The following is an 85,042-nucleotide window of genomic DNA, read 5'->3' as shown; positions in this document are numbered from 1 at the left end:
TTGTATTTTTTATATAGGAGTGCGGGGTTGTGGGCGGGGTGGGCGGGCGGGGGGGGGCGGTCGTGGGGTGGGTGTTACTTTGGGGGGTTCGGGGGGGGGTGGCCGGGGGGGGGGGCGCGCGCCCCCCCCGGGACCCACAACGCGCACAGCCACTCCCACCGGCAGCGCTGCGCTTCCTGCGGACCGCCTCCGCATCCTTGCCGTCCTCGTTGGCGGCATCCTTCACGGCTTCCTTCGCGGCCGCCACCGACGCCGTCATCGCCGCCGCCCGCCGACGTTCCCGACCGTATGCGGCACCGCCCTTTCTGGACGTGTCCCGCTCCCGCCGGGGAACGGCGCGCCGCTGCCGAGAAAGGGACTGCCCATGAACGCGTCGAGCAGCAACGGTCTGGAGTTCACCCACCCTTACCTCGCCGTGGTGCTCGGCGGTGGCTTCACGGGCATGCTCGCGGCCGCGGCCCTGTCCGGACACGCCGATGTCATCGTCGTCGAACGGGAGCGGCTGCCGCGGACCCCCGCCCACCCCACGGACCTGCCGCAGGCCCGGCACGCACAGTTGTTGACGGCGGACGGCGTCCGGCTGATCGACGCCGTGCTGCCCGGCAGTGCCGCGCGCTGGGTGGCGGAGGGCGCCCGCCGGATGCCGTTACCCGCGGAGTTCGCCGGCCGCTCCCCGAAGGGCCGGCCGGGCCGCCGTACACGCTCGCGGTATCTGCTCGCCTGCTCCCGCGATCTGCTCGACCGGGTCATCCGCCGGCAGGTGCCGGCCCTCCCGGGGGTGACCGTCCTCGACGGAACCGAAGCGACCGAACTGACCGGTACCGCCGAACACATCACCGGGGTGCGCGTCCGGGACACCACCAGCGGCGCCGGCTACCTGCTGGACGCCGATCTCGTCGTCGACGCCACGGGCCGGCACTCCGCCTCCCGGGAGTGGCTGACCGCACTGGGGCTGCCGGCCGCTCATGAGGACGTGACGGACTCCGGGATCGTCTCGGCGACCCGGATCTTCCGTGCCACCGAGGGCGCCGAGAACTGCCCGGTGCTCACCGCCCGTCCGGCGCTAACCGGCCCCGGCGCACGGCACCGTCGCCCGATTCCCGGGAAGACGGCGACGCTGGTCCCGATCGAAGGCGGACGCTGGCTGGTCACGCTCACCGGTACCGGGGACGACCGGCCCTCCGAACACGCGGGCCGGTTCGTGCCGTTCGCCCGCCGTACGGGCCATCCCGCCATCGCCGACCTCATCGCCGACGCCGAGCCGCTGAGCGAGGTACGGCTCACTCGCGACACCTCGGACCGGCGGCGGCGCTATGAGCAACTGCCGTCCTGGCCGACGGGGTTCATCGCCGTCGGCGGTGCCGTGGTCTCGCTCGCCCACGACTGCGGTCAGGGCCTCTCCCTCGCCGCCCACGCTGCCGCCGCGCTGCGCGGGGCACTGCGACGGCACGGCATGGACGAGCCGTCCCTCGCCCGGAGGACGCAGCGGACCATCGGACGCCTCGCCCAGGAACCGTGGTCCGTGGCCACCGGCGACCCGCGCCACTCCGCCACGAGCCGGGCCGTCCGCCGCGCCTACCTCGACGTCCTCGCACCCGCCGCCCCCGCGGTCCCGCTCCTGCGCCCCACCGCCGCACTCGGGCTGCTCCGGGGGACGGCACGGCCCCGGCCCACGGCAGGCAGCGCACCGGCCCGGCAGACGTCGCCCGAGCCGGCCCCGGCACCCCGCACAGCAGCGCCCGGAAGCCCGTCCGCCGCCGGTCCGCACCCTCCGACGGCCGGTGCCGGCGCGGCCCGCTCGGCACGGTCGGCCGCCGCGCTCTCGGCCGCGCCGCCCTCTCCGGGACAGCCCGCGGCCCCGCCCCGCTCTCCCGGCTCCACACCCGCCTCCCCCAGACGCCTCCCCCGCCCGCTCAGCTTCGGGCCGACGGCGCTGCGCCGGATCAACTGGGCGACGCGACGGAAACCGGCTGACGGCTGACGGGGCCGCCCTCGCTCCTTGATGGCGCGGACGCATCGGCCGCGGGCCCGGCGCCTGGGGGCGCGCGGCGGTCGCCGAGGAAACTTCCCGGAACCGTTGCTCTCGCCCCGGGACGGCGGCGTGCCGCTCCCCGCCAACAGGTCACTCCCCGCCGGGCTTTGTGGCGTCGTGGCGTGGTGCCGGGACTCCCAGGAGGCGGTGGGCCAGGGCGAGTGGCGCCCGGTGGTCACGGGTGGGGGCAGGCGCCGTGGCGCGGTGGGTGGGGAGGCGTTCGACGGTCGTGGTGCCGGTGTCGGATTCCAGGGTCGGGGCGTAGCCGGCGGCGCGCAGCGCGTCCAGGGTGGCGGCCGGCGGCCGGGCGCTGACCAGGACGGTCGGGGCGATGGCGCGCAGCCCGAGGGCATGCAGCGCGCGGTGGGCGGCGAGTTCCTTGACCAGGGCCTCGTCGTCCGAGCGGATGCAGCAGGCGGCGGGCAGGACGCGCATCCGGCCGTGGGCGCGGGCGGTGTTCTGGATGAGGTAGTCGAGGGGCTGTGGCAGGGCGCCGGTCGCCGAGGCGCGGGTGAGGTCCGCCAGGAGGGTGTCGGCGGTGTGGCCGGTGTCCAGTGCGCGGCGCACGGAGGCGGGTGTGAAGCGCCAGGTCACGGCGTGGTCCTCGGATTCGCGGTCGGCCGCGGAGGTGAGCAGGGCGGCGAGCGCGGCGGCGGGGCGGCCGGACACGACAGCGGTCAGATCGGCCTGGAAATGGGCCTGTTCGAGGAGCGGCGGCAGCAGATCGGCGAGTGGCCGGTCCAGCGACCGGGGGTCGGTGAGCAGTGCGCGGCCGAGCGGGGTGAGGGTGCCGTGGGCGACCAGGCCCAGGTAGGCGGCTTCGTGGAGGGTGTGAGCGGCGCGTTCCCCGGCCATCGGCTGGTGGGTGACGGCGAGGGGGCGGTGCCAGTCCGCTGCCCGGAGGAGATCGTTCCAGGGGGTGGCGCTGCCGCCCTCCGGCTCCGGGGGTTCGGTGAACGGCAGGGGCGGGAGGGGGACTCCCGCCCCGTAAGGGACGGCGGCCAGGGCGGCGAGGAGGGCGTGCCGGAGGGCGGGCGCGTGCCGGTCGTGGCCGCGGACCAGTGCGGTCGGGGTCTCGCCGAACGGGGTGTGGGTGGGGATGTCCCACAGCTCTGACCAGGCGGCCAGGACGGGGGCGAGGCGGGCGCCGGGCGGCCGGCCGAGCCAGTCGTCGTAGGCGCCGGTGGGGAGCGCGGTGATGCCGGACGGGGTGCGGGTCAGCGCGATCAGGTCGGCGGCGAGCGCCAGGTCGAGGAGGAGGCGGGTGTGCGGTTCGGTGGCGCCGGCCGCCTTGGCCAGCCGTTTGATCTCGCGTACGGCCAGCCCGCCCGACTTGCGCAGCGCGGCGGGCTGCGTCGCCAGAGAGGCCAGCAGGCGGTCCAGGGTGGCGGCGAGGGTTGCCGCGGCGGCCCGGGATTCGTCGTACGGCGAGGTCGGCGGGACGGACGCGGCGGGCGTCGCGGGGCCGGCGGGGTCGTCCGGGGTGGGCCGCGGGGCGTCGGCGAGGAGCGGGCCGGGGTCGTGGGCGGCCAGGAGTTGCGGGGTGCGCGGCGGGACGACGATCGCGCCGTCTTCGGTGGGCGCGGCGAGCCCGTCGTCGTAGAGGGCGTGCAGGGCGGTTTCGGCGGCGGTGCGGGTGCGGCCGGGCGGGGTGGCATCGAGGGCGGCGAAGACGTCTTCGGGCGGGACGGGTTCGGTGGCCAGGTGGGCGAAGGACAGCCGGTGCGCCATCAGGGACTGGTAGTCGGCGCCCGGGGCGGGGGCGGCGGGGCCGGGGGCGGCATTCCGGGCGCGTTCCTGGCTGATGCGGGCGGTGGCGGTGAGCACCTGGAGCCGGGGGTGATCGAGGTGCAGCACCAGTTGGTGGAGGGTTTCGTAGGACCACAAAATGCCGGCCAGGCCGCGTAGTTCGGTGGGGGCGGGCCGGCGGGCGAGCGGCTCGGCATGGCGGGTGAGGAGTGCGGCGAGTTGTTCGGGGGTGCGCCGGGCAAGGGACCGGGTGAGTGCGTCGAGACCTTCCACGGCGTTGAGGTTAGTCATCGCGCGAGCAGGGCGGTGAGGGCGCCCACGGGGTCGGGGTCGGCCGGGCCGGTGGGCCACCAGTCCTCGGCGCCGGGCTCGGATTCGTACGGATACCAGCGGTGGTCGTGGCCGAAGCGGAGCTGGATGCCGCGGTCCGGGTCGGTGAGGTGGTTGTGGCGCGGGCGCAGGGACGGGAGGTCCGCGGCGAGGAGGGCGCTGCGGGCCCGGTCGAAGTCGCCGGCCGGGGGGTTCCAGGTGGTGTCGAGGAGGGCGAGGCCCTCGGGTCCGCCCTGCCGCCAGGCGGCGACGGAGCGGGCCACGTCCGTGGTCGTACGGCCGGTCGCGGCGGCGAGGTCACGGTAGAGGGCCCGGGTGGTGGAGGTCAGGCCGGCGGTGGGGTGGGCGGTGGCCGTCAGGCGGATGGCGTCCTCCCATGGAGGCAGTGACGGGAACGGGCTGTGGACGGCCGGGCGTCCGGAGCCGGGGCCCGGGGGTGCGGCGGCGGTCACGCAGGCGTGGGCGCGGGCGGCGGCGTCGGCTGCCAGGAATTCGAGGGCGGCGGGGTCGAAGGGCAGGCCGTCGCCGTCCGGCAGGGCCGGCGGGCGGCCGGGCCGTGGGGGCGCCGGCAGTGGTGGCGGGAGCGGCGGCCGGGGGCGGTCGGCGAGCGCCACTCTGGCCAGGACGCCGTGAGAAGTGGACGTCTCCGGTGCCGCACGCTCTCCGGGGGCCGCCTCAGCGACCGGTCCCGGAACGGCAGTTGGCGTCGCCGGACGGCCCTCGGGCCCTTGGCCGTGTGGGGGCGGCGAGGTGGTGGCGACGGTGTGGGCGCGGGCTTCGTGGGCGGTGCGGGCGGCGTTGCGGCGGGAGAGGTCGTCGAGGAGTTCGCGTTCGCCGCGGCCACGCATCAGCAGCAGCACGAACGGGTCAGCGTCCAGGAGGCGGGCCACCTGGAAGCAGAGTGCGGCGGCGTGCTTACAGGGCCTGCCGTGGTCGGGGCACGAGCATCGGGGGACGAGGTCGCCCGGCCCGGGGAGGAGCGGCGTCCCGCCGTCGGCCAGCGCCCGGGGCAGCTTCTTGGCCAGCAGGGCGGTCAGTTGGTCGGGCTCGGCGGCGATGGCATCCAGGAGGCGGTCCCACTCCTGGTCGCTGAGGGTCCGGAGGCGGATGTCGGCACTGTAGGGCCGGGGCCTGCTGCCGCGTACGGTGGCGACGATGCGGCCCGGGGTGACGTTGATGGTGTCGACATGGCCGTCGCGGGCGTAGGTGCGGCCACGGGCGAGCCGGGCGCTGTCGAGCGCGGTGGTCTCCAGTGCGTCCAGCCAGGCGCTGCCCCACCAGGATTCGGCGAACAGCCCCCGGGCACCGGGCCGGACCGGCAGGGGCGGGAAGGTACGCGAGCGGTCCGCGCGGGCCTGCCGGTCCGCGGCGGCGGCGCGCCCGGAGGTGCGGCGAGGGTTCATCCGGGCCTCCTGAGGGAGACGAGGTCGGCCAGTTCGGCATCGGAGAGCTCGGTGAGCGCGGTCTCGCCACCGGAGAGCACCGCGTCGGCGAGCGCCCGTTTGGCACTGAGGAGTTGGGCGATGTTGTCCTCGACGGTGCCCTCGGCGATCAGCCGGTGGACCTGGACGGGCTGGGTCTGGCCGATGCGGTAGGCGCGGTCGGTGGCCTGCTCCTCCACCGCCGGGTTCCACCAACGGTCGTAGTGGATCACATGTCCGGCGCGGGTCAGGTTCAGGCCGGTGCCCGCCGCCTTCAGGGACAGCAGGAAGACCGGGGCGTGCCCGGACTGGAAGCGGTCGACCATCCTCTCCCGTTCGGCGACGGGCGTGCCGCCGTGCAGGAGTTGCGCCGGGATGCCGCGGGTGGCCAGGTGCCCTTCGAGCAGCCGCGCCATGCCCACGTACTGGGTGAAGATCAGGGTGGCGCCGCCCTCGGCGAGGATGGTGTCCAGGAGTTCGTCGAGGAGTTCGAGCTTCCCGGAGCGGGCGGCGAGACCGGGCGCGGCCTCCTTCAGGTACTGCGCGGGGTGGTTGCAGATCTGTTTGAGGGCCGTGAGCAGTTTCATGACCAGGCCACGGCGGGCGATGCCTTCGGCGGTCTCGATCCGGGTGAGGGTCTCGCGGACGACGGCCTGATAGAGCGCGGCCTGTTCGCGCCCCAGCGCCACCGGATGGTCCGTCTCGGTCTTGGGCGGCAATTCGGGCGCGATCCCCGGGTCGGACTTCTTACGGCGCAGGATGAACGGGCGCACCAGCCTGGCCAGCCGCTCGGCCGCCGCCGGATCCTCGCCGCCCTCGACCTCCCGGGCGTGCAGTGCGCGGAACGTCTTGAGCGGCCCGAGGAGCCCGGGGGTCGTCCAGTCGAGGAGGGCCCACAGCTCGGAGAGGTTGTTCTCCACGGGCGTGCCGGTGAGGGCGATCCGGGCGGGGGCTTTGATGCTGCGCAGCGCCTTGGCCGTCGAGGAGCGCGCGTTCTTCACGTGCTGGGCCTCATCGGCGACGACCCAGGCCCATGACCTCCCGGCCAGCTGGGTGGCGCTGCTGCGCATCGTCCCGTAGGTCGTCAGCACGAAGCCGCCGTCGAGGCCGTCGAGGCTGCGGCCGGCGCCGTGGAAGCGGCGTACGGGCGTGCCGGGGGCGAAGCGCTCGATCTCGCGCTGCCAGTTGCCCAGCAGGGAGGCCGGGCAGACCACGAGGACCGGTGCGCTCGGCCGCCGGTGCCGATGGAGCGCGATGACGGTGAGGGTCTTGCCCAGGCCCATGTCGTCGGCGAGGCAGCCGCCGAGGCCGAGGGAGGTCATGGTGTCGAGCCAGGCCATGCCCCGTAGTTGGTAGTCACGGAGGGTGGCGCGCAGTCCGGGCGGCTGGGGCAGGGGGCGGGCCTCGCTGGTGAGGCGTCCGCGCAGGGCGGCGAGGGCGCCCTGCGGCACCACCTCGACCTCCTCGCCGTCCACCTCGGCGGTGCCGTTGAGCGTCGCGGCGAGGGCGTCGACCGGCTCCAGATAGCCCAGTTCGCGCTTACGGGCCTTACGGACGAGCCCGGGGTCCACCAGGACCCACTGGTCACGCAGCCGGACGACGGGGCGGTGCGCCTCGGCGAGGGCGTCCATTTCCGCCTCGGTCAGCGGCACTCCGTCCATCGCCAGCTGCCAGCGGAATTGCAGCAGTTCACTGGTGTCGAAGAAGCCGAAGCCGTCCGCGGCCGAGCCCGGCGCCGGGCGCAGCACCGCGGCGGCGGTCAGCCCGCGGGCGATCTCCCTGGGCCAGTGGACGGTGACGCCCGCGGCGCCCAGGCGTGGCGCGGCTTCCCCCAGCAGGTCGTACAACTCGTCCTCGCCGAGCGGCAGTACGTCGGGGACCGGCCGCTCCAAGAGGCGGGCGAGCGGGGCCCAGATGCGGGCCGCGCGGCGCAGCGCGAGGAGAGTGTCCACCCGGGAACGCGGCCCGAGGTGGTCGGGGCCTTCGCCTTCCCACAGTTCCCGGGCGTCGGCGACCAGGGTGGGGTCGGTGAGGCTGTGCACCTGGAGGACGGCGGCAGCCGCGCTGCGCTCTTCGGAGCCGCCCGCCGCGCTCTCCTCCGCCCTGTCGAAGAGCTTGTGCGGGGCGAGGTCGAGACGCAGGGAGAGCCGCACACCGGCGTCGACACCGGCCGCCACCTCGGCGGCCCACTCCCGGGCGCCGGGCAGATGCTGGGGCGCACTCGCGGCGAACGGGGCACCGGCCACCAGTCCGGCGGCGGGCGTGCGGGGCAGCGCATCGACGACCGCGTCCACAAAGAGCCGTACCAGAACCGCGGGATCGGTCACCTGAAGAGGACGGCTGCCCGGGATCGGCACGGCATGGGCCTCGGCGGGCATGGCGGCGGCGATGGCCCGGAGGTGCGCGATGTCCTCGGCGTCGAGCGGGCCGGCGCGCCAGGCATCGGTGTCCTCAAGGGTCAGTCCCGGCAGGATGCGGCCCCGGGCGGCGAGATGCAGCGCATGCAGGGTGGCCGCGCCCCAGCAGGCGGCGGCCGGATGAGCCGTCGGGTCGTGCCGGGCCCGGACCAGCAAGGGGACGACCTCGGCCGCCGGGAGCAGGACGGCGGGGACCGTACGGCTGCGGGCGCCGTTCCCGTGACGGCGGGCGACGGTCAACGTCCCCTGCTCGGCGGCTTTGTGCCCGTCCCCCGCCCCTTCGTCGCTTCCCCGGGCGCCGAGATCCGGGAGCGGCCCGCCCTCGGGACGCCAGAAAGCGATCTTCCCGGCGCGCGGCGGCTGGGCGGGCAGGAAGACCGCGGCACAGCCGGCCAGGGCGGCATCGGCGATTCCGCGGCCCTGCCCATTGCCCTCAGGCAGGGCGGAAGACGAGCCGTCCGGCGACCGGGGCTCCCCCGCTGCCGTCTCCCACCGCCTCGCCATTCCATCCCCTGCTGCCTGGTCGATCGCCTGGTCGTTCCGCCCCGTTCGCGGCAGCCTCGGAGCCTGCCGCGCCCGCCCTACTCCTACGCCCCCGACCTGCGAGTCTACGGTCGTCCCCACGGCGTCTCCCGCCCCCTCTCCCGCGTCTGCTCCGGCCTCCGACAGCGGCGGGCGATGAATCACCGGTCACCCCCTCCCTCGGCTCCGCCCCGCCGCGGCACGCGCCCGGCGCCATGGCGGAGACCGCGGGCGCAGGCCCGCCGCCCTCGGCCGGCCGACGGCCATCGCGCCGCCCCGCCCGCCGACGATCGTCTGACCGCCGCTGCCTGACCCCGATGGAAGCAGACAGCACTGACAACGCTCCCCACCTGCGCTTTCCGCGCACCGGCCAGGGTTATCCACAGCCCACGAAAATCTCCTTGCCCGCACCCCGAAATCCGCTACGGTGAGTGACGTCATCACTCTCAGTGATCATTCAATCGGTATCGGTGAGGAGCTCTCATGCACACCCCCACACACGAACAAACCGCCGCAACGGATGCCTTCCCGACCGGCGCGCATCTCGTGATCCAGGCGGGCGCCGGGACCGGCAAAACGACGACCCTCGCCCTGCTCGCCCGCACCGCCCGGCGACAGGGCCGGCGGGGCCGGTACATCGCCTTCAACAGAGCGGTCGCGCGCCATGCCGCCCGGGCCTTCCCCGCCGAGGTGACCTGCGGGACCGCCCACGCCCTCGCCTACACCGCCGTGGGCAGGCACTACCAGGCACGGCTGAAAGCCCCACGGCAAGCGGGATGGCGCACGGGTGCGGCCCTGGGCATCAACGAGGCGATGTCCTTACGCCTCGGAGCACGCAAGGTCACCAACAGGGCGCTCTCCCACACGATCCTGCGCACCGTCACCCGCTTTTGCCAGTCGGCCGACAAGGAGCTCGCAGCACACCATGTCCCGCCCCTGCGCGGAGCCGAGGCCGAGCCGCTGCGGGCGCAGCTCGCCGAGCTCACTCTCCCCTACGCGCGCAAAGCCTGGGCCGATCTCCAGCACCCCGCTCACGGCGTGGTCCGCTTCGAGCACGACCACTACCTCAAGATGTGGGCACTGCGCGATCCCGTCATCCCGGCGGACTTCCTGCTCCTTGACGAGGCACAGGACACCAACCCCGTGGTCGAGCAGGTCTTCACGGCCCAGCGCGACCACGCTCAGCTGGTCCTGGTCGGGGACTCCGCCCAGGCCATCTACGGCTGGCGCGGCGCACGCGACGTGATGACCGGATTCGACGGCCGACAGCTCAGCCTCTCCCGCTCGTTCCGCTTCGGCCCGCCGCTCGCCGCTGAGGCCAACCGCTGGCTCACGATCATCGGCGCACCGATCCGGCTCACAGGTTCGCCCGGCCTGGAGACGGAGTTGGGCACGGCCCGTGCACCGGACGCGGTCCTGTGCCGGACCAATGTGGGAGCCATGGTGGAGGTGATACGACAGCTGGACGCGGACCGCAGGGTCGCGCTGGCCGGCGGCGGCGAGGCACTCAGCGCCCTTGCCCGCGCCGCCCACGACCTCGAATCCGGGCGCCGCACGGCCCACCCCGAGCTGATGCTCTTCGAGACCTGGGGCGAACTGCGCGAGTACGCGGAGTACGACCCGGCCGGACGGGACCTGTTGCCCCTGGTGGAGCTGGTCGACGAGCACGGCACCGAGGACCTGCTGTACGTCCTGGACCGGCTCTCCCCCGAGGAGTCCGCCGAGGTGACGGTGTCCACGGCCCATCGGGCCAAGGGCCGGGAGTGGGCACGCGTGCGCATCGCAGACGATTTCACCGGCCCCGAAGATCTCGACGACCGCGACGACGACGGCACCCCGGTCCCCGGCCCGATCGACATCGACGAGGCGCGCCTGGCCTACGTCGCCGTGACCCGCGCCCGATCACTGCTCGACATCGGCGGACTCTCGTGGATCAACAGCCACCCCGCCGGCGACCCGCGCCCACCCCCGACAAAGCCGAGGAGCAAAGGGTGAAAAGTAGGGAAAGAGGTGCCAGGGACAGGTGACTGGCTCGTCGACCGGGAGGATCCTGGAGGTGGGAGATGGCTTCCGATGCGTACAGGAAATGAGCCCCTTCACGCACGCAGCCCGCTGAAAATCCGCTGTGGGCTGGCGCTGTGGGGATTGCTGTGGACGATCGCCGGAGCCGTGGCCTTCGTCAATGCCGGCAGGCCGGAATGGGCCGCCGCGTGTGCCGCGCTGGCGATGGTGGCGGCCGCGGACCTGACGATGGTGATCCGCCACATCCGCCAGGGACCGCACTACCAGCCGGGCAAGGACGTACCCCCCTACGCCCCTGACCGAGGCCGGAACGACGCGTTCGGCATACGCAACGGCACAGGCCGGAGACGGGACACCAGGCCGTAGGGGCGGCGGCACAACCGTGCTGGGTCTCCTGTACGGACACATGCCGTACGAGCTGCGGGGCAGCGTTGCCAGGGCCCCGTGCCGCCTACCGCCTACCGCCTACCGCCTACCGCCTACCGCCTATGGAGCGTCGGGCAGGGGGTGGGACGGGGAGGGCCCGGAGGGCCTCACGACCAGCGCTCCCGGGCGCCCCGGGGCTCCACGACCAGCACGCCCGGGCGCCGTGCCTCCACGGCCAGGGCTCCTGAACCCGAGCCTTCACGACCGCACGCACGTACGCCGTCGTGAGCCCGTCCCAGTCCCGGCGGGGAGGCGACATACGACGGAACGGGACCTCCGATAGCCGATTTCCCGGGGCACGGGGCATGCGCGCGCCAGCCGCGGGGGCGGTCTGGACTGACAACGCGGCACGGCTTGGCCGCCCGGCACATGGACACATGGCGTCACGCCCCTGACGGCGAGGGCAACCCATACAGAGGGGAGGGACATTGACGCGAACGCAGGAGGGCCTCCGCGTGACTACTCCTGATCGCCGTTAGGGGAACCAGGATCGCGTTCGCCGTGGCCATCGCCGTCGCCGGTGTCGTGTGCGAAGCGGGCGGCTTCGATGTAATCCGGGCGCGGGTCGAGGGCCGCCGCCAGGCGGAAGTGCCGCAAGGCTTCCTCGGACCGGTCGGCACGCTCCAAGGTGCGGCCTAGGGCGAAGTGCGCGAAGGCATTGTCCGGTTCGCGCTCCAGAACGATCTGGAACTCGAGTTCCGCAGGACGCAGTTGAGCTGCGAGAAAGAAAGCACGGGCGCGCAGCAGTCGGGCCGCGGTGTTCTCGGGGTGCGCGGTGATGACCGAGTCCAGCAGCCGGATCGCCCCGCGCGGATCGCGGGCCGCCAACAGCTGCTCCGCGGCGCGGAAATCGATGACATGCGTCTCGGGGCTGCTCTCGGGCACGGGCTGCTCCTCTCGGTCGCCGTCGGGAGTTCCCTTACCTGCGGACCGTACGGCGTTGCCTGCGGCACAACAATCCCATCGGTCCGGGCATTCCCTCACCGGCCCGGCCTCAACCGGCCCTACCTGCGCCCCCGCATGAGGCTCTCCCCATGTGCCGGGAGAAGGGACGGCGTAGGGCAATGATCCATCCTCGCCCCCAGCCTGGGAGGTTCCAGAAACAGACCGCGGGGCGGCGCGAGAGAAAGCAGAAGGGCAAGGAGCGGAGGTGCCGGCAGCGCGGAGGCACCAGCCTCGGAGGCAGGGCAGAGGAGCCGGAGGAAACGGAGGCGGCGGAGGTGGCGGAGGAGGCGGAGGAGGGTGGGAGGGGAGGGGAGGGGGGGAGGCCCCCAGAGCCACGCCACCTCCATCCCCTGTCCCCCTCACCCCTCCCGCCTCCTACCTCCCAGGCGCCAGGCGCCCGCCTCCCGCGCCCGCCTCCGCCTCCACCTCCTGCGCCAGGCGCTCGCAGCCGCAGCCCACACCCCGCAGCCCCACAGCCCGCAGCGCGCACGCCCCGCAGCCCACAGCCCGCAGCCCGCAGCCCGCAGCCCGCAACGCCCTGCCGCTACAAGCTGATGTGGTACGCCTTGCGCAGGGTCTCGTGCACGGTCCACCGGGTGCGGTCGCCCTCGCGCAGGACGCAGGCGTCACCGGGGCCGACCTCCAGTACCGGGCCGCCCTCGACCTCGATGGTGGCGCGCCCGCTGACGACCACGAACAGCTCATTGGCCTCGGTGTCCGTCACCACGCCCGGAGTGATCTGCCAGATGCCCCGGATCTGCCGGCCGTCGGGGGCCTCCCACAGCACCTTGCCCGTGACCACCGGCTCTCCGGAGACGATTTGGGACGGGTCCAGGGGATCGGGCTCAAGATCGTCGTCCGCGATGCCGGGGATGTTGACCACGAACGATGCCGGCGCCGCGTCCCCGGCGGTGGGGGACTCGGCGGCGGTGCCGGAGCCGGGCTCCGCGGCGAGGTCGGACTCGATGTCAGGGGTCTTGGCGTCAACGCCGGAAGCAGCAGTCATGGCGGCGAGGGTACCGTCCGGCCTCAGGAGGTCCGCAGGCGCTCCCATACTGCGCGGACCTGCGGTTCCAGGGCCTCCAGCGGTCCGTCATTGTCAATGACCAGATCCGCGACCGCCAGCCGCTGTTCGCGGGTCGCCTGGGCCGCCATCCTCGACTTCGCCTCGTCCTCCGCCATGCCGCGCAGCCGTACCAAGCGGTCCAGCTGGGTCTGTGAGGCGGCGTCGACGACCACCACCAGGTCGTACAGCGGAGCCAGCCCGTTCTCCGTCAGCAGCGGCACGTCGTGCACCACTACCGCGTCCGGGCCCGCCGAGGCTTCGAGTTCGGCCGAGCGGGCCCCGACCAGCGGGTGCACGATCGCGTTCAGCGCCTTGAGCTTGCCGGGGTCGGAGAACACGATGCCGCCCAGCTTCGGCCGGTCCAGCGTGCCGTCCGGCGTGAGGATGTCGGCCCCGAACTCCTCGACCACCGCCGCCAGTCCGGGCGTACCCGGCTCGACGACCTCGCGTGCGATCTTGTCCGCGTCCACGATCACCGCGCCGTACGACGCCAGCAGTCGCGAAACCTCACTCTTGCCCGCGCCGATTCCGCCGGTCAGCCCCACCTTCACCATGGGCCCACGCTATACGCTGCGCCCGGACGGCAGGAGACTCCCACTGATTCAGGCGCCGCCCGGCTCAGACACCGAAGCACAAGAGCCCCCGCCAATTCAGACACCGGCCGGTTCCAGCACCAACCGGACCAAGCACCCGCCGATTCCAGCCGGCCGGCTCAGACACCGGCCGACCCACGCACCAGCCAGCTCAAGCGCCGGCACCGGCACCGGCGTCCGCTCAAGCGCCCCCCGGCATCAAGCCCCGGCCGCCCCGCCATCGCCTTCCCGCTCCGCCAGGAAGCGTTCGAATTCGCGGCCGATCTCGTCGGCCGTGGGCAGTTCTGCCGGTTCGGCGACGAGGCTCCCGCGGGTTTCCGCGCCGGCCACCGCGTCGTACTGATGCTCCAGCCCGCTGACCAGTGCGACCAGCTCCTCGTCGCCCTCCGAGATCTGCCGCTCGATCTCCTCCTGCGTCCGCAGCGCCTCCGTGCGCAGCGAATGCGCGGCGCCCGGCAGCACCAGGCCGGTCGCCGCCGTCACCGCCTCCAGAGCGGTCAGTGCGGCGTCCGGGTAGGCGGAGCGGGCGATGTAGTGCGGTACGTGCGCCGCCACTCCCAGGACATCGTGTCCCGCTTCCGCCAGCCGGAATTCGATCAGCGCCTCCGCGCTGCCGGGCACCTGCGCCTCGTCGAAGAAGCCGCCGTGCCCCGGCATCAGATCGGTGCGGTTGCCGTGCGGGGTGAGGCCCACGGGGCGGGTGTGCGGGACGCCCATGGGGATGCCGTGGAAGTTCACCGAGAGGCGCACGCCGAGCCGCTCCACGATCTCCTTCACGGCGCTCGCGAAGCGCTCCCACTCGACGTCCGGTTCGGGGCCGGACAGCAGCAGGAACGGCGCGTCGGTGGTGTCCCGTACGAGCCTCAGCTCGATGCTCGGGGTCTCGTAGGCGGTCCAGCGGCTGCGCTCGAAGGTGAGCAGGGGCCGGCGGGCGCGGTAGTCGACGAGGCGGTCGTGGTCGAAGCGGGCGACGAGCTCGTTCGGCAGGCCGTCCAGCAGCCGCTCGACGATCTGGTCGCCGGTCTCACCGGCGTCGATGTACCCGTCGAAGTGGTACAGCAGCACCAGTCCGGCGGAGTCCCTGGAGGCAAGCGCCTCCACCTCCGCGAGCCCGCTCGGCTCCCATTCGTACAAACCCTGGGGATCCAACACAGTGACCGCTCCTCCTCGTTCTCATGAGCGGCAACGCACGACCTGGCGCAGGCATTCCCGGCAACGGAGATGACCCGGCCCACCGTGCGCACCGCCCGGCCCCACATCAGAGCCAGTCCCCCCACACACCGGTGCCACACACCGCCCCCGCCCCACCCATCCGAAACCGGCTGTTTCCGGCCCCACGCGAGCCCTCGCAGCCGCACACGCCCCGCGCCACCCCGCCCGGCCCGCCGGGCTCCCGGGCTCCCGCGCTCTCGGGCCCACGGACGCCGCGCCCCCCACGGGGCGCCCCCACACCCCCACCCCCAACGCACGCCTCCGCGCCCAGCCCCTGCCCCAACCCCCTCCCCCTCAGAACCATCAACTCCCCCACAAAGGCGGCAAGTTCCCCCTCTCTCCCCACCTCCGGACCGAGCCGCCCCCAGCCCCCACGTTCCGTCCGGTTCTCGCCACCCCCGCAGACAGCCCCACCCCCACCCCCACCCGCTGCACACCACCGGCCCGGCCCCGTACACGACCCGCCCCGTACACACCCACCCCGGCCACCGCCCACCACCAAACACGACGAAGGCCCGCTCCCCCCAAGGGGAACGGGCCTTCGTCTATCGGCTAGTGCCTATCGGCGAGAGCTCAGCTCTGGCCGCCGGCCAGCTTCTCGCGGAGCGCGGCGAGGGCCTCGTCCGACGCCAGGGCGCCGGAGTTGTCCGCCGACTCCGAGGAGTAGGAGCCGCCGCCACCGGCGTTGCCGCCGCCGGCCTGGCCGCCACCCTGCGCCGCCGGCGCCGCAGCGCCCTCGGCCGCAGCCTGCTCGTCGGCCTCGCGGGACTTGATGACCTGAGCCTGGTGCTGCTCGAAGCGCTGCTGCGCCTCGGCGTACTGGTTCTCCCACGCCTCGCGCTGGGTCTCGTAGCCCTCGAGCCAGTCGTTGGTCTCGGGGTCGAAGCCCTCGGGGTAGATGTAGTTGCCCTGGTCGTCGTAGGACGCGGCCATGCCGTACAGGGTCGGGTCGAACTCGACCGCCGACGGGTCGGCACCGAAGGACTCGTTGGCCTGCTTCAGCGAGAGGCTGATGCGGCGGCGCTCGAGGTCGATGTCGATGACCTTGACGAAGATCTCGTCGTTGACCTGGACAACCTGCTCCGGGATCTCGACGTGGCGCTCGGCCAGCTCGGAGATGTGGACCAGGCCCTCGATGCCCTCGTCGACGCGCACGAACGCACCGAAGGGAACGAGCTTGGTGACCTTACCCGGGACGACCTGACCGATCTGGTGGGTCCGGGCGAACTGCTGCCACGGGTCTTCCTGGGTCGCCTTGAGCGACAGGGAGACGCGCTCGCGGTCCATGTCGACGTCCAGGACCTCGACCGTGACCTCCTGGCCGACCTCGACGACCTCGGACGGGTGGTCGATGTGCTTCCAGGACAGCTCGGAGACGTGGACGAGACCGTCGACGCCACCCAGGTCCACGAAGGCACCGAAGTTGACGATGGAGGAGACGACGCCGGAGCGCACCTGACCCTTCTGGAGGGTGGTGAGGAAGGTCTGGCGGACCTCGCTCTGGGTCTGCTCCAGCCAGGCACGGCGGGACAGGACCACGTTGTTGCGGTTCTTGTCCAGCTCGATGATCTTGGCCTCGAGCTCCTTGCCCACGTAGGGCTGAAGGTCGCGGACGCGGCGCATCTCGACCAGGGAGGCCGGGAGGAAGCCACGGAGGCCGATGTCGAGGATGAGTCCACCCTTGACGACCTCGATGACGGTACCGGTGACGATCCCGTCCTCTTCCTTGATCTTCTCGATGGTGCCCCAGGCGCGCTCGTACTGGGCACGCTTCTTCGAGAGGATCAGGCGGCCTTCCTTGTCCTCCTTCTGGAGGACCAGGGCCTCGATCTCGTCACCGACGGCAACGACCTCGTTGGGGTCGACGTCGTGCTTGATCGAGAGCTCACGGCTCGGGATGACGCCTTCGGTCTTGTAACCGATGTCGAGCAGGACCTCGTCCCGGTCGACCTTCACGATGACGCCGTCGACGATGTCGCCGTCGTTGAAGTACTTGATCGTCTCGTCGATCGCGGCGAGGAAAGCTTCCTCGTTACCGATGTCGTTGACCGCAACCTGCGGGGTGGTGGCGGTGGTCTCGGTGCTGCTCGTCATGTGGGAAAGGGCTCCGGTACGGACATTGAAGTCGTAGGTACTGCTACGCCGAGAGCCCGTATCGCCTCTGCATAAGCCGGACAGTGTGAAGGGCGAATCTTGGGGGAGCTCACAAATGCAAAGCATCCGGAACGACCCGAATCGCCTCAAACCGAGGGGACATACATACAGATGCGAGCGCGGCCTGCTCCGTCTGAGGCGCGCAAGCCCGCAGCGCAACTTGTAGCATACGGGGGCAGCCGGACCCGGTCAATGCGCGAACGCGCACACCGGGGGCGGAAAACCCCATAACCGGCACACGCGATGTTCCGCGAGGTCGAACGGCCTCACAGTCCCTGCAGCGACAAGCAGAGCAAAGACTACGACGACGGGCGCGATGAACCAAGACCACGAGCCCGAGGCGACCCGCCGTGACGCCTCGGACACCGAAAGCAGCCGGGCCAGCCGTGGGTGGTGGGACCGCAACGCGGACGAGTACCAGAGCGAGCACGGTGCCTTCCTCGGGGACGACCGGTTCATCTGGGGGCCCGAGGGGCTGGACGAGGCGGAGGCCGCGCTGCTGGGTCCTGCCGCCGAGCTGAAGGGGCGGCGGATCCTGGAGATCGGGGCCGGCGCGGCGCAGTGCTCCCGCTGGCTGGCGGCGCAGGGCGCGCTCCCGGTGGCGCTGGACCTCTCCCACCGGCAACTCCAGCACGCGCTGCGGATCGCGGACGGCGCGGCGGACGACGCCGTCGGGCTGGTGGAGGCGGACGCCGGGGCGCTGCCGTTCCGCGACCACAGTTTCGATCTCGCCTGCTCCGCCTATGGGGCGCTGCCGTTCGTCGCCGATCCGGTGCGGGTGCTGCGGGAGGTGCGCAGGGTGCTGCGGCCGGGGGGCCGGTTCGTCTTCTCCGTCTCCCACCCGATCCGGTGGGCCTTCCCCGACGAGCCGGGGCCGGAGGGGCTGTCGGTGGGGGCGTCCTATTTCGACCGCACGCCGTATGTGGAACAGGACGAGGCGGGCCGGGCCGTGTATGTCGAGCACCACCGGACGCTGGGTGACCGGGTACGGGACGTGGTGGCCGCCGGGTTCCGGCTGGAGGATCTCGTGGAACCGGAATGGCCCGAGTGGAACACCCAGGAGTGGGGCGGCTGGTCCCCGCTGCGCGGGCATCTGATCCCGGGGACGGCGATCTTCGTGTGTACGGCGGAGTCTTAGGGCTGTCCTTAGGGGCCGCAGCCGGCTCGGAGGCCCGGGGCAGCGGGCCGGGGTGCGGGGCCGGGGCGGCAGACTGGGGGCGTGATCCGCCGTGACGCCCTTGCCCAGCTGCCCGTCCGTACCGCGTTGCCCGCACTGCGCGCCGCCCTCGACGGGCCCGGGAGCGCGGTGCTGTGTGCCCCGCCGGGTACCGGCAAGACGACGCTGGTGCCGCTGGATCTGGCGGGGCTGACCGGCGTGGGGCCGGTGCGGCGGGTGCTGGTCGCCGAGCCGCGCCGGATGGCGGCCCGTGCGGCCGCGCGGCGGATGGCCTGGCTCCTGGGCGAGGAGGTCGGCACGGGGGCTCCTCCGGCGCAGGGCTGGGGGCCGGTGGGGTTCACGGTGCGCGGTGAGCGCCGGGCCGGGCCCCGTACCACCGTGGAAGTGGTGACCACCGGCGTGCTGCTTCAGCGGCTTCAGCGCGATCCGGAGCTGGCCGGGGTCGATGTGGTGGTGCTCGACGAGTGTCATGAGCGGCATCTGGATGCGGATACCGCCGCGGCCTTCCTCCTGGACGTACGGGAGACCCTGCGGCCCGAGCTGCGGCTGGTGGCGGCGTCCGCCACGACGGACGCGGAGGGGTGGGCGCGGCTGCTGGGCGGTGCGCAGGGCGCGGCGCCGGTGGTCGAGGCGGCGGGCGTGTCGCATCCCGTGGAGGTGGTGTGGGCGGCGCCGGAGCGGGCGGTGCGGCCGGCGCACGGGACGCGGGTGGATCCGGCGCTGCTGACGCACGTGGCGGGAGTGGTGCGGCGGGCGCTGCGCGAGCGGTCGGGGGATGTGCTGTGTTTCCTTCCCGGTGTCGGGGAGATCGGGCGGGTCGCCGGGGAGCTGGCCGGGGTGGACGCCGAGGTGCTTCAGGTGCACGGGCGGGCGCCGGCCGCGGTGCAGGACGCCGTATTGGCGGGCGGGAACGGTGCACGGCGGGTGGTGCTGGCGACGTCGGTGGCGGAGTCCAGCCTGACCGTGCCGGGCGTACGGGTGGTGGTGGACAGCGGGCTGGCGCGGGTGCCGCGGACGGATCACGCACGGGGGCTCAGCGCGCTCACCACCGTGCGGGCCTCCCGGGCGGCGGCCCGGCAGCGGGCCGGCCGGGCGGGGCGGGAGGCGCCGGGCGCGGTGTACCGCTGCTGGCCGGAGGGTGAGGACGGGCGGCTGCCGGCGTTCCCCGATCCGGAGATCAGGGTCGCCGATCTGACGGCGTTCGCCCTTCAGGCGGCCTGCTGGGGTGATCCGGCGGCGGACGGGCTGGCCCTGCTCGACGCGCCGCCGGCCGGTGCGCTGGCCGCGGCCCAGGAGGTGCTCACGGCGATCGGTGCGGTGGACGGGGCCGGCCGGGCCACGGAGCGGGGCGCGCGGATGGCGCGGCTCGGACTGCATCCGCGGCTGGCGCGGGCCCTGCTGGACGGGGCGCCGCAGGCCGGGGTGCGACGGGCGGCGGAGGTGGTCGCCCTGCTGAGCGAGGAGCCGCCGCGCGCCTATGGGGACGATCTGGCGGCGGCGTGGCGCACCGCGCGGCGGGGCGGCGATGCGTACGGAGCCAGGTGGCGGCAGGAGGCACGGCGGCTGGCGTCGGCGGCCGGAGAGCGTACCGGCTCGGGCGGGGACGGCGGCCGGGGTGCCGGCGCGGCGCTCACGGACGATGCGGTGGCCGGTCTCGTCGCCGCGCTGGCGTTCCCGGAGCGGGTCGCGCGGGCCCGTGGTGGCGGGAGTTTCCTCATGGCATCCGGGACGGGGGCCGAGACGGCGGGGGCGGGGACGCAGGCCGGATGGGGGCAGCGGCCGGGGTCCCCGGGCGCGGCGGGTGGTTCGGGGCTGCGGGATGCGGAGTGGCTGGCGGTGGCGGTGGCGGACCGGCCGGTGGCGGCCGCGTCGGCGCGGGTGCGGCTGGCGGCGGTGATCGACGAGGAGACGGCGCGTGCGGCGGCGCCGGCGTTGTACGCGTCCGGTGAGGAGGTGCGCTGGGCGGACGGGGACGTGGTGGCCCGGCGGGTGACCCGGCTGGGGGCGATCGAGCTGGCGGCCCGGCCGCTGACCGCGCCCGACCCCGGGCTGCTGCGGGACGCGGTGGTGGCGGGCCTGCGACGGGAGGGGCTCGGGCTGCTGCGGTGGTCGGCCGCCGCGGTGTCGTCGCGGCAGCGGATGGCGTTCCTGCACCGGGAGTTGGGCGCGCCCTGGCCGGAGGTCTCGGATGCGGCGCTGCTGGAGTGCGTCGAGGAGTGGCTGGGGGTGGAGCTCGGGCGGGCGCGACGGCGGGCGGATCTGGAGCGGATCGATGCGGGGCAGGCGCTGGCCCGGCTGCTGCCGTGGGCGTCCGGCGAGGCGGCCCGCTTCGACGAGCTGGCGCCGGAGCGTCTCGAGGTGCCGAGCGGTTCCCGGGTGCGGGTGGATTACGAGGGTGCGCAGCCGGTGCTGGCGGTCAAGCTCCAGGAGCTGTTCGGCTGGCAGGAGTCGCCGCGGGTGGCCGGCGGGCGGGTGCCGGTGCTGGTGCATCTGCTCTCCCCCGCGGGGCGTCCGGCCGCCGTCACGGCCGATCTCGCCTCGTTCTGGCGGGACGGATACCGGTCCGTGCGCGCGGAGTTGCGCGGCCGCTACCCGAAGCATCCCTGGCCGGAGGATCCGTCGACGGCGGAGCCGACGCGGCACACGTCGGCGCGGCTCAGGCGGGGCTGAGCGGCGTCACGGGCCGCCGGCTGTCGCCGCGGGGACGGGCGGCCGGGCCGGTGCGGGGGCGGGGCGGCGGCCGCGGGCTTCGAGGTACAGGCTCAGGGCGAGCAGCGCGGCGCCGAGGAGCAGGAAGCCCCAGGGGAGGTAGCGGGTGAGCAGCAGGACGAGGGTGCGTTGCGAGGTCACCAGGGACACCGTGGAGTCGACGTAGTCGGCACGCATCTTCACATGGCCGGCGAAGGCGGTGACCTTGCCGCCGCCGGGCAGCAGATCGCCGCCGCGCAGCTCTTCCTTGTGGATCTCCTGGCCGTTGACCGGGGCGCCGGTGACGGGCTCGACCCAGAACATCCGCTTGGTGCTGTACCAGCGGGTGGTGCCCATCTTCGCGACGGACTGCGGGGTGATGCCCTCGACCGGCATCTTCTTGGGGAGGGCGACCTTGGTCCAGGGGATGGTCTGCTCGAAGTAGTAGACCTCCAGGCCGCGGAAGGTGCGGGTCCCCTTGTAGTGGATGGGGGCCGAGGTGCGGGTCTGGGCGTCGAAGTAGGAGTAGTCGCGCCGCTCGGTGAGGAACGGCCACTTGAACTCGATGCCCTCGCGGCGCACCGGGTCGCCGTCGACCATCTCGCCGGTGGCGTGCACGGGTTCCTGGGAGTGCGCGTCGAAGAGATAGCGCTCGGGGATCGCGGAGACCATCTTGCCGTCGGGTCCGGCGACGTAGGACAGCGCGTCCCAGACGACGATGTCCCGGCCCGCGGACTTCTCGATCCGGTCGGAGGCCGCCACATCGCCCTTGAGAGTCTGCACGATGGTGACCTTCGGGACGCGCTCGGCCTTCATCGTCCCGTAGTTGAGGAGGGTGGCGGGCCGGGCCTCCAGGACCATGTCCTGGTACTGGCCGGGCGGGATCTTGGCGAGCCGGGGGAAGGCGTACCACCGCATCAGCGGGGACAGCGCGGTGAAGAAGACGGCGCAGGCGAGCAGCACCAGGCTCGACCGGCGGCGCATGCCGCGGGGCGGGCGGCGCCGTCCGGGGCCGGGCGGCGGCGCGTCGGGGGTCCTCGGGGTGGGAGCGGTACGGCGCATGGCGGTCGTCCCTCCCTCAGGGGTGCTTGGGGACGGTGGTCAGCAGCGGCTTGGGCGAGGTCGTGCCGCCGGGTGCGCCGGTCGCCGTGAGGGTGAGGACGAGGGCGAACGCCGCGGCCAGTCCGACCGCGGCTGCTGTCAGGGCGCGCATGGTCGGCCTCCCGGAATCTGATACGGCGTCAGGGCGGGGGCACCGTAGCAACGGGCGGCAGAGATGAGAACACGTGACACCGCCGTCCTGCCCGGGACGGCGGGCAGGACGGCGGAGACGGTGCCGGGCGCGGAGGCGGCCCGGGGTGCGGAACCGGCTGTACAGAGGGGCCGGTTGGCGTGGTCAGGAACCGGCCGCGGGGGCGACCTTCAGCTTGACGGTGAGGACGGCGCCGTCGGCGGTGGTCAGCCTCAGCAGGAACGTTCCCGAGTGCGCATCGGTGTAGATCTTCGGGAGCTTCAGCAGGCCGTCGGCGTCCGTGGTGAGCCCGGTGAGGGTGCGGACCGGCTTGTTCCTGGCGTCGCCGGTGGCCTCGGGGTCCTTGAAGTAGGGGCCCTTGTCGTTCTCGACGGGCCGGTCCGGATCGTCGGTGACCATGGTGGCGGTGACCGCCACCCCCGCCGCGCTCTTGCCCTGGTAGGTCGCCTTGATCTCGACCGCGTCCTCCGCGAAAGCCTTTCCGGCGGTCGCCGTCAGCTCCTTGTCCGAGGTACGGGCGAGCTTGTCGGCCTTCGGGGCGGGCTTGGCCTTGACGGTGGCGCCGACCTCGACGGCGGGCGCGGTGTGCGGCACGGTCGTCACGCGGATGCGGAAGTCACCGGCCCGGTCGCCCGCGCGCAGGGTGGGGGCGGTGGCCAGGCCGTCCTTGTCCGTCTTGACGGTGACGGCGGTCGCGTCACCGGGGAAGCGGGCGTCGGTGGCCGGGGGAAGGGTGAAGCGGACGGGGACGCCGGCGACGGGCTCGCCCTGGGCGTCCTGGGCGCGGACCTGGGGCGGGGTGGCGAACTCGGTGCCCGCGGTGGTGCTCAGGTCCTTGTCACCGACCCGGACGAGGGTCTTGGGGTGCGCGGGCTCGGGGTTGGGGGTGGGCTTCTGGGAGGGGGGCTCGGTGCCGCCCGGTGTGGGGCGATTGCCGTCCGGGCGCCCCGTCCCCGGCTTGCCGGGGTGGTCCTGCCCCTTGCCGGGCTTGTTGGGCTTGTTGGTCTTGTCTGGCTTGCCGGATCCGCCGGGGCGCGGGCCCTTGTCCGGCGTGCCGTCGGAGCCGCGGCCGTGGTGCGGACGGCTTTCGGGCCGGCCGCCGTTGCCGTCGCCGTGTCGTCCGGTGTCGCGGTGCACCGGCAGCACGCCCCTGCCGTCCGGCACCTCATGGGTGCCGTTGCGGTAGAACGCGTACCAGGACAGCACCGTGCGCAGATACTCCTCGGAGTGGTTGTAGCCGAGGATCGCCCGGTCCAGGTCGTCCTGGGCCGTCAGATCGCGGCCGCCGGCGCAGAGATAGCGGCCCGCGGCGAGCGCCGCGTCGAAGACGTTGTTCGGGTCCTTCTTGCCGTCACTGTTGCCGTCGGCGCCCCAACCGCTGCCGTCGGGGCCGCCGTTGGCCCAGGTGGACGGGATGAACTGCATCGGGCCCACGGCGCGGTCATGGGTGAGATCGCCGTCGTAGCGGCCGCCGTCGGTGTCGGTGATCCGCGCGAAGCCGCGGCCGTTGAGCTGCGGGCCGAGTATTGGCTGGAGGGTGGTGCCCTCGGCGTCGACCGCGCCGCCGCGCGCCTGGCCGGACTCGACCTTGCCGATGCCGGCGAGCAGCTGCCAGGGCAGCCGGCAGCCCGGGTCGGAGCCGTCGATCGTGGACGCGGCCTTCTTGTAGGCGGCCAGTACGGTGGCGGGGAGACCGGCCTCGGCGGGTCCCCGGCCGGCGGCGGGGTCCTTACCCGTGTGCGGGGAACCGTGCGGCGGTACCGGGCTCTTGAGGGGCGGCAGGTCGGTGTAGTACGCGGCGCCGCCGTCGATGGGAACATCGGCCGGGGGCGGGGCCGGCCGCCGTTTGGCGGCCGCGGCACCGGCGGCTCCCGGCGCCTGAGAGGCGGTCAGTGCGGCAAGCACCAGGGCTGCCACGGCCGTCGAGGCCGCTCCCCTGTGGAGCCGCCGTCGGAAAGTGGCTGCCATACGTGGTTCCCCTCCGCATTGCCGTACCGCGCTCCTGACGCGGTATCGCGCTCCCCCAGCGCTCCAACTCAGGCGAGACTACGACAACTCGGGCCCGGCATCTACCACCCCATCACCACACATAATGATCTGAATCGATCGAGGAGAGGTAAATGCCGTTCACACTCAGCCATGCCGCCGCGGTGCTCCCGGCGGTCCGGCGGACCGGTGCGGCCCGCGGCCCGCTGGTCGCCTCGGCGCTCGTGGCAGGGTCGTTCGCACCTGATATGACGTACTACGCGGACACTCTGGTTCCGGGCGGCATGACTTTCGGCGCGGTGACCCACTCGGCGACCGGGGTGCTGACGGTGGATGTGCTGGTCACGGCGGCGCTCGTCGGCGGCTGGCTGTTGGTGCGCGAGCCGTTGACCGCGCTGCTGCCCCGGGCGTGGCAGGGCCCGGTCCACGGCTTCCTGCGCGGCCGGCCCTGGCGGCCCGACGGACCGCGTGAACTCGCCGCCCTGGTGGGCTGGTTCGTGGTCTCGGCGGTACTAGGGGCGACGACCCATGTGGTCTGGGACGCCTTCACCCACCCGGGCCGCTGGGGCACCCGGCTGGTGCCCGGACTGGACCAGGTGGTGGGCGGCCTGCCGGTCTACACCTACGTCCAGTACGGCACCTCGGCGCTCGCACTCGCCGCGATGGGCGCGTTCCTGTGGCCGGTCCTCCGGGGCGGCGGTACCGCGGCGGCCGGGCTGCCGGCGCCGGCCTCGGTACCGGAACTGTCCGTACGGCTCCGGCTGCTGCTGACCGGCCCGCTCGCGCTGTGCGTGGCGGCCGGCACCGTGCACCGTGTCCTGCGGGCGCGCGCCGAGTACGGGCCCGCGGCGAGCGCGCTCAACTACCTCCCGACCGCGCTCTTCGGCGCCGGGGCCGGCCTCGTCCTCGGGCTGCCGCTCTTCGCGGGGGCCGTACGGCTGCTGCACCGCCGCGTACTCCGCACCCGGGCGGCCGGCGCCCCGGACCGCCCGCCGATGCCCGCGAGCCGGACCGCGAGCCGGACCGCGAGCCGGGCGGCGGCGCCGTCGGGTGCCGGGGCCGCCTCGCCGGACAGGCCGGCCGGCGGCGCATGACAGCGCCGATGCGCCTGTTGAGCGCCTGCCGCTTCCGTCGGGCTACTCGACCAGCGCCGGGTCGGCCGGCGGCAGCGGGGCCGTGGCGGCGGGGCGGGCGGTCCGCAGCAGGAGGGCGCCGCAGACGAAGCCGATGGCGGCCGCCAGCAGATGTCCGATGGTGGTGAAGTCGGGCAGCACCCCGCTCCAGTCGCCGCCGAGCACCGGCCAGGCGACGACTCCGGCCGCCGCGAGCCGGCGCGCCCGGGGCAGCAGGAGCGCCGCCGCCGCGAGCACCGTCTCGGCCCCGTAGCTGATGCCGAAGTCGGGGGCGTGCCGGACGCTGTCCGGATACCAGCCGTGGGCGAGGGCCACCTGGATCACCGGCACGGTGAGCAGCGTCGCGGCGAGATGCCCCAGGAGGAAGAGGCCGTAGGCGCGCCCCCGTCCGTAGCGCCGTTCCAGCCATGCGAGACACCCGGCGACGCCGAGGCCGAGCGTGATCAGCGTGCCGGCGAAAGCCTCCGAGGTGACCTCGGTCAGGGTGCCGTCGAAGAACAGCAGGCTGCCCGCCAGCGCCCGGAGCGGTCGGTCGTGAAGATTGTCCAGGTGGGTGCTGACGCCGAGCAGCACCCGCTGGGCCTCCGCGGTGGACAGCACCGCGGTGCACCACAGATGGGTCGACAGCAGAAGGACGACATAGCCGGCCGTGACCGGGCTGCGGGAGAGGTAGGTGCCCAGGGCGCGGGCGGCACGACGCATCACGGCGTGATCAAAGCAGAGCGCTCTCCCGCTGAACAAGATCCATGACGCGTCGGGCGACGACCGGTTTCCGGCCACCGCCGGACGGGGCGGAACCGGCCGCACCGGCCGCAACTCGGTGCGGTGCGGGCCGGGTTGGGGCGGGGCCGGGACGGCGCGGCGCGGGGCTCCCGCGCCGTCACCGGCCCGCTGCCCGGCTCAGTGCGCCGCCGACTCCCAGTCCTTGCCGAAGCCGACCGAGACGTCCAGCGGGGCGCTCAGCTCGGCCGCGGCGGCCATTTCGCGGCGGACCAGTTCCTCGACCTGCTTGCGTTCGCCGGGGGCCACCTCGACGACGATTTCGTCATGGACCTGGAGCAGCAGCCGGGACGCCAGCTCCGCGGTCCGCAGCGCCGCGTCGACCCGCAGCATCGCGATCTTGACGATATCGGCGGCGGTGCCCTGGATGGGGGCGTTGAGCGCCATCCGCTCGGCCGTTTCGCGGCGCTGGCGGTTGTCGCTGTTGAGGTCGGGGAGATAGCGGCGGCGGCCGAGCATCGTCTCCGTGTAGCCGGTGGCGCGGGCCTCCTCCACGACGCGCTGGAGGTAGTCGCGCACCCCGCCGAACCGCTCGAAGAAGTTGTCCATCAGCTTGCGGGCCTCATCGGGCTGGATGCCCAGCTGCTGGGAGAGGCCGAAGGCCGACAGCCCGTACGCCAGGCCGTAGGACATCGCCTTGATCTTGCGGCGCATCTCCGGGTCGACCTTGGTCTTGTCGACCGAGAAGACATGCGAGGCGACGGTGGTGTGCAGGTCCTCACCGGAGGTGAACGCCTCGATCAGGCCCTCGTCCTCGGAGAGATGGGCCATCACGCGCAGCTCGATCTGGCTGTAGTCGGCGGTCAGCAGCGAATCGAAGCCCTCGCCGACGACGAAGCCACGGCGGATCGCCCGACCCTCGTCCGTGCGCACCGGGATGTTCTGGAGATTGGGGTCGGTGGAGGACAGCCGGCCGGTGGCCGCCACGGTCTGGTTGAAGGTGGTGTGGATCCGGCCGTCCGCGGCGATGGTCTTGATCAGGCCCTCGACGGTCGTGCGCAGCTTGGCCTGCTCACGGTGCCGGAGCATGATCACCGGGAGCTCGTTGTCGGTCTGCGCGGCCAGCCAGGCGAGCGCATCGGCGTCGGTGGTGTAACCCGTCTTGGTCTTCTTGGTCTTGGGCAGGCCCAGCTCGCCGAAGAGGACCTCCTGGAGCTGCTTGGGCGAGCCCAGGTTGAACTCATGGCCCGCGGCGGCGTGCGCCTCCTTGACGGCCTGCTGCACCGCGCCGGCGAACTGCTGCTCCATCCGCTCCAGCCAGCCCCGGTCCGCGGCGATACCGGCCCGCTCCATCCGGGCCAGCAGCACGCTGGTCGGCAGCTCCACATCACGCAGCAGCTCGGCCGCGCCGACCTCCGCCAGCTTCGCCTCGAACGCCGTCCCCAGATCGAGGACCGTACGGGCCTGCCCCATCAGGGCGTCCGCCTCGGCCTCCTCGTCCGCGCCGAACGCCAGCTGGCCGTCACCGGCCGCCGCCGGGGCGAGATCGCGGCCCAGGTATTCGACGGACAGCGCGTCCAGCGCGAAGGAGCGGCGGCCCGGCTTGACCAGATAGGCGGCCAGGGCGGTGTCCATGGTGACGCCGTCGATGCGCCAGCCGTGCTCGCCGAAGACCCGCATCAGGCCCTTGGCGTTGTGCATCACCTTGGGGCGGGCGGCGTCCGCGCTCCAGGCGGCGAAGGCCCGCTCGTCGGCCTCGTCGAGCTGCGACGGGTCGAACCAGGCGGCCGGGCCGTCGGCGGCGGCCAGCGCCACCTCGGCGACGCTGCCGCTGCCCAGCGTCCACACGTCGACCGTGGCCACACCCAGGGGTCCGGTGCCGTGCTCGGCCAGCCACGGAGCGAGTTCACCCGCGCCGATGACGGTGCCGTCCACCTCGACGCCGGGGGCGGGGGCGGCCTCCTCGGCGGCCTCCGCGGCGCCCGGGTCGACGGCGTGCAGCCGGTCCCGCAGGCCCTGGTTGCGGATCTCCAGGGCGTTGAGGAACACCGAGAGCGCGTCCCGGTCGTACGCCTCGCGGGTCAGCTCCGCCGGGCCGCAGGGCAGCTCGACATCGCGCACCATCTCCGTCAGCCGGCGGTTGAGCTTCACCGCCTCCAGGTGCTCGCGGAGATTGGCACCCGCCTTGCCCTTGACCTCGTCGACGCGCTCCACCAGCTCCGCGAACGAACCGAACTGGTTGATCCACTTCGTGGCGGTCTTCTCGCCGACGCCCGGGATGCCGGGGAGGTTGTCGGAGGGGTCGCCGCGCAGCGCGGCGAAGTCCGGGTACTGGGCGGGGGTCAGGCCGTACTTCTCGAAGACCTTCTCCGGGGTGAAGCGGGTCAGCTCCGAGACGCCCTTGGTGGGGTAGAGGACCGTGACGTCGTCGGAGACCAGCTGGAAGGAGTCGCGGTCGCCGGTGACGATCGAGACCTGGAAGCCCTGTGCGGTGGCCTGCTCGGTGAGGGTGGCGATGACGTCGTCGGCCTCGAAGCCCTCGATCGCGAACCGCTTCACCCGCATCGCGTCGAGCAGCTCACCGATCAGCTCGACCTGGCCCTTGAACTCGTCGGGCGTCTTGGAACGGTTCGCCTTGTAGTCCGCGAATTCCTCGGACCGCCAGGTCTTGCGGGAGACGTCGAACGCCACCGCGAAATGCGTGGGCGCCTCGTCGCGCAGGGTGTTCGCGAGCATCGACGCGAAGCCGTAGATCGCATTGGTCGGTTGTCCCGTGACGGTGGTGAAATTCTCCACGGGCAGGGCGAAGAACGCCCGGTATGCCATGGAATGCCCGTCCATCAGGAGCAGGCGGGGACGACCGCCCGCCGCCGCTTCGGTCCCGGTCGCTTCGCTCTTCTTCGCTGCCTTTGCTGCCACGCCCCCGATCCTGCCACGCCCCACTGACAATCCCCGCCGCGGCGGCCCCGGCCCCGCGCCGTACACCGCTCCGGCACGTCGCCGTACGCAGCTCCGGCCCCTCGCATACGCCGCTCCGGCACCCGCCCGCACGCCCGCTCCGGACCGCGCCGCACGCCCGGCCGCCGCCCCGGCCCGCGCCTGCGGCGGTCACCTCTACACCGCCCCGCACGTCCGTGACAGGATCTGATGTCTACCGCAACGATCCGCCGGTGCCGGCGGACGCAGCTCACGGCTCAAGGGAGAGCGCCATGGCAGGCAAGCCGCCCGCGTCGGACCCCGTCCAGGACGCGCCCCAGGTCAGCGCACCCCAGCACGCCGCCGTCGGGCTGCCGGCGATCACCCACGCGCTGCGCATCTCCCAGCAGCAGATGGGCGTGCGCCGTACCGCCCTCACCCTCCTGCGGGTCAACCAGCCGGACGGGTTCGACTGCCCCGGCTGCGCCTGGCCCGAGCCCGACAAGCCGCACACCGCCGAATTCTGCGAGAACGGCGCCAAGGCCGTCGCCGAAGAGGCCACCCTGCGCCGGGTCACCCCGGACTTCTTCGCCGAGCACTCCGTCGCCGACCTCGGGAACCGCAGCGGCTACTGGCTCGGCCAGCAGGGCCGCCTCACCCACCCCATGTACCTCGCCGAGGGCGCCGACCACTACGAGCCGGTGACCTGGGAGCGGGCCTTCGACATCATCGGCGAGGAGCTGACCGCCCTCGACTCCCCCGACGAGGCCGTCTTCTACACCTCCGGCCGCACCAGCAACGAGGCCGCCTTCCTCTACCAGCTCTTCGCCCGCGAATTCGGCACCAACAACCTCCCCGACTGCTCCAACATGTGCCATGAGTCGTCGGGCTCCGCCCTGACGGAGACCATCGGCATCGGCAAGGGCAGCGTCCTCCTGGAGGACCTCTACAAGGCCGACCTGATCATCGTCGCCGGCCAGAACCCGGGCACCAACCACCCGCGGATGCTCACCGCCCTGGAGAAGGCCAAGGCCGGCGGCACGAAGATCATCTCGATCAACCCGCTGCCCGAGGCCGGCCTGGAGCGCTTCAAGAACCCGCAGACGCCACGCGGTCTGGCGGGCGGCGGCACCGCGCTCACCGACCTCTTCCTCCAGGTACGCCTCGGCGGCGACCAGGCGCTCTTCCGCGCCCTCAACCGCCTCCTGCTCGACACCGAGGGAGCCCTCGACGAGGACTTCATCCGTGAACACACCCACGGCTTCGAGGAGTTCGCGCGCACGGCCCGCGCCGATGACGACTGGGACGAGACGCTGCGCGCCACCGGCCTGACCCGTGCGGAGATCGACCGCACGCTGGCCATGGTCCTCGCGTCGAAGCGCACCATCGTGTGCTGGGCCATGGGCCTGACCCAGCACAAGCACTCCGTCCCCACCATCCAGGAAGTCGTCAACTTCCTCCTGCTGCGCGGCAACATCGGCCGCCCGGGCGCCGGCGTCTGCCCCGTACGCGGCCACAGCAACGTCCAGGGCGACCGCACCATGGGCATCTTCGAGCGGCCGGCGCCCGCCTTCCTCGACGCCCTGGAGAAGGAGTTCGGCTTCGCCCCGCCCCGGGAGCACGGCCTCGATGTCGTCCGCGCCATCCGCGCGCTGCGCGACGGGCAGGCCAAGGTGTTCTTCGCGATGGGCGGCAACTTCGTCTCCGCCACCCCCGACACCGACGTCACCGAGGCCGCCATGCGCCGCGCCCGGCTGACCGTCCACGTCTCCACCAAGCTCAACCGCTCGCATGTGATCACGGGTGCCCGCGCACTGATCCTGCCGACGCTGGGCCGTACGGAACGCGATGTGCGGACCGGCCACGACGGCGCGCCCGCCGAACAGTTCGTGACGGTCGAGGACTCCATGGGCATGGTGCACGCCTCCCGCGGCCGCCTGGCGCCCGCCGGCCCCCAGCTGCTGTCCGAGCCGGCCATCGTCGCCCGGCTGGCCCGCCGCGTCCTGGGCACCGGAAGCCGCACCCCCTGGGAGGAGTTCGCGCGCGACTACGCGACGATCCGCGACCGTATCGCCCGCGTCATCCCGGGCTTCGAGGACTTCAACACCAGGGTCGCCCGCCCCGGAGGCTTCGCCCTTCCGCACGCCCCCCGGGACAGCCGCAGCTTCCCCACCGCCACCGGGAAGGCCAACTTCACCGCCGCGCCCGTCGAATACCCCACCGCCCCCGAAGGGCGGCTGCTGCTCCAGACGCTGCGCTCCCACGACCAGTACAACACCACCGTCTACGGCCTCGACGACCGCTACCGCGGCATCAAGAACGGTCGCCGGGTGGTGCTCGTCCACCCCGACGACGCCCGCGAACGGGGCCTGGCCGACGGCGCGTACACCGACCTGGTCAGCGAATGGACGGACGGCAGCGAGCGGCGCGCGCCCGGCTTCCGCGTGGTGCACTACCCGACGGCCCGCGGCTGCGCGGCCGCCTACTACCCCGAGACCAATGTCCTCATCCCGCTCGACCACACCGCCGACACCAGCAACACCCCCGCCGCCAAGTCGATCGTGATCCGCCTGGAGAGCCCCCGGGAGGACTGACCGCCCACGGGGCGGCCGGCAGGAACAACGACCCCGCGCTGAGCGCTTGCTCAGGGCCCTGATAGGAACAGGCACGGATCGACGACGATCACGGGCGAGCGAACGGAGCCGTAGGCATGGGTGAGCGCAGTACCACCAAATTTCCGCAGGAGATCCTCGACCAGTGGGCCGGCCTCGGCCTCGACCTGCCCTCGCTCTTCTCGGCCGGCCACCTCGGCGAGCGGATGAGCGTGCAGGTCACCGAAGCCGCCCCCGAGCGCATCGTCGGCACCATGCCCGTCGAGGGCAACACCCAGCCCTACGGACTGCTGCACGGCGGCGCCTCGGCCGTCCTCGCCGAGACCCTCGGCTCCGTCGGCGCCATGCTGCACGGCGGCCCCACCAAGCTCGCCGTCGGCGTCGACCTGAACTGCACCCACCACCGCGGCGTCCGCTCCGGACTCGTCACCGGTGTCGCCGCCCCCGTACACCGTGGCCGCTCCACCGCCACCTACGAGATCGTGATCACCGACGAACAGGACAAGCGGGTCTGCACCGCCCGGCTGACCTGCATGCTGCGCGAGGTGGACACCGACGCCTACCGCGCCTGAGCCACCCCGTCCGGCGCTCCGCCGGCCGCCGTCACGGCCCCGCCCCCGGTCCCGGGAGCGGGGCCGTCCGCGTATCCGTAACTCTGAGTAACCCGCCTGCCGTGCGGCGCCCGGCGCAACTCCCGTACCCCCCACGGGCATCGGCACCACCCTGACCGGCGCATCCGCTATCCGGACGCCGTTCCGTCACCACGCGCCCCATCCCCCCGTGGAAGTGCGCGTTCACCCTCCGCACCGCGTTCGCCCTGCGGTGTAAGGACCATAACGGCATAACACTCATCGAAGGTCATAACAAGAGCGTCACATCCTGGTCTGCGCCTCTGCCGGTCCGACGAACACCGGCTTAGAGTCACCGCCAGTCACCGCGCCGCCGGGCCCGCTGACGGCGCACGCACCCTCGCGCTCCCGCTCGCCCGGCCAGCGGAACGGCCATGCGACAGCCGTGGCCGCGCCAGGGAAAGGACTGATCGTGCGTCACCGTTCCTTGCTTCTCCTCACCACCGCAGTCACCGCCGGCGCCCTCACGCTCTCCGCGTGCGGCTCCCGCGGCGACGACAAGAGCGGCGACGGCTCCAAGACCTCCGTCGTCATCGGCCTCGACGCCCCCACCACCGGCGAGCTCTCCGCCCTGGGCCTGGGCATCCGCAACTCCGCCCAGCTCGCCATCGACACCGCCAACAAAACCGGCGAGGTCAAGGGCGTCACCTTCAAGCTCGAATCCCTCGACGACAAGGCCCTCCCCAACGTCGGCCAGCAGAACGCCACCAAACTCGCCGGCGACAAGGACGTACTCGGCGTCGTCGGCCCGCTCAACTCCGGCGTCGCCCAGTCCATGCAGCAGGTCTCCAAGCAGAACAACCTCACCCTGATCTCGCCGGCGAACACCACGCCCGACCTGACCCAGGGCAAGGACTGGAAGCAGAACAAGCGCGTCCGCCCCTTCCCCACCTACTTCCGCACCGCCACCACCGACGAGGTGCAGGGCGCCTTCGACGGCCAGTACGCGTGGGAGAAGATGAAGGTCAAGAAGGCGTATGTGATCGACGACCAGAAGACCTACGGCGTCGGCCTCGCCTCCTCCTTCAAGGACCAGTTCGTCAAGCTCGGCGGAAAGATCGCCGGCACCGAACACGTCAGCCCCGACGACCGTGACTTCAAGGCCGTCGTCTCCAAGGTCAAGTCCGCCAAGCCCGACCTGGTCTTCTACGGCGGCGAATACCCCGCCTCCGGCCCGCTCAGCCAGCAGCTCAAGGACGGCGGCGTCACCGTTCCCCTCATGGGCGGCGACGGCATGTACAGCGGCGACTACATCAAGCTCAACAAGAAGGCGCAGGGCGACTACGCCTCCTCCGTCGGCAAGCCCGTCGAGGAGCTCCCCTCCGCCAAGAAGTTCATCGCCGACTACAAGGCAGCCGGCTTCAAGGAGTCCTACGAGGCTTACGGCGGCTCCACCTACGACTCGACCTGGGCCATCATCCAGGCCGTGAAGAAGGTCGTCGAGGACAACGACGGCAAGCTCCCCGACGACGCCCGCAAGAAGGTCGTCGACGCGATGAACAAGGTCACCTTCGACGGTGTCACCGGCCCCATCGCCTTCGACAAATACGGCGACACCACCAACACCATGATCACCGCCTACCAGGTGGACAAGGGGAAGTGGGCCTCCCGCTTCAGCGCCGAATTCAAGAAGTTCGACAAGAGCTGACCGACCGCACCACTCCTCATCACCACGGGCCGCGCCAGGACGCACCAACGACCCTGGCGCGGCCCGTGGCACACCGGGACACCCCGGCTTCTCCTCACTCCCACGCAACGGAGGCCCTGCGGTGAGCGAACTGCCGCAACAGCTGGCCAACGGACTCATCCTCGGCGCGATGTACGGTCTCATCGCGATCGGCTACACGATGGTCTATGGAATCGTCCAGCTCATCAACTTCGCCCATGGCGAGATCTTCATGGTCGGCGGCTTCGGAGCGCTCAGCGTCTACCTGGCGCTGCCGTCCGGTACCTCGCTGATCCTCGCCCTGCCGGCCATGCTCCTCGGCGGTATCGCCGTATCCGTCCTCGTCGGTATCGCAGCGGAACGATTCGCCTATCGCCCGCTGCGCGGCGCCCCACGCCTCGCCCCCCTCATCACCGCCATCGGCCTGTCCATCGCCCTCCAGCAAGCCATCTGGAAGTGGTACCCCGACGGCAAACAGGCCCGCGTCTTCCCTCAGTTCAAGGGCCACGCCTTCGAGATCCTCGGCGCCACGGTCCAGCGCGGCGACATCTTCGTCCTCGTCGCCGCCCCGGCCTGCATGATCGCTCTCGGCTTCTTCGTCGCCAAGACCCGCAGCGGCCGCGCCATGCAGGCCACCGCGCAGGACCCCGACACCGCCAAGCTCATGGGCATCAACACCGACCGCATCATCGTCCTGGCCTTCGCCATCGGCGCCGCCTTCGCCGGTGTCGCCGCCGTCGCCTACGGACTGCGCACCGGCGAGGTCCAGTTCCGCATGGGCTTCATCATGGGCCTCAAGGCATTCACCGCGGCCGTGCTCGGCGGCATCGGCAACATCTACGGCGCCATGCTCGGCGGTGTCGTCCTCGGCGTCGCCGAAGCCCTCGCCACCGCCTACATCGAGGAAATACCCGGCATGGAGCAATTCGGCGGCGGAGCCTGGAAGGACGTCTGGGCCTTCGTTCTCCTCATCCTCGTACTCCTCCTGAGACCACAAGGTCTGCTGGGCGAACGCGTCGCGGATCGGGCGTGATACCGATGACCACCCACACCACCACCCCGGCCCGCGGCCTGATCCCGCTCCCCGAGCGCACCGCGCGCCTCATCACCGCCGCAGGCGCCCTGGCCACCACCGCCAGCACCGCCCTCGCCTGGACCTGGAGCAGCGACTTCCCCGGCGACCTCACCTACTACCTCTCCCCCGCCGGCCTCCAGATCGTCACCCTCGTCGGCGGACTCCTCACCCTGCTCCTCGCCTGCTCCGCGCTCGGCGTCCGCGGCCTGCAATGGCTCACCCCGGCGGGCCGCCACGCCCCCACGCTCCTCGCGGCGCTCGCCACCTTCGCCGCCACGTGGTTCACCCTGCTCTCCATCTCCGTCGAGCTGGGCGGCCTGATCAACCTCGAACCCGGCGGCGCCCTCGCCGGAATCGCCTCCCTGATCACCGTCGCCGGCGCCCTCGCGCTGCCACCCGACCAGGTCCCCGACACCCCGCCGGGCCACCCCTGGCAGCGCTTCACCGCGAGCCTGGCCGCCTCCCCCCTACGGCGCCGCACCCGCGAACTCCCCTCCTGGGCCGAGATCCTGATCATCGCGGCCGCCTTCGCCGCCGGGCTGCTCGTCTTCACCTACGGGATCGACACCGACGACGGCGCCCCCTTCGTCGGCTACCTGATCTTCATGGTGCTGGCCATCCCCGCCCTCAACCGGGCCGGACTCGTCGCGCGGCTCACCGCCCTCACCCACACCCACCGCGGCGTCGCCCTCGGCGCGGCCTTCATCGCCGCCGCCTGCTTCCCCCTCACCCAGGACACCGACCAGTACACGATCATCGGGGCCAACATCCTGATCTTCGCGACCGTCGCCCTGGGCCTCAATGTCGTCGTCGGCCTCGCCGGTCTGCTCGACCTCGGCTACGTCGCCTTCCTCGGCGTCGGCGCCTACGCGGCCGCCCTCGTCTCCGGCTCCCCCGAATCCGCCCTCGGGCTCCACTTCCCCTTCTGGGCGGCCCTGCTGACCGGCGCCGTGGCCTCCCTCATCTTCGGCGTCCTCATCGGCGCCCCCACCCTGCGCCTGCGCGGCGACTATCTCGCCATCGTCACGCTCGGCTTTGGTGAGATCTTCCGCATCGCCATGCTCAACCTCAACGGCACCACCGGCCCCGACGTCACCAACGGCGCCATGGGCATCCCCAACATCCCCAACCTCGAAATCTTCGGCTTCAACTTCGGCGAACCCCACACCATCCTCGGCATCCCCATCGCCACCTACGGCAACTACTACCTGCTGATGATCCTCGTGACGGCCTTCGTCGTCCTCGTCTTCCGGCGCGCCGCGGCCTCCCGTATCGGCCGCGCCTGGATCGCCATCCGCGAGGACGAGACCGCCGCCATCGCCATGGGCATCAACAGCTTCCGCCTCCGGCTCCTGGCCTTCGCGCTCGGCGCCGCGCTCGCCGGCCTCGCCGGGACCGTGCACGCCCACGTCGTCACCACGGCCACCCCCGAACAGTTCCAGTTCGCCGGGCCCCAGCCGCCCAACTCCGCCTTCCTCCTCGCCGCCGTCATCCTCGGCGGCATGGGAACCCTCAGCGGACCCCTCGTCGGCGCCGCGCTGCTCTTCCTCATCCCGGCCAAGCTCGACTTCATCCAGGACTACCAACTCCTGCTCTTCGGCATCGCCCTCGTCCTCCTGATGCGCTACCGCCCCGAGGGCCTCATCCCCGACCGCAGGAAGCAGCTGGAATTCCACGAGACCGGCCAACTCGACGTGCCCGACCAGCGCCTCCCGGACGCAGACGCCACCCTCGGCGCCACCAAGGCAAAGGCGTGACGACCATGACCACAGCACCCAGCCTCGCACCCGCCACTGACACCGTCCTCAAGGCCGACGGCGTCACCATGCGCTTCGGCGGGCTCACCGCCGTACGCGGCGTCGACCTCACCGTCGGCGCCGGCGAGATCGTCGGCCTCATCGGCCCCAACGGCGCCGGCAAAACCACCTTCTTCAACTGCCTCACCGGCCTCTACGTGCCCACCGAAGGCACCGTCAGCTACCGGGGCACCCGCCTCTCCCGCAAACCCCACCTCGTCACCCAGGCAGGCGTCGCCCGCACCTTCCAGAACATCCGCCTCTTCGCCAACATGACCGTCCTCGAAAACACCCTCGTCGGACGGCACACCCGCACCAAAGAAGGACTGTGGTCCGCGCTCCTCCGCAGCCCCGGCTTCAAAAAGGCCGAACGCACCAGCGAGGAACGCGCCATGGAACTCCTGGAGTTCACCGGCCTCGCCCACAAACGCGACCACCTCGCCCGCAACCTCCCCTACGGCGAGCAACGCAAGCTCGAAATCGCCCGCGCCCTCGCCAGCGAACCCGGACTGCTGCTGCTGGACGAACCGACCGCCGGCATGAACCCCCAGGAAACCCGCGCCACCCAGGACCTCGTCCTCGCCATCCGCGCCCAGGGCATCGCCGTCCTCGTCATCGAGCACGACATGCGCTTCATCTTCAACATGTGCGACCGCGTCGCCGTCCTCGTCCAGGGCCAGAAACTCGTCGAAGGCACCGCGGACGTCGTCCAGGCCGACGAACGCGTCATCGCCGCCTACCTGGGCACCCCCGTCGAGGACGTCGCACCACCGGACCGGCCCGCCGACACCACGGCCGCGCCCGACCCGGCCGCAGCCGAGACCCCGGACCCGGCGCCGGCCCCGGACCCGGCCGCAGAAACCGACGCAGCAGACGGGACGGACCCCGCAGACCGGCCGGCCCAGGGACAGACCGGAGACACCCCATGACCGCACTGCTCGAGGTCGAGGACCTCCGCGTCGCCTACGGCAAGATCGAAGCCGTCAAAGGCATCTCGTTCTCCGTCGAAGAAGGCCAGGCCGTCACCCTCATCGGCACCAACGGCGCCGGAAAAACCACCACCCTGCGCACCCTCTCCGGCCTCCTCAAGCCGCTGGCCGGCAAGATCACCTTCGATGGCGAACCGCTCAACGGCGTCCCCGCCCACAAGATCGTCGAACGCGGCCTCGCCCACTCCCCCGAAGGCCGCCGCCTCTTCCCCCGCCTCACCATCGCCGAAAACCTCAAGCTCGGCGCCTTCCTCCGCAAGGACGCCGACGGCATCGAGAAAGACATCCAGCGCGTCTACGACCTCTTCCCCATCCTCGGCGAACGCAGCAAACAAGCCTCCGGCACCCTCTCCGGCGGCGAACAGCAAATGCTCGCCATGGGCCGCGCCCTGATGTCCCGCCCCAAACTGCTCATGCTCGACGAGCCCTCCATGGGCCTCTCCCCGATCATGATGCAGAAGATCATGGAGACCATCCGCGAACTCCGCTCCCAAGGCACCACCATCCTCCTCGTCGAACAGAACGCCCAGGCCGCGCTCTCCCTCGCCGACCAAGGACACGTCATGGAAATCGGCCGCATCGTCCACTCCGGCAGCGGCGAATCACTCCTCCACGACGACTCCGTCCGCAAGGCATACCTCGGCGAGGACTGACCCCACAGCGCCACAACACGAGCGGCCCCGCACCGGTCAACACCGGTACGGGGCCGCTCACACACTCGGCAGCGCCTACTGGTCCTTCTGCTGCTTCTTCTCCTCGGCGTCCTCGATGACCGCCTCGGCGACCTGCTGCATCGACAGCCGCCGGTCCATCGACGTCTTCTGGATCCACCGGAACGCGGCCGGCTCCGTCAGCCCGTACTGCGTCTGGAGAATGCTCTTCGCCCGGTCCACCAGCTTCCGGGTCTCCAGCCGCTGGGTGAGGTCCGCGACCTCCTTCTCCAGCGTCCGCAGCTCGGTGAACCGGCTCACCGCCATCTCGATCGCCGGAACCACATCGCTCTTCGAGAACGGCTTCACCAGATACGCCATCGCACCCGCGTCCCGCGCCCGCTCCACCAGCTCACGCTGCGAGAACGCGGTCAGCATCAGCACCGGCGCGATGCTCTCCTCGGCGATCTTCTCGGCCGCCGAGATACCGTCCAGCACCGGCATCTTCACATCCAGGATCACCAGGTCGGGACGGTGCTCCCGGGCCAGCTCCACAGCGGTCTGCCCGTCCCCGGCCTCGCCGACGACGGTGTAGCCCTCCTCCTCCAGCATCTCTTTGAGATCGAGACGGATGAGGGCCTCGTCCTCGGCGATCACGACGCGCGTGGTCAGCGGCGGGACATGCGACTGATCGTCATCGGCGACGGGCTGCTCGGGCTCGGCGGCGCTCACGGGACTCCTCATTCCAGGCAGGTGGTGCTCCATGAGCCTACCCATCTCCTGTAAGGTGGTCCCACAGCAGGTAGGCATTAACCTTGGATTCCGTTGGCCCCGGTAGCCCAATTGGCAGCAGGCAATGGATTCAAAACCCATACAGTGTCGGTTCGAGTCCGACCCGGGGCACTTTGCCTTCGATTCCAAGGTCACCTGACTTTTGAGGAAGTTCGCTCAATGGAGCGAACATCGACTCGGTCAGGACTGCGGAGGCCGCACCCACTCCAAGCTCGTATATATGTACGACCGCAGCGTGCGCGAGCAGACCCTCGCCCTCGTCGCCCAGGGCCGCAGTCTCCATTCCGTGAGCAAGCAGACCGGGATATCCCGCTTCGCCATCCGATCCTGGCAGACCAGGATCGAGCCCCTTTCGCGCACGTCGGAATGCCCGCGATGCGAGCGTGTGCCGCGACCACCCGAAGCGGCCAGGGCATACGCCTACTTACTCGGCCTCTACCTCGGCGACGGCTGCATCAGCAAGCAGCCCCACCGACGTGGATTCGCGCTGCGCATCGCGTGTGCGGACGCCTGGCCGGGGCTGATCGTGGCATGCCGCGAAGCCATGAAGGCGGTCCGCCCCATGAACAGCGTGTGCGTCATCCAGCGCCAGGGCTGCGTCATGGTGACCAGTTACAGCCACCATTGGCCTTGCCTGTTCCCTCAACACGGCCCCGGCAAGAAACACGAGCGGCCGATCGCTTTGGAGGCGTGGCAGCAACGCCTCGTCGACGAGCACCCCTGGGAGTTCCTGCGGGGTCTCATCCACTCCGACGGCTGCCGGATCACCAATTGGACGACGCGGACGGTCGGCGGCGCGCGTAAGCGCTACGAGTACCCGCGGTATTTCTTCACCAACATGTCCGTCGACATCCTGCGGCTCTATACGGACACCCTTGACAGGGTCGGCGTCGAGTGGAAGCCGGCACGGCAATCCCGCGGAGCGGAGAACATCTCCGTCGCCCGGAAAGCCTCCGTCGCCCTCATGGACCAACACATCGGGCCGAAGTACTGACAGGGACGGCAGTCAGGTACCTCGGCCCAGCGGGAGCGCGGTGCGGGTGGGGCTACTTCGAGGAGTCGTCCTCGCCGATGTGGTGGACGCGGACGAGGTTGGTGGAGCCGGGGACGCCGGGCGGGGAGCCGGCCGTGATGATGACGACATCGCCCTTCTGGCAGCGGCCGAGCCGCAGGAGCTGCTCGTCGACCTGGGCGACCATCTCGTCGGTGGAGTTGACGGTCGGGCCGAGGAAGGTCTCCACGCCCCAGCTGACGTTGAGCTGGGAGCGGGTGGCCGGGTCGGGGGTGAAGGCCAGGAGCGGGATGGGTGAGCGGTAGCGCGAGAGGCGGCGGACGGTGTCGCCGGACTGGGTGAAGGCGACGAGGAACTTCGCGCCGAGGAAGTCGCCCATGTCGGCGGCGGCGCGGGCGACGGCGCCGCCCTGGGTGCGGGGCTTGTTGGCCTCGGTGAGCGGCGGGAGGCCCTTGGCGAGGAGGTCTTCCTCGGCGGCCTCGACGATGCGGCTCATGGTCTTGACGGTCTCGGTGGGGTGCTTCCCGACGCTGGTCTCGCCGGAGAGCATCACGGCGTCGGTGCCGTCGATGACGGCGTTGGCGACGTCGGAGGCTTCGGCGCGGGTGGGGCGGGAGTTGTCGATCATCGAGTCGAGCATCTGGGTGGCGACGATGACCGGTTTGGCGTTGCGCTTGGCGAGTTTGATGGCGCGCTTCTGGACGATCGGGACGGTTTCGAGGGGCATTTCGACGCCGAGGTCGCCGCGGGCGACCATGATGCCGTCGAAGGCGGCGACGATGTCGTCGATGTTGTCGACCGCCTGCGGCTTTTCGACCTTGGCGATGACGGGCAGGAAGCGGTTTTCCTCGCGCATGATGCGGTGGACGTCTTCGATGTCGCGGCCGCTGCGGACGAAGGAGAGGGCGATGATGTCGGCGCCGTAGCGCAGGGCCCAGCGGAGGTCGTCCCGGTCCTTCTCGGAGAGGGCGGGGACGGAGACGGCGACGCCGGGGAGGTTGAGGCCCTTGTGGTCGGAGACCATGCCGCCTTCGATGACCTTGGTGCGGACGCGGGGTCCGTCGACGCCGGTGACTTCGAGGGAGACCTTGCCGTCGTCGACGAGGATGCGTTCGCCGGTGGTGACGTCGGCGGCGAGGCCGTCGTAGGTGGTGCCACAGATCTGGCGGTCGCCTTCCACGGACGGTTCGACGGTGATGGTGAACTCGTCGTCGCGTTCGAGAAGTACAGGGCCTTCGCGGAATCGGCCGAGGCGGATCTTCGGGCCTTGAAGATCGGCGAGGATGCCGACGCTGCGACGGGTTTCTTCGGATGCTTTGCGGACCCGGTCGAATCGTGCCTCGTGTTCGGCGTAGGTGCCATGACTGAGGTTGAAGCGGGCGATGTCCATTCCGGCGTCAACGAGGGCTTTGATCTGCTCGTACGAGTCGGTGGCGGGTCCCAGAGTGCAGACGATCTTTGCTCGGCGCATGTTTCGACTCTATGACTTACCGAGCGGTAGGGAACTGTAAGAAAGTGACTGCCCAACGAGCGCTTGATGAAAGGCTGTTGACAACTAATGAAATGCGCGCGAAGGCGCTCCGATGAGCGGAATATAGCCCTCGCGGCGGGTGGTCTCACAGTACGGGACGGGTCATCGTAAAGCGCGCGTTGACATGGGCGTAGACGGCCTGGCGCTGGGGTTCGAGATCGAGGGCGGGGGCGGATTCCTGGGTGGCGCCGCCGTAGCCGGCGACGGAGCGCATGGCGGGGGCGGCCATGGGGGCGGCGTTATCGGCGCCGAGGTCGGCGATCTCGAGCAGGGCATCGAGGCGGGCGCCGACGGCTTCGGCGTATTCGCGGGCGCGCTGGACCGCTTCGCGGACGGCTTGGGTGCGGGCGGCGCGGTGGGCGGGTGAGTCGGGGCGCAGGGCCCACCAGGGGCCGTCGACGCGGGTGAGGTCGAGGTCGGCGAGGCGGGTGGTGAGTTCGCCGAGGAGGGTGAAGTCGTTGAGGGTGGCGGTGTGGGTGACGCGTCCGTGGTAGGCGCGGATGCGTTCGTGGCGGCCCTTGTCGGTGAGCTGGGGGGTGAGGCTGAAGGTGCCGGTTTCGAGTTTTTCGATGGCGTCGCCGTAGCTCTTGATGAGGGTGAGGGCGGCTTCGTTGCGGCGGGTGAGGTCGGTGAGGGCGGTGTTGCGGTCGGTGCCGCGGGCGCTGACGGTGACGGCGAGGCGGGCGATTTCGGGGTCGACTTCGAGGCGGGCTTCGCCGCGTACGGCGAGGCGGGGGGTGTCGGGGGTGCCGTAGGGAAGGGCGGTGGGGGTGGTGCCGGTGGTGGGGACGGCGGGGGTGTCGTCGGCGTCGGTCATGGGTGGCTCCCGGGTGCGGGGGTGTGGGTGGTGAAGGGTCGCATACCGGGGCCGCCGGTGGCGGGTCATCAGGCCGCCGGGTGTGCGGGGTGTTCCGGGCGGGGTGGCTGCGCCAGAACCTACGCGCGTCGTCCACCGGTGTGGCGGTGTTCGCCCGCATGGTTCCGCGTTCGTCCGAGGGAGTTGGCATGTCGCTCGACCGTAGGAAGTTCTTGGGGAGTTCCGTGGTGACGGGAGCGGGGGTGGCCCTCGGGGGCGGTGCGCCGGCGGCGGAGGCGGCGGCCCGGGAGCCGGACGGCCACGGGCACGGCGGCCGGGAGCGGTATGCGTTCACGGTCATGGGCACGACGGATCTGCACGGCAATGTCTTCAACTGGGACTACGCCACGGACGCGGAATTCGACGACGCGGCGCACAACGATGTGGGGCTGGCGAAGATTTCCACCCTGGTGCATCAGGTGCGGCGGGAGAAGGGCCGGCGGAACACCCTGCTGATCGACGCGGGTGACACCATTCAGGGGACGCAGCTGGCGTATTACTACGCCAAGGTGGATCCCATCACGGATCCGGACGGTCCGGTGCATCCGATGGCGCGGGCGATGAATGCGATCGGCTATGACGCGGCGGCGCTGGGGAACCATGAGTTCAATTACGGGATTCCGGTGCTGCGGAAGTTCGAGGAGAGCTGTGATTTTCCGCTGCTGGGGGCGAATGCGGTGGATGCGAAATCCCTGCGCCCGGCTTTCCGGCCGTATGTTCTGAAGCGTTTGCGGTCACCGCGGGGGCGGGTGGTGACCGTGGCCGTGCTGGGTCTGACGAATCCCGGGATCGCGATCTGGGACAAGGCGCATGTGCAGGGGAAGCTGGCGTTTCCCGGGCTGGTGGAGCAGGCGGCGAAGTGGGTGCCGAAGCTGCGGTCGATGGGCGCGGATGTGGTGGTCGTCGCGGCGCATTCCGGGACGAGCGGTACGTCGTCGTACGGATCAGCTGCCGTATGTGGAGAATGCGGCGGCCTTGGTGGCGGAGCGGGTGCCGGGGGTGTTGACGGGCGCTCAGCTGCGCGCGTATCTGGAGTTCTCGGCGCGGTATTACGTGCAGACGCCCGGCGGGGGTCCGGTGGATCCGTCGAAGCTGACGAACGCGGACGGTATTCCGGATTACCACTACGACGTGGTGCGCGGGGTGTCGTACGAGGTCGATATCGCGAAGCCGGCGGGGCAGCGGATCGGGAAGCTGCTGTTCGACGGGAGGCCGTTGGATGATGCGGCGCGGTTCGTGCTGGCGGTGAACAATTACCGGGCGAGTGGTGGCGGCAATTTCCCGCATGTGGCGGCTGCCGAGCAGGTGTGGTCGACGTCGGACGAGATGCGGAATCTGATGATCGGGTGGATGCAGGGGACCGGGGAGATCGATCCGGCGCAATGGGCCTCGGTGGACTGGAAGTTGACCCGGGACGGGGTGCCGGTGTTCTGAGTCCGGGCGGGGGCCGGGAGGTCGCCCCCGTGCGGGCGGCGGGTGCGGGTCAGCGGCGGGGCACGAGGGTGGAGCCCTGGCGGGGGACCATGCCCGCGCGGCCCGTGGTGGGCTGCGGGAGGCCGAAGGTGGTGAAGGCGGTGCGGGTGGGGAGCGGGTAAGGGGTGTCGCCGGTGAGGGAGTTGAGGATGGTGGCGCTGCGCCAGGCGGCGAGGCCGAGGTCGGGGGCGCCCACGCCGTGGGTGTGGGTTTCGGCGTTCTGGACGTAGACCGAGCCGGTGATGGCGGGGTCGAGGATCAGCCGGTGGTGGGCGTCGATGCGGGGGCGGGCGCCGGAGTCGCGGCGTACGTAGGGGTCGAGGGCGGCGAGCAGGGTGTCCATACGGCGTTCGCGGTAGCCGGTGGCGAGGACGACGGCGTCGGTGGTGAGGCGGGAGCGGGTGCCTTGCTGGATGTGGTCGAGGTGGAGTTCGACCTTGGTGGTGCCGACGCGGCCCGCGGTGCGGACGAAGACGCCTGGGGTGAGGGTGGCGTCGGGCCAGCCGCCGTCGAGGGTACGGCGGTAGAGCTCGTCGTGGAGGGCGGCGAGGGTGGTGTGGTCGATGCCTTTGTGGAGCTGCCACTGGCCGGGGACGAGGTCGTCGCGGACGCGTTCGGGGAGGGCGTGGAAGTAGCGGGTGTAGTCGGGGGTGAAGTGTTCGAGGCCGAGCTTGCTGTATTCCATGGGGGCGAAGGCAGGGGTGCGGGCGAGCCAGTGCAGGCGTTCGCGGCCGGCGGGGCGGGCGCGGAGCTGGTCGAGGAAGATTTCGGCGCCCGACTGGCCGGCGCCGATGACGGTGACATGGTCGGCGGCGAGCAGGCGTTCGCGGTGGTCGAGGTAGTCGGCGGAGTGGATGACGGGGACGGCGGGGGCGTCGGCGAGGGGGCGGAGCGGGACGGGGATGTGGGGGGTGGTGCCGATGCCGAGGACGAGGTTGCGGGCGTAGGTGCGGCCGAGGGCTTCGGCTTCGCCGTCGGGGTCGAGTTGGGTGAAGTCGACTTCGAAGAGTTCGCGTTCGGGGTTCCAGCGGATGGCGTCGATCTGGTGGCCGAAGCGGAGGGTGGGGAGTTTTTCGCTGACCCAGCGGCAGTAGGCGTCGTATTCGGCGCGGTGGATGTGGAAGCGCTCGGAGAAGTAGAAGGGGAAGAGGCGTTCGCGGGTCTTGAGGTAGTTGAGGAACGTCCAGGGGCTGGCGGGGTCGACGAGGGTGACGAGGTCGGCGAGGAAGGGGACTTGGAGGGTGGCGCCGTCGATGAGGAGGCCGGGGTGCCAGTGGAAGGCGGGGCGCTGGTCGTAGAAGGCGGTGCGGAGGCCGGTGAGGGGGTGGGCTAGGGCGGCGAGGGAGAGGTTGAAGGGGCCGATGCCGATGCCGGCGAGGTCGAGGGGTTCGTCGGGGCTCGTGGTGTCGGTGGCGAGGGGGCCTTCGGGGGGTGGCGTGCTGCTCATCTGGGGGTGTGGCCTTCCACGAGTTTGAGGAGGGTGGTGAGGTCTCCGGGTTGGGTGTGGGGGTTGAGGAGGGTGGCCTTGAGCCAGAGCCCGGTGGGGGTGGTGGCGCGGCCGAGGACGGCCTGTCCGTCGGTGAGGAGGGTGCGGCGGATGGTGGCGAGGGTGGTGTGGTCGGCGCCGGTGGGGCGGAAGAGGACGGTGCTGAGGGTGGGGCGGGAGTGGAGTTCGTAGCGGGGGTGGGCCTCGATGAGGTCGGCGAGGGTCCGGGCGGCGGCGAGGGTGCGGTCGACGAGTTCGCCGAGGCCGTGGCGGCCGAGGGCCTTGAGGGTGACCGCGATCTTGAGGATGTCGGGGCGGCGGGTGGTGCGCAGTGAGCGGCTGAGCAGGTCGGGGAGGCCGGCTTCGGTGTCGTCGTCAGCGTTGAGGTAGTCGGCCTGGTGGGCGAGGGGGGCCAGGGTGGCGGGCCCAGGGACGGCGAGGAGACCGGCCGCGACGGGTTGCCAGCCGAGTTTGTGCAGGTCGAGGGCGACGGTGTGGGCGCGGGCGAGGCCGTGCAGGGCGGCGCGGTGGGTGTCGCTGAAGAGGAGGGCGCCGCCGTAGGCCGCGTCGACGTGGAAGCGGGCGCCGTGCTGTTCGGCGACGTCGGCGAGGGCGGGCAGCGGGTCGATGGCGCCGGAGTCGGTGGTGCCGGCGGTGGCGGTGAGGAGGACGGGGCCGGTGCGTCCGGCGAGGTTGGCCAGGCAGCTGTGGACGGTGTCGGGGGTGAGGATGCCGTCGGGGGTGGGGAGGGTGAGGGGTTCGGGGAGGCCCAGGAGCCAGGCGGCGCGGTGGATGCTGTGGTGGGCGTTGGCGCCGCAGACGATCCGGAGGGGGCGGGCGGGGCGGTGCGGGTCGGTCGCGGTGCCGTCGGGGGTGCCGGCTTCGCGGGCGAGGAGCAGGGCGAGCTGGTTGGATTCGGTCCCGCCGGTGGTGATCAGCGCGTCGGGGTCGGTGGCCTGGGGATAGACCAGCGCGGCGAGGGCGCGGCTGGTGAGGGCTTCGAGGGTGGAGGCGGCGGGGGCCTGGTCCCAGGAGTCCATGGAGGGGTTGAGGGCGGCGGCGGCGAGATCGGCGGCGGCGGCGAGGGCCAGCGGCGGGCAGTGCAGATGGGCGGCGCAGTGCGGGTCGGCGGGGTCGGCGGCGCCGGCGGCGAGGGTGTGGACGAGGGTGCGCAGGGCGGCGAGCGGGCCGCTGCCGTGGTCGGGCAGCAGGGGGTGGCAGGCGTCGCGTACGGTGCGGGCGACCGCCTCGGGGCCGCCGGGGGGCAGGGGGCCGGCGCGGTCCTCGGCGCCTGTGGTGAGGGCGTCGAGGACGGTGTCGAGGAAGGGGCGGAGTGCGCGGGGGCCGTTGGTGCCGCCTGCGAGGGCGGTGCCGGCAGGGGGCACAGGCATCAATGTGCTCTTCTGTCAGGGGAGTTCGGGCCGTGGTCCGGTGCGGACGAGCCCTGAGGCGGCCCTAAGTTACTTTCCCCGTACGGTACGTATCCACTGGTCGGGCGGTCATACCACCCGTAAGTGGTACGGGTGTACCGCAGGTGTTCGGGTGCCGCCGGCTGCCGGTCCGGCGGCGCCCGGTGCGTTCCGCCGGCGGTCAGGCGCCGCCGGCCGCGGCGCGTACCCGCAAGGCCCGCCGCAGGTCGTCGAGCTGGTCGAGGAGCTTACGGCGCAGGGCGGGGGTCGGGTCGCCGTCGGTGAGGCACGCCTCGCCGAGCCGGAGGGTGTGGTCCTCGACGAAGGGGGCGGGGAAGGCGTAGCGGCCGGCGGCCGTGGCGAGGGCCGGGCCGCGGGCGGCGGCGAGGGCGGGGACCTCGGTGAAGTAGCGGTCGACGTAGGGGCGGAGCAGGTCGAGCTGTTCGGGGGCCCAGAAGCCGGTGGCGGTGGCGGTGAAGAGGTAGTTGGAGAGGGCGGCCTCGCCGTCGGTGGTGAACAGGGCGTCCCAGGCGGCCTGTTTGGCGGCCGGGTCGGGGAGCGCGGCGTGGCAGCGGGCGGCGCCCTCGCGGCCGGTGGCGCTGGGGTCGCGGGCGAGTTCGGCGTCGATGGCGTCCGGGGTGGTGGCGCCGAGGGTGGCGAGCCGGCCGAGGATGCGCCAGCGCAGTTCGGGGTCGAGGCGGGGGCCGCCGGGGACGCTGCCGTCGTCGAGCCAGTCCTGGATGCCCGCGGGGGTGGTGGCGCTGTCGATGAAGGCGCGTACGGCGGTGAGCCGGAGTCCCGCTTCGGTGCCGTGTTCGGGGCCTTCGGTGCGGCGGAGTATGTCGCGGCTGAGGGCGGTGAGGGTGGTGAGCGCGGCGTGGCGTTCGGGGAGAGGGAGGTAGTGGTCGGCGATCTGGGTGCGGGCGAAGGCGAGGACGCCCTGGACGAGGGCGAGGTCGGTCTCGTGCGGGAGGTGGGCGCGGGCGGCGTCCAGGTAGGCGGTGGGGGCGAGTTCGCCGTCGCGGACCATGTCGCGGGCGGCGTTCCACACGACGGCGCGGGTCAGCGGGTCGGGCAGGCCGGACAGCGCGCCGAGGGCGGTGTCCCAGGAGACGGGGTCGAGCCGGACCTTGGCGTAGGTGAGGTCCTGGTCGTTGAGGAGGAGCAGGGCCGGGCGGCCGCCGGTGGCCCTGTGGGGGCCGTCGTCGGGCAGGTCCCAGGACAGCGGTTCGCGCGGCACGAGGCGGCCCGGCGTGGCGCGGTCGTGGTCGTAGAGCCCGATGGTGAGCCGGTGCGGGCGGGTGCCGTCCCCGCTTCCGGTCTGCTCGACGGACACGCTCCAGGTGCCGTCCGCGGCCTCCTGCACGACCGGGGTGAGGGTGTCGACTCCGGTGGTGCGCAGCCAGCGGGCGGCCCAGGCGTGGACATCGCGGTCGGTGGCGCGGGCGAGGGAGTCGAGGAAGTCGGCGAGGGTGGCGTTGCCGAAGCGGTGCCGGGCGAAGTGCTCGTTGATGCCGGTGAGGAAGTCCTTCTCCCCCATCCAGGCGACGAGTTGGCGCAGCGCGGAGGCGCCCTTGGCGTACGAGATGCCGTCGAAGTTGAGCAGCGCGGAGGCGGTGTCGGGGACGTCCGCGGGGGTGGGGGCGACGGGGTGGGTGGAGGGCCGCTGGTCGGCGTCGTAGCCCCAGCCCTTACGGGCGACGGCGAAGTCGGTCCAGGTGTCGGTGCCCCACTTCCTGGGGGGAGTCCCCCCGGACCCCCCGCGGGTGGCTTCGGCCAGGACCTGGTAGCCCATGTATTCGGCGAAGGACTCGTTCAGCCAGATGTCGTCCCACCACTGGAGGGTGACCAGGTCGCCGAACCACATGTGGGCCATCTCGTGGGCGATCACCACGCCGCGGGTCTGGCGTTCGGTGTCGGTGACGGCGGAGCGGTAGACGAACTCGTCGCGGAAGGTGACCAGGCCGGGGTTCTCCATGGCGCCGGCGTTGAACTCGGGGACGAAAGCCTGGTCGTAGGAGTCGAACGGGTACGGCTCCGCGAAGATCTCGTGATAGCGGTCGAAGCAGCGGCGGGTGAGGTCGAGGATCTCCTCGGCGTCGGCGTCCAGGTAGGGCGCGAGCGACCGGCGGCAGTGGATGCCGAAGGGCAGTCCGGCGTGCTCGGTACGGACCGAGTGCCAGGGGCCGGCGGCGACGGCGACGAGGTAGGTCGAGATGAGCGGGGTGGGGGCGGCCTGCCAGCGGCCCTCCCCCAGGTGCTCGGTGCGGCCGTTGGCGAGCACCGTCCAGTCTTCCGGGGCCTGGACGGAGAGCGCGAAAACGGCCTTGAGGTCGGGCTGGTCGAAGGCGGCGAAGACGCGCTGGACGTCCTCCATGAACAGCTGGGTGTAGACGTAGCTCTCGCCGTCGGCCGGGTCGGTGAAACGGTGCATGCCCTCGCCGGTGCGGGAGTAGTGCATGGCGGCGTCCAGCCGCAGCTCATGGGCGCCGGGGGCGAGGCCGGTCAGCGGGAGGCGGTTGTCGTCGAGGGCGGCGGGGTCGAGCGGCCGGCCGTCGAGGGTGACGGAGTGCAGCTCGGCGGGCCTGATCTCGACGAAGGTGTCGCCGCCGGTGCGCGCGGTGAAGTGGATGACCGTCCGGGAGCCGAACCGCTCCGCGCCTCGGGTGAGGTCGAGGTCGACCTCGTAGCGGTGGACGTCGATGAGTCGGGCTCGGGTCTGCGCCTCGTCGCGCGTCAGTTGGGGCATGGGGCCATGCTGCCGTACCGCCTGCGGCGGGTGCAGGTGGGTTTGGGGGCCCTTGTTTGTCTGCGCGCGCGTTGTGGCTGGGCGCGCAGTTCCCCGCGCCCCTGTTTGGGTGCCGTGCGTTGTTTGGTGCGGCGCCGTGGTGGCTGGTGCCGTTGCGGCTGGCGCCGTTGCGGGGTCTGTGGTTGCCGCGGGGGTCGGAGGGGACGCACCGGGGCCCGTCCTCGGCGCGGGCGACGCGGGTCCATGGGATTGAGTACCCCGGTGTTTGCTCCGGTCCTGCGGGCGGGCCCCGGTACATCCCCTCCGACCGTTCCCCGTTGCCGGCTGCCGGACGGTGGCACCGTCCGTCACAGACCAGCTCGGCCCGCGCCCAAGCTGCTGGGGACGGCCCGGCCAGGTGCCTGCCAAGGGGTGCCGCTGGCTTGCCGTAACGGTCATCGGTACGGCGGGACGGCCGCGTACGGGGAGGTCGGAGGGGATGCCCGGTGCCCCGCCCGCAGGACCGGAGCAAACGCCGGGGTGCGTACCGGGCGTCCCCTCCGACCCACCACCCACCCGCCGTAGGCGAACAGCGAACAGCCCACGGCAAACCCGCTCAACCGCTCCAGCCGCTGACCAAGGGGGGATCGTTCGGGTCCGGGATCTGGGTGGACCAGCCGCCGGGCACGTTGTGCACCTGGCGGTCGCGGAAGCGGATGGGGGCGGTGCCGACGCGGCGGGTGAACAGGCGGCTGAAGTAGGCGGGGTCGTCGTAGCCGACGCGGCGGGCGACGGCGGCGACCGGGAGTTCGGTGCCCACCAGGAGTTCCTTGGCGCGGCCCAGTCGTATGCCGAGGAGGTAGTCCTTGGGGCTACAGCCGGCGCCGCGGCGGACGGCGGTGCGGAGTTCGGCGGGGGTCATACCGTGCCGGGCGGCGTGTTCGGCGACCGAGAGGGGGAGGAAGGCGTCGCGGGCCAGGGCCTGGAGGACGGGGTCGCCGTCGGCGTCGGTGTCGGCGCGGGCGCGGCGCAGGGCGACCAGGAGTTCGTGGACGGCGGCGGAGGTCTCGACTTCGAGCAGGGGGTTGCCGCGGCGCGCGGCCCGTGCGATGCGCCCGACCGCGGCCCGTGCGGGTCCGGTGTCCGCGAGCGGTACGACGGGCCGGTCCGGCTCGATGTAGCCGAGTTCGGTGTAGGTGGCGGCGGCCGGGCCGGTGAAGTCGACGAAGCTTTCGTCCCAGCCGGTCTCGGGGTCGGCCCCGTAGTGGTGCACCACGCCCGGCGTGATCCACAGCAGGGCGGGGGCGGTGACCGGGTGGCGGCGGCCGTCGGGGGTGGTGCACCAGCCGCGGCCGGCGCTGATGACGATGGCGACGTGGTGGTCGAGGGTGCGCGGGCCGACCGTGGGCAGGGCGCCGTGCTGGAGGCCGACGCCCAGGCACACCAGGCCGAGCCGGTGGTGGACCGGGTTCGGCGTGAAGTACCGCATCCAGGTGTGGTACACGCCCGGCCTCCCGTCGCTCCGTATCTCTCCGTGCCGCTCCGTCGAACCGTCCAAGCAGGGTCGATCTTTGTCCATGGACCGGCGCACCGCCAGAGGGCGAGGGTGACCGATGACGTATCGGTGACCGTGCCCGCCCGGCCCGTCGGCGCCCAGGCGGCCACGGCGCGGTGCCGGCGGCACGGGACGACACAGGGGCGGGGCGACGTGGCGCGGTGTGTGGTGGGCGAGCGGGACTTCACGGTGGACGGGCGGCCGGTGCGGCTGCTGTCCGGTGCGATGCACTACTTCCGGGTGCACGAGGCGCAGTGGGGCCACCGGCTGGCGATGCTGCGGGCGATGGGCCTGAACTGCGTGGAGACGTATGTGCCGTGGAATCTGCACGAGCCGCGGCCGGGTGCGTTCCGGGATCCGGAGGCGCTGGGGCGGTTCCTGGACGCGGCCGGGGCGGCGGGGCTGTGGGCGATCGTCCGCCCGGGGCCGTACATCTGCGCGGAGTGGGAGAACGGCGGGCTGCCGGAGTGGCTGACCGGGCCGCTGGGGCGGCGGGTGCGGACCCGGGACGCGGAGTATCTGCGGGCCGTGGACGCGTGGTTCGGGCGGCTGCTGCCACAGGTCGTGGCCCGTCAGTGTGACAGCGACGGCCCGGTGATCATGGTGCAGGCGGAGAACGAGTACGGCTCGTACGGGAGCGATGCCGGCTATCTGGCGTGGCTGGTGGAGCGGCTGCGGGCGCTGGGGGTGCGGGTGCCGTTGTGCACGTCGGACGGGCCCGAGGACCACATGCTGAGCGGTGGTTCGGTGCCCGGTGTGCCGGCCACCGTCAACTTCGGGTCCGGGGCGCGGGAGGCGTTCGCGGCGCTGCGCCGCCATCGGGCGGACGGGCCGCTGATGTGTATGGAGTTCTGGTGCGGCTGGTTCACGCACTGGGGGCGCGGCGAGGAGCCGCGCACCGCGGAGGACGCGGCGGCGGCGCTGCGGGAGATCCTGGAGTGCGGCGCCTCGGTCAACGTCTACATGGCGCACGGCGGGACGAGCTTCGGCGGCTGGGCGGGCGCGAACCGCGCGGGTGAGCTCCAGGACGGGGAGCTGCGGTCGACGGTCACCTCGTACGACTACCAGGCGCCGGTCGATGAACGCGGGCGGCCGACCGAGAAGTTCTGGCGGTTCCGGGAGGTGCTCGCCGAGTACGCGGAGGGGCCGCTGCCCCCGCTGCCGGAGCCGCTGCCCGTATTGGCGGCTCCGGTGCGTGCGGTGGTCGGGGAGTGGGCGCCGCCCGGGGAGGTGCTGGCGGCGCTCGGCGGTGCGGAGGTCGAGGCGGCCGGTCCGGCGACGTTCGAGGAGCTGGGGGTGGACCGGGGGCTGGTCCGCTATCAGGTGACGGTTCCGGGGCCGCGGGGGCGGTACCCGCTGCGGGTGCGCGGGCTGCGGGACCGGGCGGTGGTGTACGTCGACGGGGAGCTGCGGGCCGTGGTGGACGGCGAGGACGTGGTGCTCGGGGAGGTGGCGGGGCCGGCGTCGGTGGAGCTGTGGGTGGGGTCGCTGGGGCGGGTCAACTACGGGCCGCGGCTGGGCGAGTCGAAGGGGATCGTGGGCGGGCTGCTGCACGAGCGGCAATATCTGCACGGGGTGCGGTCGCGGGGGCTGCGGCTGGACGCGCTGGAGGAGGCGGGGGCGATGGCCCGGGTGCCGTTCCGGGCGGTGGAGGGGGCCGGTGGCGGTGCGGGGCTGTACCGGGGGACGCTGACGGTGGCCGGGCGGCCCGGTGATGCGGATCTCGCGCTGCCGGGCTGGCGCCACGGGTTCGCCTGGATCAACGGGTTCTGTCTGGGCCGCTATCGGGCCGAGGGGCCGCAGCGCAGGCTGTATGTGCCGGGTCCGGTGCTGCGTGCGGGCGACAACGCGCTGCTGCTGTGGGAGTGGGAGGGCGCCCCGGCCCTGGTGGGAAGAGGGGCGGGGGCGCCCGGTCTGTATCCCTGCACGGCAGGGAGCTGAGCGCGGCCGTGGGGGCGCGGCGGCCCCGCCCCCACGGCCCGGTTACACCTCGCGCACCTCGAACGTGTCCAGGACGAACTCCGCCGTCCCGTCGTCGCCCACCTTGCGCAGTCCCACCCATGCCGTGCCGTTGGCCGGGGCGGTGAACTCATAGGTCCAGCTGGTGGGCCGGGTCGCCACCGGGAGCGGGCGGCGGCTCAGCTCGCGGGGCGCCGGTTCGTCGACGGCGGTGACCCAGGCGTACTGGCCGGCTTTTTCGTTCTCGTAGCGGAAGGTGACCCGGTAGCGGCGGCCGGCGGTGAAGCGGACGGTGTGCGGGACGGTCCGGTAGACCAGCCCGGTGTTCTCGCCGCGTGACTTGAGCGAGGAGCCGCCGTCGATGACGTCGTCGATCGCCTTGCCGTTCCAGCCGCGCTGGGTGAACGGGGCGTGCCGCTGGGCGATATGGGTGCGCGGGTCGGTGCTGCCGCCCGCGTCGCCCTTGACGAAGACGCCCCAGCCCTGGGGGACGTGCTCGAAGTCCTCGTAGGCCAGGGCGCCCTTCTTGGTGGCGGCCTCGGCGGGGACGACGCGGACGTTGTCGAAGCGGACCCGGGCCCGGCCGGCCGCCGCGGTCAGGGCGAGGGTGACCGGGCCGCCGCCCTCGGGGACGGTGAAGTGGGTGAACAGGCGCTGGAAGCGGGTGCCGGATTTGCGGTCCGCCGCCACGTAGTTGCCCGCGGTGGAGGTGTCCGTCCAGTTGGTGGCGGTGACGCCGTCGGCGGTACGGATCTCCAGGCCGGCCCGGCGCCGCTCGCCCGCCGTGGCCCCGACCTCGATCTGGACGGAGGCGGCGTAGCTGCCGGGGGTCAGCCGGGCGAGCTTCCGGGCGACGGTGGCGGCGCCGCCCGCGCCGATGACCAGCTCGTAGTCGCCCGTCTTGCTGAGCCGTACGGCAGCCGGGCCGGTGGTCCGCCAGCCGTCCAGGGTTCCGGAGTGGAATCCGGGGTCGGTGACGGGGGTGCCCTCGCCCCAGTGGGGGTCGCCCTGGGCGGGGGCCTTGGTGCGGTGGAGGACGTAGGCCACCCCGGGCTTGGCGGTGAGGGTGATCCTGCCGTCGCTGACGGGGATCCGGGTCTCCTGGGTGCGGCCCTGGTCGGTGAGGCGGTAGGCGTAGACGGCGCGGGCGGCCGACCAGCCCCGGGGCAGCTTCCAACTCGTGGTGCCACCACGGGGGTTGTAGTGGTAGAGCTTGTCGGGGTCGGTGGCCCGGCGGGGCTCCCAGGGGAGCAGATAGGTGCCGCCGTCGTAGACGAGCCGGCCGTCGGTGGTGATCCGGCGGGGGCCTTCGGTGTCGCTGACCGAGGTCCTGGTGGGGCCCTCGAAGGTGATCTCGTGCGCGTCCCAGGTCTTGATCGGGTACGCCTGGAGGTATTTGGCGGGCAGCGCGTCGGTCCAGATGATCGTGTGGAACGCGTGCCAGTCGGTCTTGCCCACCCAGCCCTCGAAGTTGCCCATCCGGCCGTGGCCGAGCAGGGTCGGCCACTTGTCGGCGAAGACGTCCTTGTGGTGGTGGTGCAGGAAGCGGATCAGCTGGGAGTTGATTCCGCGTGAGGTGTCGGGGCCGTAGTCGGTCTCGTTCGCCCAGTGCGACCACAGGGCGGAGCGTTCCAGGCCGTGGCCCCATTCGGTGGTGATCTGCCAGCCCTGGTCGCGCAGATGGCGCTGGAGCCGGTCGGAGTTCCAGCCGGACTCGCGGAAGACGTCGAGGTAGAGGGTGTTCAGCGCGGGATCGGTCTCCTCGCGGAGCTGGGCGAAGCGGCGGGCGATGTCGCCGGAGACCAGATCGCGGCGGGCGTCGATGCGGTAGGACTGGTCGAGCCAGTCCCACTGCTTGTCGTCCTTGTCGACGAGCGTTTCGGAGAAGGCGTGCGCGACCGGGTAGGACTCGGTGGCGTTGACGTGCACCGCGAAGTCGCTGTTCCACTTCTTGCCGGCGCGCAGCAGGGTGTTGAGGTCGGCGAGGCCGCCCGCCCGCTGGTTGTAGTTGCCGCCGTAGTCGGGGTGGGCGGAGTCGTGGCCCTCGGACTGGTAGCCCTTGAGGAGGGTGAACTGCCGCAGCCCGTCGGTGGCCAGCGCGATGCGCTTGACGGTGTCGAGGGTGGCGAGAAAGGGGTTGGTGGCCTGGCTGGCGAAGTTGAACGGGATGTGCGGGACGACCCGCAGATGCTGTTCGTCGGCGCCCAGCGGCCGCTCCAGGAGGTCGCGCAGCGCGATCGCGCCGTCCTGCCAGTCGGCGATGCCGTCGCCGTTGCGGTCGCGGGTGACGACGACGGTCGCGTACGGCAGGGGGTCGGTGGCGATGGGGGCACCTCCCGCTCGAGCGGAGTCGAGAGCGGGGGATGGCTGGCCGGCCGCCCGGTGGGTCCACTGGCCGCAGCCGAGCTGGGCCGTGACGAAGCCGTCGCCGTGCACGGTCTGCCGCCACAGCCGTCCGTTCTCCCAGGTGGTGGCGCCGGTGGGCCGGTCGTAGCAGGTGTTGGTGTCGATGCCGGCGGCCAGTTGGCCGGTGGCGAGGACGGCGTAGGCGCATCCGGTGGGGGTGGCCTCGGCGGGGGTGTCGTCGGTGACCCTTACCAGGGTGTCGCCGCTGGTGGCCTTGTCGAGGGCGATCCGGGCGGCGAGCAGGGTGGGGTCGGGCTGGTCGCTGCGGACGCCGAGCAGGGCGAGGCCGGGGATCTCCAGGGTGCCGACGCGCAGTGCCGGGGTGTCGGCGATGCCGGTGACCCGCCAGGTGGTCCGCCGGCCGTGGACGGCGATCTCGACGGTGAGGGTGGTGCCGCCGTCGAAGCCGAGGGTGTAGGTGGCCCGGCCGGCGCGGGCGCGGTGGGTGACCCGGGGGGTGTGGGCGGTGCCGTCGATGAGGACCCGGGTGACCGGGGTGTGCCCGCCGTACAGGACGGCGCCGGTGCCGCGGTCGGTGTAGGACACGATGCGCGGGAAGGCGGTGTCGACGCGGACCTCCAGCGCGTCGGACCGCAGCACCGCCTCCGCCGCGCGGGGTGCGGCCGTCGCGGGCCGACCGGCGAGCGGGAGGGCGCCGGCGACCCCGGCGAGCGCGGTGGCGGCGACGACCTTTCGGCGGCTGGGCCCGGCCGGGGCTCCGGTCTGTTCGTTCACGCGCGCGGCCTCCTTCGTACCTGCACTGCCTGTCGGCGGACAGCGTGCTGCCGGTGTGGGGCGTGCGCCTATGGACAAAGGAGGGGCAGGTGTTGGACAGATGTGCGGCGGGCGGGGAGGGGCGGGGCAGGCGGGCCCCGTCGTCGAGGGCCGGGGCCGGTCGTGGGGGCCCCGCCGTCCGGACCGCGGCGAGATCGCGCAGCCGCTGGACGTCCTGCCGGCGCAGGGTCAGCGAGTAGGCGGCGACGACCACGGTGAGCACCGCCTGGACCACGGTGAAGAGGCCCGGCCGGAGGTCCCGCAGCGGGATGAGGACGCAGGCCGGGCCCAGGAGCGGGCCGAGGACGGCGGCGGTGCGGCCGGGCGCCCGGCGGACCACGGCGGCGAGCAGCAGGAGCAGGGCGAGCCCCTCGCCCCCCACACGTGCGGGGGGGGCGAGGTCCGGCGATCAGCAGCGCGGACCCGGTCAGCGAGATCACGGCCGCGGCGGCGGCCCGGGCGGTCAGCGGGATGCGGGTGCTGGGCACCGTGCACAGGCAGACCGCGAGGGCGGTCGCCCCCATGACGGCGTGCGGCCGGGCGGGCTGGTGGGCCATCGCCACGGTCTCCAGCCCCGCGAGGCGCAGCAGGAGCACCGCCGGGCCGGCCGCGGCCGCGACGCGGTGCGGTGCGGTGGCCTGCGCGCCGGCCGCCCCGGCAGGGGGCTCATCCGCGGAGCCCGCCGGGTGCGCTCCGGGGCCGGCAGCGGGAACCGCCGCCGGGGGTGGGGGTCCGGTTCACCCCCAAGCCGCCGTCGAGGGGGCATCGTCCGGCGTCTCAAGGGGATCGTGATGACCGCCGAGCAGGACATAGGCGAGGGTCGCGGCGGAGGCGGCGAGGAGCAGTGCGGCGAAGACCGTGGTACGGCGGTCGCGGTCGGGCGCCGGGGGCCGGCGGCGGGGCTCGGGGGGCATGCCGTTCACGCTAGGGAGCCGGTGCGGGGCCGCCCAGAGGCCGTCCGGCCCTCCATGACGGCACAGGACCCGGCCGGGAAACCGTATTTGGTCCCGGGGCGGACGGACCAAGGGCCGTGGTGCGGCGGGACCAAGGGCCGGGACGGAGGTCCGGGACTTCCGGCCCGGCGAAGGGCCCGGGGAGCGGCTCCCCGGGCCCCGGAAGGTGCGGGGCCGGTCAGCCCAGTTCGCCCGCGGCCTTCTTGATGTCGGCGGCGAAGGCGCTCACCTCGCTGTAGACACCGGGCTTGCCGGGCCGTGCGCAGCCCTCGCCCCAGGAGACGATGCCGACCTGGAGCCACTTGCCGGCATCGTCCTTGCGGAACATCGGGCCACCGGAGTCGCCCTGGCAGGTGTCGGTGCCGCCGGTGTCCAGCTTGCCGGCGCAGATCTCGTCACCGGGGGTCAGCTGGTCACCGTATGCCTTCTGGCAGGCGGCGTCGTCGACGAACGGCACGGTCGCCTTGAGGAGGTAGCGCTGCTGCTCGCCGCCTTCCTTGTCGGCGCCCCAGCCGGCGATGGTGAAGTCGCCGCTGTTGAGCTTGTCGTCCTCGGCGATCTTCAGGGTGGGCTGGTCTATCGGCTTGGCGAGCTTGATCAGGGCCCAGTCCTTGCCCTTGCCGTTGTAGCCGGGGGCCTGGAGGACCTTGGTGGAGTTGACCTTGACGGCGGCGGAGTCCTCCAGGTCGACCACGCCGGCGGTGGCGGTGATGGAGGTGTTGTCGCCGCTGCCGTCGACGCAGTGCGCCGCGGTGAGCACGATGTCCTTGGCGTAGAGGGCGCCGCCGCAGCCCATCGACAGCCGGACCATGAAGGGGAATTCACCCTGGTCGGCCTTGGTGCCGCCGACGACCTTGGTGGACGGTTCGGGGGCGGGCGCGGCCGAGGCCGAGCCGGGCTGGAGGCTGAAGGCGGCCAGGGCGACCGCGCCGACGGCGAGGGTTCTCTTGAGGGGCTTCCGGTAGCTGCGCAACGGGCTTCCTTTCGTGGGGGGTTGCACGTCGATGACGAGCCCATGCCAACACCGGAGCCGGACGTGACCGCCGCACACAGCACGTGGAGGACGGCAGCACACCGTGAGGCGTCCGGACCCAGTGGGGGATGAGTCCGTACAGCGCTCTGCGATTATGTGGAGTGGGCGATCAGAGTGACAAGGGTGCGCATCCGGCCAACTCCCGTACGCGCCACGCCCGTACACCTCATTCCGGACTTTCCCGGCCCCCCGTACAGTGGCCGGGTGACCACCGGCGGCAGAGCGATCGAGCACGGCTACCCCCACCTCGACACGGTGCGTGCGGCCGTCCACGCCCTGTTCAAGCGCCTGTCGTACGACACGGTGCGCACCTTCGACACCAGCGTGCTGCCGGTCGACGTGGCCTTCGACGAGGACGAGGATCTGCATCTGGGCGCGCAGCGGGTGGCCGGCGCCCTGGTCCGGCAACTGCATCTGCCGGACGCCCGGGCGGTGATCACCTTCCGCGGGATGGAGCATGCCGCGAATGTCGAACTCACCGCGGGTCCGGAGTACTTCATCGAGCTCAACGACCGCTTCCGGACGCACCGCAAGGACATCGGCGCGGCCCTGGCCCATGAGGTGACGCATGTCGCGCTGCACCGTCTGGATCTGGCGTTCCCCGGCACCCGCGACAACGAGATCCTCACCGACACCGCCGCCGCCTACCTCGGCGCGGGCTGGCTGCTGCTGGACGCCTACCGCGAGCACGGCCCGTTCTCGCAGAAGCTGGGCTATCTGACGCCGGAGGAGTTCGGCTATGTCCTCGCCAAGCGCGCCCGGTTCTTCGGGGAGGACCCGGCGCCGTGGTTCACCAGCCCGCAGGCGTACGACGCGTACACGGCGGGCGCCGCACGGGCCCGGCAGGACCTGCGCCGGCCACCGCTGGCCGGCGCGGGGTGGGCCGCGCGGCTGCGCTACGCCAAGGACCGCCGGGCGGCGCAGGACCCGCGGCGCACGGGCCGGCTGCCCGCCGCCGACGAGGGCTATGCCTTCGAGGGCCCGTCGCCGCTACGGGTGTCGTTCCCCTGCCCCGCCTGCCATCAGCGGATCCGGGTCCCGGTCCGCGGCCGGCTCCAGGCGCGCTGCGGACTGTGCAAGACGCTGCTGGACTGCGACACCTGACGGGGTACCGGCCGTGGCGCGGGGCGGCCGGCTCCCGGGCCGTGCCTAGACCCACCCCTCCAGGCCCGCCATGAAGCCGTCGAAGTCGTCGCGGTGGATGGTGTGGCCCGTGCGGGGCACCGTACGGACCTCGAAGCCCCGCCCGGTCAGATCTGCCGCCGCCTGTTCGGAGAAAAGGAACCCCTCCCCCGCGAACTGCACCAGGGACGGCACGACCGGCTTCTCGGGCGTGTGGTCCTGGAGATGGACGGCGGACAGCGCGAGGGCGGTCCCGGTGTCCCAGTCCGCGACCGTGGCCAGTTCGAGGTCGACATCGGCGTCGCACCAGCGCGGGTTGAAGGTCCGCACCATCTCCCGGTCGGCCCGCTTGAACGCGACGAACAGGGCCGGGTCGACGGGCTGTCCGACCCTGGCGAGCGACCAGGCCGGATCGCAGTACACCGCCCGCCGCGGCTGGAGCCGCTCCACCGCCAGGGACAGCGCCAGCCCGCCCAGGGAATGCCCGATGGCGACCTCGGGGGCGGCGGGCAGGGTCTCCACGAGGTCCTCGGCGAACAGCTCGGTGCCGTACGCGCCGCGCGGGCTGCGGCCGTGGCCGCGCAGATCGACGGCGAGCACCCGGTAGCCCCGGTCGGCGAGCGCCGGACCGACCCGGTGCCAGGTGCGGTGATCGGACATCAGGCCGTGGACCAGCACCGCGACGCGCTCGCCGGTGCCCCATTCGTGGGTGTGCAGCTGCATGCCCTGCCTCTCTTCGGTTCCCGCGCGCTCCGGCGCCCGGGGGCCGGTCCCGTGCGCCGGGCGGGCGCCCGGCCCGACGTTACACGTGCCGGCGGCGACCGCCCGTGCGCCGCCCGGACCACCGTCGGCCGCGTCCGCCGTCGGGCCGATGCGCCCGCCCGGCCCGGCGGACCGCCGCTACAGCTCCTTGCGCATCAGCGTGCACATCGTCTCGTGACGGCGCACCGCCCCGTCCGGCCCCTGCTCGTCCCACGCCTCGGGCCGCCGTCCGTACGCCCGGTACCCCAGCCGCTCGTAGAGGGCGCGTGCCCGCGGATTGCCCACCTCCACGGCGAGTTCGGCGCGGTGCACCCCGCGGTCGCGGATGCGGTCCTCCGCCGCGGCGATCAGGACGCTGCCGATTCCGCAGCATCGGAGGGCGGGCAGCACGGCGAGCTGCCACAGCAGGCCGGCGTCCGGGCGGGCGAGATGGTCGACCCCGCCGATCGCGACCGGCTCCCCGGAGGGCGGGCAGACCGCGAGGTAGTCCACCTCACCGCGCCGAGCCCGCGCCAACTGCCGTTCCACCTCGGTCAGATGGAGCGGTGAACCGGACCAGCCGCAGCCCGGCAGATCGGCGGGGGTCAGCTCGCGCACGGTCAGCGGCACGGTGACGGCGCGGTCGCCGGGCGGGGCGCCCCGGCCGGGCGGGGCGTTCACAGCCAGTCCTTCTCGGGGGTGGCCGCGGCCAGGATGTCGCGGGTGCCGGTGCGGAGCGGGACGCCGTGCGGGACGCACACCGTGTCGACCGCGTCGAGGGTGGCGAGCCGCCGGAAGGAGGCGATGGCCTGCTCGCGTGCGACGTTGCCGGGGCCGAGGACCGCCCGGCTGCCGTCGGGGGTGGTGCCGATGATGTCGCCGGGGAAGAGCAGCCGGCTCCCGGGGAGGTGCAGCGCGATCCCGCCGGGGGTGTGGCCGGGGACGTGCAGCACCCGCACCGGCTCCGGCCAGCCGTCGAGGGTGTCCCCGTCGTGGAGTTCGACATCGACCTCGACGGGGCGCAGCGGTGGGACCCCGGCGGCCGCGAAATCGGCCATGACCCCTTCGAACAGCGAACGCTCCGCGGGGGTGAGCACCGGGGCGGGTTCGGGTGCGGTGCCGCGGATGTACGGGGCGTCCAGCGCGCCGGCCAGTACCCGGGCGCCGGTGGCGGCGACCAGGTCGGCGGCGGAGCCCATGTGGTCGATGTGGGAGTGGGTGAGCACGATCTGCCGCAGCTGGTCCGGCCGGCCGCCGAGCCGGGCCAGCGCATCGAGGACGGCGGGGGCCGAGCCGGGGATGCCGGTGTCGATGACGGCGTATCCGTCGTCGGGGAGGGCGACGAGGTACACATGGCCGACGGGGAAGGCGAGTTGCCGGACGGTGGGGGTGATTTCGGTGAGTGCGTCCATGGCCGGGACGCTAGCCGGACCGCGCCGGTGACCATCGGTCTTTGCGCCGTGGGCGGATTGAGCGCAGAGCGGAAGCCCCGGCCGGCACGGCCGAATGCGGCCGGAACCTGTCTTGCCTTCGGTACGTCTCAGCGCCGAACACCAAGGAGGCAAGTCATGCGAGGATCCCACCTCTCCCGCACCCGTACCCTCACCACCGTGCTCGCGCTGGCGGTGTCCGGCACCGCCGTGCTGTCCGGCTGCGGCCAGAAGCAGCAGACCGTGGGCAGCGCGCCGCCGCCGAAGAAGCCGGACGCCTTCGAGCAGCGGGCGGACCAGATCGTGCGGCACTGGCCGAAGGTCTCCCCGGTCACCGGGCGGCAGCAGGCGCTGCTGCCGCTGGCCGGCGCGGAACGCCCCAAGGACGAGGGGGCACGGGAGATCACCGTCACCGTCGGGCACAGCGCCTGCGATGTGGACTTCGGTGCCCGCGGCCATGAGTCGAAGGACCTGGTGGTAATCACCGGCTGGGGCAAGCGGAAGAGCTCCAAGGGGATGTGCACCGAGCAGCTGGCCACCGACAAGGTGAAGGTGCGGCTCAAGAGCGCGCTGGGCGACCGCAAGGTCGTGGACGCGGCCACCGGCAAGGAGCTCTTCAAGAGCTGACCGGGGCGGCGTGGCGGTGGGTCGGCTCCGCGGTCCGGCTTCGAGGGCGCCCCACGCCCTAGGCTCACCGCATGAGCCCTTCCACCGCCACCAACACCCGTGTCGACCTGCCCGAGCTGCTGGAGTTCGTCCGCCCCCGCCACCGCGCGATCCTGCTCACCCGCCGCTCCGACGGCACCCCGCAGGGCTCGCCGCTGACGTGCGGGGTGGACGACTCCGGGCGGCTGGTGATGGCGACGTATCCGGAGCGCGCCAAGGTCCGTAACGCCCGCCGGGTCTCCTCGGTCAGTGTCATCGTGCTGTCCGACGAGTGGAACGGCCCGTGGGTGCAGATCGACGGTGAGGCCGAGGTCATCGACACCCCGGACGCCATCGAGCCGCTGGTCGAGTACTACCGCAACGTCGCCGGTGAGCACCCGGACTGGGACCAGTACCGGGAGGCCATGCGCAAGCAGGGCAAGTCGCTGATCCGGGTGACGCCGCTGCGCTGGGGTCCGGTCGCCACCGGCGGCTTCCCGGCCCGGCTCACGGAGGGCGGCGGCGCCTAGCGCACGTCGGCACCGCCGCCCGAACCGGCCGGCCGGGCGTCAACGGGTGCTGCGGGTACCGCCGTTGACGTTCAGGACCTGGCCGGTGATGTGCCGGGCGGCCGGTGACGCCAGGAACGCCACCGTCCCCGCGATGTCTTCCGGGGATCCGGCGCGGCCCACCGCCGCGGCGGCCACCAGCCGGTAGCGGCGCTCGTCGGTGAGCCGGTCGCGGAAGAAATCGGTGTCGGCGATATAGCCCGGCGAGACGACATTGGCGGTGATGTCGCGGGGGCCGAGGTTCCGGGACAGTTCGACGTTCCAGGAGGCGAGGCCGGCCTTGGCCGCCCCGTAGGAGCCGGCGCCCTGGTCGGCGGCGATCGACCCGAGGTGGACGACCGCGCCGCCGGCCGCCAGCCGGCCGTCCAGCGCCCTGGTGGTCAGTGCGGCGCTGACCAGGTTCGCATCGAGGTTGGCGCGGAAGTCCCGGGCGTAGGACGCCAGATCGGTGGGCTCGTCGGTGTCGAGGTCGGTGTTGCCGCCGGCGTTGTTGACCAGGACGTCGATCCGTTCGGGGAGCCGGGCGAGCAGCGCGGTGAGCGACTGCGGGTCGGTGTGGTCGCACACCAGCGGCCGGACGGTCGCCCGGCCGGCCGCGGTCTCCTCCAGGGGCGCGAGGCGTCGGCCGGTGACGAGGACCTCGTCGCCGCGGTCCGCGAAGTGGTGGGCGACGGCGCGTCCGATGCCGGTTCCGCCGCCGGTGACCAGGATGGTGCGTGACATATGCTGAGCTCCGTCCATCACGTTCAGACCTAAATTTAGACCTGAACATAACATCGGCGGGAGGGCCCGTGGCAAGGGAATCCGAGACGCAGGACGGCCACGACCGGGCGGCGGGCGACGCCTCCGGGTACCCCGTGGAGGAGATCGCGGCCGCCTGGGAGCGCGAGCGCCCCGGCACACCGGTCTCCTCGATCGGGATCGTGACGCCGATCTGGCAGCTGGCGAAGCTGCTGGGTGACGACCGCCGCCGGGTGCTGGCCCGCGCCGGAGTGGACCCGGCCACCCTCGATCTGCTGAGCGTGCTGCGCCGCGGCGGCCCGCCGTACACCCTGACGACCCGTGAGCTCGGTCGTCGCTCCATGGTGACCGCGGGGGCGGTCTCCCAGCGGGTGGCCCGTGCCGAGCGCGAGGGGCTGGTGACCCGTCGGCCCGGCGCGGGCCGCCCGCGGACGGTCCTGGTGGAGCTGACCCCGGCCGGCCACGAACTCGTCGAGGCCACCGTCGACCAAGTGCTCCACCGCGAGGCGGAGTTGATCGACGGCCTGACACCCGGGCAGCAGACGCAGCTCGCCGGCCTGCTGCGGATCCTGCTCCAGGACACCCAGCGCAAGCTCGGCGACGACCGGCTCAGCCAGGTCGGTGACGTCTGAGGGGCGCCCGGGCGGTCAGCCGCGGGGCGGCTGGAGCGTGAGGGACGGGAAGAGCACCTCGTCGGGCAGCCCGAGCTGCCCGCGGAAGGCGGCCCGGCCCGCCGCGGTGACGGTGAGGATGCGGGTGGCGACGGCCTTGACGACCCAGGCGCGCTCCACGGCGTGCCGGTAGAGGGCGGCGCCGACCGCGCCGGAGAGATGCTGCCGGCGCACCGTCCAGTCGAGGCAGGTGCGGACATGGGCCCGGTGGGCGTCCGGCGGCGCGGCGTCGGGGAGGCCGAGCGCGGTGAGCCAGTCGGCGCCGGCGGCGGTCAGCACCAGGCCGTAGTCCCGGGCCAGCAGGCCGCGTTCGGTCATCGCGTCGGCGATGGCGACGCCGAGGGCGCCGGCGATGTGGTCGTAGCACGTGCGGGCGTGGTGCAGCGCCCGGCGGTGGTTGGCCTCGGCCAGCGAGCGGACCGGGACACGGCGGTAGGGGGCGAGTCCGGCGAGGTTCTCCAGGGTCTCCGCGGCCTCCGGACCGGCGAGCCGGACGTAACGCCGCCGGCCCCGGCGCTCCTCGGCGAGCAGTCCGCCGGCGACCAGGAGGTTGAGGTGCTCGGTGGTGGTGGACGGCGCCACCGCGGCGTACTCGGCCAGTTCGCCCGCGGTCCAGGCGCCGCCGTCGAGCAGGGCCATACAGATCGCGGCACGGGTGCGGTCCGCGAGCAGCGCCGCGAGGGCGGCCAGATCGGGGGTCTCCGCGACGCTTTCCTGATCGGCGTCCCATCGTTTCATGTACACAGAGTAACCTCTGATAACATTTCGGTGAGCACCGAATCATCCGGCTTCTATCCTCGGCAGCATGAAAGGCGCCCTGGAGAAAAGCAGTTCGGTCGCCCCGGCGCTGCTGTCCACGGAGAACGACGACGGAACCTTCGTCCTGGTCGAGCTGCGCATCCGGTGGGAGCTCGGACCGGTCGTCAGCGTCTGGCTGCCGGCCCGCGGCCGGACCGCGCGCAATCTCGCGGTACGCCCGGACGTGGTCTTCAATCTCCCGCCGGACGGGACCGGGGCAGAGGAGGGGGCGAGCGCCACGCCGTCCACGGACGCGCCGTGGACGGAGCCTTCCGAGCTGGTGCGGCCGCCCCGACTGGCGTACTGCCCGGTGCAGTTGGAGGCCCGCCGGGTCGGCGAGCGGACGGTCACCGACGGCGCGTGGACACAGCTCGAGGCGCAGGTGCTGCGGGTGCATGCCGATCCGCGGTGGGTGCTGCCGCCGGGCGACCGGCGGATCGACCTGGGGGCGTGGCGGGCGCCGGTGCACGACTTCCGTTCGCCGGGCACTCCCCCGCCGCAGCCGGTGCCGGCGTCCGCACCGGAGATGGCACGGCAGTTGGGGCGGCGCTATCCGGCCGCCCGGGGCGGTTCGTAGGGCGACCCCGGTGCGGAAAAGGCCGCGGCGCCTGTCCTCCGGTCGGGGGAGGAGGCAGGCGCCGCGATTGTTCCGCACGACGTTGTACGGGACATCGGAGGACGGTCGGTCACACGGTGAGTGCCCGGTCCGTCGGCTTGATGGGAGCCGGCAGGGCGCTGGCTCCGGTCAGGAAGCGGTCCACGCCCTTGGCCGCGGAACGGCCCTCGGCGATGGCCCACACGATCAGGGACTGGCCGCGGCCCGCGTCACCGGCGACGAACACACCGGGGACGTTGGTGGCGAAGTCACCGTCACGGGCGACGTTGCCGCGCTGGTCGAGCTCCAGGCCGAACTGCTCGACCAGGCCGTTCTCCTGGTCGGTGCCGGTGAAGCCCATCGCGAGGGTGACCAGCTGGGCCGGGATCTTCCGCTCGGTGCCCGGCTTCGGGACCGGCCGGCCGTCCTTGAACTCCACCTCGGTCAGGTGCAGGTACTGGACGTTGCCGTCCTCGTCGCCCTCGAAGTGGGTGGTGGAGACGGAGTAGACCCGCTCGCCGCCCTCCTCGTGCGCGGAGGTGACCTTGTAGAGCATCGGGAAGGTCGGCCAGGGCTGGTTGGCGTTCCGCTCCTCGCCCGGCTGCGGCATGATCTCCAGCTGGGTCACGGAGGCCGCGCCCTGGCGGTGGGCGGTGCCGACGCAGTCCGCGCCGGTGTCGCCGCCGCCGATGACGACGACGTGCTTGCCCTCGGCGGTGATCGGGGCGACGGTCAGGTCGCCCTCCTGCACCTTGTTGGCGAGCGGCAGGTACTCCATCGCGAAGTGGATGCCGTTCAGCTCACGGCCGGGCACCGGCAGATCGCGGGAGGTGGTGGAGCCCGCGGCGATGACGACGGCGTCGTAGCGCTTGCGCAGCTTCTTCGCGTCGAGGTCGCGGCCGATCTCCACCTCCGTACGGAACTTGGTGCCCTCCGCGCGCATCTGCTCGATGCGGCGGTTGATGTGGCGCTTCTCCATCTTGAACTCGGGGATGCCGTAGCGGAGAAGACCGCCGATACGGTCCGCGCGCTCGTAGACGGCGACGGTGTGGCCGGCCCGGGTCAGCTGCTGGGCGGCGGCCAGTCCGGCCGGTCCGGAGCCGATGACGGCGACGGTCTTGCCGGAGAGGCGCTCGGGCGGCTGCGGGGTGACGTCGCCGTTGTCCCACGCCTTGTCGATGATGGAGACCTCGACGTTCTTGATGGTCACCGGCGGCTGGTTGATGCCCAGCACACAGGCGGCCTCACAGGGCGCGGGGCAGAGGCGGCCGGTGAACTCCGGGAAGTTGTTGGTCGCGTGCAGCCGCTCGCTGGCCTCGGTCCAGTCCTCGCGGTAGGCGTAGTCGTTCCACTCGGGGATGAGGTTTCCGAGCGGGCAGCCGTTGTGGCAGAACGGGATACCGCAGTCCATGCAGCGCGACGCCTGCTTGCTGATGATCGGCAGCAGGGAGCCGGGCTGGTAGACCTCGTTCCAGTCCTTGACGCGCTCCTCGACGGGGCGGGTCTTGGCGAGTTCGCGCTCGTGGGTCAGGAAGCCCTTGGGGTCAGCCATTGGTCGCCGCCTCCATCATCTTCTCGTGGGTCTCGGACTCGGAGAGTCCGGCCTGCTCAGCGGCGTCCTTGGCGGCGAGCACTGCCTTGTAAATGGGCGGGATGACCTTGCTGAAGCGCGCGGCCGCGGCATCCCAGTCGGCGAGGAGCTTTTCGGCGACGGTGGAGCCGGTCTCCTCCTGGTGGCGGCGCACGACGTCGTGCAGCCACTGCTTGTCGGCGTCGTCGAGCGCGTGCACCGCGTCGACGAGCTCCTTGTTGACGTTGGCCTTGTCGAGGTCGATGACGTAGGCGAAGCCGCCGGACATACCGGCCGCGAAGTTGCGGCCCGTCTCGCCCAGCACGACCGCGTTGCCGCCGGTCATGTACTCACAGCCGTGGTCGCCGACGCCCTCGGAGACCACCGTGGCACCGGAGTTGCGGACGCAGAAGCGCTCGCCGACCCGGCCGCGCAGGTACAGCTCGCCGCCGGTGGCGCCGTAGGCGAGGGTGTTGCCCGCGATGGTGGAGTACTCGGCGAGGTGGTCGGCGCCGCGGTCCGGGCGGACGATGACCCGGCCGCCGGAGAGGCCCTTGCCGACGTAGTCGTTGGCGTCGCCCTCCAGGCGCAGCGTGATGCCGCGCGGCAGGAACGCGCCGAAGGACTGGCCGGCCGAGCCGGTGAAGGTGATGTCGATGGTGTCGTCGGGCAGACCGGCGCCACCGAACTTCTTGGTGACCTCGTGGCCGAGCATGGTGCCGACGGTCCGGTTGATGTTCCGGATCGCGACCTGCGCCCGCACCGGCTGGGCGGCCTCGGCGGTGTCCGCGGACAGGGCGTCGGCGGCGAGCTTGATCAGCTCGTTGTCGAGCGCCTTCTCCAGGCCGTGGTCCTGCTCGATGACCTGGTGGCGGACGGCGCCCTCGGCCAGCTCGGGCACGTGCAGCAGCGGGGCCAGGTCCAGGCCCTGCGCCTTCCAGTGGTCCACCGCGCGGGAGGTGTTCAGCAGCTCGGCGTGGCCGATGGCCTCGTCCAGGCTGCGGAAGCCCAGCTCGGCGAGGAGCTCGCGGACCTCTTCGGCGATGAACTGGAAGAAGTTGACGACGTACTCGGCCTTGCCGCTGAACCGCTCGCGCAGCGTCGGGTTCTGGGTGGCGATGCCGACCGGGCAGGTGTCCAGGTGGCAGACGCGCATCATGACGCAGCCGGAGACGACCAGCGGGGCGGTCGCGAAGCCGTACTCCTCGGCACCCAGCAGGGCGGCGATGACGACATCGCGGCCGGTCTTGAGCTGACCGTCGGTCTGCACCACGATCCGGTCGCGCAGGCCGTTGAGCAGCAGCGTCTGCTGGGTCTCGGCCAGGCCCAGCTCCCAGGGGCCGCCCGCGTGCTTGAGCGAGGTGAGCGGGGAGGCACCCGTACCGCCGTCGTGGCCGGAGATCAGGACCACGTCCGCGTGCGCCTTGGAGACACCCGCGGCGACCGTGCCGACGCCGACCTCGGAGACCAGCTTCACGTGGATGCGGGCCTGCGGGTTGGCGTTCTTGAGGTCGTGGATCAGCTGAGCCAGGTCCTCGATGGAGTAGATGTCGTGGTGCGGCGGCGGCGAGATCAGGCCGACGCCCGGGGTGGAGTGCCGGGTCTTGGCGACCCACGGGTAGACCTTGTGGCCGGGCAGCTGGCCGCCCTCACCGGGCTTGGCGCCCTGGGCCATCTTGATCTGGATGTCGTCGGAGTTGACCAGGTACTCGGACGTCACACCGAAGCGGCCGGAGGCGACCTGCTTGATGGACGAGCGGCGCGCCGGGTCGTAGAGCCGCTCGGGGTCCTCGCCGCCCTCACCGGTGTTGGACTTGCCGCCCAGCTGGTTCATGGCGATGGCGAGGGTCTCGTGCGCCTCCTGGGAGATGGAGCCGTACGACATGGCGCCGGTGGAGAAGCGCTTGACGATCTCCGACGCCGGCTCGACCTCCTCGATCGGGATCGAGGGGCGGTCGGAGGCGAAGGAGAACAGGCCGCGCAGCGTCATCAGCCGCTCGGACTGCTCGTTCACCCGGTCGGTGTACTGCTTGAAGATGTCGTAGCGGCGCGAGCGGGTGGAGTGCTGGAGCCGGAAGACGGTGTCCGGGTCAAAGAGGTGCGGCTCGCCCTCGCGGCGCCACTGGTACTCGCCGCCGATCTCCAGCGCACGGTGCGTGGCGGCGATGCCGGAGGCCGGGTACGCCTTGGCGTGCCGGGCCGCGACCTCCTTGGCGATCACGTCCAGGCCGGCGCCGCCGATCTTGGTGGCGGTGCCGTGGAAGTACTTCTCGACGAACTCCTCGTCCAGGCCGACGGCCTCGAAGACCTGCGCGCCCCGGTAGGAGGCGACGGTCGAGATGCCCATCTTGGACATGACCTTCAGGACGCCCTTGCCGAGCGCCTTGATCAGGTTCTTGATGGCGGTCTCGGCCTCGACACCCGGCAGGAAGGTGCCGGCGCGGACCAGGTCCTCGACCGACTCCATGGCCAGGTAGGGGTTGACGGCCGCGGCACCGAAGCCGATGAGCAGCGCGACGTGGTGCACCTCGCGCACATCGCCGGCCTCGACGAGCAGACCGACCTGGGTGCGCTCCTTGGTGCCGATGAGGTGGTGGTGGACCGCGGCGGTGAGCAGCAGCGACGGGATCGGCGCGTGCTCGGCGTCGGAGTGCCGGTCGGAGAGCACGATCAGCCGGGCGCCGTCGTCGATGGCGGCGTCGGCCTCGGCGCAGATCTCCTCGATCCGGGCGGCCAGCGACTCGCCGCCGCCGGAGACCCGGTAGAGGCCGGAGAGGGTCACGGCCTTCATGCCGGGCATGTCGCCGTCGGCGTTGATGTGCACGAGCTTGGCCAGCTCGTCGTTGTCGATGACCGGGAAGGGCAGGGTCACGCTGCGGCAGGAGGCCGCGGTCGGCTCCAGGAGGTTGCCCTGGGGGCCGAGCGAGGAGATCAGCGAGGTGACCAGCTCCTCGCGGATGGCGTCCAGCGGCGGGTTGGTGACCTGCGCGAAGAGCTGGGTGAAGTAGTCGAAGAGCAGCCGGGGGCGCTCGGAGAGCGCGGCGATCGGCGAGTCGGTGCCCATCGAGCCGATCGGCTCGGCGCCGGCCTTGGCCATCGGTGCGAGGATGACGCGCAGCTCTTCCTCGGTGTAGCCGAAGGTCTGCTGGCGGCGGGTGACCGAGGCGTGGGTGTGCACGATGTGCTCACGCTCGGGCAGGTCCGCGAGCTCGATCAGACCGGATTCCAGCCACTCCTGGTAGGGCTGCTCGGCGGCGAGCTGGGCCTTGATCTCGTCGTCCTCGATGATGCGGCCCTCGACGGTGTCCACGAGGAACATCCGGCCGGGCTGGAGGCGGCCCTTGCGGACGACCTTCGCCGGGTCGATGTCCAGGACGCCGACCTCGGAGGAGAGCACGACCAGGCCGTCGTCGGTGACCCAGTAGCGGCCGGGGCGCAGACCGTTGCGGTCGAGGACCGCGCCGACCTGGGTGCCGTCGGTGAAGGTGACACAGGCCGGGCCGTCCCAGGGCTCCATCATCGTGGAGTGGTACTGGTAGAAGGCGCGCCGGGCCGGGTCCATGGAGGGGGAGTTCTCCCACGCCTCGGGGACCATCATCAGCACGGAGTGCGGCAGCGAGCGGCCGCCGAGGTGGAGCAGCTCCAGGACCTCGTCGAAGGAGGCGGAGTCGGAGGCGTCCGGGGTGCAGACCGGGAACAGCCGCGCGAGGTTCTCGGCGTCCTCGCCGTTCTCCGCGCCGAACAGCTTGGTGGCGAGCTGGGACTCACGGGCGCGCATCCAGTTGCGGTTGCCCTTGACCGTGTTGATCTCGCCGTTGTGCGCGACGAAGCGGTACGGGTGGGCCAGCGGCCAGCTCGGGAAGGTGTTGGTGGAGAACCGCGAGTGGACCAGCGCGATGGCGGTGGCGAAGCGGCGGTCGGACAGGTCCGGGAAGAAGGGCTCCAGCTGGCCGGTGGTCAGCATGCCCTTGTAGACGATCGTCCGGGCGGACAGCGAGGGGAAGTAGACCCCGGCCTCCCGCTCGGCGCGCTTGCGCAGGGCGAACGCCTTGCGGTCCAGCGCCAGGCCGGTGTTCACCCCGTCGCTGACGAAGATCTGGGAGAAGGCCGGCATGGTGGCGCGGGCGCCGTTGCCGAGCAGCTGCGGGGCCACCGGGACCACGCGCCAGCCGATGACGTCCAGGCCCTCTTCGCCGGCGATCGTCTCGATGCGTGAGACGGCCTCGGCCGCTTCCTGGGCGTCGGACGGGAGGAAGGCGATACCGACGGCGTAGGCGCCGGCCTCGGGGAGCTCGAAGGTGACGTTCTCGCGAAGGAACGCGTCCGGCACCTGGAGCAGGATGCCGGCGCCGTCGCCCGAGTCGGGCTCCGAGCCGGTGGCACCGCGGTGCTCCAGATTCGTCAGGACGGTGAGCGCCTGCTCGACCAGTGCGTGGCTGGCCTCGCCGGTGAGGGTGGCCACAAAGCCGACGCCACAGGCGTCGTGCTCGTTGCGGGGGTCGTACATCCCCTGCTGGGCGGGGCGGCCGTCCATGGGCGACCAGGCTGCGGCGTCGCTGCTGCTGGTGGTCGCGGAGTGCGTGGACGCGAAACGCATCGGCTCTCCCAACGTCGTCGTGGCATAGGCATTGCCGAGGGACGACGTTGGCCCTCCGCGAAATTTCGTGCAGGTTACAGGATGGCTCCCTTCTCGAAAAGCGAAAAGGGGCTTCCAACATGCGGACACCGCACCTGCGGTGAGTCAGTACGCGGACGGAAACGGGGCCGTCCCACAAGGCGGCGTTCGGCGAGCGACATTGCCCGCGACGCCTGGGCCTTATGCCCGGCCGTCATCACACCGAAACCGCTGGGTAACGCTGTAATTATGCAGTCACCCGTATGACACGTCACCCTACGACGGTTCCGAACAATGCTCCCAGGACGTACGTCACACCCGCGGCGGCGCCGCCGAGGGCCAGTTGGCGCAGCCCGCTGAACCACCAGGAACGTGCCGTCACGCGCGCCACGACCGCCCCGCAGGCAAACAGTCCGACCAGCGCGAGCAGCACCGCGGGCCAGATGGCGGACGCCCCCAACAGGTAAGGAAGGACAGGCAACAGCGCGCCCAACGCAAACGATCCGAAGGAGGAAATCGCGGCGACGGCGGGCGAAGGAAGGTCGGACGGGTCGATGCCCAACTCCTCGCGGGCATGGATCTCCAGGGCCTGCTCCGGGTCCCTGGAGAGCTGTTCGGCGACCTGCCGGGCGAGCGCCGGCTCGACCCCGCGCGAGGCGTAGAGGGCCGCCAGCTCCTCCAGTTCGTCCTTCGGGTGCTTGCGCAGCTCGGCGCGCTCGACATCCAGCTCGGCCTGCACCAGCTCGCGCTGCGAGGCGACCGAGGTGTACTCCCCCGCCGCCATCGAGAAGGCGCCGGCCGCCAGGCCCGCGAGGCCGGTGATGATGATCGCCTGCTGCGACAGCGCACCGCCGGCGGCGCCCGTCATCAGCGCGACGTTCGAGACCAGCCCGTCCATCGCGCCGAAGACGGCGGGGCGCAGCCAGCCGCCGTTCACATCGCGGTGGGTGTGGTTGTCACGGTGGGCCACATGCGTCGGCGCCGCCGCATCCATGATCTCCATGACGGACATATCGGTACCTACTCCCTGCGTGCGAGGTGTGGGCCGATGGCGGCACTTCCCCCTCCAACGCTTCGAAGTTATGCGGCCCTTGGCCTCCGCCGCTAGCAAGGAAGGCCGAACTTACCGCGCTGACCTGCGGTTTTTCCGCGAGGTCGGCGATGAGATCCGGGTCACACCCCCGTACGCGGCCGACCGGACGCACCGCTCCGGGGCCGTCCGGGGCGGTCGACCGGGTGACCCTGCCGCCCGGGACAGGAGAGCCGGGCCGCCGCGTGGCACGGATACAGCGCAGCGGTCCGCAGCCGGGCGGCGCCCCGCGGTCCCGGCGGCGGCCGGCCCGTACGACAGAACGGCACGCACATGAGCGCAGCGCAGCCTCCGCCCGCGGAACCGGCCCGGCCCGGCGCGGGCGACGCCGTCCGCGACCGGGCCCGCGGCGCGCTGCTCGGACTCGCCGTCGGTGATGCGCTCGGGGCCCCCGCGGAGAACATGAAGCCCTCGCAGATCCGCCGCCGCTGGGGCCGGATCGAGGGGTATGTCGAGGACGACCCGGCCGGCACCGACGACACCGAGTACGCGATCTTCTCCGGGCTGCTGCTGGCCGCGCACGGCTCGGCGCTGACCGTCGCCCAGGTCGAGGCCGCCTGGCACCAGTGGATCGCCGACCGTGACGAGGGGCCGTTCCGCGGTGCGGGCTTCAGTGAGCGCGGCACCCTGGAGAACCTGCGCCGGGGCCTGGCCGCGCCCATCTCCGCCCAGCACCGGCACGCCTGGAGCGACGGGCTGGCGATGCGCGCCGCGCCGTTCGGGGTGTTCGCCGCCGGGCGGCCCGCCGAGGCCGCCCGGCTGGTGGCCATCGACGGCACGGTCAGCCACGACGGCGAGGGGATCTACGGCGGCCGGGCGGTGGCCGCCGGCGTCGCCACCGCCATGGTCGCCTCCGCCACCGACGCGGTGATCGCCGCCGCGCTGTCCGTCGTGCCGGAGGACTCCTGGACCGCCCGCTCGCTGCGCCGCGCGGTCGGGGCCGCCCAGCGCTCCCGGCACACCCCGGGCATCACCCAGCTCGGCACCGAGCGCGCGGTGCGCTCCGCCGTCGTGATCGGCGGCTACCCCTGGACGGATCTGGCGCCGGAGGCCGTCGGCCTGGCCTTCGGCGCGTTCGAGGCGGCCCGCGGCGACTTCTCCGCCTCGGTGCTGACCGCGGTCAACATGGGGCGGGACGCCGACACCACGGCGGCCGTCGCCGGTGCGCTGGCCGGTGCGCTGTGCGGCGCCGCCGCGATCCCCGAGGCGTGGGCCGCCGCCATCGGCCCGGCGCGCGGCAGCTGTCTGCCGTCGATGGCGGGCTATCACGTGCTGGACATCGCGGAGCTGCTGACCGCGCAGGGGGCGGGCCCGGGGGCGGGAGCCGCCGCGGGGCCCGTCGCCGGGGCGGGCGTCGAGGCCGTGGCGGGGGCCGGATGAACGGCCGGGAAGCGGTGCGGAACGCCGCCGGCCCCGGCGACCCGGCCGGGGCGCGCAGCCGTATCGAGGGGCTGCTGCTCGGGGTGGCCTCGGGGGACGCCGCGGGGTGGCCGGCGGCCCGGCACCGGGCGGCGCGGATGCCGGAGTGGACCCGGCGGCTGACCCGGGAGCTGGACACCTTCGCCGAGCAGAACGCGACCACCACGCTGCCGGTGCCGATCGCCCTCAACCAGCCGCCCGAACCGCTGCGGCTGGGCCCCTCCGACGACGCCGAGTGGGCCGCCTTCACCGCCGAATCGGTGCTCACCGCGGCCGGTGCGCCGCTCAGCGACCTGGGCCGGGACCGCCGGATGCGGGCCGCCGTCGATCTCGCCTGGAACGCGCTGGCCAACGAGGTCGCCGCGGCCGCCGACCGGGCGCCCGAGGTCGAGTCCGCCGTGCTGCCGCTGCGCGCCCGGATCTCCGTACGGGCCGGGCTCGGCAACCTCGCCGCCGGGCTGCGGCCGCCCGCCACCGGCCACGACAACCCGCACTACTTCGACGACGCGGCCTGCGTACGCGCGGCCGTGCTGGCCGTGGTGCACCCCGGCGAGCCGTCCGCCGCCGCCGAGCTGGCCGAGTACGACGCCCGCTATACCCAGGACGGCGACGGGGTGCACGGCGCGCGGGCGATGGCCGCCGCGGTCGCCGCCGCGCTCGGCGGCACGCCGGCGAGCGGCTGTGTGGACGCGGCGCTGGACCAGCTCCCCGACGGCACCGAGATCCGCCGCAACGCCCTGCACGCGGTCCGGCTCGCCCGGTCCTTCGCCACCGACGGTCCCGGCCCGCCCGGCCGCCCCGGCACCGCCTTCGCCCTGGTGCCCGTGCTGGAGCACGAGATCGTCGACCACGTCTACAGCTACGGCATCGCCGCGGCGGAGACCGTCCCGGTGGCGCTGGCGCTGGCCCTCGCGACGGACGGGCGGGTCGCCGAGGCGGTACCGGCCGCCGCCTGTCTGTCCCGGGTCGCCGACTCCGCACCGGCCCTCGCCGGGGCGCTGACCGGAGCGCTCGGCGGCGCGCACGCGCTGCCCCGCACCTGGCGCGACGCCTGCCGGGTGCTGTCCGGCTGTGCGCTGCCCCGGCTGGCCGGCACGGACCTGGTCGAGCTGGCCGGGCTGCTCGCCCGTACGGAGCTGACCGCGCCCGAAGCCGCCGCGGCACCCCCGCCGGCCCGTCCGGAAGCCGTCTCCGGGGCCCTTCTGGCTCCCGCCCCCTCCCCCACCGTGGAAGGACTCACCCGCACATGACGTACGCAAGCGAGCAGACACCGGCCGCGGCGCCCGCTGCCGATCCGCAGGCCACCCGGATCCTGCCGGTCACCCCCGTCACCGTGGTCGCCAAGCCGTCGCCCGTGAACCCGGTGCCCCCCGTCGCACCCGTCCCGCCGTCCCTGGAGGACCGGGCGACCGGGGCGCTGGTCGGCGCCGCCGTCGGCGATGCGCTCGGCGGGCCGGTGGAGGGCCGGACACCGGAGGAGATCGTGCGGCGGCACGGCGGCCGGGTCGAGGGCATCGTCGGCCCGTTCCACGACGACTGGCGCACCGCCCGCCCGCTCGCGCCGTACCACAAGGGCGACGGGCACGTCACCGACGACACCCTGATGACCCATGCGCTGGTGCGGGTCTACGAGGCGGTGCGCGACCACCTCGACGCCTATGACATCGCCGACCACCTGGTACCGGATCTGATCGGCACCCCGCGCTGGATCCCGGAACTGGAGGCCGAGGCGCTGCCGGTGCAGCGGATCTTCCTCGCCGAGAAGTGGATCGTGGCGCGGCTGCACTACGGGCACGCGGACCCGCGCGAGGCGGGCGTCGGGAACATCGTCAACTGTGGTGCGGCGATGTACATGGCGCCGGTCGGCATCGTCAACGCCGGCAATCCGGACCGGGCCTACGCCGAGGCGCTGGACATCGCCGGGGCCCATCAGTCCTCGTACGGGCGGGAGGCGGCGGGGGTGTTCGCCGCGGCGGTGGCCGCCGCGTTCATCCCGGACGCGACCCCGTCCTCGGTCGTCGTCCAGGCGCTGCGGCTCGCCAAGGACGGCACCCGGGCCGCGATCGAGGCGGTCTGTGAGGCGGCGTCCTCGGTCACCGACCCCGCCTCGGCACCGGCGCCGCTGCGCGCGGCGGTCGCCCCCTTCGACACGGTCGGCCCGGACTACCGCAACCCGTCGCTCGGTGCCCGGCGGCCCTCCCGGCTGCACGCCATCGAGGAACTCCCCATCGCCCTGGGCATGTTGCTGATCGGCGGCGGCGACTTCCGGTCCACGGTCCTCGGCTCGGTCAACTACGGACGTGACTGCGACTCGATCGCCACCATGAGCGGCGCGCTGGTCGGGGCGCTGCGCGGCGCGGAGGCGGTGCCGTCCGAGTGGAGCGCGGAGGTCGCCCGCGCCAGCCGCCTCGATCTGGAAGCGCCCGGCGCCGCGCTGGCCGCCGTCGCGCGCGAGGTCTTCACCCGCGACCGGGCCCGCGCCCGCACCCATGAGCAGGCGTTCACCGCGATCTCGGCGATCCCGGCGATGACGGAGGCGGTCGGACCGTGACGGCCACGGCGGCGGCGCCCGCCCGGCCCGCGGATGCGGCGCCGCTCCGGGTGACCTGGGTGCAGCCCGAGGACCTGATCGGGCACGAGCTGCGCCAGGCGGCGGAGGACGGCCGGGACGCCGCCGCGCTCGCGCGGCGGTGGCGGGCGGCGGGCGGAACGACGGCGCCGGGCCGGGCGGGCGCCTCCCCCGGCCCGGCCGGTCCGGCCCTGCGGGCGCTGGCCGGCGCGCTGCTCGACGAACTGGCCCTGCTGCCCTGCCCGTCGGCGGCCGACGAGCCCACCGAGCTGACGGTGATCCAGCGGGAGTGGGCACCGTGGCCCGGGGACGGGGGGCCACGGCCGGGCGGCGGTGTGCCGGCCGCCCGGCTGGAGGCCGCCTGGCTCGGGCGGGCGGCCGGCTGTCTGCTCGGCAAACCGGTCGAGAAGCTGCCGCTCGACGGGATCCGGGCGCTCGCCCGCTCGACCGGGAACTGGCCGCTGACCGGGTACTTCACCGAGACCGGACTCGACCCGGCGGTGGCCGCCCGGCACCCGTGGAACCGCCGCAGCCGCGCCACCTCGCTCGCCGGGAACATCGACGGCATGCCCGAGGACGACGACCTCAACTACCCGCTCCTCGGGCTGCTGCTCCTCGAACGCCACGGCCCCGGCTTCAGCACGGCCGACGTGGCGCGGCTGTGGCTGGACGAACTGCCGGCCGGCCGGACCTTCACCGCCGAGCGGGTGGCGTACCGCAATCTCCTGGACGGCATCGAGCCGCCGCACACCGCGCGCCACCGCAACCCGTTCCGGGAGTGGATCGGCGCGCAGATCCGCGCCGACGTCCACGGCTGGACCCACCCCGGCGACCCGGCCGCCGCCGCGGCCCAGACCTGGCGGGACGCCACGCTCAGCCATACCGCGAACGGGGTGTACGCCGCGATGTTCGTGGCCGCCGCGCTCGCCGCGGCGGCCGGCGGCGGCACGGAGGTGCACGGGGCGCTGCGGGCCGGGCTGGCCGTGATCCCCGCGCGCTCCCGGCTCGCGCGGGCCGTCCGCCGCGGTATCGCGCTGGCCCGGGACGAACCCACCGGCACCCCGGCCGGCTTCGCGACCGTCGTCGACCGGCTGCACCACGCCTACGGTCACCACCACTGGGTGCACGCCGTGCCCAACGCGGCGCTGCTGGCCGCCGCGCTCACCCACGCCGACGGCGACTTCAGCGGCTCGATCTGCCGGGCGGTGTCGGGCGGCTGGGACACCGACTCGAACGGCGCCACCGCCGGGTCGCTGGCCGGCCTGCTCGCGGGGGCGCCCGAGGCGCTGCCCGCCCGCTGGACGGCACCGCTGCGCAACCGGCTGGCCACCGGCGTCCGCGGGCTGGACGGCATCGGCTTCGACGCCCTCGCGGCGCGCACCGCCGCGCTGGTCGTACCCGGATCCCCCGCCGACCGAACGAAGGTCCCCGCACCATGACCGACCCCTCCCTGTCCGGGGCGCCCCGGACCACCGCCGACGAGCGCGCCGCCGGCCCGCTCACCGGACTGCGGGTGCTCGATCTCGCCACGCTGTTCGCCGGTCCGCTCGCCGCCACCCTGCTGGGCGACTTCGGCGCCGAGGTGATCAAGATCGAGCATCCGCACCGGCCCGACCCGTCGCGCGGCCACGGGCCCGCCAAGGACGGCATCGGCCTGTGGTGGAAGCTGCTGGGCCGCAACAAGCGGACCATGACGCTCGATCTGTCCCACCCGGGCGGCCGGGACGTGCTGCTGCGGCTCGCCGCCGGGGCGGATGTCGTCGTCGAGAACTTCCGGCCCGGGACCCTGGAGCGCTGGGGCCTGGGCTGGGACGAGCTGGCGGCCGTCAACCCGCGCCTGGTGCTGGCCCGGGTCACCGGCTTCGGGCAGTTCGGCCCGTACGCCCGGCGCCCCGGGTTCGGCACCCTCGCCGAGGCGATGAGCGGTTTCGCCGCGATCACCGGGGAGCCGGACGGGCCGCCGACCCTGCCGCCGTTCGGTCTCGCCGACGCGATCGCCGCGCTGACCACGTCGTACGCCGTGCTGGCCGCGCTGCGCGCGACGGAGGCCACCGGCCGCGGCCAGGTCGTCGATCTGGCGCTGATCGAACCGATCCTGACGGTCCTCGGTCCGCAGCCGCTCTGGTACGACCAGCTCGGCCATGTCCAGCCGCGGACCGGCAACCGCTCGGCGAACGTCGCCCCGCGCAACACCTACCGCACCGCCGACGGCTCCTGGGTGGCGGTCTCCACCTCGGCCGAGTCGGTCGCCGGGCGGGTGATGCGGCTGGTCGGCCGGCCCGAGGTGATCGACGAGCCCTGGTTCGCGACCGGCGAGGGACGGGCCCGGCACGCCGAGGAGCTGGATACCGCGGTCGGTGACTGGATCGCCCGGCACGACCGGGCCGAGGTGCTGGCCGCCTTCGAGAAGGCCGAGGCGGCCGTGGCCCCCATCTACGACATCCGCGAGGTGATGGCGGACCCGCAGTACGCGGCGCTGGGTTCGATCACCGAGGTCCCGGACGACGAGCTCGGCACGGTCCGGATGCAGAACGTCCTCTTCCGGCTCTCCGAGACGCCGGGCGCCATCCGGTGGGCGGGCCGCCCGCACGGCGCGGACACGGACGAGGTGCTGGCCGGGCTCGGGCTGACCGACGCGGAGATCGCCGGGCTGCGCACGGCGGGTGCGCTGTGAGACAGGCGCCGCAGCCACCCCGCCAGACCCCCGCTCCCACCCCGCTGACCTGGCTCTATGTGCCCGGGGACCGCCCGGAGGTGGTCACTAAGGCGCTCGGCTGCGGGGCCGATGTGGTCGTGGTCGACCTGGAGGACGCGGTCGCCCCGGACCGCAAGGACCATGCGCTGCGGGCCACCGCCGAGCTGCTGGGCGACCCGCTGCCGGTGCCGGTCCATGTCCGCGTCAACGCGCTGGACGGCCCGCGCGCCGAGCACGAGATCCGCACCCTGGCCACCCTGCCGGGCCTGGCCGGTCTCCGGCTGCCCAAGGTGCAGGGCCCGGCCGATGTCCTCCGCGCCGCCGGCTGGGCGACGCCGGCCGCGGCGCCGGCACCCGAGCACGTCCCGTACGCCGCCGAAGGCCCGGTACCGCCGGCCGGGCACGCCCACGCGGACCACCTCGCCCCGGTCCGTACGCCCCCGGGCAGCACCGCCACCCTCGCCCCCGCGGCCCCGCCCGCCGCGAGCGCGCTGCCCGCCGCCCCGGCCCTGTACGCGCTGCTCGAATCCGCGCTGGGCATCGAGCACGCCTTCGCCATCGCCACCGCGCATCCGGCGCTGCGCGGGATCGCACTCGGCGAGGCCGATCTGTGCGGGGAGCTGGGGGTGCGGGACGACGCGGGGCTGGCGTGGCCGCGCAGCCGGGCCGTGGTCGCCGCCCGCGCGGCCGGTCTGGCCCCGCCGCCGCAGTCGGTACACCCGGACGTCCACGACCTCGACGGGCTGGCCCGGTCCTGCGCCCGGGGCCGGGCGCTGGGCTTCCTGGGCCGGGCGGCGATCCACCCCCGCCAGCTCCCGGTGATCGAGGCGGCCTACCTCCCCTCGGCGGAGGAGGTCGCGGCGGCCCGGGAGATCGTGCGGGCCGCCACGGCGGAGGGCGGGGCGCTGGCGCTGCCGGACGGCCGGTTCGTGGACGCGGCGGTGGTCGCGGGCGCCCGGCGGGTGCTGGACCTGGCCGGGCGCCGGCGCTGACGGGCGGCCGCCGGGTCCGGACAGCACAGCGCCGGGCGGGCCCGTGTCTCGGGTCCGCCCGGCGCGTACGGCGGCCGGGGCCGCCTCAGGGCTTCTTGGTGCTGCCGCTGCCGGCCGGCTTGGCGTCCGCGGCGGGCTCATCCGCCGGGTCCGCGGACTTCTGGTCGCCGGGCTCGTCCGGCGCGGACTCCTCGGCCGCGTCGGCACCGGACTCCGCCTCGTCGCCGGCCGCGGTCTTCGCCGCCGGCTTCTCGACCGAGACCTTGCCGCCCCCGGCGCCCTCGTCCGGGCCGGCGGTGTCGCCGTCCGCGCCCTCGACGGGCTGCGCACCCGGTTCGACGACCGCTTCCCGGCCGGGGGCCTTCTTCGCGGAGATCACGAAGTAGGCGACGGCCGCGATGAGGACGATCAGCGCGGTCCAGACGTTCAGCCGCAGGCCCAGGATGTGGTGCGCCTCGTCGACCCGCATGTACTCGATCCAGGCGCGGCCCGCGCAGTACGCGGCGACGTACAGGGCGAAGGCCCGCCCGTGGCCGAGCCGGAAGCGCTTGTCGGCCCAGATCACCAGCGCCGCGACGCCGATGCACCACAGGCACTCGTAGAGGAAGGTCGGGTGGTAGGTGCCGCCGACGCGGCCGATGGCCGGGTCGGAGCTGATCTCCAGCGCCCACGGCACATCGGTCGGCTTGCCGTACAGCTCCTGGTTGAACCAGTTGCCCCAGCGGCCGATCGCCTGCCCGAGGGCCAGGCCGGGCGCCAGCGCGTCGGCGTACGCGGGGAGCGGGATGCCGCGCCGGCGGCAGCCGATCCAGGCGCCGACCGCGCCGAGCGCCACCGCGCCCCAGATGCCGAGGCCGCCCTCCCACACCTTGAAGGCGTCGAGCGGGTGGCCGTTCGGGCCGAAGTACGGCTCGTACGTCGTGATGACGTGGTAGAGACGGCCGCCGACCAGCCCGAAGGGGACGGCCCATACGGCGATGTCCGCGACGGTTCCGGAGCGGCCGCCGCGCTGCACCCAGCGCTTGTTGCCGAGCCAGACGCCGACGAAGACGCCGATGATGATGCAGAACGCGTAGCCGCGCAGCGGGATCGGGCCGAGATGTACGACGCCGACCGACGGGCTGGGAATGAATGCGAGGTCCATGGCAGGGACGACGCTACCGCGCCGGGCGGGGTCGGCGGCAACCCGGCCCGGCTACGGCTGCGTAACGACCCCGTCGGCACGCGGTGACGCTGTGTGTCCACGGCGCCGGATGGCCCCGCTTACGGGGTGACGCCCCGGCCCGTCGGCTCCGCCCGGGGTGCGGCGCTCCGTGCGGGGTGCCGGCCCTGGGGCGAGGCGCCGGTGTGCGGTGCGGCGCTCTGCTTCCCGGGCTGCTCGGCCTTGTTGGCGTCCAGCACCATCTTCTTGAGGTCCGCGGGGCTGAGCCGGCCGCCCTTCTCCTTGGCCAGGTCCTTGCCGTTGAGCAGGACGGTCGGGGTGCCGCGGTATCCGGAGGAGGCGAAGGAGTCGGTGGACTTCTGCACGAAGCGGTTGTACGTGCCGTCGTTGACGCACTTGGTGAAAACGGGGGTCACCAACCCCTTGACCTTGCCGGCCAGTTGGAGGAGGTACTGCTTGTCGGCGAACTTGTCCTGCGGCTCGGGCGGCTGGTGGGAGTAGAGGACGTCGTGGTACGCGCGGAACTTCCCGGCGTCCTGCGCGCACAGGGCGGCGTTGGCGGCATTCCGGGACCCCTGGCCGCCGGCGTTGCCGTCGATGATGGTCACGAGGTGGTACTCGCTCTTGAGCCGGCCGGAGTCCTCCAGCTCATGGATGACCGGGCGGAAGGCGGTCTCGAACTGCCGGCAGGCGGGACAGCGGAAGTCCTCCCACACCGTGAGTGTGGCGGGGGCGCCGGGCGCGCCCACCGGGACGGCGGGCCGGGCGCCGCCGCTGGCCTGCTTCGGGACGGCGACCTCGTTGTCATCGGCGGCGTGCTCCTCGGAGGACGACGACGCCCAGACGGCGATGCCGCCGGCCACCGCCAGCACCACCACCACCGCCCCCGCGACGATCGCCTGGCGGCCGCGCCGGGCGCGTGCCTTCTCCCGCTCCCGCTGCTCCTGGAGTCGCTCGCGGGCGGATTTCTTACCCTCATGATTCTTCTGGCTCACGCCCCTGGACAACGAAGCGGAGGGGTGCAGCCGCACCCCTCCGCACCGATGTTCGCCCTATCGGGGGACAGCGGCCGGGCCGGCGTCCCGCCCGGCCCGGGCCGCCGCGCCGCCGTCAGGAGCGCTTGCGCACGCCCTCGGCCAGCTCGCCCGCCAGGCCGCGGACCCCGGCGAGACCGGCCGCCAGGTCGCCGTCCGCCGCCAGCAGCAGCTTGACGAACGCCGAGCCGACGATCACCCCGTCCGCGAACCGGGCCACCTCGGCGGCCTGTTCGGCGTTGGAGACCCCGAGGCCGACGCAGACCGGCAGCCCGGTGGTGGCCTTGGTGCGCCGCACCAGGTCCTGCGCCTGCTCGCCCACCGACTCACGGGTGCCCGTGACGCCCATCAGCGAGGCGGCGTACACGAAGCCCGAGCCGGCCGCGGTGATCTCGGCGAGCCGGGCGTCCTTGCTGCTGGGGGCGACGACGAAGACGGTGGCGAGACCGTGCTTGTCGGCGTGCTCCCGCCAGGTCGCGGACTCCTGGACGGGCAGGTCGGGCAGGATGCAGCCCGCGCCGCCCGCCTCGGCGAGCTCGGCGGTGAAGCGCTCGATGCCGTAGCGGTCGATCGGGTTCCAGTACGTCATCACCAGGACCGGCTTGCCGGTGGCCTGATGGGCCTCGCGCACGGTCCGCATGACGTCGGCGATCTTCACCCCGCCGCGCAGGGCGATGTCGTCGGCGGTCTGGATGACGGGCCCGTCGAGGACCGGGTCGCTGTGCGGCAGCCCGACCTCCACGACGTCCGCGCCGCCGTCGAAGACGGCCTTGGCCGCCTCGATGCCGCCGTCGACGGTCGGGAACCCGGCCGGCAGGTAGGCGATGAGCGCGGACCGGCCCTCGGCCTTCGCGGCGGCGAGGGTGTCACTCAACAGCTTGATGTTCCCGCTCACTTGGCGTCCCCCTCGATCTCCGCGTCCTCGGTGCCGGCGTCCGCCTCGACGGCGGCGTCCGCGTCGTAGAGGCTGAAGTAGCGGGCGGCGGTGTCCATGTCCTTGTCGCCGCGCCCGGACAGATTGACGACGATCAGGCCGTCCTCGCCGAGCTCCCGGCCGGCCTCCAGGGCGCCGGCGAGGGCGTGCGCGCTCTCGATGGCGGGGATGATGCCCTCGGTCCGGGAGAGCAGGCGCAGCGCCTGCATCGCGGCGTCGTCGGTGACGGCGCGGTACTCACCGCGGCCGCTGTCCTTGAGGAAGGCGTGCTCGGGCCCGATGCCCGGGTAGTCCAGACCGGCCGAGATGGAGTACGGCTCGGTGATCTGGCCCTCGTCGTCCTGGAGGACGTAACTCCGCGACCCGTGCAGGATCCCCGGCTCACCGGCGCTCAGCGTGGCGGCGTGCTCGCCGGTCTCGATGCCGTGGCCCGCGGGCTCACAGCCGATCAGCCGCACCCCGGCGTCCGGGATGAAGGCGTGGAAGAGCCCGATGGCGTTGGAGCCGCCGCCGACACAGGCGACCGCGGCGTCCGGCAGCCGGCCGGCGCGCTCCAGGATCTGGCGGCGCGCCTCGACGCCGATGACGCGGTGGAAGTCGCGCACCATCGCGGGGAACGGGTGCGGTCCGGCGACGGTCCCGAACAGGTAGTGGGTGTGGTCGACATTGGCGACCCAGTCGCGGAACGCCTCGTTGATGGCGTCCTTGAGGGTGCGGCTGCCGGACTTCACGGCGATGACCTCGGCACCGAGCATCCGCATCCGGGCGACGTTCAGGGCCTGCCGCTGGGTGTCGATCTCACCCATGTAGATGGTGCATTCGAGGCCGAACAGGGCGCAGGCGGTGGCGGTGGCCACGCCGTGCTGGCCGGCGCCGGTCTCGGCGATGACCCGGGTCTTGCCCATCCGCTTGGTGAGCAGCGCCTGGCCCAGCACGTTGTTGATCTTGTGGGAGCCGGTGTGGTTGAGGTCCTCGCGCTTGAGGAACACCCGGGCCCCGCCGGCGTGTTCGGCGAACCGCGGCACCTCGGTGAGCGCGCTGGGGCGCCCGGTGTAGTTGACCATCAGGTCGTTGAGCTCGGCCGCGAACGCGGGATCCCCCTTGGCCTTGTCGTACTCCGCGGCGACCTCGTCGACCGCGGCGACCAGCGCCTCGGGAATGAACTTGCCGCCGAACGCACCGAAATAGCCTTCGGGGTTCGGCACCCGTCCCTCGGGATCGGGAAGGAAGAAATCGGCGGACATCAGACGCACTCCTCGCCGGGGCAACTGCCCCGGAAGTCCAGTGGTGGCGGGATGGGCATCACGGTATGCGGCGCGCGCGGGGCGGGCGGACCGTTGCCGCAGCGGGGCGGCAACGGGGCGCTCGGGCGGAGGCCGGCCGGCGTCGTGGGACCCGGCGGGGGCGCTCCCCGAACCTGGCCGGGGCGCTCCCCCGCCCCCTCCCCCTCTCCCCCTTCGGGGGAGGGGGCGGGGGGTGGGTTGGGGGGGGGTGGGGGGCGCAGG

At 72.8% G+C, this 85,042-nt stretch carries 61 protein-coding genes, 1 tRNA gene and 1 pseudogene; 28 read left to right on the top strand and 35 right to left on the bottom strand.

Translation table 11 applies throughout. From position 1 onward, the window contains the following. The first annotated feature begins 364 nt into the window (after positions 1 to 364). Positions 365 to 1,981 (top strand): FAD-dependent monooxygenase, encoded by a 1,617-nt coding sequence (locus tag ACFWJW_RS24705; RefSeq protein WP_387245322.1) that lies wholly within the window; start codon positions 365 to 367, stop codon positions 1,979 to 1,981. A 141-nt stretch (positions 1,982 to 2,122) separates the two neighbouring features. Here the strand turns inward: ACFWJW_RS24705 and ACFWJW_RS24700 are convergent, their stop codons facing one another. From ACFWJW_RS24700 to ACFWJW_RS24690, 3 genes are read right to left on the bottom strand one after another with little or no spacing between them, the layout of a single operon-like run. Then, entirely contained in the window at positions 2,123 to 4,072 is a 1,950-nt protein-coding gene (locus tag ACFWJW_RS24700) for a helicase-associated domain-containing protein (RefSeq protein ID WP_387245319.1), read from the bottom strand. Then, entirely contained in the window at positions 4,069 to 5,514 is a 1,446-nt protein-coding gene (locus ACFWJW_RS24695) for an SWIM zinc finger family protein (RefSeq protein ID WP_387245316.1), read from the bottom strand. The genes ACFWJW_RS24700 and ACFWJW_RS24695 overlap by 4 nt, the downstream gene beginning before the upstream one ends. Further along, positions 5,511 to 8,453 (bottom strand): DEAD/DEAH box helicase, encoded by a 2,943-nt coding sequence (locus ACFWJW_RS24690; protein WP_387245313.1) that lies wholly within the window; start codon positions 8,451 to 8,453, stop codon positions 5,511 to 5,513. Before ACFWJW_RS24690 ends, ACFWJW_RS24695 begins: the two co-directional genes overlap by 4 nt. A gap of 501 nt (positions 8,454 to 8,954) precedes the next feature. Here ACFWJW_RS24690 and ACFWJW_RS24685 point away from each other — a divergent pair. Both ACFWJW_RS24685 and ACFWJW_RS24680 read left to right on the top strand, forming a co-directional pair. Further along, positions 8,955 to 10,466, top strand: coding sequence for a UvrD-helicase domain-containing protein (locus tag ACFWJW_RS24685; RefSeq protein ID WP_387245310.1), 1,512 nt, complete (start codon positions 8,955 to 8,957; stop codon positions 10,464 to 10,466). A gap of 78 nt (positions 10,467 to 10,544) precedes the next feature. Continuing rightward, positions 10,545 to 10,859 carry a DUF6343 family protein gene (locus ACFWJW_RS24680; protein ID WP_387245307.1) on the top strand — a complete coding sequence of 105 codons (315 nt, stop codon included), beginning with the start codon at positions 10,545 to 10,547 and terminating at the stop codon, positions 10,857 to 10,859. 519 nt (positions 10,860 to 11,378) lie between these two features. Here the strand turns inward: ACFWJW_RS24680 and ACFWJW_RS24675 are convergent. The 5 genes from ACFWJW_RS24675 to rpsA form a co-directional block, all read right to left on the bottom strand. Further along, on the bottom strand, positions 11,379 to 11,804 hold the full coding sequence (locus ACFWJW_RS24675; RefSeq protein WP_387245304.1) for a tetratricopeptide repeat protein: 426 nt from the start codon (positions 11,802 to 11,804) through the stop codon (positions 11,379 to 11,381). Between the two features lie 604 nt (positions 11,805 to 12,408). Further along, the gene (locus ACFWJW_RS24670; RefSeq protein WP_387245301.1) at positions 12,409 to 12,870 is read right to left on the bottom strand and encodes a cupin domain-containing protein; all 462 of its coding nucleotides are present in this window, start codon (positions 12,868 to 12,870) and stop codon (positions 12,409 to 12,411) included. A gap of 23 nt (positions 12,871 to 12,893) precedes the next feature. Then, entirely contained in the window at positions 12,894 to 13,484 is a 591-nt protein-coding gene (gene coaE, locus ACFWJW_RS24665) for a dephospho-CoA kinase (protein WP_387245298.1), read from the bottom strand. Positions 13,485 to 13,721: 237 nt separating this feature from the next. Continuing rightward, the gene (locus ACFWJW_RS24660) at positions 13,722 to 14,675 is read right to left on the bottom strand and encodes a PAC2 family protein (RefSeq protein ID WP_387245295.1); all 954 of its coding nucleotides are present in this window, start codon (positions 14,673 to 14,675) and stop codon (positions 13,722 to 13,724) included. Positions 14,676 to 15,308: 633 nt separating this feature from the next. Then, a complete protein-coding gene (gene rpsA, locus ACFWJW_RS24655) occupies positions 15,309 to 16,829 on the bottom strand; it encodes a 30S ribosomal protein S1 (RefSeq protein ID WP_033271630.1) in 1,521 nt (506 codons plus the stop codon). A gap of 376 nt (positions 16,830 to 17,205) precedes the next feature. Between rpsA and ACFWJW_RS24650 the strand changes: the two genes are divergently transcribed. After that, entirely contained in the window at positions 17,206 to 18,027 is an 822-nt protein-coding gene (locus tag ACFWJW_RS24650) for a class I SAM-dependent methyltransferase (protein ID WP_387245292.1), read from the top strand. Positions 18,028 to 18,108: 81 nt separating this feature from the next. Then, positions 18,109 to 20,736 (top strand): ATP-dependent helicase HrpB, encoded by a 2,628-nt coding sequence (gene hrpB, locus ACFWJW_RS24645; RefSeq protein ID WP_387245289.1) that lies wholly within the window; start codon positions 18,109 to 18,111, stop codon positions 20,734 to 20,736. A gap of 6 nt (positions 20,737 to 20,742) precedes the next feature. Here the strand turns inward: hrpB and ACFWJW_RS24640 are convergent, their stop codons facing one another. From ACFWJW_RS24640 to ACFWJW_RS24630, 3 genes are all read right to left on the bottom strand, one after another. After that, entirely contained in the window at positions 20,743 to 21,738 is a 996-nt protein-coding gene (locus ACFWJW_RS24640; RefSeq protein WP_387245337.1) for a DUF3068 domain-containing protein, read from the bottom strand. A 94-nt stretch (positions 21,739 to 21,832) separates the two neighbouring features. Beyond that, positions 21,833 to 21,967, bottom strand: coding sequence for an SPW_0924 family protein (locus ACFWJW_RS24635; protein WP_387245286.1), 135 nt, complete (start codon positions 21,965 to 21,967; stop codon positions 21,833 to 21,835). A gap of 183 nt (positions 21,968 to 22,150) precedes the next feature. Continuing rightward, the gene (locus ACFWJW_RS24630) at positions 22,151 to 23,974 is read right to left on the bottom strand and encodes a lytic transglycosylase (RefSeq protein ID WP_387245283.1); all 1,824 of its coding nucleotides are present in this window, start codon (positions 23,972 to 23,974) and stop codon (positions 22,151 to 22,153) included. Between the two features lie 152 nt (positions 23,975 to 24,126). Between ACFWJW_RS24630 and ACFWJW_RS24625 the strand changes: the two genes are divergently transcribed. Beyond that, a complete protein-coding gene (locus ACFWJW_RS24625; RefSeq protein WP_387245280.1) occupies positions 24,127 to 25,086 on the top strand; it encodes a DUF4184 family protein in 960 nt (319 codons plus the stop codon). Between the two features lie 42 nt (positions 25,087 to 25,128). Here ACFWJW_RS24625 and ACFWJW_RS24620 read toward each other — a convergent pair whose 3' ends face one another. Then, complete coding sequence (locus tag ACFWJW_RS24620; RefSeq protein ID WP_387245334.1) at positions 25,129 to 25,827, bottom strand: rhomboid-like protein; 699 nt, start codon at positions 25,825 to 25,827, stop codon at positions 25,129 to 25,131. A 198-nt stretch (positions 25,828 to 26,025) separates the two neighbouring features. Continuing rightward, a complete protein-coding gene (gene polA, locus ACFWJW_RS24615) occupies positions 26,026 to 28,764 on the bottom strand; it encodes a DNA polymerase I (RefSeq protein WP_387245277.1) in 2,739 nt (912 codons plus the stop codon). A 290-nt stretch (positions 28,765 to 29,054) separates the two neighbouring features. Between polA and ACFWJW_RS24610 the strand changes: the two genes are divergently transcribed. The 7 genes from ACFWJW_RS24610 to ACFWJW_RS24580 all read left to right on the top strand — a co-directional run bounded on the left by ACFWJW_RS24610 (position 29,055) and on the right by ACFWJW_RS24580 (position 38,181). Next, the gene (locus tag ACFWJW_RS24610; RefSeq protein WP_387245274.1) at positions 29,055 to 31,355 is read left to right on the top strand and encodes an FdhF/YdeP family oxidoreductase; all 2,301 of its coding nucleotides are present in this window, start codon (positions 29,055 to 29,057) and stop codon (positions 31,353 to 31,355) included. A 116-nt stretch (positions 31,356 to 31,471) separates the two neighbouring features. Beyond that, positions 31,472 to 31,945: a PaaI family thioesterase gene (locus ACFWJW_RS24605; RefSeq protein ID WP_387245271.1), complete on the top strand. Its 474-nt coding sequence runs from the start codon at positions 31,472 to 31,474 to the stop codon at positions 31,943 to 31,945. A gap of 484 nt (positions 31,946 to 32,429) precedes the next feature. Then, positions 32,430 to 33,650, top strand: a complete 1,221-nt coding sequence (locus ACFWJW_RS24600; RefSeq protein ID WP_387245331.1) for a branched-chain amino acid ABC transporter substrate-binding protein — start codon at positions 32,430 to 32,432, stop codon at positions 33,648 to 33,650. A 121-nt stretch (positions 33,651 to 33,771) separates the two neighbouring features. Further along, a complete protein-coding gene (locus ACFWJW_RS24595) occupies positions 33,772 to 34,701 on the top strand; it encodes a branched-chain amino acid ABC transporter permease (RefSeq protein ID WP_387245268.1) in 930 nt (309 codons plus the stop codon). 5 nt (positions 34,702 to 34,706) lie between these two features. Next, a complete protein-coding gene (locus tag ACFWJW_RS24590) occupies positions 34,707 to 36,500 on the top strand; it encodes a branched-chain amino acid ABC transporter permease (RefSeq protein WP_387245265.1) in 1,794 nt (597 codons plus the stop codon). Between the two features lie 5 nt (positions 36,501 to 36,505). Beyond that, positions 36,506 to 37,468: an ABC transporter ATP-binding protein gene (locus tag ACFWJW_RS24585; RefSeq protein WP_387245262.1), complete on the top strand. Its 963-nt coding sequence runs from the start codon at positions 36,506 to 36,508 to the stop codon at positions 37,466 to 37,468. Next, a complete protein-coding gene (locus ACFWJW_RS24580) occupies positions 37,465 to 38,181 on the top strand; it encodes an ABC transporter ATP-binding protein (protein ID WP_387245259.1) in 717 nt (238 codons plus the stop codon). Before ACFWJW_RS24585 ends, ACFWJW_RS24580 begins: the two co-directional genes overlap by 4 nt. Before the next feature lie 75 nt (positions 38,182 to 38,256). Here the strand turns inward: ACFWJW_RS24580 and ACFWJW_RS24575 are convergent, their stop codons facing one another. Beyond that, a complete protein-coding gene (locus ACFWJW_RS24575) occupies positions 38,257 to 38,922 on the bottom strand; it encodes an ANTAR domain-containing response regulator (protein WP_085924824.1) in 666 nt (221 codons plus the stop codon). Between the two features lie 84 nt (positions 38,923 to 39,006). On the opposite strand from ACFWJW_RS24575, the gene ACFWJW_RS24570 reads away from it, so the two are divergent. Beyond that, positions 39,007 to 39,081, top strand: a tRNA-Leu gene (locus ACFWJW_RS24570). Between the two features lie 109 nt (positions 39,082 to 39,190). After that, positions 39,191 to 39,964: a transcriptional regulator gene (locus ACFWJW_RS24565; RefSeq protein WP_387245256.1), complete on the top strand. Its 774-nt coding sequence runs from the start codon at positions 39,191 to 39,193 to the stop codon at positions 39,962 to 39,964. 52 nt (positions 39,965 to 40,016) lie between these two features. Here the strand turns inward: ACFWJW_RS24565 and pyk are convergent, their stop codons facing one another. Both pyk and ACFWJW_RS24555 read right to left on the bottom strand, forming a co-directional pair. Beyond that, complete coding sequence (gene pyk / locus ACFWJW_RS24560) at positions 40,017 to 41,453, bottom strand: pyruvate kinase (RefSeq protein WP_387245253.1); 1,437 nt, start codon at positions 41,451 to 41,453, stop codon at positions 40,017 to 40,019. Positions 41,454 to 41,598: 145 nt separating this feature from the next. Further along, entirely contained in the window at positions 41,599 to 42,330 is a 732-nt protein-coding gene (locus ACFWJW_RS24555; protein WP_387245250.1) for an SIMPL domain-containing protein, read from the bottom strand. Between the two features lie 188 nt (positions 42,331 to 42,518). On the opposite strand from ACFWJW_RS24555, the pseudogene ACFWJW_RS24550 reads away from it, so the two are divergent. Beyond that, a pseudogene (locus tag ACFWJW_RS24550) lies at positions 42,519 to 43,803 on the top strand (bifunctional metallophosphatase/5'-nucleotidase). A 49-nt stretch (positions 43,804 to 43,852) separates the two neighbouring features. On the opposite strand, the gene ACFWJW_RS24545 reads toward ACFWJW_RS24550, so the two are convergent. The 4 genes from ACFWJW_RS24545 to ACFWJW_RS24530 all read right to left on the bottom strand — a co-directional run bounded on the left by ACFWJW_RS24545 (position 43,853) and on the right by ACFWJW_RS24530 (position 50,969). Further along, positions 43,853 to 45,289: a lysine N(6)-hydroxylase/L-ornithine N(5)-oxygenase family protein gene (locus ACFWJW_RS24545; RefSeq protein WP_387245247.1), complete on the bottom strand. Its 1,437-nt coding sequence runs from the start codon at positions 45,287 to 45,289 to the stop codon at positions 43,853 to 43,855. After that, entirely contained in the window at positions 45,286 to 46,719 is a 1,434-nt protein-coding gene (locus tag ACFWJW_RS24540) for a pyridoxal phosphate-dependent decarboxylase family protein (protein ID WP_387245244.1), read from the bottom strand. Before ACFWJW_RS24540 ends, ACFWJW_RS24545 begins: the two co-directional genes overlap by 4 nt. Positions 46,720 to 46,918: 199 nt before the next feature. Then, positions 46,919 to 49,486, bottom strand: coding sequence for an aminopeptidase N (gene pepN / locus ACFWJW_RS24535; protein ID WP_387245241.1), 2,568 nt, complete (start codon positions 49,484 to 49,486; stop codon positions 46,919 to 46,921). Between the two features lie 595 nt (positions 49,487 to 50,081). Continuing rightward, positions 50,082 to 50,969 carry a helix-turn-helix domain-containing protein gene (locus ACFWJW_RS24530; RefSeq protein ID WP_387245239.1) on the bottom strand — a complete coding sequence of 296 codons (888 nt, stop codon included), beginning with the start codon at positions 50,967 to 50,969 and terminating at the stop codon, positions 50,082 to 50,084. Positions 50,970 to 51,173: 204 nt separating this feature from the next. Between ACFWJW_RS24530 and ACFWJW_RS24525 the strand changes: the two genes are divergently transcribed. After that, entirely contained in the window at positions 51,174 to 52,961 is a 1,788-nt protein-coding gene (locus ACFWJW_RS24525) for a beta-galactosidase family protein (protein WP_387245328.1), read from the top strand. A gap of 42 nt (positions 52,962 to 53,003) precedes the next feature. On the opposite strand, the gene ACFWJW_RS24520 is transcribed toward ACFWJW_RS24525, so the two are convergent. The 3 genes from ACFWJW_RS24520 to ACFWJW_RS24510 form a co-directional block, all read right to left on the bottom strand. Then, entirely contained in the window at positions 53,004 to 56,120 is a 3,117-nt protein-coding gene (locus tag ACFWJW_RS24520; RefSeq protein WP_387245235.1) for an endo-alpha-N-acetylgalactosaminidase family protein, read from the bottom strand. 776 nt (positions 56,121 to 56,896) lie between these two features. Beyond that, positions 56,897 to 57,073, bottom strand: a complete 177-nt coding sequence (locus ACFWJW_RS24515; protein WP_387245232.1) for a hypothetical protein — start codon at positions 57,071 to 57,073, stop codon at positions 56,897 to 56,899. A gap of 217 nt (positions 57,074 to 57,290) precedes the next feature. Continuing rightward, positions 57,291 to 58,085: a S1 family peptidase gene (locus ACFWJW_RS24510; protein ID WP_387245230.1), complete on the bottom strand. Its 795-nt coding sequence runs from the start codon at positions 58,083 to 58,085 to the stop codon at positions 57,291 to 57,293. A gap of 264 nt (positions 58,086 to 58,349) precedes the next feature. Here ACFWJW_RS24510 and ACFWJW_RS24505 point away from each other — a divergent pair, with 264 nt between their 5' ends. Next, positions 58,350 to 59,249, top strand: coding sequence for a hypothetical protein (locus ACFWJW_RS24505; RefSeq protein WP_387245227.1), 900 nt, complete (start codon positions 58,350 to 58,352; stop codon positions 59,247 to 59,249). A 45-nt stretch (positions 59,250 to 59,294) separates the two neighbouring features. On the opposite strand, the gene ACFWJW_RS24500 is transcribed toward ACFWJW_RS24505, so the two are convergent. The 3 genes from ACFWJW_RS24500 to ACFWJW_RS24490 all read right to left on the bottom strand — a co-directional run bounded on the left by ACFWJW_RS24500 (position 59,295) and on the right by ACFWJW_RS24490 (position 61,420). Further along, positions 59,295 to 59,990 carry an alpha/beta fold hydrolase gene (locus ACFWJW_RS24500; protein WP_387245224.1) on the bottom strand — a complete coding sequence of 232 codons (696 nt, stop codon included), beginning with the start codon at positions 59,988 to 59,990 and terminating at the stop codon, positions 59,295 to 59,297. Between the two features lie 177 nt (positions 59,991 to 60,167). Further along, positions 60,168 to 60,689: a GNAT family N-acetyltransferase gene (locus ACFWJW_RS24495; RefSeq protein ID WP_387245221.1), complete on the bottom strand. Its 522-nt coding sequence runs from the start codon at positions 60,687 to 60,689 to the stop codon at positions 60,168 to 60,170. After that, the gene (locus ACFWJW_RS24490) at positions 60,686 to 61,420 is read right to left on the bottom strand and encodes an MBL fold metallo-hydrolase (RefSeq protein ID WP_387245218.1); all 735 of its coding nucleotides are present in this window, start codon (positions 61,418 to 61,420) and stop codon (positions 60,686 to 60,688) included. The genes ACFWJW_RS24495 and ACFWJW_RS24490 overlap by 4 nt, the downstream gene beginning before the upstream one ends. Positions 61,421 to 61,576: 156 nt before the next feature. Between ACFWJW_RS24490 and ACFWJW_RS24485 the strand changes: the two genes are divergently transcribed. Next, positions 61,577 to 62,065: a hypothetical protein gene (locus tag ACFWJW_RS24485; protein WP_387245215.1), complete on the top strand. Its 489-nt coding sequence runs from the start codon at positions 61,577 to 61,579 to the stop codon at positions 62,063 to 62,065. Positions 62,066 to 62,136: 71 nt separating this feature from the next. Continuing rightward, positions 62,137 to 62,613, top strand: coding sequence for a PPOX class F420-dependent oxidoreductase (locus tag ACFWJW_RS24480; RefSeq protein WP_387245212.1), 477 nt, complete (start codon positions 62,137 to 62,139; stop codon positions 62,611 to 62,613). A gap of 39 nt (positions 62,614 to 62,652) precedes the next feature. On the opposite strand, the gene ACFWJW_RS24475 is transcribed toward ACFWJW_RS24480, so the two are convergent. After that, positions 62,653 to 63,375 carry an SDR family NAD(P)-dependent oxidoreductase gene (locus ACFWJW_RS24475; RefSeq protein WP_387245209.1) on the bottom strand — a complete coding sequence of 241 codons (723 nt, stop codon included), beginning with the start codon at positions 63,373 to 63,375 and terminating at the stop codon, positions 62,653 to 62,655. Between the two features lie 68 nt (positions 63,376 to 63,443). Between ACFWJW_RS24475 and ACFWJW_RS24470 the strand changes: the two genes are divergently transcribed. Then, complete coding sequence (locus ACFWJW_RS24470; protein ID WP_387245206.1) at positions 63,444 to 64,025, top strand: MarR family winged helix-turn-helix transcriptional regulator; 582 nt, start codon at positions 63,444 to 63,446, stop codon at positions 64,023 to 64,025. A gap of 15 nt (positions 64,026 to 64,040) precedes the next feature. On the opposite strand, the gene ACFWJW_RS24465 is transcribed toward ACFWJW_RS24470, so the two are convergent. Further along, a complete protein-coding gene (locus ACFWJW_RS24465; RefSeq protein ID WP_387245203.1) occupies positions 64,041 to 64,802 on the bottom strand; it encodes a winged helix-turn-helix domain-containing protein in 762 nt (253 codons plus the stop codon). Positions 64,803 to 64,869: 67 nt separating this feature from the next. On the opposite strand from ACFWJW_RS24465, the gene ACFWJW_RS24460 reads away from it, so the two are divergent. Further along, complete coding sequence (locus ACFWJW_RS24460) at positions 64,870 to 65,439, top strand: hypothetical protein (protein WP_387245201.1); 570 nt, start codon at positions 64,870 to 64,872, stop codon at positions 65,437 to 65,439. 109 nt (positions 65,440 to 65,548) lie between these two features. Here the strand turns inward: ACFWJW_RS24460 and ACFWJW_RS24455 are convergent, their stop codons facing one another. From ACFWJW_RS24455 to ACFWJW_RS24445, 3 genes are all read right to left on the bottom strand, one after another. Then, on the bottom strand, positions 65,549 to 67,009 hold the full coding sequence (locus ACFWJW_RS24455) for a glutamate synthase subunit beta (protein WP_387245198.1): 1,461 nt from the start codon (positions 67,007 to 67,009) through the stop codon (positions 65,549 to 65,551). After that, positions 67,002 to 71,624 carry a glutamate synthase large subunit gene (gene gltB, locus ACFWJW_RS24450; RefSeq protein ID WP_387245195.1) on the bottom strand — a complete coding sequence of 1,541 codons (4,623 nt, stop codon included), beginning with the start codon at positions 71,622 to 71,624 and terminating at the stop codon, positions 67,002 to 67,004. Before gltB ends, ACFWJW_RS24455 begins: the two co-directional genes overlap by 8 nt. Positions 71,625 to 71,913: 289 nt before the next feature. Then, positions 71,914 to 72,645, bottom strand: a complete 732-nt coding sequence (locus ACFWJW_RS24445; protein ID WP_387245325.1) for a VIT1/CCC1 transporter family protein — start codon at positions 72,643 to 72,645, stop codon at positions 71,914 to 71,916. Positions 72,646 to 73,005: 360 nt separating this feature from the next. On the opposite strand from ACFWJW_RS24445, the gene ACFWJW_RS24440 reads away from it, so the two are divergent. The 6 genes from ACFWJW_RS24440 to ACFWJW_RS24415 are packed head-to-tail and all read left to right on the top strand — an operon-like array spanning position 73,006 to position 80,407. After that, on the top strand, positions 73,006 to 74,112 hold the full coding sequence (locus ACFWJW_RS24440) for an ADP-ribosylglycohydrolase family protein (protein WP_387245192.1): 1,107 nt from the start codon (positions 73,006 to 73,008) through the stop codon (positions 74,110 to 74,112). Next, positions 74,109 to 75,401 (top strand): ADP-ribosylglycohydrolase family protein, encoded by a 1,293-nt coding sequence (locus tag ACFWJW_RS24435; RefSeq protein WP_387245189.1) that lies wholly within the window; start codon positions 74,109 to 74,111, stop codon positions 75,399 to 75,401. Before ACFWJW_RS24440 ends, ACFWJW_RS24435 begins: the two co-directional genes overlap by 4 nt. Further along, entirely contained in the window at positions 75,398 to 76,702 is a 1,305-nt protein-coding gene (locus ACFWJW_RS24430) for an ADP-ribosylglycohydrolase family protein (protein ID WP_387245186.1), read from the top strand. Before ACFWJW_RS24435 ends, ACFWJW_RS24430 begins: the two co-directional genes overlap by 4 nt. Continuing rightward, the gene (locus tag ACFWJW_RS24425) at positions 76,699 to 78,159 is read left to right on the top strand and encodes an ADP-ribosylglycohydrolase family protein (protein ID WP_387245183.1); all 1,461 of its coding nucleotides are present in this window, start codon (positions 76,699 to 76,701) and stop codon (positions 78,157 to 78,159) included. Before ACFWJW_RS24430 ends, ACFWJW_RS24425 begins: the two co-directional genes overlap by 4 nt. Further along, positions 78,156 to 79,394: a CaiB/BaiF CoA transferase family protein gene (locus ACFWJW_RS24420; RefSeq protein ID WP_387245180.1), complete on the top strand. Its 1,239-nt coding sequence runs from the start codon at positions 78,156 to 78,158 to the stop codon at positions 79,392 to 79,394. Before ACFWJW_RS24425 ends, ACFWJW_RS24420 begins: the two co-directional genes overlap by 4 nt. Then, positions 79,391 to 80,407 carry an HpcH/HpaI aldolase/citrate lyase family protein gene (locus ACFWJW_RS24415; protein ID WP_387245177.1) on the top strand — a complete coding sequence of 339 codons (1,017 nt, stop codon included), beginning with the start codon at positions 79,391 to 79,393 and terminating at the stop codon, positions 80,405 to 80,407. Before ACFWJW_RS24420 ends, ACFWJW_RS24415 begins: the two co-directional genes overlap by 4 nt. Positions 80,408 to 80,492: 85 nt before the next feature. Here ACFWJW_RS24415 and lgt read toward each other — a convergent pair whose 3' ends face one another. The 4 genes from lgt to trpB form a co-directional block, all read right to left on the bottom strand. Continuing rightward, positions 80,493 to 81,551 (bottom strand): prolipoprotein diacylglyceryl transferase, encoded by a 1,059-nt coding sequence (lgt, locus tag ACFWJW_RS24410; RefSeq protein WP_387245174.1) that lies wholly within the window; start codon positions 81,549 to 81,551, stop codon positions 80,493 to 80,495. Between the two features lie 119 nt (positions 81,552 to 81,670). Further along, entirely contained in the window at positions 81,671 to 82,564 is an 894-nt protein-coding gene (locus ACFWJW_RS24405) for a DsbA family protein (RefSeq protein WP_387245171.1), read from the bottom strand. A 115-nt stretch (positions 82,565 to 82,679) separates the two neighbouring features. Then, a complete protein-coding gene (trpA, locus tag ACFWJW_RS24400; protein ID WP_387245168.1) occupies positions 82,680 to 83,498 on the bottom strand; it encodes a tryptophan synthase subunit alpha in 819 nt (272 codons plus the stop codon). Continuing rightward, positions 83,495 to 84,781: a tryptophan synthase subunit beta gene (trpB, locus tag ACFWJW_RS24395; RefSeq protein WP_387245165.1), complete on the bottom strand. Its 1,287-nt coding sequence runs from the start codon at positions 84,779 to 84,781 to the stop codon at positions 83,495 to 83,497. Before trpB ends, trpA begins: the two co-directional genes overlap by 4 nt. Positions 84,782 to 85,042: the final 261 nt, after the last annotated feature.

This window comes from Streptomyces sp. NPDC127097, from assembly GCF_042724075.1.
Lineage (GTDB): Bacteria > Actinomycetota > Actinomycetes > Streptomycetales > Streptomycetaceae > Streptomyces.
Note: the sequence above shows the minus strand (reverse complement) of the source record. Positions and strands in the feature narration are given on the sequence as shown.

Bases quoted from the DNA above. Each gene is read 5' to 3' on its own strand.
- ACFWJW_RS24705 (WP_387245322.1), top strand. From the start codon at position 365: ATGAACGCGTCGAGCAGCAACGGTCTGGAGTTCACCCACCCTTACCTC.
- ACFWJW_RS24700 (WP_387245319.1), bottom strand. From the start codon at position 4,072: ATGACTAACCTCAACGCCGTGGAAGGTCTCGACGCACTCACCCGGTCC.
- ACFWJW_RS24695 (WP_387245316.1), bottom strand. From the start codon at position 5,514: ATGAACCCTCGCCGCACCTCCGGGCGCGCCGCCGCCGCGGACCGGCAG.
- ACFWJW_RS24690 (WP_387245313.1), bottom strand. From the start codon at position 8,453: ATGGCGAGGCGGTGGGAGACGGCAGCGGGGGAGCCCCGGTCGCCGGAC.
- ACFWJW_RS24685 (WP_387245310.1), top strand. From the start codon at position 8,955: ATGCACACCCCCACACACGAACAAACCGCCGCAACGGATGCCTTCCCG.
- ACFWJW_RS24680 (WP_387245307.1), top strand. From the start codon at position 10,545: ATGCGTACAGGAAATGAGCCCCTTCACGCACGCAGCCCGCTGAAAATC.
- ACFWJW_RS24670 (WP_387245301.1), bottom strand. From the start codon at position 12,870: ATGACTGCTGCTTCCGGCGTTGACGCCAAGACCCCTGACATCGAGTCC.
- coaE (WP_387245298.1), bottom strand. From the start codon at position 13,484: ATGGTGAAGGTGGGGCTGACCGGCGGAATCGGCGCGGGCAAGAGTGAG.
- rpsA (WP_033271630.1), bottom strand. From the start codon at position 16,829: ATGACGAGCAGCACCGAGACCACCGCCACCACCCCGCAGGTTGCGGTC.
- ACFWJW_RS24650 (WP_387245292.1), top strand. From the start codon at position 17,206: ATGAACCAAGACCACGAGCCCGAGGCGACCCGCCGTGACGCCTCGGAC.
- ACFWJW_RS24640 (WP_387245337.1), bottom strand. From the start codon at position 21,738: ATGCGCCGCCGGTCGAGCCTGGTGCTGCTCGCCTGCGCCGTCTTCTTC.
- ACFWJW_RS24635 (WP_387245286.1), bottom strand. From the start codon at position 21,967: ATGCGCGCCCTGACAGCAGCCGCGGTCGGACTGGCCGCGGCGTTCGCC.
- ACFWJW_RS24630 (WP_387245283.1), bottom strand. From the start codon at position 23,974: ATGGCAGCCACTTTCCGACGGCGGCTCCACAGGGGAGCGGCCTCGACG.
- ACFWJW_RS24625 (WP_387245280.1), top strand. From the start codon at position 24,127: ATGCCGTTCACACTCAGCCATGCCGCCGCGGTGCTCCCGGCGGTCCGG.
- ACFWJW_RS24620 (WP_387245334.1), bottom strand. From the start codon at position 25,827: ATGCGTCGTGCCGCCCGCGCCCTGGGCACCTACCTCTCCCGCAGCCCG.
- ACFWJW_RS24610 (WP_387245274.1), top strand. From the start codon at position 29,055: ATGGCAGGCAAGCCGCCCGCGTCGGACCCCGTCCAGGACGCGCCCCAG.
- ACFWJW_RS24605 (WP_387245271.1), top strand. From the start codon at position 31,472: ATGGGTGAGCGCAGTACCACCAAATTTCCGCAGGAGATCCTCGACCAG.
- ACFWJW_RS24590 (WP_387245265.1), top strand. From the start codon at position 34,707: ATGACCACCCACACCACCACCCCGGCCCGCGGCCTGATCCCGCTCCCC.
- ACFWJW_RS24585 (WP_387245262.1), top strand. From the start codon at position 36,506: ATGACCACAGCACCCAGCCTCGCACCCGCCACTGACACCGTCCTCAAG.
- ACFWJW_RS24580 (WP_387245259.1), top strand. From the start codon at position 37,465: ATGACCGCACTGCTCGAGGTCGAGGACCTCCGCGTCGCCTACGGCAAG.
- ACFWJW_RS24575 (WP_085924824.1), bottom strand. From the start codon at position 38,922: ATGAGGAGTCCCGTGAGCGCCGCCGAGCCCGAGCAGCCCGTCGCCGAT.
- ACFWJW_RS24565 (WP_387245256.1), top strand. From the start codon at position 39,191: ATGTACGACCGCAGCGTGCGCGAGCAGACCCTCGCCCTCGTCGCCCAG.
- pyk (WP_387245253.1), bottom strand. From the start codon at position 41,453: ATGCGCCGAGCAAAGATCGTCTGCACTCTGGGACCCGCCACCGACTCG.
- ACFWJW_RS24555 (WP_387245250.1), bottom strand. From the start codon at position 42,330: ATGACCGACGCCGACGACACCCCCGCCGTCCCCACCACCGGCACCACC.
- ACFWJW_RS24545 (WP_387245247.1), bottom strand. From the start codon at position 45,289: ATGAGCAGCACGCCACCCCCCGAAGGCCCCCTCGCCACCGACACCACG.
- ACFWJW_RS24540 (WP_387245244.1), bottom strand. From the start codon at position 46,719: ATGCCTGTGCCCCCTGCCGGCACCGCCCTCGCAGGCGGCACCAACGGC.
- pepN (WP_387245241.1), bottom strand. From the start codon at position 49,486: ATGCCCCAACTGACGCGCGACGAGGCGCAGACCCGAGCCCGACTCATC.
- ACFWJW_RS24515 (WP_387245232.1), bottom strand. From the start codon at position 57,073: ATGCCCCCCGAGCCCCGCCGCCGGCCCCCGGCGCCCGACCGCGACCGC.
- ACFWJW_RS24500 (WP_387245224.1), bottom strand. From the start codon at position 59,990: ATGCAGCTGCACACCCACGAATGGGGCACCGGCGAGCGCGTCGCGGTG.
- ACFWJW_RS24490 (WP_387245218.1), bottom strand. From the start codon at position 61,420: ATGGACGCACTCACCGAAATCACCCCCACCGTCCGGCAACTCGCCTTC.
- ACFWJW_RS24485 (WP_387245215.1), top strand. From the start codon at position 61,577: ATGCGAGGATCCCACCTCTCCCGCACCCGTACCCTCACCACCGTGCTC.
- ACFWJW_RS24480 (WP_387245212.1), top strand. From the start codon at position 62,137: ATGAGCCCTTCCACCGCCACCAACACCCGTGTCGACCTGCCCGAGCTG.
- ACFWJW_RS24475 (WP_387245209.1), bottom strand. From the start codon at position 63,375: ATGTCACGCACCATCCTGGTCACCGGCGGCGGAACCGGCATCGGACGC.
- ACFWJW_RS24465 (WP_387245203.1), bottom strand. From the start codon at position 64,802: ATGAAACGATGGGACGCCGATCAGGAAAGCGTCGCGGAGACCCCCGAT.
- ACFWJW_RS24460 (WP_387245201.1), top strand. From the start codon at position 64,870: ATGAAAGGCGCCCTGGAGAAAAGCAGTTCGGTCGCCCCGGCGCTGCTG.
- ACFWJW_RS24455 (WP_387245198.1), bottom strand. From the start codon at position 67,009: ATGGCTGACCCCAAGGGCTTCCTGACCCACGAGCGCGAACTCGCCAAG.
- gltB (WP_387245195.1), bottom strand. From the start codon at position 71,624: ATGCGTTTCGCGTCCACGCACTCCGCGACCACCAGCAGCAGCGACGCC.
- ACFWJW_RS24445 (WP_387245325.1), bottom strand. From the start codon at position 72,645: ATGGAGATCATGGATGCGGCGGCGCCGACGCATGTGGCCCACCGTGAC.
- ACFWJW_RS24440 (WP_387245192.1), top strand. From the start codon at position 73,006: ATGAGCGCAGCGCAGCCTCCGCCCGCGGAACCGGCCCGGCCCGGCGCG.
- ACFWJW_RS24435 (WP_387245189.1), top strand. From the start codon at position 74,109: ATGAACGGCCGGGAAGCGGTGCGGAACGCCGCCGGCCCCGGCGACCCG.
- ACFWJW_RS24430 (WP_387245186.1), top strand. From the start codon at position 75,398: ATGACGTACGCAAGCGAGCAGACACCGGCCGCGGCGCCCGCTGCCGAT.
- ACFWJW_RS24420 (WP_387245180.1), top strand. From the start codon at position 78,156: ATGACCGACCCCTCCCTGTCCGGGGCGCCCCGGACCACCGCCGACGAG.
- lgt (WP_387245174.1), bottom strand. From the start codon at position 81,551: ATGGACCTCGCATTCATTCCCAGCCCGTCGGTCGGCGTCGTACATCTC.
- trpB (WP_387245165.1), bottom strand. From the start codon at position 84,781: ATGTCCGCCGATTTCTTCCTTCCCGATCCCGAGGGACGGGTGCCGAAC.